Annotated in this window: 108 protein-coding genes and 1 tRNA gene (2 of these 109 only partly in view); 42 read left to right on the forward strand and 67 right to left on the reverse strand. The window is 36.9% G+C overall.

All coding sequences use genetic code 11. The features are described 5' to 3' along the window. The 8 genes from HYN56_RS11150 to HYN56_RS11185 all read right to left on the reverse strand — a co-directional run. Positions 1 to 978, reverse strand: partial view of an NADP-dependent oxidoreductase gene (locus tag HYN56_RS11150; protein WP_109192233.1) — the 5' portion only. Its footprint begins 24 nt before the window's first position; the window shows 978 of its 1,002 coding nt (coding positions 1-978); its start codon is at positions 976 to 978; its stop codon lies off the left edge, out of view. A gap of 147 nt (positions 979 to 1,125) precedes the next feature. Beyond that, complete coding sequence (locus HYN56_RS11155; RefSeq protein ID WP_109192234.1) at positions 1,126 to 1,929, reverse strand: enoyl-CoA hydratase/isomerase family protein; 804 nt, start codon at positions 1,927 to 1,929, stop codon at positions 1,126 to 1,128. Between the two features lie 33 nt (positions 1,930 to 1,962). Next, positions 1,963 to 2,796: an alpha/beta fold hydrolase gene (locus HYN56_RS11160; protein WP_109192235.1), complete on the reverse strand. Its 834-nt coding sequence runs from the start codon at positions 2,794 to 2,796 to the stop codon at positions 1,963 to 1,965. A 72-nt stretch (positions 2,797 to 2,868) separates the two neighbouring features. Next, positions 2,869 to 3,768 (reverse strand): helix-turn-helix domain-containing protein, encoded by a 900-nt coding sequence (locus HYN56_RS11165; RefSeq protein WP_109192236.1) that lies wholly within the window; start codon positions 3,766 to 3,768, stop codon positions 2,869 to 2,871. 143 nt (positions 3,769 to 3,911) lie between these two features. Continuing rightward, entirely contained in the window at positions 3,912 to 4,799 is an 888-nt protein-coding gene (locus tag HYN56_RS11170) for a helix-turn-helix domain-containing protein (RefSeq protein ID WP_109192237.1), read from the reverse strand. Between the two features lie 111 nt (positions 4,800 to 4,910). Beyond that, the gene (locus HYN56_RS11175; RefSeq protein WP_109192238.1) at positions 4,911 to 5,750 is read right to left on the reverse strand and encodes an alpha/beta fold hydrolase; all 840 of its coding nucleotides are present in this window, start codon (positions 5,748 to 5,750) and stop codon (positions 4,911 to 4,913) included. A gap of 38 nt (positions 5,751 to 5,788) precedes the next feature. Beyond that, positions 5,789 to 6,523, reverse strand: coding sequence for a hypothetical protein (locus HYN56_RS11180; protein WP_109192239.1), 735 nt, complete (start codon positions 6,521 to 6,523; stop codon positions 5,789 to 5,791). 118 nt (positions 6,524 to 6,641) lie between these two features. Continuing rightward, entirely contained in the window at positions 6,642 to 7,466 is an 825-nt protein-coding gene (locus tag HYN56_RS11185) for an SDR family NAD(P)-dependent oxidoreductase (RefSeq protein WP_109192240.1), read from the reverse strand. Positions 7,467 to 7,703: 237 nt separating this feature from the next. Between HYN56_RS11185 and HYN56_RS11190 the strand changes: the two genes are divergently transcribed. From HYN56_RS11190 to HYN56_RS25295, 3 genes are read left to right on the forward strand one after another with little or no spacing between them, the layout of a single operon-like run. Continuing rightward, positions 7,704 to 8,507, forward strand: coding sequence for an SDR family oxidoreductase (locus HYN56_RS11190; RefSeq protein ID WP_109192241.1), 804 nt, complete (start codon positions 7,704 to 7,706; stop codon positions 8,505 to 8,507). A 38-nt stretch (positions 8,508 to 8,545) separates the two neighbouring features. Continuing rightward, positions 8,546 to 9,253: an AraC family transcriptional regulator gene (locus HYN56_RS11195; protein ID WP_205727654.1), complete on the forward strand. Its 708-nt coding sequence runs from the start codon at positions 8,546 to 8,548 to the stop codon at positions 9,251 to 9,253. Continuing rightward, the gene (locus HYN56_RS25295; protein ID WP_205727655.1) at positions 9,223 to 9,450 is read left to right on the forward strand and encodes a helix-turn-helix domain-containing protein; all 228 of its coding nucleotides are present in this window, start codon (positions 9,223 to 9,225) and stop codon (positions 9,448 to 9,450) included. The genes HYN56_RS11195 and HYN56_RS25295 overlap by 31 nt, the downstream gene beginning before the upstream one ends. A gap of 54 nt (positions 9,451 to 9,504) precedes the next feature. Here HYN56_RS25295 and HYN56_RS11200 read toward each other — a convergent pair whose 3' ends face one another. Both HYN56_RS11200 and HYN56_RS11205 read right to left on the reverse strand, forming a co-directional pair. Further along, a complete protein-coding gene (locus HYN56_RS11200) occupies positions 9,505 to 10,044 on the reverse strand; it encodes a carboxymuconolactone decarboxylase family protein (protein ID WP_109192242.1) in 540 nt (179 codons plus the stop codon). A 47-nt stretch (positions 10,045 to 10,091) separates the two neighbouring features. Further along, positions 10,092 to 10,913 (reverse strand): SDR family NAD(P)-dependent oxidoreductase, encoded by an 822-nt coding sequence (locus tag HYN56_RS11205; RefSeq protein WP_109192243.1) that lies wholly within the window; start codon positions 10,911 to 10,913, stop codon positions 10,092 to 10,094. 177 nt (positions 10,914 to 11,090) lie between these two features. Here HYN56_RS11205 and HYN56_RS11210 point away from each other — a divergent pair, with 177 nt between their 5' ends. Then, positions 11,091 to 11,993, forward strand: coding sequence for a helix-turn-helix domain-containing protein (locus tag HYN56_RS11210; protein WP_109192244.1), 903 nt, complete (start codon positions 11,091 to 11,093; stop codon positions 11,991 to 11,993). Between the two features lie 43 nt (positions 11,994 to 12,036). On the opposite strand, the gene HYN56_RS11215 is transcribed toward HYN56_RS11210, so the two are convergent. Genes HYN56_RS11215 through HYN56_RS11225 form a run of 3 tightly spaced genes read right to left on the reverse strand, consistent with a single transcriptional unit; the run spans position 12,037 to position 15,614 of the window. Further along, entirely contained in the window at positions 12,037 to 13,524 is a 1,488-nt protein-coding gene (locus HYN56_RS11215; protein WP_109192245.1) for an L-dopachrome tautomerase-related protein, read from the reverse strand. A 2-nt stretch (positions 13,525 to 13,526) separates the two neighbouring features. Beyond that, on the reverse strand, positions 13,527 to 14,660 hold the full coding sequence (locus tag HYN56_RS11220) for an L-dopachrome tautomerase-related protein (RefSeq protein ID WP_109192246.1): 1,134 nt from the start codon (positions 14,658 to 14,660) through the stop codon (positions 13,527 to 13,529). A 12-nt stretch (positions 14,661 to 14,672) separates the two neighbouring features. Continuing rightward, entirely contained in the window at positions 14,673 to 15,614 is a 942-nt protein-coding gene (locus HYN56_RS11225; RefSeq protein ID WP_109192247.1) for an NADP-dependent oxidoreductase, read from the reverse strand. A 115-nt stretch (positions 15,615 to 15,729) separates the two neighbouring features. On the opposite strand from HYN56_RS11225, the gene HYN56_RS11230 reads away from it, so the two are divergent. Then, on the forward strand, positions 15,730 to 16,581 hold the full coding sequence (locus HYN56_RS11230; protein ID WP_109192248.1) for a helix-turn-helix domain-containing protein: 852 nt from the start codon (positions 15,730 to 15,732) through the stop codon (positions 16,579 to 16,581). A gap of 340 nt (positions 16,582 to 16,921) precedes the next feature. Here HYN56_RS11230 and HYN56_RS11235 read toward each other — a convergent pair whose 3' ends face one another. Together HYN56_RS11235 and HYN56_RS11240 are read right to left on the reverse strand one after the other, a co-directional pair. Then, positions 16,922 to 18,109: an IS3 family transposase gene (locus tag HYN56_RS11235; protein ID WP_109192249.1), complete on the reverse strand. Its 1,188-nt coding sequence runs from the start codon at positions 18,107 to 18,109 to the stop codon at positions 16,922 to 16,924. Between the two features lie 595 nt (positions 18,110 to 18,704). Then, positions 18,705 to 20,582, reverse strand: coding sequence for an SIR2 family protein (locus tag HYN56_RS11240; RefSeq protein WP_109192250.1), 1,878 nt, complete (start codon positions 20,580 to 20,582; stop codon positions 18,705 to 18,707). 233 nt (positions 20,583 to 20,815) lie between these two features. Between HYN56_RS11240 and HYN56_RS11245 the strand changes: the two genes are divergently transcribed. From HYN56_RS11245 to HYN56_RS11255, 3 genes are all read left to right on the forward strand, one after another. Beyond that, positions 20,816 to 21,235, forward strand: a complete 420-nt coding sequence (locus HYN56_RS11245) for a hypothetical protein (protein ID WP_109192251.1) — start codon at positions 20,816 to 20,818, stop codon at positions 21,233 to 21,235. Continuing rightward, entirely contained in the window at positions 21,228 to 21,941 is a 714-nt protein-coding gene (locus tag HYN56_RS11250; RefSeq protein ID WP_109192252.1) for a hypothetical protein, read from the forward strand. Before HYN56_RS11245 ends, HYN56_RS11250 begins: the two co-directional genes overlap by 8 nt. 93 nt (positions 21,942 to 22,034) lie before the next feature. After that, the gene (locus HYN56_RS11255; RefSeq protein WP_109192253.1) at positions 22,035 to 22,241 is read left to right on the forward strand and encodes a hypothetical protein; all 207 of its coding nucleotides are present in this window, start codon (positions 22,035 to 22,037) and stop codon (positions 22,239 to 22,241) included. 224 nt (positions 22,242 to 22,465) lie between these two features. On the opposite strand, the gene HYN56_RS11260 is transcribed toward HYN56_RS11255, so the two are convergent. Genes HYN56_RS11260 through HYN56_RS11270 form a run of 3 tightly spaced genes read right to left on the reverse strand, consistent with a single transcriptional unit; the run spans position 22,466 to position 24,267 of the window. Next, positions 22,466 to 23,263 carry an ImmA/IrrE family metallo-endopeptidase gene (locus tag HYN56_RS11260; RefSeq protein ID WP_109192254.1) on the reverse strand — a complete coding sequence of 266 codons (798 nt, stop codon included), beginning with the start codon at positions 23,261 to 23,263 and terminating at the stop codon, positions 22,466 to 22,468. Beyond that, positions 23,253 to 23,597 (reverse strand): hypothetical protein, encoded by a 345-nt coding sequence (locus HYN56_RS11265; protein ID WP_109192255.1) that lies wholly within the window; start codon positions 23,595 to 23,597, stop codon positions 23,253 to 23,255. The genes HYN56_RS11260 and HYN56_RS11265 overlap by 11 nt, the downstream gene beginning before the upstream one ends. Continuing rightward, positions 23,584 to 24,267: a sigma-70 RNA polymerase sigma factor region 4 domain-containing protein gene (locus HYN56_RS11270; RefSeq protein ID WP_109192256.1), complete on the reverse strand. Its 684-nt coding sequence runs from the start codon at positions 24,265 to 24,267 to the stop codon at positions 23,584 to 23,586. Before HYN56_RS11270 ends, HYN56_RS11265 begins: the two co-directional genes overlap by 14 nt. A gap of 175 nt (positions 24,268 to 24,442) precedes the next feature. Between HYN56_RS11270 and HYN56_RS25050 the strand changes: the two genes are divergently transcribed. The 4 genes from HYN56_RS25050 (at position 24,443) to HYN56_RS11285 (ending at position 27,186) form a co-directional block, all read left to right on the forward strand. Continuing rightward, on the forward strand, positions 24,443 to 24,616 hold the full coding sequence (locus HYN56_RS25050; RefSeq protein WP_167398303.1) for a hypothetical protein: 174 nt from the start codon (positions 24,443 to 24,445) through the stop codon (positions 24,614 to 24,616). 230 nt (positions 24,617 to 24,846) lie between these two features. After that, complete coding sequence (locus tag HYN56_RS11275) at positions 24,847 to 25,608, forward strand: SMODS-associated NUDIX domain-containing protein (protein ID WP_109192257.1); 762 nt, start codon at positions 24,847 to 24,849, stop codon at positions 25,606 to 25,608. After that, positions 25,605 to 26,774: a nucleotidyltransferase domain-containing protein gene (locus HYN56_RS11280; protein ID WP_109192258.1), complete on the forward strand. Its 1,170-nt coding sequence runs from the start codon at positions 25,605 to 25,607 to the stop codon at positions 26,772 to 26,774. The genes HYN56_RS11275 and HYN56_RS11280 overlap by 4 nt, the downstream gene beginning before the upstream one ends. Then, positions 26,746 to 27,186, forward strand: a complete 441-nt coding sequence (locus tag HYN56_RS11285; RefSeq protein WP_109192259.1) for a hypothetical protein — start codon at positions 26,746 to 26,748, stop codon at positions 27,184 to 27,186. Before HYN56_RS11280 ends, HYN56_RS11285 begins: the two co-directional genes overlap by 29 nt. A gap of 34 nt (positions 27,187 to 27,220) precedes the next feature. Here HYN56_RS11285 and HYN56_RS11290 read toward each other — a convergent pair whose 3' ends face one another. From HYN56_RS11290 to HYN56_RS11310, 5 genes are all read right to left on the reverse strand, one after another. Further along, positions 27,221 to 28,390: an IS3 family transposase gene (locus tag HYN56_RS11290; RefSeq protein WP_109192260.1), complete on the reverse strand. Its 1,170-nt coding sequence runs from the start codon at positions 28,388 to 28,390 to the stop codon at positions 27,221 to 27,223. A 135-nt stretch (positions 28,391 to 28,525) separates the two neighbouring features. Continuing rightward, positions 28,526 to 30,925, reverse strand: a complete 2,400-nt coding sequence (locus HYN56_RS11295; protein ID WP_109192261.1) for an amidohydrolase family protein — start codon at positions 30,923 to 30,925, stop codon at positions 28,526 to 28,528. A gap of 6 nt (positions 30,926 to 30,931) precedes the next feature. Then, complete coding sequence (locus tag HYN56_RS11300) at positions 30,932 to 33,757, reverse strand: hypothetical protein (protein WP_109192262.1); 2,826 nt, start codon at positions 33,755 to 33,757, stop codon at positions 30,932 to 30,934. 951 nt (positions 33,758 to 34,708) lie between these two features. Continuing rightward, positions 34,709 to 35,161 (reverse strand): hypothetical protein, encoded by a 453-nt coding sequence (locus HYN56_RS11305; protein ID WP_109192263.1) that lies wholly within the window; start codon positions 35,159 to 35,161, stop codon positions 34,709 to 34,711. Positions 35,162 to 35,164: 3 nt separating this feature from the next. Next, positions 35,165 to 35,851: a hypothetical protein gene (locus HYN56_RS11310; RefSeq protein ID WP_109192264.1), complete on the reverse strand. Its 687-nt coding sequence runs from the start codon at positions 35,849 to 35,851 to the stop codon at positions 35,165 to 35,167. Between the two features lie 810 nt (positions 35,852 to 36,661). Here HYN56_RS11310 and HYN56_RS11315 point away from each other — a divergent pair. Beyond that, entirely contained in the window at positions 36,662 to 37,117 is a 456-nt protein-coding gene (locus HYN56_RS11315; RefSeq protein WP_109192265.1) for a hypothetical protein, read from the forward strand. A gap of 693 nt (positions 37,118 to 37,810) precedes the next feature. Here the strand turns inward: HYN56_RS11315 and HYN56_RS11320 are convergent. From HYN56_RS11320 to HYN56_RS11345, 6 genes are all read right to left on the reverse strand, one after another. After that, the gene (locus tag HYN56_RS11320) at positions 37,811 to 38,737 is read right to left on the reverse strand and encodes a phage exclusion protein Lit family protein (protein ID WP_109192266.1); all 927 of its coding nucleotides are present in this window, start codon (positions 38,735 to 38,737) and stop codon (positions 37,811 to 37,813) included. 15 nt (positions 38,738 to 38,752) lie between these two features. Continuing rightward, positions 38,753 to 40,843 (reverse strand): AAA family ATPase, encoded by a 2,091-nt coding sequence (locus HYN56_RS11325; protein WP_109192267.1) that lies wholly within the window; start codon positions 40,841 to 40,843, stop codon positions 38,753 to 38,755. 3 nt (positions 40,844 to 40,846) lie between these two features. Further along, positions 40,847 to 41,293 (reverse strand): hypothetical protein, encoded by a 447-nt coding sequence (locus HYN56_RS11330; protein WP_109192268.1) that lies wholly within the window; start codon positions 41,291 to 41,293, stop codon positions 40,847 to 40,849. Then, positions 41,286 to 42,431: a hypothetical protein gene (locus tag HYN56_RS11335; protein WP_109192269.1), complete on the reverse strand. Its 1,146-nt coding sequence runs from the start codon at positions 42,429 to 42,431 to the stop codon at positions 41,286 to 41,288. Before HYN56_RS11335 ends, HYN56_RS11330 begins: the two co-directional genes overlap by 8 nt. Next, the gene (locus tag HYN56_RS11340; RefSeq protein WP_109192270.1) at positions 42,428 to 43,465 is read right to left on the reverse strand and encodes a ComEC/Rec2 family competence protein; all 1,038 of its coding nucleotides are present in this window, start codon (positions 43,463 to 43,465) and stop codon (positions 42,428 to 42,430) included. Before HYN56_RS11340 ends, HYN56_RS11335 begins: the two co-directional genes overlap by 4 nt. Positions 43,466 to 43,976: 511 nt before the next feature. After that, positions 43,977 to 44,687 (reverse strand): hypothetical protein, encoded by a 711-nt coding sequence (locus tag HYN56_RS11345; RefSeq protein ID WP_109194780.1) that lies wholly within the window; start codon positions 44,685 to 44,687, stop codon positions 43,977 to 43,979. A 619-nt stretch (positions 44,688 to 45,306) separates the two neighbouring features. Here HYN56_RS11345 and HYN56_RS11350 point away from each other — a divergent pair. Further along, positions 45,307 to 49,200, forward strand: coding sequence for an nSTAND3 domain-containing NTPase (locus tag HYN56_RS11350; protein WP_109192271.1), 3,894 nt, complete (start codon positions 45,307 to 45,309; stop codon positions 49,198 to 49,200). 57 nt (positions 49,201 to 49,257) lie between these two features. Here HYN56_RS11350 and HYN56_RS11355 read toward each other — a convergent pair whose 3' ends face one another. The 13 genes from HYN56_RS11355 to HYN56_RS11425 form a co-directional block, all read right to left on the reverse strand. Further along, positions 49,258 to 49,971, reverse strand: coding sequence for a hypothetical protein (locus HYN56_RS11355; RefSeq protein ID WP_109192272.1), 714 nt, complete (start codon positions 49,969 to 49,971; stop codon positions 49,258 to 49,260). 43 nt (positions 49,972 to 50,014) lie between these two features. Beyond that, positions 50,015 to 50,752, reverse strand: coding sequence for a peptide arginase family protein (locus HYN56_RS11360; protein ID WP_109192273.1), 738 nt, complete (start codon positions 50,750 to 50,752; stop codon positions 50,015 to 50,017). Positions 50,753 to 50,775: 23 nt separating this feature from the next. After that, entirely contained in the window at positions 50,776 to 51,393 is a 618-nt protein-coding gene (locus tag HYN56_RS11365; protein WP_109192274.1) for a uracil-DNA glycosylase family protein, read from the reverse strand. Between the two features lie 13 nt (positions 51,394 to 51,406). Beyond that, positions 51,407 to 52,531 carry an HNH endonuclease gene (locus HYN56_RS11370; protein ID WP_109192275.1) on the reverse strand — a complete coding sequence of 375 codons (1,125 nt, stop codon included), beginning with the start codon at positions 52,529 to 52,531 and terminating at the stop codon, positions 51,407 to 51,409. Positions 52,532 to 52,922: 391 nt separating this feature from the next. After that, a complete protein-coding gene (locus HYN56_RS11380) occupies positions 52,923 to 53,315 on the reverse strand; it encodes a hypothetical protein (RefSeq protein ID WP_146194589.1) in 393 nt (130 codons plus the stop codon). A gap of 40 nt (positions 53,316 to 53,355) precedes the next feature. Beyond that, complete coding sequence (locus tag HYN56_RS11385) at positions 53,356 to 53,982, reverse strand: SOS response-associated peptidase (protein ID WP_109192278.1); 627 nt, start codon at positions 53,980 to 53,982, stop codon at positions 53,356 to 53,358. Between the two features lie 292 nt (positions 53,983 to 54,274). Beyond that, complete coding sequence (locus tag HYN56_RS11395; RefSeq protein WP_109192280.1) at positions 54,275 to 57,328, reverse strand: DNA polymerase III subunit alpha; 3,054 nt, start codon at positions 57,326 to 57,328, stop codon at positions 54,275 to 54,277. Between the two features lie 3 nt (positions 57,329 to 57,331). Then, on the reverse strand, positions 57,332 to 58,513 hold the full coding sequence (gene dinB / locus HYN56_RS11400) for a DNA polymerase IV (protein WP_109192281.1): 1,182 nt from the start codon (positions 58,511 to 58,513) through the stop codon (positions 57,332 to 57,334). A gap of 169 nt (positions 58,514 to 58,682) precedes the next feature. Next, positions 58,683 to 58,922, reverse strand: a complete 240-nt coding sequence (locus tag HYN56_RS25300; protein WP_109192282.1) for a DUF6965 family protein — start codon at positions 58,920 to 58,922, stop codon at positions 58,683 to 58,685. A 58-nt stretch (positions 58,923 to 58,980) separates the two neighbouring features. Then, complete coding sequence (locus HYN56_RS11410) at positions 58,981 to 59,451, reverse strand: JAB domain-containing protein (RefSeq protein ID WP_109194781.1); 471 nt, start codon at positions 59,449 to 59,451, stop codon at positions 58,981 to 58,983. A 266-nt stretch (positions 59,452 to 59,717) separates the two neighbouring features. Then, positions 59,718 to 61,043 carry a PcfJ domain-containing protein gene (locus HYN56_RS11415; protein ID WP_109192283.1) on the reverse strand — a complete coding sequence of 442 codons (1,326 nt, stop codon included), beginning with the start codon at positions 61,041 to 61,043 and terminating at the stop codon, positions 59,718 to 59,720. Beyond that, positions 61,040 to 61,423 carry a Cas9 inhibitor AcrIIA9 family protein gene (locus HYN56_RS11420; protein WP_109192284.1) on the reverse strand — a complete coding sequence of 128 codons (384 nt, stop codon included), beginning with the start codon at positions 61,421 to 61,423 and terminating at the stop codon, positions 61,040 to 61,042. Before HYN56_RS11420 ends, HYN56_RS11415 begins: the two co-directional genes overlap by 4 nt. Positions 61,424 to 61,460: 37 nt before the next feature. Next, on the reverse strand, positions 61,461 to 61,850 hold the full coding sequence (locus HYN56_RS11425; protein WP_109192285.1) for a single-stranded DNA-binding protein: 390 nt from the start codon (positions 61,848 to 61,850) through the stop codon (positions 61,461 to 61,463). 327 nt (positions 61,851 to 62,177) lie between these two features. Between HYN56_RS11425 and xseA the strand changes: the two genes are divergently transcribed. Then, positions 62,178 to 63,614 carry an exodeoxyribonuclease VII large subunit gene (gene xseA, locus HYN56_RS11430; RefSeq protein ID WP_109192286.1) on the forward strand — a complete coding sequence of 479 codons (1,437 nt, stop codon included), beginning with the start codon at positions 62,178 to 62,180 and terminating at the stop codon, positions 63,612 to 63,614. Beyond that, complete coding sequence (gene xseB, locus HYN56_RS11435) at positions 63,589 to 63,801, forward strand: exodeoxyribonuclease VII small subunit (protein ID WP_317047944.1); 213 nt, start codon at positions 63,589 to 63,591, stop codon at positions 63,799 to 63,801. Before xseA ends, xseB begins: the two co-directional genes overlap by 26 nt. Positions 63,802 to 63,853: 52 nt before the next feature. Here xseB and HYN56_RS11440 read toward each other — a convergent pair whose 3' ends face one another. Then, positions 63,854 to 66,181 (reverse strand): ATP-dependent helicase, encoded by a 2,328-nt coding sequence (locus HYN56_RS11440; protein WP_109192288.1) that lies wholly within the window; start codon positions 66,179 to 66,181, stop codon positions 63,854 to 63,856. Positions 66,182 to 66,403: 222 nt separating this feature from the next. On the opposite strand from HYN56_RS11440, the gene HYN56_RS11445 reads away from it, so the two are divergent. The 3 genes from HYN56_RS11445 (at position 66,404) to HYN56_RS11455 (ending at position 67,777) form a co-directional block, all read left to right on the forward strand. Beyond that, positions 66,404 to 66,868, forward strand: coding sequence for a hypothetical protein (locus HYN56_RS11445; protein ID WP_109192289.1), 465 nt, complete (start codon positions 66,404 to 66,406; stop codon positions 66,866 to 66,868). A 67-nt stretch (positions 66,869 to 66,935) separates the two neighbouring features. Beyond that, on the forward strand, positions 66,936 to 67,328 hold the full coding sequence (locus HYN56_RS11450) for a hypothetical protein (protein ID WP_109192290.1): 393 nt from the start codon (positions 66,936 to 66,938) through the stop codon (positions 67,326 to 67,328). A 14-nt stretch (positions 67,329 to 67,342) separates the two neighbouring features. After that, on the forward strand, positions 67,343 to 67,777 hold the full coding sequence (locus tag HYN56_RS11455) for a DUF1810 domain-containing protein (RefSeq protein ID WP_109192291.1): 435 nt from the start codon (positions 67,343 to 67,345) through the stop codon (positions 67,775 to 67,777). 48 nt (positions 67,778 to 67,825) lie between these two features. Here HYN56_RS11455 and mobC read toward each other — a convergent pair whose 3' ends face one another. From mobC to HYN56_RS11470, 3 genes are read right to left on the reverse strand one after another with little or no spacing between them, the layout of a single operon-like run. Further along, positions 67,826 to 69,814, reverse strand: coding sequence for a conjugal transfer protein MobC (gene mobC, locus HYN56_RS11460; protein ID WP_109192292.1), 1,989 nt, complete (start codon positions 69,812 to 69,814; stop codon positions 67,826 to 67,828). 18 nt (positions 69,815 to 69,832) lie between these two features. Further along, positions 69,833 to 71,083, reverse strand: a complete 1,251-nt coding sequence (locus tag HYN56_RS11465; RefSeq protein WP_109192293.1) for a relaxase/mobilization nuclease domain-containing protein — start codon at positions 71,081 to 71,083, stop codon at positions 69,833 to 69,835. Continuing rightward, on the reverse strand, positions 71,068 to 71,460 hold the full coding sequence (locus HYN56_RS11470) for a plasmid mobilization protein (protein ID WP_109192294.1): 393 nt from the start codon (positions 71,458 to 71,460) through the stop codon (positions 71,068 to 71,070). Before HYN56_RS11470 ends, HYN56_RS11465 begins: the two co-directional genes overlap by 16 nt. Positions 71,461 to 71,858: 398 nt before the next feature. Here HYN56_RS11470 and HYN56_RS11475 point away from each other — a divergent pair, with 398 nt between their 5' ends. From HYN56_RS11475 to HYN56_RS11485, 3 genes are all read left to right on the forward strand, one after another. Next, a complete protein-coding gene (locus tag HYN56_RS11475; RefSeq protein WP_109192295.1) occupies positions 71,859 to 72,149 on the forward strand; it encodes a hypothetical protein in 291 nt (96 codons plus the stop codon). Positions 72,150 to 72,371: 222 nt separating this feature from the next. Next, a complete protein-coding gene (locus HYN56_RS11480; protein ID WP_167398304.1) occupies positions 72,372 to 73,883 on the forward strand; it encodes a MauE/DoxX family redox-associated membrane protein in 1,512 nt (503 codons plus the stop codon). A gap of 97 nt (positions 73,884 to 73,980) precedes the next feature. Next, the gene (locus tag HYN56_RS11485) at positions 73,981 to 74,256 is read left to right on the forward strand and encodes a hypothetical protein (RefSeq protein WP_109192297.1); all 276 of its coding nucleotides are present in this window, start codon (positions 73,981 to 73,983) and stop codon (positions 74,254 to 74,256) included. Between the two features lie 68 nt (positions 74,257 to 74,324). Here the strand turns inward: HYN56_RS11485 and HYN56_RS11490 are convergent, their stop codons facing one another. Genes HYN56_RS11490 through HYN56_RS11500 form a run of 3 tightly spaced genes read right to left on the reverse strand, consistent with a single transcriptional unit; the run spans position 74,325 to position 81,391 of the window. Continuing rightward, positions 74,325 to 76,970, reverse strand: a complete 2,646-nt coding sequence (locus HYN56_RS11490; RefSeq protein ID WP_167398305.1) for an alpha/beta hydrolase family protein — start codon at positions 76,968 to 76,970, stop codon at positions 74,325 to 74,327. A 10-nt stretch (positions 76,971 to 76,980) separates the two neighbouring features. Next, a complete protein-coding gene (locus HYN56_RS11495) occupies positions 76,981 to 78,360 on the reverse strand; it encodes a RagB/SusD family nutrient uptake outer membrane protein (protein ID WP_109192299.1) in 1,380 nt (459 codons plus the stop codon). 10 nt (positions 78,361 to 78,370) lie between these two features. Further along, positions 78,371 to 81,391, reverse strand: coding sequence for a SusC/RagA family TonB-linked outer membrane protein (locus HYN56_RS11500; RefSeq protein WP_109192300.1), 3,021 nt, complete (start codon positions 81,389 to 81,391; stop codon positions 78,371 to 78,373). A 525-nt stretch (positions 81,392 to 81,916) separates the two neighbouring features. Here HYN56_RS11500 and HYN56_RS11505 point away from each other — a divergent pair. Then, positions 81,917 to 82,174, forward strand: a complete 258-nt coding sequence (locus tag HYN56_RS11505) for a helix-turn-helix domain-containing protein (RefSeq protein WP_109192301.1) — start codon at positions 81,917 to 81,919, stop codon at positions 82,172 to 82,174. A 328-nt stretch (positions 82,175 to 82,502) separates the two neighbouring features. Beyond that, on the forward strand, positions 82,503 to 83,300 hold the full coding sequence (locus HYN56_RS11510; protein WP_109192302.1) for a hypothetical protein: 798 nt from the start codon (positions 82,503 to 82,505) through the stop codon (positions 83,298 to 83,300). Positions 83,301 to 83,518: 218 nt separating this feature from the next. Here the strand turns inward: HYN56_RS11510 and HYN56_RS11515 are convergent, their stop codons facing one another. Together HYN56_RS11515 and HYN56_RS11520 are read right to left on the reverse strand one after the other, a co-directional pair. After that, the gene (locus HYN56_RS11515; RefSeq protein ID WP_042565375.1) at positions 83,519 to 83,695 is read right to left on the reverse strand and encodes a histone H1; all 177 of its coding nucleotides are present in this window, start codon (positions 83,693 to 83,695) and stop codon (positions 83,519 to 83,521) included. Positions 83,696 to 83,771: 76 nt separating this feature from the next. After that, complete coding sequence (locus tag HYN56_RS11520; RefSeq protein ID WP_109192303.1) at positions 83,772 to 85,445, reverse strand: helix-turn-helix domain-containing protein; 1,674 nt, start codon at positions 85,443 to 85,445, stop codon at positions 83,772 to 83,774. 332 nt (positions 85,446 to 85,777) lie between these two features. On the opposite strand from HYN56_RS11520, the gene HYN56_RS11525 reads away from it, so the two are divergent. The 18 genes from HYN56_RS11525 to HYN56_RS11615 all read left to right on the forward strand — a co-directional run bounded on the left by HYN56_RS11525 (position 85,778) and on the right by HYN56_RS11615 (position 101,130). Further along, on the forward strand, positions 85,778 to 86,386 hold the full coding sequence (locus HYN56_RS11525) for a hypothetical protein (protein WP_109192304.1): 609 nt from the start codon (positions 85,778 to 85,780) through the stop codon (positions 86,384 to 86,386). Positions 86,387 to 86,720: 334 nt separating this feature from the next. Then, positions 86,721 to 87,590: a helix-turn-helix domain-containing protein gene (locus HYN56_RS11530; RefSeq protein ID WP_109192305.1), complete on the forward strand. Its 870-nt coding sequence runs from the start codon at positions 86,721 to 86,723 to the stop codon at positions 87,588 to 87,590. Between the two features lie 56 nt (positions 87,591 to 87,646). After that, positions 87,647 to 88,840, forward strand: coding sequence for a protein kinase family protein (locus HYN56_RS11535; RefSeq protein ID WP_109192306.1), 1,194 nt, complete (start codon positions 87,647 to 87,649; stop codon positions 88,838 to 88,840). Positions 88,841 to 89,037: 197 nt separating this feature from the next. Further along, positions 89,038 to 89,499, forward strand: coding sequence for a hypothetical protein (locus HYN56_RS11540; protein ID WP_109192307.1), 462 nt, complete (start codon positions 89,038 to 89,040; stop codon positions 89,497 to 89,499). Between the two features lie 128 nt (positions 89,500 to 89,627). Continuing rightward, on the forward strand, positions 89,628 to 89,963 hold the full coding sequence (locus tag HYN56_RS11545) for a DUF4134 domain-containing protein (RefSeq protein ID WP_109192308.1): 336 nt from the start codon (positions 89,628 to 89,630) through the stop codon (positions 89,961 to 89,963). Between the two features lie 12 nt (positions 89,964 to 89,975). Further along, positions 89,976 to 90,290, forward strand: a complete 315-nt coding sequence (locus tag HYN56_RS11550; RefSeq protein ID WP_109192309.1) for a DUF4133 domain-containing protein — start codon at positions 89,976 to 89,978, stop codon at positions 90,288 to 90,290. Positions 90,291 to 90,322: 32 nt separating this feature from the next. Continuing rightward, on the forward strand, positions 90,323 to 92,794 hold the full coding sequence (locus HYN56_RS11555) for a TraG family conjugative transposon ATPase (RefSeq protein WP_109192310.1): 2,472 nt from the start codon (positions 90,323 to 90,325) through the stop codon (positions 92,792 to 92,794). A gap of 9 nt (positions 92,795 to 92,803) precedes the next feature. After that, positions 92,804 to 93,487: a conjugal transfer protein TraI gene (locus HYN56_RS11560; RefSeq protein ID WP_109192311.1), complete on the forward strand. Its 684-nt coding sequence runs from the start codon at positions 92,804 to 92,806 to the stop codon at positions 93,485 to 93,487. A 15-nt stretch (positions 93,488 to 93,502) separates the two neighbouring features. Next, positions 93,503 to 94,117, forward strand: coding sequence for a hypothetical protein (locus HYN56_RS11565; protein WP_109192312.1), 615 nt, complete (start codon positions 93,503 to 93,505; stop codon positions 94,115 to 94,117). Positions 94,118 to 94,128: 11 nt separating this feature from the next. After that, positions 94,129 to 94,764, forward strand: a complete 636-nt coding sequence (locus HYN56_RS11570) for a hypothetical protein (protein WP_109192313.1) — start codon at positions 94,129 to 94,131, stop codon at positions 94,762 to 94,764. A 3-nt stretch (positions 94,765 to 94,767) separates the two neighbouring features. Continuing rightward, positions 94,768 to 95,979 carry a conjugative transposon protein TraJ gene (gene traJ / locus HYN56_RS11575; RefSeq protein ID WP_109192314.1) on the forward strand — a complete coding sequence of 404 codons (1,212 nt, stop codon included), beginning with the start codon at positions 94,768 to 94,770 and terminating at the stop codon, positions 95,977 to 95,979. Positions 95,980 to 95,991: 12 nt separating this feature from the next. Next, on the forward strand, positions 95,992 to 96,612 hold the full coding sequence (traK, locus tag HYN56_RS11580; RefSeq protein ID WP_109192315.1) for a conjugative transposon protein TraK: 621 nt from the start codon (positions 95,992 to 95,994) through the stop codon (positions 96,610 to 96,612). A gap of 262 nt (positions 96,613 to 96,874) precedes the next feature. Then, positions 96,875 to 98,164 (forward strand): conjugative transposon protein TraM, encoded by a 1,290-nt coding sequence (gene traM, locus HYN56_RS11590; protein ID WP_109192316.1) that lies wholly within the window; start codon positions 96,875 to 96,877, stop codon positions 98,162 to 98,164. Positions 98,165 to 98,176: 12 nt separating this feature from the next. Continuing rightward, positions 98,177 to 99,040: a conjugative transposon protein TraN gene (gene traN / locus HYN56_RS11595; protein WP_109192317.1), complete on the forward strand. Its 864-nt coding sequence runs from the start codon at positions 98,177 to 98,179 to the stop codon at positions 99,038 to 99,040. 16 nt (positions 99,041 to 99,056) lie between these two features. Next, complete coding sequence (locus HYN56_RS11600) at positions 99,057 to 100,208, forward strand: hypothetical protein (RefSeq protein ID WP_109192318.1); 1,152 nt, start codon at positions 99,057 to 99,059, stop codon at positions 100,206 to 100,208. A gap of 4 nt (positions 100,209 to 100,212) precedes the next feature. After that, the gene (locus HYN56_RS11605) at positions 100,213 to 100,515 is read left to right on the forward strand and encodes a hypothetical protein (protein WP_109192319.1); all 303 of its coding nucleotides are present in this window, start codon (positions 100,213 to 100,215) and stop codon (positions 100,513 to 100,515) included. A 35-nt stretch (positions 100,516 to 100,550) separates the two neighbouring features. Beyond that, entirely contained in the window at positions 100,551 to 100,826 is a 276-nt protein-coding gene (locus tag HYN56_RS11610; protein ID WP_109192320.1) for a helix-turn-helix domain-containing protein, read from the forward strand. After that, a complete protein-coding gene (locus tag HYN56_RS11615) occupies positions 100,813 to 101,130 on the forward strand; it encodes a hypothetical protein (protein WP_240622692.1) in 318 nt (105 codons plus the stop codon). Before HYN56_RS11610 ends, HYN56_RS11615 begins: the two co-directional genes overlap by 14 nt. Before the next feature lie 45 nt (positions 101,131 to 101,175). On the opposite strand, the gene HYN56_RS11620 is transcribed toward HYN56_RS11615, so the two are convergent. The 16 genes from HYN56_RS11620 to HYN56_RS11695 all read right to left on the reverse strand — a co-directional run. Then, positions 101,176 to 102,486, reverse strand: coding sequence for a site-specific integrase (locus tag HYN56_RS11620; protein ID WP_109192321.1), 1,311 nt, complete (start codon positions 102,484 to 102,486; stop codon positions 101,176 to 101,178). 281 nt (positions 102,487 to 102,767) lie between these two features. Further along, positions 102,768 to 102,852, reverse strand: a tRNA-Ser gene (locus HYN56_RS11625). A 151-nt stretch (positions 102,853 to 103,003) separates the two neighbouring features. Continuing rightward, positions 103,004 to 103,402 (reverse strand): acyl-CoA thioesterase, encoded by a 399-nt coding sequence (locus tag HYN56_RS11630; RefSeq protein ID WP_109192322.1) that lies wholly within the window; start codon positions 103,400 to 103,402, stop codon positions 103,004 to 103,006. Position 103,403: 1 nt separating this feature from the next. Further along, on the reverse strand, positions 103,404 to 104,537 hold the full coding sequence (gene ribB / locus HYN56_RS11635; protein WP_167398306.1) for a 3,4-dihydroxy-2-butanone-4-phosphate synthase: 1,134 nt from the start codon (positions 104,535 to 104,537) through the stop codon (positions 103,404 to 103,406). Positions 104,538 to 104,539: 2 nt separating this feature from the next. Beyond that, the gene (locus tag HYN56_RS11640; protein WP_109192324.1) at positions 104,540 to 105,988 is read right to left on the reverse strand and encodes an LptF/LptG family permease; all 1,449 of its coding nucleotides are present in this window, start codon (positions 105,986 to 105,988) and stop codon (positions 104,540 to 104,542) included. An 8-nt stretch (positions 105,989 to 105,996) separates the two neighbouring features. After that, positions 105,997 to 106,689 (reverse strand): LolA family protein, encoded by a 693-nt coding sequence (locus tag HYN56_RS11645; RefSeq protein WP_240622693.1) that lies wholly within the window; start codon positions 106,687 to 106,689, stop codon positions 105,997 to 105,999. Positions 106,690 to 106,696: 7 nt separating this feature from the next. Then, positions 106,697 to 109,150 carry a DNA translocase FtsK gene (locus HYN56_RS11650; RefSeq protein ID WP_109192326.1) on the reverse strand — a complete coding sequence of 818 codons (2,454 nt, stop codon included), beginning with the start codon at positions 109,148 to 109,150 and terminating at the stop codon, positions 106,697 to 106,699. A gap of 18 nt (positions 109,151 to 109,168) precedes the next feature. Continuing rightward, entirely contained in the window at positions 109,169 to 109,543 is a 375-nt protein-coding gene (locus tag HYN56_RS11655) for a diacylglycerol kinase (protein WP_109192327.1), read from the reverse strand. A gap of 13 nt (positions 109,544 to 109,556) precedes the next feature. Further along, entirely contained in the window at positions 109,557 to 110,054 is a 498-nt protein-coding gene (gene tpx, locus HYN56_RS11660; RefSeq protein ID WP_109192328.1) for a thiol peroxidase, read from the reverse strand. 676 nt (positions 110,055 to 110,730) lie between these two features. Beyond that, complete coding sequence (locus HYN56_RS11665; RefSeq protein WP_008462029.1) at positions 110,731 to 110,988, reverse strand: DUF6952 family protein; 258 nt, start codon at positions 110,986 to 110,988, stop codon at positions 110,731 to 110,733. 24 nt (positions 110,989 to 111,012) lie between these two features. Beyond that, on the reverse strand, positions 111,013 to 111,321 hold the full coding sequence (locus HYN56_RS11670; protein WP_007805605.1) for a thioredoxin family protein: 309 nt from the start codon (positions 111,319 to 111,321) through the stop codon (positions 111,013 to 111,015). 159 nt (positions 111,322 to 111,480) lie between these two features. Then, positions 111,481 to 112,119, reverse strand: a complete 639-nt coding sequence (locus HYN56_RS11675) for a peroxiredoxin (RefSeq protein WP_053471125.1) — start codon at positions 112,117 to 112,119, stop codon at positions 111,481 to 111,483. A 125-nt stretch (positions 112,120 to 112,244) separates the two neighbouring features. Continuing rightward, a complete protein-coding gene (locus tag HYN56_RS11680; RefSeq protein WP_109192329.1) occupies positions 112,245 to 113,858 on the reverse strand; it encodes a glycoside hydrolase family 3 protein in 1,614 nt (537 codons plus the stop codon). Positions 113,859 to 113,860: 2 nt separating this feature from the next. Further along, positions 113,861 to 114,310, reverse strand: a complete 450-nt coding sequence (locus HYN56_RS11685; RefSeq protein WP_109192330.1) for a GNAT family N-acetyltransferase — start codon at positions 114,308 to 114,310, stop codon at positions 113,861 to 113,863. A gap of 104 nt (positions 114,311 to 114,414) precedes the next feature. Then, positions 114,415 to 114,756 (reverse strand): hypothetical protein, encoded by a 342-nt coding sequence (locus HYN56_RS11690; RefSeq protein WP_109192331.1) that lies wholly within the window; start codon positions 114,754 to 114,756, stop codon positions 114,415 to 114,417. A 30-nt stretch (positions 114,757 to 114,786) separates the two neighbouring features. Continuing rightward, on the reverse strand, positions 114,787 to 115,343 hold the final stretch of the coding sequence (locus HYN56_RS11695) for an MFS transporter (RefSeq protein ID WP_109192332.1). Its footprint extends 706 nt past the window's final position; 557 of the gene's 1,263 nt are visible here — the last part of the coding sequence; its start codon lies beyond the right edge, outside the window; the stop codon is at positions 114,787 to 114,789.

Raw genomic sequence — 115,343 nt, forward strand, 5'->3', positions numbered from 1 at the left:
TCCTTTTGCATGTCCGCTTTCCAGATAATCAAAAGCATCATTGGTCTGCTCAAAAGCGAAAGTTTTATCTACAATTGGTTTAATAATTCCTGAAGCAAGTAAATCAGCAATTTGTTCCAATTGTCTTCCGTCTGCTTTCATAAATAAAAATGAATAATGAATATTTAATTTTTTAGCTTTATTGCGGATTTTAAAACTGGTTAACCAAAGGATAAAACTTATTATTGATGATGCACCGATTGATTTTGCAAATTCTGGAGTTGGAGGTCCCGAAATTGAAATAATACTGCCTCCTGGTTTTAAAATTGTCAATGATTTTTCAAGTGTCTTAATATCCTGACTGTTAAGTACCACGTCATAATCTTTAAGAATAGTTTCAAAGTTATCCTTTTTATAATCTATTATAATATCTGCTCCAAGTCTTTTCAGCATGTCAAAATTCTTTTCGCTGGCTGTTGTGGCGACAAATGCTCCAAAATGTTTGGCCAGCTGAATTGCTATTGTACCAATTCCTCCGGAACCGGCCTGAATGAAAACTTTTTGTCCCTTCTTTATATTTACTCTTTCTGCAAATGCCTGCCACACTGTTAAAGCAACCAATGGAATAGAGGCAGCTTCTTCCATAGAAATAGTATTGGGTTTTAAAGCAGCGTCATTTTCATCGATTGCAATATATTCTGCAAGAGTACCAATCCTCATATCCGAAACCCGTGCAAATATTTCATCTCCCGCTTTAAAACGAGTTACTTTTGCTCCTGTTTTTATTACAATTCCGGCCAGATCGTGCCCCAGAATAAAAGGTGTTTTGTATGGCAAAATTAATTTAAACTCACCGCTTTTCAATTTAGAATCGAGCTGATTGAGTCCAGCGGCATATACTTCAACTAAAATATCATTTTCTTTTACAGAGGGTAAAGCTTCTTCAGCTAGTTTCAGTTTCTCATTTTTTCCGTATTTATTTACTATAAAAGCTTTCATGAGGTACATATTTATTATAATATAAATTTAAGTTTTTTTTGTTTCTAATTACTTTAAGCAGTTTATGCCTGTATAAATCAATTTGCACAAAACGGCAAAGCTTTGTACAAATTGATTTAGTTATAAAAATTATGATGCAGGCAGCTATTAAAGATGTTTTCCTAAGTTTAATTCAACATCACCATAAGTCTGCAAACCATTATCTAAAAGTCTTTTTATACGCTGTCTGCTTTCTGGTGATTCTAAAGATTGAAAGAAACGGGTCTGTGTTTCCATAATATGATCATTTTTTGGCAGCACTGCTCTTTCATTCATTATTGATTTAATAGAGGCAATGGCAAACTTGTCAAATGAGGCAATTCTCTCGGCAAAATTCGTAACAAAAGCGTCCAGTTCAGCGTCTGGAACTGCACGGTTAACCCATCCGTAAAGCGCAGCAGTCTCAGCATCATAATCGTTTCCGCTCAAAATGATTTCTAAAGCTCTTGCTTTTCCGGTTAGAAGGTGTAAACGTTCTAGTCCTCCTCCGCCTGGGAATGAGCCTATTCCAATTTCTGGCTGGCCGAAAAAAGCTTTTTCTTTACTGGCAAAGCGAATATCAAAAGCCTGCACAAACTCGCTTCCCAGACCTCTTGCCCTTCCTCTTATCGATGCAATACTTACGAATGGTGCCTGCTCGAGACGTTTTGCAATATCTGGCCATGAAATTGAAAGTCCTGTTTTTCCTGTGCCTTTTGGAAAATCAGTAATATTTAGAAGTTCAACATGTGCCACAAAAAAATCAGGATTTGCGCTTTCAAAAACGACAACTTTTAGATTTTCTTCTGCTTCCATTTCATCCATTAAAATAATCAGCTGTTTTGAAAAAGAAGCATCAAAAACATTAACGGGCGGATTTTCAATGCTTACTTTCCAGTAAGAGTCACTTATTTTCTGTGTTGTAAAAATCATGATTAAGAATTTTAATTATTAGTGTAGTATTTATTAACTGAGAAATAATTTGATATAATTAGCAATAAGGACTGGTTCCTGATGCTGAAGTCCGTGTCCGGCATCGTTGATAATAATGTGCTGCATTGAAGGTGCATGTCTCAATAGAGGGAACCAGTTTTCTACAGCAAAACTAATATCATGATCAGCTGATATGACTAAAACCGGATTTTTCAGCGTTTTATATTGGCCGCGATAATCATGGATGTCTTTTTTCATCATGGCGGAACCTTCAAAATACTTTTGAAATTGCTCTGAAGTCGAAGGAATTTTAGTTCGGTCAAGTTTTAACGCTATACGATCAAAAGAAGCCTTGGACGCAGCCCTGCTTTTTTCAGATGAAGGCTCAAAAAAAGCAACCGTTTCATCTTCAAGATCATTTACAGGTTTAAGCGCTTTTTCAAAGAAAGTTTTGTCAAAAGGAACTTCATTAATGCCAGGAGGATTTGTACCGATAAGAACTGCTTTAGCAACTTTTTCTCTATTCATGAAAAGAGCAGTCTGCGCGACAAGTCCGCCGTAAGACCATCCTGCAGCATGAAATTTATGAATGCCTAAATTTTCCATTAATTTTACTCCAACAGCAGCTACTTCAGAAATATCGGAAGAAAGCTCTCCTTCAGATTCTCCGATGCCAGGATAGTCAAATAAAACAATGGAATTCTTTTGGGAAAGAGTATCCAAAAAAAGAGGATCCCATGTGTCGAGTATTCCACGAAAACGATTGTAAAATAATATAGGTTCGCCCTGTCCAAAATGGCGGAAAGCCACTTTTACAGAATTGATCGTGCTGAACTGGGTTTGGGAATTTGAAAAATTCGAATCCATTGTAAAGGCTTTTAAATTTGTATAATCAAAATTATGTAAAGCCGTTACCTTCTTATTTCACAAAACACGAAATTACCTGTACTTTTCCCTGATTTCGCCCGGTGTGTAAGTTTTATTTTTTTTAAAGAGTCTGGAGAAATAGGACGCATTTTCAAATCCCAGCTGATAGGCAATATCACTGACATTCATATCGGTCTGAAGCAATAATATTTCCGCCTGTTCGGTTACATATTCATGTATGAGGTTAATGGTAGTTTTCCCAGTTTCCAATCTTATCAGATCGGTTAGATAATTGGGAGATAAATTCAACTCATCTGCAATGGAGGCTACTGTTGGGACACTTTTTACAGGCACTGATAAATCATTATAGTGCTGCTGTAAAAGTGTTTTTACTTTTGATGAAACAGAAGCAGAAGCAGTATTTGATCCGTTTTCTTTAAACTGTCTTTCGTAGTAGAGCTCTGCATAAGTTAGGATTACATGCAGCAGTGAGAGTATTACATCTTCGTTGGCATTATTTGCATTATTTAGAAGTTCAAGGTGGATTTTGGTAAACAGCCATGTTATAGTTTCTTCTTCCTCGGGAGTCATAAACAGAGCATCGCTGATTTCATAACTGAAATATTTATACTGGCTGATCTTCTGTGCAATGGGATGCTTTTTAATCAGGTCAGGATGAAATACAAAGGCATACCCGTCCCAGAAGGTAAGCGATTCCCATGATACGACCTGGCCAGGACTGCTGAAAAGCAGTAAGCCATTATCTGTTTTATATTTATTTGCGCCGTATTTGATATCACCGCTAAAGTTCTTTTTTAATGAAACCTTAAACATGTTAACCTGAATTTCTTTGCTTGACTGCGGAAAATTCGGAATAGCCTGTTTGCAGACCCTGCTGTCCATCAAGGGATGAAAAGGTTCTGAAAGATTTAAGTATTTATTATAGGCCGATAGGTTCTCAAAAACTTTCATGTATTCTTTATATTTATTGGTACACAAATATATGGACATAGTAAGAAAAAAAACTGGAATGCAGGCTTACTTTTTATGTAATTTGCGTCTTGTCAGTGATTTCTGAATTGTCATTATTTATTTTCATTGGAAAAAATTAATTATTAGTTCAATGAATGCTTAAAATCAAGTGGACGCAAGCCGGTCTGCTTTTTAAAAAGTCTGCTAAAGTAGGATGCATTTTCAAATCCTAATTGAAAAGCAATTTCAGCAACACCTTTATCTTCTGACCGAAGTAAATTTTTGGCTTCTGTTATCAAATAAACATGTATTAACTCAATAGCGGTTTTACCGGTTTCCTGTTTCAATAAATCGCTTAAATATCTTGGCGATAATAGTAATTGTGAAGCTAATGAAGCGACACTTGGCAAACCATCTTCTTTCAGCTTCCCATTATTTAAGTGCTGCTTTAAAGCGGCATTAAATTTAGAAACTATCCTGCCTGATAATTGTTTCCTGTCAATAAATTGTCTTTTATAGAAACGCTGTACATATTTTAAGATAGATGCTACATGGCTTAATATGATTTCTCTGGTAAATTCATCAGGATTTGTCAGATATTCTATGTTTATCTTATTGTACAGTTCCCAGACAATCAGCTCTTCAGCAGGCGATAGATGGATGGCTTCGTTAGTTTCATAATCAAAAAAAGCGTATTGCTGTATGATCGAATATAACTCGTTACGGTACAAATAATCTTCATGTATAAATAACATAAAACCTTGTTCCTCAAGTTCTAAATTTTTCATTTCAATAATCTGGCGCGGTTTGGTAAAAAACATAGACCCATTGTCGTGATCGTAAGGAGTTTTGCCATACATAATTGTCCCGGATTTAATTTTTTTAAATGCAATCATATAAGAATCAGTAGTGTATTCCCGATTGCCCAGCGGACAGCTTGACTGGCAGCCTACAATACTAAACAGAGGATTTTGAGGCGCGGGCCAGCCGTTATCTTTATGTAATTCGCTTAATGTTTTATAATGTTTCATCGTTAGAACATTGAAGAAATTGCATTTGCTGTGAATGCAGCAAATGCAATGTTATTATTCAGTCTATAATCAAAACTATCAATTGTTTAAAAATTGATGATTACAGACTATTTAATTATTCAAAAAATAATTTGTCTGGTTGACAAACATTTCAGGATACTGATAAAAAGAACCGTGTGCCGCATCTGGATAATAAGTCAATACTGCATTTGGTAATTCCTTAAACAGGGTGTATGAACTGTCAGAATCCATCATTTCATCATTGCTTCCCTGTATAATCAAAACCGGATGCGGTATTTTTTTCAGGCTAATTGAAGGTTTTTCGGTACCCCAGTGCGTAATAGCTTTCATTTGTGCCATAACTGCTTGATCTGTTGCAGCTTTTGTTCTGTCTTCTGTTCTGGAATATAAACGCTGTAATGCAGCCTTTCCTTTGTTTCTGCTCTCTTGTGATGAAGTGAAGAAAATATACAGAAAGATTTCCATTGGTTCTTTCTCCTGTGCTCTGCCAATTAGCTGAGGGAAATTATGCAGTGCTTTTGTACCCTGCGGAGCTGCGCCGACAATAATTATTTTGTTAATTAAATCAGGATGCTGTTCTCCTAAATACTGCGCAATAAAACCCCCTAACGAAAATCCCAGTACATCAATCTTGGTTATTCCTAACGCCTTAATAAAATTTACTGCGTCATTGGTCATAGCAAGAACATTGTCAGGAGTTTCTCCAGAGGAGTTTCCAACACCGGCATTATCAAAAATGATTATTTCTCTTTCTGCGGCCAATCCATCTAAAATAATAGGATCCCAGTTGTCTAATGTCCCAGTAAAGTGCTGAAATCCTACTAATGGAATTGCAGATGGTTTTCCGAATCTGCGGTAAGCAAAACTAACTCCGTTTGACTCTATATAATGTGTGGGTGCTGTTAGAGCATTTATTTCTGAAGTTTTCATGATTTTTTAATTTTGAGAATGAAAAATAGTACTCATTATTATTCAAATGAGACATTTAGGATATCAATAGAAACCAATACAAGATCTGTTGAATAACTGTTATCTGTGTCATTCAGCACATAAATATTTCTTTTAGTCCCTGTTACAATGCCATCGAAATTTTTGTGATTTTCTATGATCTGCACTGCAGATGAACCGCCTAAAACCTCAGGCCAGTAGTCGTGACGTTTTAATAAGCCGTCAGCATCAAAATAAAATATTTGTCGTTTACTGTGTGTAGCAAATCCGTCAGGGTAAATGACTTCTAGTCTTTGGAGGATTGCTCCTTTTTCGTTCCAGTCTTCCAATTGATTGATTTCAGTTCCAGGCACTAAAAAATTGAATGGGGCAGTAGCGTAGTTCCAGGTGGCATAACTCGAAAAATAAACTAATTGTGCTTTGGTCCACGGCGTTTCTACAGTATGTCCTTTAAAGGACTCTTTCGGATTTTCTAATTCTTCAATTAATGCGCCTTTTTCATCGAAAAGAGCCACTTTTCCAGCTTCAAAACTTGATGTATAACCAGACTGAAAAAGATTTTTCCATGAAGCTTTTTGTTCTGTTAATGATCCGGTAAATTCTACGTCAGCAAGCGCATTTTCATGTCCCTTTACTGCCCATACAGCACCGCCGATATTGGCATGCAGTTTTAAAGTCTGAAATTTAATGGCATTTTGTATGCCTCCGTGAGCATCAAGCGCTTTGTTTACTAATTGTTGTGTTGATGTGTTCATTTTTAGTTTTTAATGGTTGTTTTTTTATAAATATCGACAAAAGTATGGTTTGGGCTCCCGGCAGGGTAGTTCAAATCCACGAAAAAGCAGCACATAAACACGATTGCTGTCAGATGTTTTAATGTCCGTGAGCTGCAATGCTTACTTCTTTCCACTCGTCAATTTCCGCAAGACGTTTTGTGTACACTTCTTTAACAGTATGGTAGGCAATTTTCCCAAGCAATAAACGCTGAGGTGGATTGGCACTATTTGCCACTTTTAATATCGCATCCACAGTGGCTTCCGGTTTTCCCCATGTTTCGGGATTTTCTCCAGATGATGCAAAGGCTTCTCTTACCGGATTATAATCTGCAATTTCAGCTGTTGTCTGTACGGCGGAGTTTCCAGCCCATTCTGTTGCAAAACCGTTTGGTTCGATTAAAGTAAATTTGATTCCCAGATGTGCAACTTCACTGGCAATAGTTTCGCTAAGCCCTTCTACCGCAAATTTAGAGGCATTGTATAAGCCCAATAAAGGCAGGGTAGTAATGCCTAAAAAGCTTGAAACCTGTATGATATGCCCACTTTTTTGAGCTCTCATCACAGGAAGAACGGCCTGCGTTACCCATAATAATCCAAAGAAATTGGTTTCCATTTGTGCTCTCGCTTGTTCTTCGCTTGTTTCTTCCACTGTTCCAAAAAGACCAAAACCTGCATTGTTAATTAAAATGTCGATAGTGCCAAAATGCTCTTTAACTTTTGCTACGGCTTGAGTTACTTCGTTTTTTTTATTAACGTCTAATGAAATAGGGAGAATGTTACTGCCATATTTTTCGACCAGATCATCCAGTGCTGTAATGTTTCTTGCAGATGCTGCCACTTTATCGCCTGCTTTTAAAAAAGCTTCCGCCCATAGTTTTCCAAACCCTCTTGATGCTCCTGTGATAAAAATTATTCTTGCCATGATATCTAAATTTTAGTATTTCTTATTGTTTTAAATTTATAGTACAAAGATATTTCTGCACTTTCAGAAGCAATAAGACATATCAGCGGAAGAATAGCACAGAAATACGAATGATGGTAAATTAAATAGTCTTAATCTTTTAAAACAGAGAAATGTATACGTAATGCCAAGAAATGCATACAGGTATAAGATACATTCGTTAGAACTTTGCCTTATAAATTTTAACTTATTTTAATTATGAAAAAGACAGTATTTATAACAGGAGCTTCTTCCGGATTTGGAAAAGCCAGTGCTTTATTGTTTAATAGCAAGGGATGGAATGTTATTGCTGCAATGCGCACGCCGCAAAAGGAATCAGAACTTTCTCAATTAGAGAATGTATTAGTGGTGAAATTAGATGTAACTGACAGTTTAAGTATTGACGAGGCAGTCAGAAAAGGAGTGGAGGTTTTCGGGAATATTGATGTCTTAGTCAATTCTGCCGGTTATGGCTTGATGGGCGTTTTTGAAGCTTCTGACGAAATACAAATAAAAAGACAATTTGATGTCAATGTTTTTGGTTTGATGGAAGTTACCAAGGCGGTACTTCCATTTATGAGGAAAAATAAAAGCGGTTCAATCATCAATATTTCTTCTTTTGGTGGAGTAAATGCTGGAGCATTTTCCAGTTTGTACAGCAGTTCAAAATTTGCAGTTGAGGGATTTTCGGAAGCCTTATCGCATGAATTGGCTTTTTTAAATATTGCTGTAAAAATAATTGAACCGGGAAGTGTTCCTACGAACTTTAGAACTGGCATAGAAATGATTCAAAACACTATCGAGGATTATAACGCAGAACTAGCTTCCTTTATTCCAAAATTTATTAAAAGAACAGAACATTTATCTAAGGCCGCAGCAGAAGATGTCGCACAGACCATATGGACGGCAGCAACGGATGAAACTGTAAAACTGCGCTATGTAACAGGTGATGATTCCCAGTATTATATTGATTTGAAAACTAAAAATACAGAAGCTGAATATTTAAGATTGATGAGAAATTGAAATTAGCTTATATTTGAGTTATTAATGAGATCAAAATAATGATGGAAAAATTTGTAAATATAGATACGATCGCTGACCTTCATCATTATTACAACTACGGAAGTCCTAGGCATCCGCTCATCACAATAATTGATTTGAAGGCAGTAAAGACGAGAAACAGGGGAGTTGAAGATGCCTTTTATAGACTCGGACTTTATACTGTTGTTTTTAAAAAGTTTAAAGGAGAGTTGAGATATGGCCGGTCAACTTATGATTTTCAGGACGGATCATTAATGTTTGCAGCACCAAATCAAGTTTTGAGTCCAAGTGAAAATACGATAATCGAAGAGGGGTGGTTTCTTGCCTTTCATCCGGATTTACTTTATGGATCTTTGCTGGGAAAAAATATCGGTTCTTATTCTTTTTTCAAATATGATGTGAATGAAGCTCTGCATATTTCAGATGCGGAAAGAAAAACTTTAGAAGAAAGTATTCAAAAAATTAAAATGGAATATTCGCAGAACATGGACAAGCATACGCAGGGTTTGATTGTCAGCAATCTTGAGCTTATGCTGCAATATTGTGACCGTTTTTATAATCGTCAGTTCTTAACCAGATCTAAGGTAAACAACGACTTTGTACAGCAGTTTGAAGATCTGCTGCAAAATTATTTTGAAGCTGATGATCTGGCCGATAAGGGGCTTCCTGAAGTTAAATATTTCGCCGAACAGTTAATTTGTCCGCCAATTATCTATCCGATCTGCTAAATAAATATACAGGTAAAACCACTATTGAGCATATTCATCTTCAATTGGTGGAAAAAGCTAAATCAATTTTATGGGGATCCAATAAAAGTGTTAGTGAGATTGCGTATAGTTTAGGATTCGATCATCCCTCTCATTTTAGTAAAATTTTTAAAATGAAAACGGGAAGGTCTCCAAAGAATTTCAGACTTGCGAAGTAAATCTGCTTTATGCAAAAAAGAGAAAGACCAGCTTTTTAAGCTGGTCTTTCTCTTTTAAATAGCCGATGCAGCAGGAAAATCTACAGGAATCCTGGTATTGGCAAAAACATAATTAGTAAAGCTTCTTAAGGCAATCAGCGCTGTTAATTCTATCAGTGCTTTTTCATCATATCCAGCTTCAAAAAAGTTTTCCAAATCATCTTCCTTAGCAGTGCCTTTGTTATTGGCAATAGATTTTGCCAATTGAATGACAGCGTTTAATTTTGAATCTGAGTATTCGCCTTTACGAATTTTAATTGTTTCTTCTTCACTGAATCCCTTCAATTTAGCAAGCATAGTGTGCGCAGCCAGACAGTAATCACAATTATTGACTTGTGATACAATAAGATTAATAGCTTCTCTTTCTTTAGCGGTGTAGGAAGAATCCTGTGATAATGCACTTTCTGTATCCAGCATGGCTTTTAAAGCTGCGGATGAATAGCCAATTGTGGCATAAAGATTAGGGATTTTTCCCATTTTAGATTGTACAGCTTCGAGAATAGATTGTGAAGCTGCATTTAACTGTTCTTTTGCAGGAACTGAAATTGTTTTCATGATTGTATTTTTATTAGAGTATTCTTGTGCTGTTTAATTGTATTGAATTAACCATGTGCTTCTTCAGACACTTCTCTCCAGTCGTTCCAGGTTTTTAGTTTTTCGGCATACACACGTTCTGTTTTTTTCAGTCCGACTTTTCCTAAAAATAAGCGCAGAGGAGGATTTTTACTGTCTATCAGTTTTAAGATGGCAGGAACTGTAGCTTCTGGTTTTCCATAATCTTCAGGCAATAAACCTTCTGCTGCTCCCAATGCTTCTTTTACTTTATCATAAGCAGCAATCGATTCGCTGACAACAGCTGAGCTTCCGCCAAAATCTGTTGCATATCCGTTTGGTTCTACCAGGGTAACATTGATTCCAAAGTCTTTCACTTCATCCGCTAATGCCTCAGTAAATCCTTCTACAGCAAATTTTGTAGCGTTGTAAATGCCTAAAGTAGGCAGAGACCATACGCCTAAAACACTTGACAGCTGAATGATATGCCCATGTCCCTGTTCGCGGAAAATTGGCAGTGCAGCCTGTGTTACCCATAATGTTCCATAAACATTTGCTTCAAAAACATCCTTAACTGCTTTCTCGCTCACTTCCTCTACAGCGCCAAAAACCCCATAACCCGCATTGTTGATTACCACATCCAATGTTCCAAAATACTCTTTTGCGGATTTTACTGCTGTGGATACTGCTTCTTTGTCTGTTATGTCCAGTTTAATAGCCAGAAATTGAGATCCGTATTGTGCAGTCAAATCTTTGTAAGCTTCGATTGTTCTTGATGTTGCTGCTACATTGTCACCTCTTTTTAATAATGCTTCGATCCATAATTTTCCAAATCCTCTTGAAGCTCCTGTTATAAAAATTGTTTTTTTCATGTTTTTAAATTTTAATTGATTGTTTCATTTTGATAGGACAAAGTTAGATCTAAGCTGTTTAGGGAAATATCTCATTTCAGCGGAAGAATAGCACAGAAATACGATGAAGGTATTTTTGGATATAATTTTGTTAATTTGTGTCAGTTATTAACCGCTGCAGTCATTAAAATTATCAGGATGGAAAAAATAAGCCATTATAAAAGCATTTCAGAACTTCATGAAAAGAGCGGGTTTGAAAAGCCGCAGCATCCATTGATTAGCATGATGACCTGTAAGGAACTTATGACGTACTCTGTGGGAGAGGATAGATTTACGGGAGATTTTTACATGATTGCGCTCAAGAAAATAAAATCAGGACATGTTTTGTATGGCAAAACACAGTATGATCACAGCAGCGGTTCAATGGTGTTTATGAAACCCAGGCAGACCATAGAAGTAAGCAATGTCCAGTTTGCCGAAAAAGGTTTTGTAATGTTTTTTCATGAGGAATATCTCATGGGGCATGCCCTTCACGAGCTGATAAAAAAGTATGGATACTTTGAATATGAAATAAACGAAGCGCTGCATACTTCTCCGACAGAAGATAAAATACTTTGGGAACTTTATTATAAAATAAGAAGTGAATATGATACGAGCCAGGATGAATTCAGTCGCGAAATTATTTTATCTCATCTGGATTCTATCTTAAAATATTCTGACCGTTTTTATAAAAGACAGTTTATTGACAGAAGCATCAATGTATCGGGAAATACCGTGAATAAATTTCAGAAGATATTAAGCAGTTATTTCGATAAAGGTCTGCATCAGTCGGTGGGGCTTCCGTCGGTTAATTATCTCGCAAACGAACTGCTTTTATCCACTCGTTATTTAAGTGATGTCCTGAAACAGGAAACAGGTAAAACAGCATTAGACCACATTCATATTTACCTGATAAAGGAGGCTAAAAACCTGCTGGTCGGTTCTGATAAAAATGTGGCGCAGATTGCCTATGAGCTTGGTTTTGAAAGCCCGTCTTATTTTACAAGATTATTTAAGAAACAGACAGGTTTTACTCCTTTAGGATATAGAGCAGTTTTATAAAAAAAGCTGACAGGAAACTGTCAGCTTTTTTTAAGAGTAAGGATTATCTGTTGGAAACACCTTTGGATAAAGGCAGAAACCTGAATATGTAAAATGGAGCTCGGGCTTCATTTTTCCCATTATTAAATGCAGCGCCCAAATGCACCTGTGCTGCAGAGACATACATAAATCCATCTGTCGCATTATAACTTACGCCGTCGGGCCAAAGCATTTTTTCATCAGAAGCTAGTGTATGAACGCTTCTGTCAGCTGCCAAAACTATGGAGACACTGTGGCTTTCAACCGCTGTGAGGTACAGATTGCCAGCAATATCGATACTTAAACCTCCGTTATTTGGTTTTGCGGAGTAGGTTTCAATTTTGGAATTCAGGTCAGTATCTGTAAATTGTACGTTAATTAAATCCTGAATTTTGATCCTGTAAATCTTAGTTCCGTTCAACGGTGAATAATACAGCCACTCAAAATCTTTATCTGCTGTTATGCCGTCACAGCCAACTAATAAGTTGTTTTTGCCTGAGGTTAATATTTTACCGTCAACTTTTATCGGAATATTTTCAGGAAGAGTCGTTCTGTGTCCTTCCAGAATTCTTTTGGTTATTCCAGTATTCATATCAACAGTTAACAGAGAAGCCGTGCTTCCATCACCGCCATTTCCAATACCTTCGTCGGCAATAATAAAAAAGCCGTGTTTAGTGTCAACTACAAAATCATTAGATTGTGTATTCTTTTTGCTGGTGATTTGCGGAAGATAGTAAATGCGTTCCAATCGGTTAAAACGAGTATTCCATCCTACAATTTTGGGTGTTACCTCATTTCTCTGTCCCATATCCAGCATCCAGATAATACCATTTTCATCACTTCTGACACCTAACACATTACTTAAAAAATGATCGTCTGCCGCTCTGGGCGTATTCCACTCCAGATTAGGAAACGGCACGCTTTTTTTTGTTTTTGCGTCATATTTTTTTACGCGGATTTCCGGATTGAAAAATGGGTGCAGACTATAAATTAGATCTCCCTGAGGCGTAAATGCAATGTTTCCTGCAGCTTCATCTAAAGACGCAAATATTTCAGGGGTCAAAACTTCACCAGTCCATTTAGCAGGTTCTTTTTGGTTGGAATCTTTATAATAATTATCAGAACCTGTAATCCAATCCATTCTGGATGGAGAAAAGAAATCAATATCTATAGTATTGTCTTCCAGAGAAACAAAGCTATGAGGTACATTAGGAGGAATTATAATGCCTTCGCCCGCTTTAACTATAACTTCCCCGCCTTCAGTTAACACCTTTACGCTTCCTTGCGTTATCAGGGAATACTGCTTATTGCTGTGCTGATGCATTGGAACTACGGCTCCTTTTTTATAAGTAAAATAACCAATAGTTCCTTTTTCTCCCGAAATCATCCCCCGGGTCAAAAGTTCGTTAACAGATTTTGACGGCAGTTCCTTTAAGGAAAAGTGCTGTGTTTTTTGAGCACCGCTGTTTAATGCAAATGCCAAAAATAAAATGCTGAGAATATTTTTTGCCATTTTTAATTGATTTTAATTTTTACAACTTTAAACGGTTTTTTAAACAGCTCTTTTTCCTGATGAAACCAGGGAGAGTTTTGTATTTGTGAAACCGATACATACAGATATCCATCTTCGGAGATACTGTAGCTGTCGGGCCATATCAGTTCATTGTCATTCTGTACTATTGTTTGCATTTTTAAGTCTGGCGTAATCTTTACGATGCTGTTTTTTTCCAGGTCGCCAAAATAGAGATTGCCTTTTTTATCGAATATCATGCCGTCGGTAGTTGTAAATTTTCCTAAACTCTCAACATTTTTATTCAGGATTTCATCAGATATGTCAAACTGTCGAAGCAGTTCTGTTTTAATTCTGTATAAATTATCATCAGTCAGCGCTTTAAAATACAGCCATTTTTTATCTGGAGTTAAAGCAATTCCATCTGAATTCACTTTTAATGGTGTTCCGTCTCCTTTCAGCAGCTCTTTCCCTAAAGGAGAAAAATGGTAAGCAGGATCTGATTTTACTGCTGGCGAGTCTCCCAGAACAAATTTTGAACTTCCTGTCTTTGTATTTAAAATAATAATACCGCCAGTATTGGAATTGGTGATGTAAGCAAAGCCATTAACAGTATCAACGCGGATATCATTAAGATAAACATTCTCGCCGGCGACATTTTCAGGAAAACGGTAAATTTGTTCTATCTGGTTGGTTTTCAGATTTATTTTGACAATTTTGTTGTTTTTATTATACACCTTACCAAGTCCGATGCCTGCAGCGTCAACAACCCATAAAAAACCTTTGTCATCTGTTACTACCGCCTGCACGCACACAAACTTGTTTTGTCCGTCTTCTCCTTTCTTAAAACTGTTCCATTCTGCGTCAGGGTAGGGAATAGGTCTGCCTTTTATAACTTCGACTACCGAATACTTATGTTTTTCTAGCCAGTAGGGATAATTTACAAACAGCCGATTGTCTTCTGCAACTGCAACACCCGTTAATTGATAAGTTGAATCCGCGAAGACTTGTTCTATTTTTACTTCATTGCCAGCATCATCTGAAGAAACGGCATTTATCTGTTTTTTAGAAGAAGGATTGTTACAGCTTATCGTAAATACTGCAATTAGTACTATTCCTATTTCAATATAAGTTTTCATTTTATTTCTTTTTTATAAAGTGATAATTATTTTTCCTTTTGTTCTGCCTGTTTCCTGCTGCAGATGTGCTTCTTTCATTTTATCAAAAGGAAACGTCTCACTTACAAATGGCTTGATGATTCCTTTTTCTAACAGATCTGCAATTGCTTTCATATCTTCGCCGTTTGACTGCACTAAAATGAAATAGCCTTCTATGCCTTTTAATTTGGCTTTTTCAGTCACCTTTTCATTAAGACCTGTCGGTATGCTGATTAAGGTTCCCCCTTTTTTGGTCACTTCTATCGATTTGTCAATATTATCCCCGCCAATTGTATCGAGAATAAAATCAAAGCTGTCCTGATGGGAATTCCAGTCATAAGTATTATAATCAATGTGTTTGTCGGCTCCAAGTCCAAGTACGAATTCTTTGTTTTTTAACGATGAGGTTCCAGTTACTGCTGCGCCCAGATATTTAGCAATCTGTATCGCGATATGCCCGACACCTCCAGAAGCGGCATGAACTAAGATGTTCTGTCCTGCCTGCACTTTTGCATGATGGACCAGTGCCTGATAAGCCGTCAAGGCAACCAGTGTGGCAGCAGCAGCTTCCTCAAAGCTTACGTTTGCAGGCTTTAATGCCAAGTGTGTTTCAGGTGCAGCTACATATTCTGCATATGCTTTGCCATGTCCGGGAAAATTAACCATTCCAAAAACGGCATCCCCTTTTTTAAACTGGGTTACTTTATTGCCTGTTTTCTCAACAACTCCGGAAATGTCCCAACCGATTATTAACGCACTCTCCTCTTTTAATCGGCCGTAAACTCCTTTTCCAGCCCTTGTCTTTACATCTACCGGATTAATGGAAATTGCTTTCACTTTGATTAAAACCTCATTTTCCAGCGGTTCAGGCTGCGGGATTTCTGTATAATGTAATTGATTGACATCACCAGGCTCATTTAAAATTATTGCTCTCATTTTTAATTAGTTTAAATTTATAAGGCAAAATTATACCAGTTAAATGTTTTAAAATGGTACAAATTACCCTTTTTATAGTACATTTGTACTATTATTAAGAGTAATACAGGTAAAAATGAGTAAAGAGCAATTGTACAAGCCTTTTGAAATAGTATATAAAACATTAGATGAATGTCCTAAGTTAGAACACCAGCATACTTTCTTTGAATTGATCTATATTTTGGATGGAAAAGGAATTCAGGTTATTAATGATAATCAGTTTCGATATCATCCTAATCATATGTTTTTAATTACACCTTCTGATATCCATCGTTTTGATATTGAAGAGAAAACCACATTTTTTTTCTTACGATTTACTGATATATATATTAAAAATGGCGGTCTGTCTGCTAAAAACATTGAACAGCTGGAGTTTATTTTACAAAATGCAAATCATCAGCCGGGATGTATCCTGAAAAATCAAATTGATAAAAGCCTGGTAAGGCCTATTGTTGAAGGCATTATTCGGGAAGAGCAGAATCAGGACGTTTATAATACAGATTTAATTACCCATCTGGTAAACACCTTAATTGTTATAGTTGCGCGAAATATTGCCAAATACCTGCCCGAAAATGTTAACGAGTATTCTGAGGAAAGAATATTGCAGATACTGCAGTTTATCCAGTCAAATATATTTAATCCGGAAGAATTGAGAGCTGAAAAGATCGGCGCCCATTTTGGACTTTCAACCCGTTATTTAGGCAAATATTTTAAGAAACATACAGAAGTAACACTTCAGGAATATATTGCACGCTATAAAACGCAGCTCATAGTGCATCGGTTAAAACACAGCGACCTTCGTATAAATGAAATTGCATCTCTATTGGGGTTTACAGATGAAAGCCATTTAAATAAATTTTTTAAAAAGAATAAAGGCACAAGTCCTGTAGGGTTTAGAAAAGCTTTAAGAGCTGGATTAGTAAAATAGTCTCCCTTTTATACAATGCGTAATTAGTAAACTTTAAGAGTTATTATACTAAATAAAATTGAAATCCTTCTTCAATTAGAAGCTAAATCGAAGAAAGTTTGATTATACTGCAGATAGACTTGTAGAAAATGTTTGACCCGTCTCGATTCTGACGCAATAGGAGGAATGACAAAGAGATTGGTCTTCCAGCTGAATCAACAATCTTTTTCAAGCTATACAAGTAACGATAAATTCAGAAAATATAAAGTGGTCATGAAGCATTTTACAAATGGTACTGAATTTAGCTGTATTGAGATTAAAACAGACAAAAAATAATGTAAGGGCATTGTGTTGAAAGGTACTATGAGAAAGGTGGAAGAATATTTTTTACAGTTAGATGCTGATTGTGAAATTCCTCAATTGTCAAATTTCCCAGTGCGGAATGCCTCCTATGTTTGTTATAAAAGTTTTCTATATAGCCTGAAAGGGATTCCTTTGCTTTTTCTTTCGTGGCATAGGTATTATGGTAGACCAGTTCTGTCTTCAGCGTTTTGAAAAAGCTCTCTGCAACTGCATTGTCATAGCAGTTTCCCCAGCCGCTCATGCTGCGGGTTATCTGGCCGGTGCCTTCCAGCATCGAAGCAAACCACAGGCAGGCGTACTGTGTGCCCTTGTCCGAGTGGAACAGCAGCTTCTGGCCGCTCTCCAATGGACGGTTAACTATCGCATTCTTAAAGGCCCTGATGCTGGTTTCTTTTGCTTTGAGCGTTTCGCTCAGCGACCACCCGATCACTTTTCGGTCAAAAAGGTCAATTACCACCGTAAGGTAGAGCCAGCCCTCATTGGTCTGGATATAGGTGATGTCCGAAACCCATACCTCATTGCTGCGGGATGTGCTGAATTCCTGTTCCAGTATGTTCCGGGCCGTCAAATATTTATGGGAAGAGTCTGTGGTTTTTCTGAATTTTGTTTTTAAAATGCTGCGCAGATGGTTTTCCATCATAATTTTAGCGACAAAAGCTCTGGAGACCTTAATGCCGATAGAAGAGAGCTCTTTGGCAATTCTGGGGCTTCCGTATCTGCACTGGCTCCAGTGGTAGATCCTGGTAATCTCGGAGGTTACAAAAGCTTTATGCGCGGCCCTGCCGGTGGAAAGTCTTCTGAGCCATTTGTAATAGCAGCTGGGAGTCGCCTGAAAAACACCGCACATCTTCCCGATGGGAAATCTGCCTGTATTTTCCCGTATGAATCGGTATACGGAGCACTTGTCCCGGTGCAGGATTCCGGCGCCTTCTTTCAAGATGTCCCGCTCCAGCGTGATATTTTTGAGTTCTTTCTGCAGTCTGGCCGTTTCCTTTAGGGCCGGATTGGGGACGCTTCTCTCAGAGAGGGTGAGCTTTCCTTCGCGGAAGAGATTTTTCCAGTGCTGCAGGCTGTTTCTGCTGATCCGCAGCTTGGCGGCGGCCAGCCGCACGCTTTTATGCCCGATGCAGGTCTTGGCTGCCCAGATTTTAAACTCGGCGCTGTATTTTTTTCTGCTGCTTTTCATGCCTTCAAAAGTTAGGTGCGTTATTCTGTCCTGTGGTATCAAGAATCATAACGCAGATTTATTCCGCTTTTAAACCGCTTCAACAGAATTCGCCTTAATTTTCTGTGGCACTTTTGGAGGCAACTCCAAACTCAATGTGCCACGATTCTGCCACGAAACTTCTGTGCGGTTTTGAAAATATTGAAAATGCACTTAAAAGACAAAACCCTGCTGATCTTAAGATCTGCAGGGTTTTCCGTGAATTTTAGCCTTTTTTGTAAACTTTGAAAAGTCTCTTTTTAAGCTCTCAGCGGAGAAAGAGGGATTCGAACAAAACCGTCACATCCCGCTTTTATACTGCATTTTAATATTTTTTTCTGTACTGCGCCACGATTATGCCACGAAAACTTTCAATGTTTTTGTAAATATTGAAACTTCCAGACTAGCTTAAATTGGTTTAAATTTGCGTTATAATCCATTATTTGATTAAGAAGTAAAGATATAAAATTTTTCTTTGATATTCATTTACGAATGATTTTATACCTTTTTCAGAGACCTTAAATAACGGTATGACATGTTGGTTTTTCTAGCAGCAAAGGGTTCGAACCACTTTTATTTACGCAATAAATAACTTATTAGGAGAAAACATAGTTCTCATTATATTACTTTTGCTTTTCACAATGATTTCGGTATTTTTCCAATTATCTAAACTCTCTTTATTTATAATTATTAAGTCATCAATAACTTTAAAAATGTACCCTAAATCGAAATCTAATCCATGTACATGATAAATTGCCTTTTCTCCTGTTCCAATAATTAATGCCTGTTCATCAGCCTGAGCATTTTTTAATATTTCGAACTCCTCTTCATTAAAACATTTAACTTTTACAGTATCAATTTCTTCTAATACACTTACATTTTCAATATACAGATTAAGCAATTTTACTCGATTTTCGTAAGCCTTATTAAGATCAATATCTTTAAATTTAACATTAAAATGCTTTTCAATCTTTTTCAGATCCTTAAAATAATCTTTCAAATGGTCAACATTATATGCATCTGTAAAAGGTAGGCGAAATTGGTCAGAACTAAATAGTATTGTACCATCTTTGAATATTTTATACTTTAAGTTTGATGTAATTCGTGACAAAATCTCATAAAATTGAAGTCCCGAATTTGTTGATCTAATTGAGTTGGAAGGAATTTGATTTAATTTTACCAAAAATTGACCATCCGATTGGAAATCTAATTCCATAATGATAGTGAAATCATCTACGACAATTTGAAACAGAGTCTGTGTTTCACTGGGCTTAATCGCTGTAAATCTGAAAGCATAATTGTCAATTTCGAAATCATCCTCAAATACAATATTTATATTACAATCGTAATTTGGTCTTTTTTGAAGGGTAATACTGGAAATGTTATTTTCATTATGAATGCGTAAATCACTCATAAAAAAACTAAACTCTTTTAAAATTTCCTTATCTATAACTAGTTCATCAAAAGATTGGTTTTTAAAGAATTTTTCAAATTTATCCTTATCATTATTTGGGAATTGAACCTTGAAATCAAATTTGTAAGCTGTATTATTGCTATTTGCTGTTACATGTCCAACTTCAACCGCTTCACCTTTATTTCTTAACTCTAAACAAAGATCTTTTGAATTTGCAAGCGCAAGTGCAGTATCTGCTCGTCCAATTCCTTTCGAAAGATTAGGTAAGTAATTTAACTTTATGTCATTGTCAATTAGTTTTATCAAATTCTCTCCAGTAGATTCGATAAAAATAATATTGTGTCGATTTAGAAATGCGCGTTTTATTGGATCAATTCCTGGAGAAACAAAGTAAATTTCCTTTCTATTTTCACCAAGTTCACTTATAATTTTATTAATCATATCTTTTACATTAGAATCCTCCAAAGAATATCCCACAAATAAAATATGATTAGTAGCTAGTTTATCTTTTACAGCATTCCAGAAAATAGTGTTTTCACTGTTTTTTGTAAAATAATTTAAATAATCAGAATTGGTTAAAATAAGTCTATCGGTATCAGTAAAATCGGAATGTATTTTGAATAACAGTTGACTTTTATAATTGGTTGTAGCTAAATCTATACTTTTTCTTACGACTTCAATATTAGGATTATTAGTTTCAATCAAAGTGTCATAGTTGGTGGTAATGATGATTCTAAAATGGGGAATTCCAGCTAACAACTTATGGGTTTCAGTAGAAGTAGGAGGTTTGCGAAATTCCTTTTTAAGAGTTTCTATCAAAAAGTTTTTATTTCCTCCTTTAAGAGTATAGATATCATCGCAAAGTTTGGGTAAGTTGTTTGTAAATTCAATATCTGATTTAATGTCATCTGTCAAATTGTCGAATAAGATTTTTGCTAATCCAGCTCCTGATGGATACCCAGCATTTATTGACATTCCTGCCCCAACAAATAATACTACTTCTTCTTTTCTAATAAGTTCTAAAATTCTTTCGTTAGCCATGTTCTAATTTATTTACGAGCTTAAATATAATGAAATTATGCTAGTTTATACATTACAACTCCACAGTTAAAATTGGTATATCTAAGTAATATAAATCAATAAATGAATCCACGTATTTTTACGCGGTCATTCTTGTGTGCTTTTGTATACATTTGATTGGTTACAATATTCTACAAAATAATTGGATGTTGTATTTATAACGCATAATTATTACAAACTAAAAAAAATCAACAATGTCTGATCAATATCTAAAACCATTTAAAGGAAAGTTTATTTTGCACGTAAAAACAACAATGAAAAATTTCTTTTCAAATCCAAATCAAGTTTCCTTAATAGATAAGTATACTAATGTTGCTGACGAGCTTGGAAACGTTGATATTGCAAAGTTTATAAAGCAATATGCATTAGGTTTTAGTAAATATAAAGAATATAAACACTTACAGTTTAATTATCATAAAGCATCAGATTTAAGTCCTGAGAATCTATTAAATAATGATGAAAGAGATTGTCAATTAACTTTCAAATTAGAATCTTTTGACATAGAGGTTTTACAAATTATTGATTCTAAAATAACGTTCGCTTCTTCTGCGAACGAAGTTTATACAATTGAACTCAATGATAATCTTAAACTAATAAAATTAAATAATGTATAGACAGCTTGTTTACCTGAGAAAAGCATTTAAATATTTTGATTTAAATAAAGCCTGGATACTAAGTTCATTATTTGTATTTTCAATTATTAGAGAGTGTGTTTGGTATGCATGTTTTGGAATTAACATACTGAGTTTTTCCACTATTCAAGATGCATTCATTTCTTTTTTTAATAGTTTAATAAGTTTTGTCATTTTGCCATTAATATACATTTTTCTAAGTTTCTTTATATATGAGGAGCCCAAACGAAAAATTCTTTATCATTTGCAAGCCTTAATTATAACTTTAATTTTTGCTTTGTTAGCGTGGATATATTTTATGTTATTTAAAAAAGCAATGTCATTTATAACCGCGTTGCTTTTCTTATATCTGGCAAACGACTTGATTCAACAAAAAAAATACTTAAATGTGTCACGTTTTGCCCTGTTGTTTTTTATAGCTATTTCATTGTTCGAACCATTATTACAATATCTTAAAATAAAACATGCACTAAATGTAAAAAAGAACACTATTGAATTTTATTACGAGGAAGGAAACATGGAATTTTTATCTTTTATATATAAAGAAAAAACATATGACACTAAGAGCAAGAGATATTTTTTGGTCGGCAACACGTCTAATTATCTTTTTTTGTTTGATAATCAGGTAAATAAAACTCTCGTTTTTTCAAAAGATGACTGCGAAAATATTGAAAGTGAGGTTTTTTGAATATGATTGCTTTAAATTATCAGAGTTTTGTTACGGGTAAAGATATTATCACATCGTATGGCTGTTTATATAACAAATTAATGTATATAAAATATGAAATCTAATAAAATAAATGACAAGTCAAAATTGCAAAATTTAGCTGGCCCAAGAGTGGAAGAAGGGAAGAGCAATGGTAAATTAACTTTAGAGGAATTAAGAAAGTGTGAAGGATTTGCTGATGTTTCAGATTCAGAAGGGGAAGAAATAATTGAAAGTTTATATAAGCTTTCTTTAATCGCTTTCAATTCTAAAGCAACGTAAAAACTCAAAAAATATATATAAGGTTACGATCGCTCTGCCATTCGAACCTCAATAAATAAGAGCTTTATTTTAAGTAATCTTATACAGCGTGAAGACTTAAGGGGAATGATTCTGCCACAAAATTTGAAATGGCAGATTTATTTGTAAATTCGCCTAAGCATTTTGTGTGATAAACACTACAAAGTACGAACTTATCATGGTTTTTTATGTGGATAAATTAATGCCTAATCTTCCCAAATAATACTTAACGCAGATCCTTTATGAGTGATACAATGCTCATAAAACTTTTTATTTGAATCTTCATTTTTGACATAATCAAAGCAGTCAACAGCCCATATTTGGGAGGTTTTCGAAATTTCATTTAGATTAATATTATTAAAATATTCCCCCATAACAAATGAAGATGGAATTTTAGGGTTGTTTAGAACATATTTATAAGGGAAATCATCACTGTAATATCTCCATTTAATAATTCCATTTTCGCCATAAATTATCATAATTGGATGAGATCCAATTTGAGCAAAACGGAACGCACAGGACGTGACACTAACAGCATATTGAATACTTAGTGCGCTGATTAATTCAAAATTAAATTTTTTTCTGAAAATGTCTGTTTTGAAACGCTCTTCCGGCATTAAAAGGCAGGACGCAAAATAATCAGCTTCTCGCTCTATTTCAGAAAATTGTGCTTTATTAGTTTTCGAGGCATGGGCCTCAAGCATCCCCTGCATCAGGCCAATTCGATGGGAGTCAATTATGTAATGTCCTAATTCATGGGCCAAAGTAAACCTTCCTCGTGGAGAATCAATTCTATTGCCACAGTCGGTATTTATATGAATGTAAAATTGACCATCATCGTAAAAGGTCATTCCGTCAAAAGTTCCTTTTCCGTAGCTATCGTAAAAGACTTCCAGCCCCTCTTCCTTTAAAATATTTTCTAAAGGAGTAATTTTCTGGTCATACTGTAGGGCTATGGACTCTGCAATTCTTTTTATTTTGTTTTTTGAAGTGTTATTTATCATCTGAGTCTCGATGCTTTTTTCTCATCTTATCAATGATATGCTGCGGAAGGCCGCTTTGCCCTTTTCTGGCAACCATTTTCAAATTCTCAATTTCTGATTTTACATCTGAACTTATATCTAAACTGATTATTTTAGATTTATTGCGTAAACTCCCATTTAAAATTGAGCTGATGTCAATCACAGAGTCTTTTAGCTTAAAATCATAATCATCATATAATTTGTTAAACCTGTCGAGCTGCTGCTCATTCATTGGGTATAAAAATCCTGTCGAATGAAGCCAGTCATCTAAGTTCTCCTCAGAGATTTTGCCTATATATTTTTTATCGATTGCCATTTAAACTATTCAAATAATTGTTAATATGGTCAGTTGCTTCTTTTTTGTAAACTTGAATGGAACTTTGAGCAAGGTTTAAAGTATCCCGTAATTTTTTAGCGACTTGTCTAGGGATATTTTTTCCATTATTATGATAGGCCTTATAAGTGAGATAAATTACTTTATGCTTCTCAGAAAGTCCCAGCATTGCTTTTTCAATGATTTCCAATCTGATTTTTAATTCTCTTTTTTTGTCAAGATCTTCGCCTACAGTTACATTAATTAAATCAGTTATATTTTCTACAATAGAAAGGTCTTCCTCCTCTGGTTCGGCGCAAGTGTCGCTTACACCGTATTTCATAAGTTCATTAAATACTATTGCATACAGCCAAATTTTAATGGCTTTGTCCATGTCTTTGGATTTTGCTTTTTCCTTATTAAAGGAATGGTATTTCCAGACCTTTGCAAAAGTACAGTTCGCAATATCTAAAGCAGTAACGCCGCTATGTCCATACTTAGCAGAATAAATTTCAGCTTTCTCGATAACGTCATTCTGAAATCTGCTGCAGAAAACTATAAATGCATTTTCAGCTTCATTTGGAAACTCATTTTTAAAAGAGATGTACTCAATGAGTTCATCACTGGATAAATTTTCAAAGTCAATCTCTGTAGTTTTTAATTCAACTTTCATCTATATATCAAAAGCGTTACTAATGGAATTAGTATATGAGTAGGACTACTAATTTTTCAAAGTTAAAAAAAAGTTCCTAATGGAATTAGTATATAAATGAAAAACTTACAAATAAAGGCAAATCCTTTATGCCTTAAAGTTAAAGGAATATGTATAATCAATTAATTGTAGCAAGATGGCAACGAATCCACCGAAAGACAATTCTAGAAAAGGAGCTGTTAAAGAGCGTTCCCAGACTTACAACCCAAAGACTGACCATTGGGTAAAACGTGACACGAACACGGGTAGGTTTATGGATGTCAAAACATCTGACAACAGTCCTTTTAAAGGAGTAACAAAAGAAAAGTAAGATACTTTTCAAAAACTTATCTCGCGTGTTTTCAATTAAATGCAGAGAATTGAAAAAATAGAATAATTTTTAAAAGAATGATTGCCTTCAGGCAGATAGCCAATAGATAATTATTCCTTTAGCTTAGAGTTCTTTTTTCAAAATTACTGAGAATATGAATAACGATGAGATTGTTTATTTGAAAGAGGGAGAATTTCCCTCTTTCATTAATATTTAAATGACAGAGATACATGGCAGATTTATTTACAGCTTTATTGAAACCTATATTTATTAAAGGGGCGGCAATAGCTTGGGAGAACAGAAAACATTTAAGTGTTTTTTTTAGAACCAAATTTGGTTCATATAAGAATAAGGATATTCGATTTTCAATCAGTTACCTTTTTAAGATTCAAATACCAGATACGAATAAATATCTGCTGGTCCTGAACCGAAGGATTGAAAACCAGCTTCAGCCAGTTGGAGGCGTATATAAAAGATATGGTGATGATTCTCTTTTCAACAAATGGGAGTATAAGCCCGATAACAAAAGAAATGGGTTGGATACGGATAAAAAAAGCTCTTCGGATCTGCGATTTATGGTTAGGGGAAAGTACGTCATTGAGGTAATGAACTGGTTTGAAAGCATGCAGGAGAGAGAAACAGATCCAAACAGGGAATTTAAAGAAGAACTTTTAGATACAAGTATCCTGAATTTTGATGTTTTTCAGAATCTCACTTATAAACATATAAGAAGATATTCTGACAGTCTGAGCTGGAGCAAATACTTTAAATGTTATGAGGTAAAAATCTATGATGTTTTTGAGCTTATTCCAAATGAGCAGCAGAAGAGAAGTCTTATTGATTTAGCTCAGCAGGATTTAGATTTGGCAAGAGGTTTTGCAATAGCAGATTGTGATGATATTGAACATCTTCGGCTTGTAGTAGACGGGAAACAGATAGCACGTATTGGAGAACACACAAAACTAATTATAAATAAAACTTTGAAAGAATGATAGATATATTTAAAAACTATGCATTGCAGAGAGATGAGCTTCTGGCTAGAATTGCGCAGGAACTGCAGCTGGATAAAACCCGTCTAGAGCGAATGGAAAGTGCATATAATGCCGTAGCCGACCTTCTGAAAAAAGACGAGGACTTTTTTAAAGATGTAGAAATCGAGGTTTATGCTCAGGGCTCTAAGCGAATAGGAACCAGCATTAAACCAATTAATGATGAGGACTTTGATTTGGACACAGTGCTTCATATCTATGATGTCTATCATAAATATTCACCTGATGAAATCTATAATGCATTAGTCAAGGCTTTGGAGAAGGACAGCTACTACAAATCCATAATGGAAAAAAAGAAAAGATGCGTCCGTTTGAATTATAAAAGCGATTTTCATATGGATATTCTCCCAGCATGCATGCCCTCCCATTTTGAAAAACAAAAGATTGCAATTCCAGAGAAAATGATGAGAAGCTGGTCCTCAGGAAATCCAAAGGGCTTTTCAGAATGGTTTTTAAGAATTGCCGATACGGTTAAGAATCCTGTCTTGATAACGCATATGCGCGCTTTGATGGAGGCGAAGGTGGAATCAGAACCCCTGCCTGTAGAGTTATACCAAAAAACACCGCTTCAAAGAGGTGTTCAGTTGATAAAACGATGCAGGGACTTATATTATGCCGACAAAAAGTACAGAGTGTCAAGCATTGTTATTACAACTCTGACTGCTCATTTTTACAATGGAGAAAATTCAATTTTTGATACAATTGACAATGTATTGGAAAAGATAAAAGGAAGCTATCTTGACGCTGTAAAATCAAGCGCAAAATTTAAAGTTTTAAATCCAGTCAATCCTCAGGAAGATTTTACTGACAGCTGGACTGATGAGCATTTTAAGAGTTTTTATGGTTTTATTTCAGATTTATATATTCAGTGGCAGAATCTTAAAACTTCTTTCGAAACAGGTAAAGACGATTACATTAAGCTCTTTGGAGAAGGTGTTTATAAAAAATCTTTAAATGAGCAGATAGTAACTTTTTCAAAGAATACAGATGATGGTTTTACAAATGCAAGCGGTCTGATTATCGGCGGAAAAGCCTATACAAATACTCAAGGCCAAATAAATTCAAATACAGGAATTAAAAATGAATCTCATCACAACTTTGGAAGCTGATCTGACGGCGCGCAATAGGAAGAATTGGTATGTTTTTTTAATTATCCAAAAAGCATTAGTTGAGCAGCATTTTAAATGGTTGAAAATGGAGGTTAAAAGTGAAACAAAATCTTTATACGGCAGAGGAAATTTAATTGTAAACGGAAAAATTTACGACATTGAGCTGTATTATTCGCCATTTTATGATTTTAGATTTGACAGAATTTATATAAGAGATAAATCGATACAATACAGCAGTAAAATTCATTTATACAGTGATATGTCTTTGTGCTTGTATCATCCTGTAATTGACAAGCCCATAATGCATATTGTTCCCTTATTTAAGATGATACCATGGATAACGGAATGGATTGTTTTTTACAATCAATGGAAGAAATATGGCGTATGGCTGAATAAAGAGATAAGGCACTAATTACTAAAAATCATGGTTGCAAAACAATTGCAATTTACTTTTTTACAGAATGATTTCGTTTCTGAAATTCTTCTATTGTCAAATTTCCCAGAGCGGAATGCCTCCTATGTTTGTTATAAAAGTTTTCTATATAGGCTGAAATAGATTCCTTTGCTTTTTCTTTCGTAGCGTAGGTCTTATGGTAGACCAGTTCGGTTTTCAGCGTTTTGAAAAAACTCTCAGCCACGGCATTGTCATAACAGTTTCCCCTGCCGCTCATGCTGCGGGTTATCTGTCCGGTACCTTCCAGCATTGAAGTAAACCACAGGCAGGCGTACTGCGTGCCCTTGTCCGAGTGGAACAGCAGCTTCTGGCCGCTCTCTAAAGGACGGTTTGCTATTGCATTCTTGAAAGCCCTGATGCTCGTTTCTTTTGCTTTGAGCGTTTCGCTCAGCGACCATCCAATTACCTTGCGGTCAAAAAGTTCTATTACTACAGTAAGGTAGAGCCAGCCCTCATTGGTCTCAATATAGGTGATATCCGACACCCATACTTCATTGCAGCGGGATGTCTTAAATTCCTGTTCCAGTATGTTCCGGGCCGTCAGATATTTATGGGAGGAGTCAGTGGTTTTTCTGAATTTCGTTTTTAAAATGCTGCGAAGATGGTTTTCCATCATAATTTTGGCGACAAAAGCTCTGGAGACTTTAATGCCGATTGCCGAGAGTTCTACGGCAATTCTGGGGCTTCCGTACCTGCACTGGCTCCAGTGGTAGATCCTGGTAATTTCGGAGGTTACAAAAGCTTTATGTGCGGCTCTGCCTGAATAAAGCCTTTTGAGCCATTTGTAATAGCAGCTGGGGGTAGCATGAAAAACCTGGCACATCTTCCCGACGGGAAATCTGCCCGTATTCTCCCGTATGAACTGGTATACGGAGCGTTTGTCCAGGTGAAGGATTCCGGCGCCTTCTTTTAAGATGTCCCGCTCCAGTGTGATATTTTTGAGTTCTTTGTGCAGTCTGGCGGTTTTTTTTGGGTCTGGATCCGGGCCGCTTCTCTCCTGCAGGGTGAGCTTTCCTTCGCGGAAGAGATTTTTCCAGTGCTGCAGGCTGTTTTTGTTGATCCGTAGCTTGTCGGCGGCCAGCCGCACGCTTTTATGCCCGATGCAGGTCTTGACCGCCCAGATTTTAAACTCTACGCTGTATTTTTTTCTGCTGCTTTTCATGCCTTCAAAAGTTAGGTGCGTTATTCTGTCCTGTGGTATCAAGAATATAACGCAGATTTATCCCGCTTTTAAACCGCTTCAGACAGAATTCGCCTTAATTTTCTGTGGCACTTTTGGAGGCAACTCCATTAAGTTTTATGTAAATCTGTAAATGTGGCTGTCCTTATCAAGTCTTTCAATTACATCCATAACTTTAGCATGAGGCAGATAATAGGTATTGAGAAGCATACAGTATATATTTGCATACTCATTGTAAATGTTGGTTGCAAAGATTCCAGTGTCGTCAGAACCTACTACAATGGGCGGAATGCTTTTACCCTGATCATGCCATTTTATCCAATTTATTAAATGATATGTCGAAAAGTTTTTGTGGAAACCGATACGTACATTACTGGTTGGCAGCGTTTCAATGACTATTTCCCTTACTGTCATTTCATGCAGCAAGGTTGTCTGTAATATCTCAATGTGATCCGATTTTAGAATTTCAAAAGGATCGATGCTGATAATCTGATCAAATTTTCTCCTGTACTTCGCATTATGATAGATTTCAAAGACTTCCAAAACCTTATCTTCTGAATTCTGGGTTCTTTTTTTAGCAAAACCTTTCTCCAGCATATAGGACCATTCATCTTCATCATATACTGACTTTGAAGTCATATTTGTCCTATCGTGTTCCAAAGCATGCATAGGGCAGCATTGGCGCATCAGCCATGCTTGTTCCAGGACTGCTATTGGATAATGTTGGTTATAGATATCATAACTCAGTTCATTTACTCTATTGATAATAAAGGGAAGTATGTTATGAAGAGTTTCGATTTTGCTATTTATGATCAGATGATAGCTGAAAACCAGATCATCCAGATAATCCCCTTTCTTAACTAGTAAATCTGAACCAACGCAATTTTGCCACTGTTGGGGCGAAAGCCCAGAAGCCACAGCGTGACCAATTCTGTCCCCTCTTTGAAGATCACAAAAAACGATTGCTTCATATATTGCCCTGATTCCGCTGATAATATGGTAAAAATCCTCGCCGGCATGATAGGTAAAATGCTTTACACCGCCGCGACGCATTTTACGAAATACAGGTGCGAAGACTTCTGGGGGAGTGTCAAATTCGCTGGCAGCAGCATCTACAGCAACTATTTTTTTTCTATAGTCAGGGTAGTTTTGAAGAAGCAATACCAAAATTTGTCCTTTTTTGGCCACCTCGATGCGCAGTTTTTTATGTCTTATTTGGACATCAGGTTTTGGGTCCGCTTTTTTTATAAAATGGGCAATGAGCCTCAGTTCAGGTATTTTGACTGTACCTATGGGGGCATTAGCAAAGTTTTCACTAATCTGCTGTATCATTTTCTTCCATCCTTTTTCAATTGCCTGTAGAAAATTGACCATCTCAAGCTGTGATTCTTTTGGAGAAAAACGGCCTTCAAGAAAGCTGATTAGATCTAAATCATTACCATGCATTTGATAATAGCGTCGCAAAAATATTCTTTCACTGTTTTCCCTTAATCCATTTAAAGTGTGTTTTTGAAACTGTTCGAATCCATTTTGATGCGTCTGCTGTACGAGAAGTCGATTTGTAAGACCCAGAATAAGAAGATAAAAATGAAATAAACCTGCAAGAAACTCGTTGCTGGTTTTTCTTAATTCTTCTAAAATTAAGATGTACATAAAACCTTCCACAGACATAAGGCAGGAATGATTGTCATTTTCGCTGAGCAGCAATGAAAATGGGTGGTATGGGCTGCGGGGAAGTTCAGAGTCCAGGCTTGCAAATTTATTAAGCAGTGCTGTTCTGTTTAAATCCTCATATCCACTATTGCGGTATGGATAGAGAAAAAAATAAAAGTAATTTCTAAGTTTTTGTGCTGTGGTTAAAAGCGTTACATATTTCACAGGTTCCAAGAGATTTGATTCCTGCTCCATTTGTTCCCTCACTTTTTGAATTTGGAATCCCTTTAAAAGGTCTTGATAAATTCCTTTTGGGTTGAAAAGAAAATCCTGCCATACCTGATCGGTTTCCAAAGCCCCGTTCAGGTGCATATGCAGATCATGAAGACCGCTTTGATGTTTTACATAATAATCGAGCTGATGGATTTTTGCCCTTGGAATTGAGGTGTAACGGGAATTAGGCAGTAGATACTTTTTAAAATATTGGTACCTGTCTGCAGTGTTTTTTAGACCGCTTACATTGGTTTTTTTATGCAACATTGCACATTGCAGAAGTAAAGGAGGAATATACGTTATGGTATCCTGCCAGTTGTTCTGCTGAGACGGCTTTACATAAATTCTATTGTCTTGCAACTCAAGATATTCTTCTGATATTTTAGCCAGACCATTTGCGAAAATATCAGATAAGAATTCGATACCTTTAAACGTTTCCTGCTGGTTCAGACGGTACAGGTGATCCGGAATATCAGGATTCTGTGCTCTGCTTTTTAGCAGCAGTCGCCTTTTTACATCTTCAAAAGAAACAAATTGTCCATGTGCATAATTTTCAAGCGATTCATTATCAGATAGTAAAAATTTAAGCATTTTTTCTTATTTAGTTCTTTTCTCATTAAGGTATTCCAGAAATTTAGTAAAATTTGCTGTGGATGGACGTGTAATTCCTAGTGTCTTAAGTTCTTTTCTTAGATCCTCTACTTTATCTGTTTTAAGTTTTTCAATTGGAAATTCTATAACTCTAAATTTTTCAAATATTTCATCATAATCGGAAATATTACCTATAGAGAGTTCGCGATTTTCATTCTTTTCAGAAATTACTTTTTCAATGGGGTTTTGTACAATATGTACCTTTTCTACTGCTTCTCTTCTAATAGGAATTTTGTCCAAAAATTTTTGTAGATCGATATCAAGTAATTTCGGCTGGGAGTTGTTTTGGCTATCTTTTAAATATTCATCGCAATAAATACTCAGACTATATTTTATTTTGCTGTCTTTTTTTAAATAAACCAGCAAAAGTGGACAGGCAAGCAACCATTGTGAAAAATTGAGCTGATTACTCTTGACAATTCTTATATTTTTATCGTCCTTATGTATTAGTTTGTTGATGTTTTTGATGAATATGCTGTCTTTGTAATTAGTGTTGTTTAAGTTGAGCTCTGATGCCAAGTAATTAGCATTTTCTCTACAGTCTTCGACAAGTACTGAATTCATAAAAGTTAAGATATAAGAATGGAATACTTCCCCAAGGTTTTTATTCCCGACTCTGCTCTCAAGATTGGTGAGGGCATAAAAAAACCTTGTGGATATTTTTCCTAGTAAATGAACTGATATTTTCATCCCTTCTGCGGGATATTTCTCTACCCAGTTACTGAATGCGGTTTCAATGTCAAAAGCTGCTAATGATTTTTTATCAGTTAGATCCTGCGGATCTTCTTCCATGCCACCAAATTCTTCTTTATTTTCACCTCTTTTAAAATCAGGCATCATGTATCCTCTGAATTGTGATAATTCGGTAAAACCGTTTTTTATATCGCCCTGTCGAGATTTTCTTATCAATTCTCCAATTGCACCAAGAAGCAGATATGGCGAGTATGTTAAAAGCGATGCTTGTTTATAAATATATTGATTAGAACTTAGAGGCATGTATACTAGTCTCTGTTCTACATAATCGGCATTTCCATTTTTAAGTACGCTGTCAATTCTGTCTGTTGTAGCTTTAGTATTTCTCTTGACACTAGAGGCGAGCCCAAAAAGAGGTATAGTCCCCGCCTGTGATACTTTTTCGCTACTTGATTGTTTTAGATCAATTGTCCCACGTAAATACGCGATAATTTTGCCAACGACATCTTTAAGAACATTATCATTTAAAATTACTGTGTTATTGCATAAATCTTCTATAGAAGGTGACAAGGCGTTATTTGTCTTTTCTGAATAGCCTAAAAGAGGTAACAGATTGCGAGTGTAACCTATTTTGATAAAATAATCAAAAATAAGAGATTCGTCCTTCTGCATATTGTAGGACGATAAAAAATTAAGACTCAATAAGCTTGCATTAAGATTATCAGCTGTGGTTATAGGCTGAAGCTGATAAAGTTCTTCAAGTTTACGTTCACGAAGTAAAAACTCCAGTATTAGTCTGTTTAAATTTTTTGGAGATCGTATTGCGGTATTGATCTCAATGTTTTTAGCATAGAGGTCACTTAAAAAAATATCAGTTAACGGCACGATATTGGCATCATCTCTCTTGAATGCACCAGTTTTCAAATCAAATAAATTTAAAAACTGTACCTGAGTTCTCAAAGGAAGTTCGAGAAGATAATCACTGTAGGCTTTGGCCTGATAACCGTTATTGATTCCGAAGTATCTTAGAATTCTATTATAGATACTGCTTATTTCATTCTCACTATCATTTTCAGGTATTTCAGCAGTTGTTTTTTCATAAATATAAAACTTCTTGTTCTCTTCGTATCGTTTGCTTGTTCCAATTGTCGAGAGATGAATTCTATTTTTTGGCTGAAGTACCTTTTGAAGGTACTGTGATTCCAGTTCAGTAATCATATCATTGAAGACTGCAAGTTTTCCGAGACGTTCTCCTTCGTATTTTAAGATTTCGGCACCAAAATTCTGCCATTTTTGCTGGCGCACTACAGTGGAGTAAAGCTGACTGTCTCCGCTGACAATTGTAATTAATCTTCCTCCAATAAAATATTTTCTGATAGTCTCCAAAACTGCCCAGCCTTTTGTAGCATCAACATCAATATCATCAAACATTACCAGAAAAGCTTTTTTTTCTAAAATGGCAAGTGATAAGCGAAGAAATTCATTGAAATTATCGGCTAAATCCTGTGATGCATGTACTGCTTTAAGACCATTATCCATTACAAATTCCGGATCCTGCCAACTGTCCATACCATTACTTCCAATACCATCAATGGAAGGTAAGCCGGCAGCTAGCTTGTTTAAAGCTGAGCGCCATTCCTTGCGGCTGTAGGCAGGTTTTTTGGAGGGCTCGCATTCCACTAAATTAAGTTTTTTATCTATCAATTCTTTTATGATAGCAATTACATTTAGAAAAACGTGTCCTTTCTCTTCAATAAGAGTAGGATCAATAATATCAAGTATTTGAAGTTGTTTGCCGGTTTGATTCTTGGAAAGTTCTCTTTTAACCGATAAGAGAAAAGACGTTTTCCCACTTCCTCTGGTACCTAGTACCGTAATGGTATTATGCAGATTCTTTTTTTCATCTTCACCATCAAGCGGTATGAAGTCTTCGATTAACTCTTTTGCTCTTTTAAATTCCTTATTATGAACAAGAGTCCCTCTGTATGTTGTCGTTGTATTTTGAGAAACCGCTGTACCGCTGATTCCGTAAGCCTGTGCATTTATGCTTTTGTCAAGAATTATAGTAATAGATTCCATATATTAGTTTTACTTTTTAGGTAAAGCTGAAAATTGAATTTCCAGATTGCTACGATTTTTTTATGAGAATATTCTAAAACCTTTATGTCTTGTAATAGGATTTACGGAAGAATTAAAAGGTTTAAACTGAAAACAAAGAAAAAGTTTTAGTTATAATATGCAGTACGTATTTATACCTGTTTATCTGATAATATTCTGTTTTTTACAAATATTGCTAAATTTTATAAAGAATAACCTTAATCAATTAATGACTTTTTGTTAAATGAATTGGAATTAATTAATAGAAATATTTCTGAAATGTTGTTGAGAAATTCTAATTTCCCAATTAAAATATAATTTGATAAGAAAATAGATGAAATTTAAGAACGATTCAAAAAGTTAACGGAATTTAATACGATTCAGAATTCCATTACCGATCTATGTTGGCATTTAATAGAGATGACATTCTGAAAATGAATATGAAGATACTGTCAATATACGTTTACATGTACTTTTGAAACTAGTATTAGAGCAATTCAATATGACAGAACTAAATCACTTTTTTGCTTCAGTAGAACAGCAAATTAACAAGTGGTTTTAATAAGAGAATCAATCCTCCTATTCTTTGAATAATTTAATGGTTTCTTTTTTTTTACAAGGGACTCTAATAAGTTTCGAACCTAAAAATGTTAAGACTTGATTTTGTTGACTATACGGTCGTCAAAAATTCAATGTGCCACGATTCTGCCACAAAACTCAGAGTGTAATATTTATGCTGATTTTCGTTGCTACATCGATCCGAAACTAAGCTCGACAAGACTTAATTTTGCTAAGTTTTTGATTTTATAAAACGCAGTGTTTCATGATTATGCCACGAAACTTTAACTGGTAAAGGATCTGTAAAATTGGTCTTAACTTTTTTGGGCAGAAAACGTATCAAGTCGAAAAGAACAATGCTCAAATAATACTAATTTACTTTTTGTCTTTTTCCGTAATTGCTTTACCAAGTGTGTCAATTGCTTTATAAATATTTTCAAATGTTTCTACATATAAATTTTGTTCCTCCTTTTTATATTTTATTTGTAAGGAAGTTGTGTGTTGTATTGTACTCAATAATAATAAAATCAATATCATCGAATACATTGTGCAAAAGATTATAAAGAGACCCGTTATCCCAAAAGTTACAAGCGAATTTCGGTAAATGAAAATAAAACCTGCTATTATCAGTACTGGAAAAATATAGATTAAAAATTTTCTGCAAAATGCGATGGGTTTGTAATGTTCAAAAGTGACTAAAAAAGCTGGTAGCTTTTTGGAAATTGCAGCTATCTTTGAAATAATTTCGACAGAGAATAAAATGAGGAAGAATACTATTATATATGGATAATTTTCCTGCGTAAAATTTATAATTTCCTCGTTAGTCATAGATTATTTAGATTTTGAAGTTAATAACGTAGTGTGGTTAATTTCACTATTGTTAATAACTAAGGTTACTATTTTTTTTTCTTTGTTTTGACTCAACACAAAATACTTGTCATTCATAAAATAAATAAATTTTCCCTTTATAATTTTGTTTCCTTCATTCATTATAATTTCAATATCGTTATACCTATATGATTTTATAATATTAGCATCTTTTGTTGCTTTACTTGAATAAAAATAGAAAGCAAGTACATACATAATAATAGCTACGGCGTACATATATTTTTTGCCTGTTATACTTCCTAAAAATCTTTTTATAAATTCTAAACTAAATATTACTAAGAAAAATGTTATAGTTGCTAAAGTGTACCATATATCTTCAGTATTGTAGACAAAATATAGAAGAGCTAATGCAAGAGCTACGTACAATAAACCATCAGAAAGTGGAATTATATGTTTATTAGTTGATATAAGGTCAAGAACTCTATGAAACACGATTATGACAACAGCAATAGTCCACCAAGTGGTTGATATAATTTTTTCTATTGGAATATCAATAAATGAACTATCGATATTTAAGCTGTTAAAAAAAGTTTCCCAATAAAGCCAACCTAATTGGTAAAGAATTATACCACCTACAGCAATTACTGTGCTCAAATCTATTATTGACTTTTTAGAAATTTCTTCTGACATGTTGCTTGTTAATATTTTTATAAAAGTAAAAGTTATTATTATTTTACCAAGATAAATTTATTAACATAAAAAATTTTTAATTTCTATTTTAACTTTTCGAGATGTGAACTTGAAGAATAAATTTCAACTGAAATAAAAAGCATCAATGTGAAGATTTTTTCGCTTTAGCGATAACACAACTCAAACATAGATAATCAAATCATTATTCATTAATACAGTATTGCGGTGTTAAATTAATGATTTTTATAGCATTTTTGGTGTAGTAATGATTTCAACTTAAGATTTCAATTAGCTGTATTATAGTTTTTTAAATTGTGCCCTGTATGTAGGTGCACCGATTTTGCACCCATATTTATATTAAAGCGATCTAATTCTTTGTTTAAGATACTATTGTTTAAACTTCTAAGGTCTCGAATTTTCGGGATTTTTTTCTATATAGAAACTTTGGCATGATTCTGTCGCAAATCCAAAACTTTGGAAAAAGTCTTTCAATCAATCAATCTGATCTTTATTTTTTTACGAATCATATTTCTATTAATATATTCGTTTGAATAACTAGGAATTGGACTATTACTTGAGGATACTAAGTACTGAATAAAGGAGTTAGCCTGAGAAAAAATAAATGATTTTATATAAATAACAAAAAAAGTTATATATTTGTATAAGGTTTTTTTGGTACGCCTGCTCGTTTGTGTAAAGATTTTATCAGCCAAAAGATAGATAATATAACCTTCAGAGCTTATTATCCCACCATAGTATACAAACGCAAAATCCTTGGATAATAATCTTTGAAATTAAAAGGATTATATTATGGAACCTATTGACTTTTTCAAACTACAAGCAAAAAATCTATTTAGAGATTTTAAGACCCAAAAAGTAATTTCTGAAAACACAGGTGGCGATTTTAATTACGAGTATTCGCCAAAGTATTTTCATATCTATGATGTCATTACTGATTATGGCATCGACGAGGAAAATTTTACACTGATGAATGCCCAACACGTTATTGCCAAGATTGCATGCTTTGCAAAATGGGGAGATCTAGCAAAGGCATCGTTTTCGGAGTTGGAGCTGGCAAAATTATTATTTGAGCATCAAGATAAAATTGACATACTTTCATGGAATCTTTACATCGCTGAAGCGCAGGCGATGAATGAGCAGTTGCTGGATGCAGAGATACAGGTCGGAATTTTCGAGCAGGTTGTGATTGAGGATAATATTTTTGACATGTCAATTCAGAGTTATCTACTAAAGCACGACTTCTAAGTATCTATCAGAGAAAAACACGGTTCAAAAGTACCGCAGCATTTAGCAGGGAGCATAAGATTTTCCTGCACGGGAATATGTAATATAAAAATCTATAGTAGCAGTAATGACCCATGTGATTGTTCAGTATTGCCCTAAAGTGTCTGGGCCACGAAAAAAGCCGGCATTATGCCGGCTTTAATTTATTTACCTGATTGTGCGCTTCTTCATCCGTTTTTTTATCTGAAAGAGATTTCTGTTTATAAGAGCTAAAATCAGCCAATGATATTTTGACGCATTTTTTTTAAGTCACCTGGATCGAATGAATTTCATTTTTTGCGCGAAAGTTCTATGGTTTCCAATTACTGGCTTTCCACATTCGCAAAAAGCATAAGCGAATTTTTATTAGAAGAATTCAATAAAAGGATTTCACCTTTAATCCTACTTTGGAAAAACCCTCGGCTTTTGGATAGGACACGGTTCAGGAAAGTAATCTACATCTTGTAAATTATATTTCCCAGCGTTTATCTTGATTTTTTTTCAGTTAATTTTAAATTAGCTTAAAGTGTGTTTAACTATTTAAACAAGTGAATACCCAGTACTACCCGCTAGAATAGCGGTAGATAATACAACTACAATACTCGCTGCTTCGCGTCTTCCTATTATTTTACTGGCCAGAGCTACATATTAATTCATAAAATTTGATTAGCAAAGCTACCTACTTTTGATCTGAGAACACATTTGATAAAAAAATTGCTTAAAATCATCTACAAAAGTTGGATAAGAAAAACCAAGTTGAAATTGATTATCCCAAAGTTTTATCGCTAAGGTGGCTACTCCCCAGATTGGTTCCTCAGGAGGTGCATCTAAGATTGAGAGATAAGTTTTTATTCTTTCATCAGTATCAGGATGAGTTTCTTGTCCGTAAACATTATCCTTTAAGAATAGCAAACTAACAAAACCCATAAGAAGGCCGTATTCAACACTTTTTTTATTTTCATCATCCCGACAATTCAAAAGCAACTCGATTGCTCGTTTATCCGCTTCAATCTCTTTATCAATACTAGTTTGATTCTTTTTATTGAAGTGGTCTAATTCTAGATGCGCGTACTCATGTGCTAATATAAAAGTCATAGCATACATATATAAACTATTAGTTCTAAGGACATGAAATTCCTCTTCCTCTGAAAATTCTTCAGGATTGGGAAAATATTTTTTGTCCCAAGGGGAATAAGATACTACTAAAGATTTACCATACTGAAAAAGTTCTTCAGTTATATTTAATAAAGCTACGTTCACTTCCTCTATATTTGCTTGCCCCTGCTTTTTTTGCATTGGTTTAGCAACACCTTCCTCATACATAATAAATAAACTGAAGCAATTTATCCAGACAAATGACATAAAGGTTTCATGAATATTAACTTTACCTGTTTCATCAACATAAGGCTTCTGATTCTGTGTTATTGCTCTAGGTGAAACGTGATAATAAATACCAGGAAAAAGTTTGCCAGAATTTATCATTTCTTGGATTTCCTTCGCAAAATCACCATGCAAATTTTCAAACCTACTACTTATATTGTGCTTTAAGACGCGAATGGGCTGTTCTCCAGTATGACTGGGAAGTTTAATACTTTTTTTCATTAAAAACGCAGAATATTAATGTTGCATAGGTTGAATGCATTTGTCTTTTCGATTATGCGAATCGATAATATTAATTTTATAGTCTTGATCTTTAACTAATTTAGTTTCTTCAAGAATGTTTAAAAGATCCACCTCTACCTTTTTAATTTGACCATTTTCAGAAATTGTTACTTTATCTTCTTTCGAAATTGCAACCAATATTTGCCGATTCTTATTCTTGCTGGTTTCCTTTAACAATTGTTTTAAATCCGCAGATGCTATTGCATGCTGTCCTGGTTCGTCAAGAATTAAGATTCCAAGATGCAGTTCAGCTTTCACCAATAAGGTCATATAGAATGCCCACTGTGCACGAATGAAATCACTAGCTGACGATAGTAATCTAATAGGCTGCGGCGTTATGGTGCCGACGCTTACAACTGGGAATAGTTTATTTGATTCCTCTTGAGAAATGTATATACGTGAAAGTATTTCTTTGGAATAGCCAAATTTATCCAAATAGTCAATAAATTGATTTTTGAAATCATATATCTTTTTCTGATCAAGCTCAAAATGGCGTTTAAGCACTTCTTTTCTTGCTCGAATTTGTGCAAGTTTTTCCGAGATTTGCATTAAGTCTGTCTTAAATCTCTTAAATTGATGTCTAATCTTAGTCATTTTTTCAAGTTCAAACTTTATGCGCATTTCTTCGTCAATGCTTATTCGTGAAGGAATTCGTGAATCGTCCAGTAGTTCTTTGTCTAGAATAGACAGAGTGTTTTTTAATTCACCAATCTTCTCTTGGTAATAATTGACTATTTTATCAAAGCGTTCACTAAGATTTTGTGAACTTTTAAGATACGATTCGTATAAGCTGCGTTCGGACTTATAAAATGATATTGATTTTGAGCCGTCAACTCGATCAATATTTTTAAGTTCGATGTTGGGATTAGTTAGTAAAGATGAGTTGCAGACTGGACAATTTTCCACAGCTCCAACATGAAAAGATTGTAGCTGGTTAAGTTTGTTTATCCCCTCGAGAGCTTCAATCTCCCTGCTTAAATGATCAACTGTACTTAAATAATTTTTTATTTTTATTTCTTCATTGACTTGCTGTTCATTAACTTTCTGTAGTTCTTTATTTAAAAGGGCTAATTTTTTGCTTGTTTCCTCTTGTTTTGACAAAATTTCATCGCTGGTTACCTTGGAAATTTCCAAGGTATTTTTTATAGTTAAAATCCGACTTTTTTCATTGAGTTCTGATATTATTTGCTCTAAGGTACTATAATTGCCTTTGGTATCTCTAGTCTGCAAATCAAGTTTTGCGATTTTTGCCGGAGAAAGCTCAGCTGTAAACGTTTCTGTAAGGTTCGCGGTTATCAGATTGTAATATGACGTAATAGTTTGAAAAGTCTCGACAGTATTTGTCCAAACATTTTTATATTCCTTTTCGCGCTGCTTTAGTTTATCGAGTTCAAACTCTTCTATTAATCCGCTAAGACCTAACGTATATTCGACAATTTTTTGTTTGGCTTTTTTTGTGTTAAAAACAGGAATCTGTGCAAAGAAATCTGACCAGCCTTTTGTCTGCTCCACGAATGAGCTCGCAAATATCTGCTGCAGGTACAGTATTTTTTGCGTAGTTCCGTCATCATCGACAAAAAGCGGTATTGGTATTTTTGAAAAATCAGAAAGCCATTTATAAAAGCCGTTAGAATGGTCAGTATCACCTGCTGCGTGTATAAACTTTTCCTCAGGTGATCCATCATTGATCTGGACGTTAATCAAATTAGGGTCTTCTTCATAGTGAGATTTGATAACCCTTGTAATTATAGCCATTTCGCCATCTTGGTTGCTGATTTCTAGTTGTGCGGACGATTCAAAAACATTAAAGTTCTGGTTATTGTACTTGAAACTAGTCTTTAAACATTCTTTTAGTCCGTCAGAATTACCATAGCTAGCCAATTGCTCCATCCCTAGACAATAATAGATGCAAGACAATACAGTGGATTTACCACTAGAATTGTCGCCAGAAAGAATATTTAGTCCAGAACTAAAACTGTATTCGAAACCAAATTTTCCACCCTCAGTTTCTGTAACCAAGGCTTTAATTGAGTGAATCTTGATCATTTTCTACCAGATTAATTGTTGTTTTTTAAGTTCGGTCATACTAACAGCTTTGCACCATTTCATAATTTCTTTACGAATTTCTGGCATTATATTGTTTTCTTCCACTTCTGTGACTATGGATAATCCTGTAATGCTTAATCCAAAACTAATAACTCCGTTATTGTCCTTTATTACTAAATATTTTTTCTCATGCGATAAAATTATGTTTTTACGCAATGAACCGGAAATTTCCCAAGGGGAAGAAAGCAAAGTTGATAGCTTTTTTACGGAAACATTTTTCTTTACGGCATCCAAAATAAAGGCGATCTTTTTTAAAGGTACTGAAAGCGTTTTTCCATTAACCGAATATTTTATAATCAGTAAGATCATCAATATATTAATCTGATCGTTGTCTTGATAACCTTCAAGAATCTTGATCTTATTTCCTTTTATTGTTATTTTTTCATTCATTACCTAAGATGCTTAAACTACAATCTGCAATCCATTCACTAATTCCATAAAATGCCAAAAGCTTTACATCCGAGACAGAAAAGACAGAACCTAAACAATCACGTAAGTAACTTTCATATTCATTCTTAATCTTTGTAACTCCAAGACGAGCCTCCATTTTATCATTGGCATAGATGTTTTTATCTTCTAGATCATAAACTCGGTAGGCATCTTTATATAGAGCAAACAATTGTTCATTATTACGTAACTCAGCAGTAATGTATGCTTTACCAAGAAGCATTTTTTTTATAATATGCCTTTTGTTTTTTTCTAATTGATCTTTGGGATATACATTAGGAAGTTTGTCGTTGATATATTCAAGTTGCGGTTTATTAAGATCATTATTCTCCCATTCAGTAATAGCATCCTCATCAATAGCGTCAAAAATAGCTTCTAATGAACTTGCATTCAGGGCAGCGTCGAAATTTAATTCCTCTGAATTCATTATTGGAAGTTCTATTCCTAAAATGTTAAGAGCAGATAAAGCCGTTACACTTACAAATTGAATTTGACCGTCATCTCCTTTATTTGGAATTTCTGTCATGACTCCTGCGCATATTAGTTCCTTATGATTTTCAATAAACAACCCAGAGCCTGACCATCCGCCTAACCAGTCACTACCAGAACTATAAGTATTATTAGTTAAAAGAACTTTATCGACATCACATAGGAAATGATAGGTAATTTTATCACAATCTGTATTGAAAGTTAATTTTCTGTGAGTCACCGAAGTTTTAGAGCTTTCATACTTTCCGCGAAACATTAGCGAATGTGCAGGGTTTTTTGGAATTGAGCAGAATTTTGGACATATGAAATTTGCGAGAGCCGATTGGCAATCTAATTTAAGAATTAAAATATCATGTTCTTTTGCCAATTCGTGATTTCCCACTAACTCAATAATCGGATGTGCTAGACCAGTATGATCTACGACATTCCATTTTTTTAGGTCGGGTGATTGGTCAAATTTTTTTCCAAATAAATTATGACTTGCTGTTAAACATAGTAGATCTCCATTCCATGGGAAAATTACTGAACTACCAATAAATTTGCCATCCTTATGAATTAGACCCGTAGTGGTATTTAAATTAGGAGTAATCATTCTTCAGGAAATTTTAAAAATTTAATTACTTGAAAATCCAAATTAAGTGTTTCTTGCTCTTCAGGCGTTAAAAGTTTGTCCAAAGGCAAAGGGTAATTCGAATAAATTGTAATGGGATGGTCATTTGAAATTCTGCCATAGGTGCTTATTAATATTAAAGTTTCCCTTGAAGGATGGTAATAAGGCCCAGTTCCGTCAGTCGAGATCAAATATTTTGAACATTTTATTCTTTCCAATAAGTCTTGAGTTGTATTATGTTTGGAGCCGTGGTGGCTTACTTTAAATAAATCAATTTCTAGAGGTTTCTCTTTTGTATGCCCTTTGAGTTCTAATTCTTCACATATAAGTTCCGGATTAGCATCACCTAGAAATAAGAGCCTAAAATCTTGATATTCTACTGTAAAAGCGATGGAGCTGGCATTGAGAAGATCTGTTTCCCAATTGTGTGGCACAGGCTGATTGGATAGAATATGATTTCTTTCAATTAATAATTCGTCACGTGTAGCTACTTTGTTGTCAACTTGGTTTCTCGCTTGTTCATACTGTTGATAAATTTCATTGGCAGTCCATTTGGACACCAATGTATCAATTACTTCTTTCTTTGGGGAAAGAATCTGTAGTTTTAACCCGTGCATGGTAATTGAATTACCATCAGTCTGGTCTAAATAGAGAGGTGTACAATGTATGCCACGAGTAAATAGAAGTTCCTCCAACTTTACGCCATGTTCCACTCCAACTAGATCGGAATCTGAAGGCGCAAAAACAAGCTGTGGAGTATTCATAAAAACTCTTAATGCAGGATTAAGTTTGGTTTCCTTATCGCTCAACCATTTAAAAAAACCTCCAACATGATCATAATCTACATGAGTTACAAGTATAGAGTCGTCCTTACCAAAATCTTGAACTATGGGTTTAAAAAATCGATAAGTATTTTGGTTTCCCGCATCAATCAGAAGTCGATGTGGACCTTCTTCATTCCAGGTGAGTAAAAAACTATCACCTTTTCCGGCAAGAAAACAATCCAGCTTTAACATTGCAAATAATTTAAAGAGGATGCACTCATAAATTGTTTTATGTATTTATTTTGCATAATTAAAAGATTAGTTGGTTTAAAAATACAAAAAATCACTTCTTAATATTATATATAGTAAGATTAAGACTGTTTTTTTTTTGCACTTATCAGTATACAATTAGCGTTTTTTTATTAGTGCGATAACTATTTTAAATTCTTTGCAAGTCTGTATCTTTTTTGTAACATCTCATTAATAGGGTTTTAACTAGCATATTTTTACTCGAAAGTATTTATTTCTTTAAATTTTTGAATGATTATTAAAATTATTGATTTTGTATTTCGAGCATTACTATAAATGAATTCAGGTATTTGTACTTGCTCCTATACTTGTTAATTTTGAAAGTTAGGTTTGTAAATTTTTCAAGTTAATGTTTTTTAAAGAGCGGATGGTTTTTTGATCGATAAGTAAAAATTACAACCTAGAATAAAAAAGCCTGCAAAAATGCAGGCTTTTTTGTGATTTTAATTTTATTCTAAAAATAAAATTTACCTTCTGCTTCAAATCCTAAAGGCTTTTGAGAAGGCATTTTCTCTAATTCTGATTTTTCACCCTTTCTTGTGTAAACATCAACAAAACGTTCCCTGTCTTTCCCCATCAGATGTTTGCCTTTTTGCCTCTCTAGCCAGCCGGTAATAGTTACTCCAACAAAATTTTTGTAAAGTTCTCGTCGAGCTAATGGACTAGTGTTATTGAAACTTTCCCGACTTCTACCTTGCAGCTCAGCTTGCGGATGTCTGCTGTGGTCGTATTTCCACCATACAGCAATTTCAAGTTCACCGAATCCTATGTCACGCCATTTTATAACGGAAGGATATCCGAAAACTTCTGCAAAAATGTGTCCCTTCTCATCATTTTCGTGCAGATTTCCAGGACTATGTAGGGAAATCAGTTTCCTCTTTAGGAGTTCATTTACTCCTGCCACTAAAAGATTGCGATACGGATCAATTTTTTTTACTGGCGTGAGCTTTAATTTTTTGCTTGTGATATCTCCCTTATTGACGATGCTGGGTTTTAAGGCATTTTCTCTTGTAATACTGTTTTGAAAATTCTTAAAATTAGTGAATCCGGCCTCTATGGCGGCAACATCCAATGCTTGAATGTGTGTAATATTTTGTTGTTTTTTGATTTTCTTAGCCTGACGTTTTAAGTAGCTTTCACTGTGGTTTGCTTTGTTCTGTTTCATTTTCATTGTGATTTTAAATCTCGTAAAAAAATGTCGTCCACCTTCCACTTTTCGAAACGAGAATTAAGTTTCGACAATGAAATTGTAAATAAGACGGTGCTGATACAGCTTTGCTGTGATGGACGGCTCGCTTCCGTTAAAAGCAATGGATAAATATAATTAAAATTAAGTTACTATCTTAATATTCTGATGTTTAGTTTTCAAGAATAGAAATATGCTCATTTAATGCCTGTTATGAATGGAGTAGTGTAACTATTGAGTAATTAATTTAGAGTGATTTCAATGTTTTACTGTTTGGTACTTTTCTGGACTGGGAAAGAGAGATTTCTTGACAAATTTAAGGGCATCGGTGCCTGCAAACTATTATTTCTTAGTGCATCTAGTCCTTTTGACTGAAAATTCTGCTAACTTTCGTTGTAATTGCTATATTTACTTCAAATAAATCCTAATGCTATTTTAGGCGTTTATATGCATAAAATGTTTGTAAAAAGTATAGACGTTTTCTTGATATTTTCGATATGTCAATATTTTTGGTCATTAGCATTTTTGGATGTAGAAATTTTTTATGCAGTTTTTTAAACGTTGTCTAGATTAATATGTCAGTAAAAGAATATATTTTATGAGTGTAACGAAAGCTGGTCCTTCCGGATACCATTACCAGTATTTAACAGGTCTGTATTTATATCTGTTCTATAGAAGCTTTAAAACAGTTAAGTCAGTAATTATTGATAGTAAAGGTAAAGGGGATATTTGTTTGGTCTTCAAAGAAAAAGGCATAGATGTGCAATTTGAATTTGAATGCAAAGAAAGAAAGCCTGCGCTTAATAAAAATTATTTTTTAAAATGCATTACTAAGTTTGATCCTTACAGTAATGATCTTTATGTTCTTTCAAAACTAAACGATAAAGTAACAGATGAATATTTCATTATTACTTCCGCAAGAGCTGAACAATTTTGCGAGGATTTATCAATCATTGCCAATAATACTAATCTGGTAAAGCATCAGCAAAAAAGAACTAAGAAAGTGCTTAAAGAATTTACAGAAGCAGTCATTAAATGTCAGGCAGACTCCGACGTACGAAATAAATTTGTTGAAAACCACCTTAAAAAACTAAATATTGAAGAAATTGAACTGCTGCTTGATAAAATAACAATAGTCGATCAACTTGACGCTTTTTCCATTAGAGAGAAGATTGGAATTTTATTAAGTAAATCCAAAGTTGCAGTCTCGTATCAGGAAACATTAGTTCTTCAGTTATTGGAGATTATTAGGAATTCTTCAGGGACTGATTATAATATTCTAGATGATTTAAATTCTTTAATTGACAAAAATTTATCTTTTCAACCTGAGATTTTTCAACCTTATGTAAAAATCGGAAATGAAGATATCCTTCTTGATGAATTGAAGAAGAATAAACTGCTGCTCCTTTCTGGTGCGTCATTATGCGGAAAGACCCAGAGATGTCATCAAGTAGTAAGAGAGCTACATAATGAATTTCCAGGATTTAGTTATTTTATAACTAGTGATATAAGAGCAGCTGAACAGTTCGTTTTTAGCGGAAGACAAGAGGAAGGGCGAATCTGTTATTTGGAAGATCCTATTGGACAGTATCCTTCTGATATTGATTATGGCGAAGTGAAAAAACTTGAAAATTTTGTTCGTAAAATATCTCCTAATAGAGACCATTACCTGATCTGTACAGCAACGCTACAGCTAACAGATAAATTGTCAGCAAGTGGATGTCTGTCGGCATACAACTGGCATGATTTAACTTTAACGGATAAGTCAAAGGCTTTTGAAATATGGTCTCAATTGACAGATTCAGGGAAGAAAGTCCCAGCGCAGTTAAATAAGCTAGTCAGACAGGCAATTTCGTTTTCTTCAGACAAAGATATGCTACAACCGGGACAGCTTGCTTTCCTTTCGAGAGGAGGTTCTTATAGATCAATTCCGTCAACATTAGATGAACTCAGGCATTTAGCACAATTCAACGCCCAGAGTATTACAGATTTGATTAAAAGAGATCCAAATCTAATTCAAGCTATGGAGATTTTAGCATTGGGAGCTTCAACAAATTTTGGACCGTTGCAGGTTGATCTTGAATATATAGATGCGGACGAGAAAGATTATTTTCCGGGCATTAATAAAATAAACTCGTCTAATTCTGGTATAGCTATAGGAAAATCAGCCGATTATAAAATTGCGGAATACAAAGTACAATCAAATGTAAATAAAGCGTTCCTAAATTCTGTCTCTAATCTTATAGATTTAGGTTATCTGACGACCTATGGTGAGCAATTTGTTTTTGCGCATCCTGTCTACCAGGAGGCTGCTCGTAAATTATGGTCAGGCGACAATCCTATGAGATTTACAGCTTCTCTGCGAAAAATAAAAATGATAGTTGGATGTCTTAATCCAAAAATGGCGCTTCAAGGTGTAAGAAATCTATATTTGCTATTTAAAAACACCTCTAAAACTTCTGATCATCAGGAGATTATAGCAATAGCGGAAATGGCGGCAAATTCTACATTTGTTATAGTCCGTGATGAAGCAGCTCTTTTTTTAATCTCTTGTTTTGATTTTTTGAATGCAGAGAGTAAAGACAGATTAAGGAGTATATTTGAGAATCGATTTGAATATGGGAGTACAAAGTATTTCTGGAAGGACAATATTGTATTCGTACCAGATTTTAAGCATATTGAGGTTGGCTGGTTCGGAAATGAGTGTTTGAGTAAAAAGGATACTCAAAATGCATGGGCAGATTTCATGGAAGATGTGCGTTTATTGCCAGTTGAAACTGCAGCCTTGATGTTGAAATCAATGATTAGGGCCAGCAGAACGAATCCCCAACCGCTTTGCTATGAAATAAAAGCGATTAAAACCTTTCTGAATTATGACGAGGCTTTTATTCGTGAATTTGCTGCATACCTTCTGGCGGCCAGCATAAATATAGATACTTTCAACGAACTCAAAGAAATTTATTATGAAAATGATGCCTTTGTAAAATTTCAACTTATAAAAGGACTTTTTCGTTCTTATCCCTACTTAAAGGATAAAAGCAAACAAAAAGAAATTTTTGATTTTATGCGTTCTATTTTTGATGACCGTTTTGTATCTTATGGCGCCGTTACTTTTTTTACACAATTCTCAGCGGGCTACACCAGTGCAACATTTGACTGGTGGTATGAAGTCAAACCTACAGCCCGCAGACCTATGTGGTATTTGTGGGGAGAACTAATGCCGATATTATTTAAGTACCTGCCATCTGACATAAGGATTAATAATGGCCGTTTTCACAATACATTAAATGAGGCGCTAGTAACAGATATATGCAAAACAAACTTGTTGAATGCATTTATCGACTGGTTAAAAGTATACTTTAAAGATCCCGATCGACGTTCAGGTCTGGGTGAGGTTTTCTTTTCTTTTTTTGATGAAAATTTTGAAAAGATCAAAAGAATTAAGCGTTTAGAAATGATTAAAAGTTTACTAGAGTTCGATGATAAATCGTTTCAGAGCAGTATCATAAATCAGTTGGTGAGCAAAAGTAAATTATTGAATAAGAAAGAACTCAAACTAGTTTTGGAGAAAATCCGAACTAGCTGCCTTATGGCAAAAGTGATGGCGTTTACGAATAGTGAAGCAAACGATGAGGTTCAAATGGCAGCCTTAGGATACGTAACTAAGGATAAGAATGCAAATGAGGTTATCGAGATGATACCGGATAATTTAATGGGAGATATTATATATACCACTTATCTTAATTATTCTGTGCAGAGCTACTCCAATATAAATAAAGTTTTGTGGGATTCAATTTTAAAATATTATTTGGAACACCCAGAACAAAAGAATTTTACCTTAGCTGTACTGGTCTTTTTTGAGGATATATTTAAGCTTCAGAGTACTAGGAATGGATTATGGATAAATCATGAAAAAATATTTGAAGCCATTGTAAAGGATTGTGACGATACGAATTTGAAATTTATGTCATTACTGCTTATTCTTCAACTGATGAATGATAGATATACAGAAAGCGATACATTTTTAAGTACAATGTATGAAACTAAAAATACAGATTTGATTAATTTCATCCAAAAGCATATTATTGATAATATTGAATGTATATCTAATGCATCAAACCTCGATCTTTTAAAAAATTTAATAACACTAGACTCTATAAATAAAAATTTATATTTTGACTTATTTATAAATAAAATATTTGAACTTGGATTTGATAATACTGATGATGAGGATTTGGAAACTTCCACTTCAACAGTGATTACATTTGCATTAGAAAGTAGAAATTTAAGACTTTCAAAGAGCTTTGATATTGTTGAGCACTGGTATTCGATTAAAAAGACCTCATTAGATAGCAGGCTTGCTGAAGTTATTAACTCTTCTAGTACTGCTTTTATTGAAAAATGTCAAGCGCAGGAAGAAGAAATGGAACTTCAAATTAAATCTATTTTTGAAGAGTGTATAGGAAGGACTGATTTACAGATTTATTTATAAATATGTATTGATTGCATATATTTCGTCTTAGTTTTAATAACGATTATTAGAAGATATTTAGTTGTCCTGCCACCAGTCATAATTATTTGAATCAGGAGCAATATCGTAAAGATGATCCAGTTTTCTCGCAAATAATCTTCGTAAATTATTTCCAATTTGAGTTTGAGCAGAAAGTTCGAGCAGATAATTATCAAAATATTCGTTAAGCAACTTGCTTAAAATATTTCTGTCGACACGAATCGTACCGCTGTCTTCTGTTATAAATATACGTTCAGTGCCCTTATATACTCTTTTAGCGTTAATCACCCAGCTTCCTTTTGTTCTTGCTTCATGCATCAAACCGCAGCGCACACTACTGTAAAAATCTTTCGCTTTAAAAGGATCATTTAGAATCTTTACGCCTCCTGCACTATATCTATAAAAATGATTTTCAAATATTTTTTCAGTCTGGAGAAAATTTATGAAACAGTGATCAGCTACCTTGTATTCAAATGAGGGCCTGTTACCGTTTTTTCTGTAATTATGGATTTGGCCTGATTTAAAAGCAGCAAACATTTCTATTAAGGCACACTGAATGGTCAATATCGCAAAGCCTTCACCTTTTAATATACCTGGTACCTTTATTTTGTTTATTGGTGAGAGGTAATAGTTTTCTATTCTAGTTCTGAATAGTTCTATAATATTTTTCCAGTCGTCATTATAATCATAGTTATTGTTAAAGTTTGTCCTTAGTAGTTGCCATTGATTTTTGTCAAGAATCTGTTTTTCCATTTAAGTTCAATAATTGATTTATTAGTACAACGTCATAAAAGTATTATTTTTTTATAAGATCCAACAAAGTTTCAAGAAGAAACTTTACTGTTAAATCAGCATCATATTCACACGCCCATACCGCAATCCACTTGCTTTCTTTTGCAATGGATATCCCTTTGGCTTTTTGGAGAAGTGCCTTAAAAAAAGCAGTGTCTTTTGGAGTTATTGATTCCTTTGTCTGGAAAAAGTCTAAGTCGATATCCAGTATGTAATTGTTTATCCATTCTTCACGCGGGATCCAGAGATCAAAGAGGCTCAACCTTCTTTCAAGATCCGGACTGTTAATTATTGTTGAGGGGAGGTGGTAAGATTGAGAATTATTGATGACGGGTTGTCCATTATAATTTTCATTTCCATTTATGCAGTACACCCGGTCAGGTTTGTTGTGATACGAATCATGGCTATAAACAAGCGCTTTTTTTATAATACCAGCTCTGATTGCCGCATCTATATGTTCATCATGCTTCAAATCATTAATTATATTCCAATGTCCGCCAAACATTTCTGCAAGCAGCCTGGATTGTTGTTGATCCCACTCTTCTTGAGATTTCCACTGCTTTCCTGAATATGATACTGTGTTCAAGAATCCTTGGAAGGCTCTGTGAAGATCGGTGTGATGATCAAATGTTAGAAGATATGGCTGCTCATCTCTAAATTGATTCCAAAATTTGAGTACATGGTGGTGCTCCTCACAGATAAAAATCTGTTTATTATTAATTTCAAATTGTTCAATTTCCATTTCTTAAGTATTTTAAAGACCTTTTAAGTGCTTTTCAATAACGCTATTTTATACATTTCGAGCCGTTCATTGCCTTTTATGGGAGATTGCCCTGATGACGAAGGTATTATTTCTATTCTTATAGTCCTATTGGTAAAGTTTAAAATAGTTGATTTAGGAAGTCTGCCTTTTGGAATTTTAAAGGTATATCCGTTCAGATTGCAATACTGATGCAGCCATGCTAATGTGCTGCTGTTTTTGGAGCTGCTTGTCACAATAAGCGTTTTGATAGAGGGATGGTTATCGAGCAGAAGGAAAATGTCTGTAAATTCAATAGGAAAGAGCGCATTGTCATTTGAACTGGTCTTTTGCCTATATATTACGGTGCAGATATCTGCAATACCAAGCCCCAATTTTGTCAAAACGTGTTTTCTTAATTTTATTGGATCCTTTTCTTGTGAATCTTCTAGGCCTAAACCTGCAATATCAAATAAAATCTTCCAAAATTCATTATTAGTATTGGGGTAGTAAAATTTATAAGTTCCTCTGTTTCGCTCATGCGTGGGAAAGGTGCCCAATATTAGTTTATCTGCATTTTTTGGCACAAATGGCTGCCATGGGTGGATCTCTTTTGTAAATGTATTTTTGGTAATATAATCCATCACGATAAGGTTGTTAATTTATTATATGGTTTCTAATAAGATTTTTATTTAGTTTATAATCCACAATGACCTGAGAAAATCTATTCTGTTCCATTACATTTAGACCTGAAATGAGAAATTGATATGCTATCTGTCCGTTAAAAAGGCTGATCCGCGCACTTAAGAAAGCTTTTGTCTGATAAAGAAATATATTATGAGTGTTGACTCCCGAATCAAGGATGCTGTTTTTGCGCTCAAGTCCCGCTGAAAACTTTTTGTCTCCCGTTTTGACAAAATCTAAATAGGGTTGCATTACTATCTGGTATTTGGCAGCAGGATAATAATGGAAGATTGTGTTTAAGGTAATTTTCACCAGTGCCTGTTCACTTTTTTTGGAGTCGAAATCGAAACCGACTGAAATTTCCTTCATACTTTCAGTAATAGGTCCATAAGAAGTCATTAGCTTTTTGGAATCACTGAATTTAAGCAGTGCCAGAATAAATTTTACTGCATCTTTTTTTGTTTTTGCTCTGATTTTTAAATTTCCACTGTCGTCAAGATATATTCGAGGATTCATGAATTTATGCAAATGATGTGAATTTGGTATTTGATTAAGGAAGATTTCATTTTTTATTTTCAGTTGCTCTGAAAAGCGCTTATGCGAATAATTATTATCTATTTTTTCAATCTGAATATATTCAGATGCTTTCTGCTTGGATTCAGGAAGTTTTAAGATAATGCGTAAATTACCATATTTCCATGCCTTAAATTTTTTCATTAGCGTATTTAGGTTGTCCAGCTGGTCAGTTTCAACATAAAAAACATCATTAATCTGCATGATTTGCGGACGAATGTAAACCTGCATACTTTCAGACTGCCCCACTTCATAAACCACTTTTGAGATATCATCCTGACAGAGGAGAATAGGGGCCTTGAAGGTTGAGACTGCGTTTCGGGATTTATTTCCAACAATTCCCTGGCAGCTTCTAATTAAGGCAATAGGAGATTTCTGGTAAAGCTCCCTTTCCAGATTTGAAAATGCATTGTTGCACGAACTGCATACGCAGTTCATCATGATGTTTTCTCCTCCAAGGCCGAGAGGAAAGACATGTTCCGTATTTTTATCATAATTTGAATTACAGTAAATGCAGGTATACATGGCTGAATTTTTATTGTTTTATTATTTCAAATTTTAATCACAGTATTTTGCAGTAAAAAAATCAATTAGAATATGTTTGAATGGAGTATTATGAATAAGTTTTATAACACTTTCGCCTTTCTTTTTCTATCTCTATAATAGAATGAATCTTTTGATAGCCGTAACAACAAATTTAGGCAATAAATATTTAGTACTAGCAGAAATTAAATCGGAAAGAAAGGTGTTTTTCTGCGGTATATTTTGCAAAACTTTTCTCATATTGGTGATAAAGAAAAATGGATCTGAGTTAAATTTTACCAGCCAATGATGCTGACGTATCAGCGTCACAACAGGATATTTCAAGCAGTTTTCTTTTATACGAACAAAGAGTTGGGTTTAATTAAAGAAGTTATCAGCTGAATAATGATTTTATATATTTCCAAATTCTGCAAAACCATCTATAGAGAATAGATCTCTGGCCACATTCCGGAACAGGATCAATATAGGTAACTGAAACCTTTTCAATATAATCTTCGATTGCCGATCCCGTCAGTTTGTTTATCTCTTCTCTTTTCTTCTGCACCATTTCTTCAATCTGTTTGTCTGTCAGTAGCGCTCCTGCTTCGGAGGATGCGGTGCGAATTAATTCTCTTATAAAATTTCTTTCCTCGGCAATACACCGTGTTATATGGTTCCCGTACTCCTGTTCGGGATCGAAAAAATCATCAGGATCATTATATTGTATGAATTCTGTTTTAGAATACAGCTTCTGCATAAATCTCTGATGCAGGTCTTCGGTGCTCATACCCTTGAAATAATCGATATCCTGTTTCATAAATCTGTTATTAATTTGACTGAAGTGCGATTAAGTTTCCTTCATAGGGATAGGCAAATTCGGTAATAGCCACAGACTGGTCCAGCCAAGCGGTTTCATCCTGCTTTTTGAGCATAATAGGCATCCTATGTTTATGGTTGTGTATAAAGTCCATTAGTCTGTTTGCTTTTGTGGTAACCATGGTATAGGTGTTTTTAATTTCATCTGTAACGGGGTCCGTCCAGGACGAATACAAACCTGCAAAAGTGAAGATTTCATCATCCTGCGAGTTGATCTGGTACTTATCCTTGCTTTTTCCCTTTTCATCATTCCAGTGCCATTCGTAATAGGCAGATGCGATTATCAGGCAGCGGTTGTGCGTTATATTTTTGAATGATGCTTTCTCGTCAATGGTTTCAATGCGGGCATTAAGGGTGTTTTTCCTGAACTCGATGTCTTTTGCCCAGGAAGGCAGAAGTCCCCAAGTATAATCCGTTGTGATTAGATGCGGAGAGGAATTCAGTATCACAGGGATATTTGGATGGGAGAACCCGTTTATAAAATCCGACTGCAGATAGGTTTCCTCATTGTCGAGTTCCGCATTAAAGCGTCTTTTGAGATCTTCTATCGAGGCATTCTGCTGGGTATAATAACACATAATATTCCGTTTTAAAGGCTGTTTTAAAAATGTCTTATCCTGATACTAATTTGCCCTTTTAAGGGCTTTTGTCTTTTTCATACAGCTTAAGTTTGAATAAACGATCTTATGGAATCTTACCCAATAGACATTAAACGAATCGAAAGGCTTATTAAAGAAAATGAAAAGCGAAAACAAAAGCTTAGAAAAAAAAACAGCAGAAAACTGATGTACGGCATGCTTGTTTTCCTCTTTCTGTTTTTTCTTCTCTATCAAAATTAATTCATTCTTAGGACATTGCATAACTAAAATGTCAAAATTTCATTCTGTGGCGCGGCAGATTAATTTCATGTTCCTGCGGATAAGGCTGGCGGTGGGTGCTGCTGACATCCTGTTTGATATTGTGCTGCGTTGTATACCTTTTTTCTGAGTCTGAATATCTTGGATCAGGGATAAATGGCATTTTCGCCATTCTGGAAATGGTGATCGTCGGAAAATGATAGTCAATTTCCACGGTTCCTAAAAGCAGGTAGCAGCCGCCTCCCTGAAACGGGTTATTTGCCAGACTGTCCGGGAAATGCGCAGTATCAAAATAAGCTCCTTCATAATCAATCCATGTCCCGAAATACATATTGCCTCTTTTGGTCGGCACCTGTTTGGTGGAGATCAGATAAGCCAGCATGCGGACCTGTTTTTTATGGTATTTTAATAAATCCTTGACCATCACGTCCCCGCGGTGTCTGGTCTGCAGCAGATCAAAAACGGTGCAGGAAACCGGGAAATTCAAAAGCTCTATTTCATCAAAGGCATCCTCAAATAACGAGCGCTCCAGGACAGGCAACTTGAACTCTTTTGCTGGCTGCTGAATCAGCATAAGCCCGCGGTTTTCAGGCTTGAAATTATTCATCAAAAGGCTTACCTGTACCAGAAGCTGGTTTTTGGTTTTTCCCGTAAAGCGGAATGCGCCTATGAAAATAAGCACCTTTACATTCTCGATGCCCATCGGCACCCTGTTTATGAAATCCTCCAGTGATCTATAAATGCCGTTTCTCTCGCGTTCAAAAGCGATGAACTGAGAGAGCTTGGAATCAAGGCCCTGCAGGTGCATAAATCCCAGATAAATATCGCTACCGTAAAGCGCGGTTTCAAATCTGCTTTTATTCACGCAGGGAGTATGGATAACAGCGCCGGCCATTCTGGCTTCGTGCACATAGATTTCAGTTCTGTAAAATCCTCCCTGATTATTTATGACGGCAACCATAAATTCAATAGGGAAGTGCACCTTCAGATAAAGGCTCTGATAGCTCTCCACGGCATAGGAGGCAGAGTGCGCCTTGCAGAAAGAATAGCCCGCAAAGGATTCGATCTGGCGGTAGATCTCCTGGCTCAGCTGTTCGGGATGCCCTTTTGCGGCAGCAGCAATAAAGAAATCGTCCTTTACTTTCTGAAGCGCCGCTTTTGAGCGTCCTTTTCCCGACATGGCACGCCTTAAGATATCTCCATCGGCAGCTGAGAGCCCGCCGTAATGCAGGGCAATTTTTATAACGTCTTCCTGATACACCATAATGCCGTAGGTTTCTCCGAGCTCCTTTTCAAAGACCGGATGGAAATATTCAAATCTTGACGGGTTGTTATGGCGGAAGATATACTCCTTCATCATTCCGGACTGTGCCACTCCCGGGCGGATAATCGATGATGCCGCTACAAGCGTTTTATAATTATCGCATTTCAGACGGCGCAAGAGTCCGCGCATTGCGGGGCTTTCAATGTAGAAGCATCCTATGGTTCGTCCTTCTGCAAGATATACGTTTGCGGACTGCTCGTTTTTTGATATTCTATTGTCGCGGATATTGATGCGAATACCTCTGTTCTGTTCAATTATTTTCACGGTATCATCAATATGTCCGATGCCTCTCTGGCTGAGAATGTCAAACTTGTCAAAACCGATATCCTCAGCCGTATGCATATCAAACAAGACGATGGGAAAACCTTTCGGCGGCATTTCCAGCGGCGTGTAATTGGTCAGCGGGTCTTCCGAGATTAGGATTCCGCAGGAATGCATGCTGCGCATGTTGGGATATTTTTCGAGCATCATGCCGTATTCCTGCACAAGCTTGACAATGGAATTGGTCTGGTGGAGCTTCATGGGATTTTTTGCCAGCATGTCTAGCTCGTCTTTCGGAAGCCCAAAAACTTTGCCGACCTCGCGGAAAATTGAGCGGTATTTGAATTCCACATTCGTGCCGCAGAAAGCCACGTTCTCATAACCGTAGCGGTCGAAGATGTATTTCAGGATCACATCACGCTCTTTCCACGACCAGTCGATATCGAAATCGGGAGGGCTCTTGCGGTTTTCGTTCAGAAAGCGCTCGAAGTACAGGTCAAGCTCCAAAGGGCAGATGTCCGTTATTCCCAGACAATAGGCAATTATGCTGTTGGCGCCCGAGCCCCTGCCGATATGAAGAAAACCCCTGCTGTTGCTGTAGCGTATGATATCCCAGGTAATGAGAAAATAGCCACTGAATTCAAGATCATTGATGACTTTGAGCTCTTTTTCCACACGTGCTTTTGCCTCTGCATTATGCCGTCCGTAACGCCATACTAGACCTTCTTCAGCCAAGGTTGTTAAAAGGGCAATGTCTCCCGCTTTATTTTTTGTATAATGTTTTTTGTTTTTCGGGCTTTCGAAATCATACTGAAAATTGCAGTTCTCAATGATGTATCTGGTATTCTCAATAATCTCGGGATAATCTTTATACAGGGCGATAAGCTCTGCTTCGGGAATCATCAGATCCGATTTTCTGCAGCAGTCCTCAGATCCGAGTTTGGACAGAAGCTCATTGAGGTCAACGGCGCGCAGGATTCTGTGGAGGTTATATTCCCTTTTGGTGCGGAATACCACAGGCTGAAGAACAACCATTTTGGAAATCTTCTTTTTAAGTTCAGGCATAAAAAGCCTGCCGAGCTGGTCAGGCTGGATGCCGATATATTCATTTTCGCTGAGTTCTGCCGGCGCATTTTCCAACGTATAGATGAAGTATACCGATTCAAAAGCCGGTGCTTTTTTCGGAAGCGTAGCGCCGCTGAAATTATGATCGGTCAGGAACCGGTTCATCTGGGCAAGCCCTGCAGCATTTTTGGCAAGTCCGATATAGCGGAATTTGTGCCTGCAGCGGAATTCTATCCCTACAAGCGGTTTTATGCCTAGAGCCTGGCAGCCTTTTATAAAATCATAAATCCCTGTTACGGTATTGATATCGGTCAAGGCCGCCGCCGTCACACCGCAGTCCGCTGCCTGTCTTATCAGATCATCCAGCGGAATGGTGCCGTAGCGCAGCGAATGAAAAGAGTGGCAGTTGAGGTACATGATTTATTTTTTGCGTTTTAAAATTTCGTCTTTATTGTTGGGTTTGAAAGATGCGCCGGCGCATCTCATCACGGCATCAAATCCGTAACGGGTCTTCATCCTGTCCATGGCTTGATAGAGGGCCAGCATTTCTTCGGTGTCATTGAATAGGTCAATCTGATAGGTTCCCCTGACCAGTCCGCTGAAGCGTACGCCTATGAGGCGCAGGCGCATACGGCGCTGGTAAAGCTTGGTAAAGAGATCGGTCACGGTCTGGGTCAGAATATGATCCGCCGAGGTGTACGGCACCCTTGACTGCTTGGTTTCGGTATCAAAGTTGGCGTACCTTATTTTGACGGTCACCGTTGAGGTGAGCCATTCTTCGGCGCGCAGCTGATAGGCCAGTTTCTCCACCATGCCCTGCAGGATCCGGTTTAATTTTAATACATCAATGGTGTCCTGTGAAAAGGTATGTTCGGTAGAAATTGATTTTCTTTCCGTGTAGGGCTCCACGGGAGTGTTGTCAATTCCATTGGCTTTTTTCCAGAGCTCGGTGCCGTTTTTGCCGATCATCTGCTGCAGGGATTCGGCCGGCATTTCAGAAAGGGTCTGGATGGTGCGAATGCCGATTCTCGAAAGAAGCTCAAAGGTTTTCTGTCCCACCATCGGGATTTTTCGAATGGAGAGCGGATTCAAAAAGGACTGCACCAGATGCTCGGGAATTTCAAGATTCTGCTTCTGCTTGCCTTCGCCGGTTCCGATTTTCGAAACGGTCTTGTTGACCGAAAGGGCAAAGGTGAGGGGGAGCCCCGTTTCTTTTGTGATGCGCTGCGCCAGCTCATCAGTCCATCTGTAGCTGCCATAGAATTTATCCATGCCGGTAATGTCCAGATAAAATTCATCGATGCTGGCTTTTTCCACCACAGGCGCCTTTTCCTGAATGATTTCGGTAATGTCGTGGGAAAGCCTGGAATAGAGTTCCATGTCGCCTTTCATAATTTTGGCCTGAGGGCAGAGCTTCATGGCCATATGGATCGGCATTGCGGAACGCACGCCGAATTTTCTGGCTTCATAAGAGCATGATGCCACAACGCCTCTGTCACCTCCGCCGATGATAAGCGGTATGCCGTTAAGTTCAGAATTTGTCAGCCTTTCGCAGGATACGAAAAACGTGTTCATGTCGATATGTACAATAGCCCGGCTCATAATCTTAATCATTTTATACTTGTCAAAATTAGTACAGTCAATAACAATTTTTAAAAATAAAATGTTCTAATTAATAACAAAATTAAAAAAGCCTTATTTTTCAGGGCATAAAAAAAGCACCGATTTAGGTGCTTTTTTGCTTTATTAAGAATTTACGGAAGGATCAGAATTATTCTGAAGCAGGCTCTTCGCTGGCCGGCTGGTCGGCTGTTTTTTTCATAAGCAGGTAAAAATCCCTCAGATGCCACCATGCAGGGCATCTGTCTATCGGGCCGTTAAAATTTCTGATAGTCGAATAGCAGCTGCTAAGGAAAACCTGCGTGTCGGTGATATTTGCCCATTCAGTCAATCTAACTTCCTTTGGGGGAGGATTGTTCTCAAAATGGCGTTTTATTTCTTCATGATTCATAGGGCAAAATTACTTAAAAAACCAGAACAGACCAAGCCCATAAAAGATGAAAACGCCCTTACAGGGCGCCTTCATCTGCAAAAGAGTAATAGGTCTCAGGTGTCACGATGATGTGGTCGAGAAGCGGTATATCCAGCAGTTTTCCCGCTTCATGGATTTTTCGGGTCATATTTCTGTCGGCCTCGGAAGGCGCTGTCTTTCCTGAGGGATGGTTGTGGGTGATAATGATTCCGACGGCGGCAGCTTTCAGGGCTGCCGCGAAAAGCAGGCGCATATCAACCACGGTACCAGCAATGCCTCCTGAGGAGACCTCGTAGATTCCCAGAACTCTGTTGGACTGGTTGAGCAAAAGCACTTTGAACTGTTCGAAGAATTCTATTTTGCCGGGATCCCAGCTGTCAAGCAGAATTCGGTAAGCATCTTTGGAAGATGCGATATAAGGCCTGTCGGCGCTTTTTACTCTGCTTTTATAGATCAGTTCGATTTCTGATACTTTCTGCCAGTCTGTGTTTTGATGTAGATTTTTCATAGCTGCTGTAGTTTTAAGATTAATTACAGCACCGCTGCCGGGCAGGGCTGAGCGAACGCAGAAAGCAACGCAATAAAGCAGGACGGAGCCCTGCATTTATGGGGGAATTTTTTGCGGAGAACCGAAAGCCGTGCCCGAACTTTGTGGTGAAATTGACTTAACATTCCAAAATAGCTCCTAGACCAAAACTGTCCCGTGCGCCTTAAAGTGTCTGCGCGCCGAAAAAAAACCGCAGTACAAGTCTGCGGTGTTAGTATTAAAAGGGTTTAAGCAATAGCGGTCTGCTTTTCCTGCTTTTCCTGTTTTTTCAACCGTTTGGCAATCTCAGGCAGGTTTCTTCGGATAATGCCCAAAATCCTGTTATGGTGTTTGGTGGCTTTATTTCGATTCCCCCTGCATTGGATGATTTCCATTTTGGAAAGGGAGATTTCAATGGTTTCAATAGGTCTGTTCTCGATCTGAGCAGACAGTATCAGTGAATCTTTCTTTTTATAATATTCGTTGGTAAATACGCAGTGGTTGAGCGTATCGCCCTCTTCAAGAAAATCCTGCACACGGTCAAGGACTTTTACGGTAAGGTCTTTATCGGTAAAGGAAAGCCCTAAGAACTGTTTTTTATCGTTTTCATAAATCGGCTCTGCCTGCTGTATTTCGGCTCGCATCTGAGCAAGATGCTTTCTTCTTTGAATCTCCATTTTTTTGGCGACAAGCCTGTCATGCGCTTCGTCCAAGTTTTCAGGGCAGGCAAGTGCAGGAGAGCTGAGGTCTTTTTTAAACCATCGCAGTAATGTAATATAATCCTCCCAAATCTTGATGTCCTGAATTTTATAACCGTGCTTAAGGCAGGTTTTAACAGCCTGCCAGTTCTCACGCAGGTGCTGTTCATGGGAAGCCAGGTAATGTTTGAGCAGGCAGTTCTGCGCCGATTTTAAAAGGGTTTCCGCTATGGGGTCTTTCAAAAGGGCGGTAAAGAGAATCTGCGGAGCAATGCCGTGCATGGAAGTTTTGAAGCCGTTTCTTTTCAAAAGCGGAATCACTTTCAAGTTCGGATAAACCTTATAGGGATTTATGCGGTATTTCGGGGATTCCTGAAAATTTTTGGGACGGATTTCGAGTGGGGAATAATATTTCCATGCATCATAGGCTTGGGAAAAAACGTTGGTGCTTCGTGAGATGGTGCGCACTTCCCCTTTTGGATTAATCCAATGCTGCATGACTTCGGTATGGGAATAGTCGGGAAGAACATTCTTTTTCATGTTCTTGTGCGAACAGATGATGCGCACCACCTGATACCCTCGGAAGGCATCAGTCGTGGCAAAATATTCAATTTCCTTGAAATGCACTTGATTGTGCTGATGCATTTTAAGCCTGCCCTGACAGGCAGTGCAAGCGATATATTTTTGGCAGGACTGGCTTTCGCTGTCGGGTTTCCACGAGTGGGCGCAGTCCAGACAATGGAATTTCCCACGTGAAAGCACCGCCCATTTGAGGAAAATATTTTGTTCAGCCCAGTTGTGCATTTTTGCTGTTATGGGCGAAAGCTCAGCGCTTAAGGCGCTTATTTCTTTTTCTATGGCTGTTTTAGGTATCATAAGTCAAAAAGTGTTAGGGTTTGCTGGACAGGCTTCACGGGTGGCGGTACTGTTTCAGTTTTCTGAACTTCATTTTCAGGAACTGCGGGAGCAGTTGAGAACAAATCAGGCTTTTCGGGAGCGCTGACTGCGACCCTGCATTGGATTGGGGCAGGCGTGCCGATGCTGTCGTCTGTGTAGTATTTCTCAGCCATGTCAAAGATTTCCTGATTGTCAAAGGCGCATTCGCCTGTTTTTTTAACCTCGCCGAAAATGTAATGGAAACAGCTCTCCAAGTTTTTGGTTTCTTTCTTTAAGGTGTCAGCAAATAGCGCATCGGTCAGCGCTTTCACGTTTAGGTAGGTTTCTATGGCGGTCTTGAATTTTTCTGATGCTTTCATGGCGCATAATTTTTATGTGAAACGGTAATGATTCCAATCAGAAAGGCAGATCGTCAGGTTCGTTTTTTGCCATGCTTTTGCTTTGGACTGCGGGAACAGCAAAAGCGCTTTCTGTTTTCGGGAAAACCAGTATTTTGATGTTACTGGTGTGAAAGGTCAGAGAGCCGAGCGCCTTTCCCTCGGCATTGGTGTAGACATTCAGACCGATGCGCCCGAAGAGCTCGACCATAGTGCCTTTTTTAAGCCACTGCGCCATTTTAGCGCTCATCCAATACGAGCAGTCGATGTAAGTCACTATCTTTTTAAGTTCAGTCGACCCTTTTGGTCTGTAGCTGTCGTTTACGGCGATGGAAAAATTTACCACCTCCCTGTCATTTGAGACTTTTGCCGTTATGGCATCCTTTACAATTCGTCCTGAGATTTCCATGATTCAATAATTTTAAGTGAATACTTTTCTGTTTTTTCTCAAGCCCCGCATGAAATTTTCCAAAAGAAAAACGGGAAAAAAGAAAGCACAAAATCAAGCGCCCGATAAAGGATCCGGAGTGCTATAAGTCCCGAAGGGCGGCAAGGCCGTTATGCGCATGCAGGAGCCTGCGGGTGCTATTTTCGCGGCTCTTTTAATCCGTTTTCATTGAGAATTTCCCTATATGATTTTGCAGCAGTTTTTCAGTGTTTTAGTATCTGATGGATTATTCTTACCTTAGCTGTGCGGAATAATCAAAGCCAAGAGCCGCAGTTTCACCTTTACTCTATGGGACCGGAAAACTTTATCACACTCTCTCAGCTAAACTATCAGATCCATCAGGCCATCAGTGAGCGTTTCAAGGGGCGCACCTACTGGGTGGTTGCGGATGTGACAAGCCATAACTATAAGGCAGATAAAAAGATCCATTACTTTGAGCTTGTTGAAAAAGGGGAGAAAAACAGCGCGATTACAGCCAAGATCATGGGAAAAGCGTGGGGGGAAGGTGCTGTACGGCTGTCTGATTTCCAAGAAAAGACAGGACAGGCATTTACCAATAATCTTCATGTGCTTGTACAGGTCAGTGTGGATTACCATGCGCTGTATGGACTATCGGTTAATGTTTTGGATATCGATGCCAATTTTACCTTGGGAGTTTTGGAGCAGCAGCGCAATACAACCTTAAAAAGACTGGTAGAAGAAAATGATTTTATCACCAAAACACCAGAAGGCTACTCCACACTGAACAGCCGTCTTATACTGCCCCTAGCCATGCAGAGGCTTGCTGTGATATCGGCCAGCAACTCGGCGGGGAATGAAGATTTCAGGCATACTTTGAAGCATAATGATTTTGGCTATTCTTTTCAGATCGATGATTATTACACCGTAGTGCAGGGAGACAACAACGCCAAACTGTTTTTAAATAAGCTCATAGAGGTATTCAACACAGGCATAGCGTACGATGCCATAATCATTATAAGGGGAGGAGGCGCGCAGTCGGATTTTCTGATTTTTGACAATTACCAGATAGGACGTGCCGTGGCAAAATTTCCGATTCCTGTCATAACGGGAATCGGGCACCAGAAAAATGTCTCCATAGTGGATCTTATGGCGCATACCAGCACCAAAACCCCCACTAAAGCTGCAGAGTTTATCATCGCCCACAACCGAAGTTTCGAGATGGGGCTGCTTTCGCTGCAGCAGAATATCGTCATCAGATCACAGCAGCTTTTTATGGGCCATTTCAGAATGCTTGAAGAGCTTAAAAGAAATATTTCCAGAAACGCAATAGGGCTTGTGGGCCTATACAAAGAAAAGCTGTCAAGCACCAATCAGAAGCTTGCAGCGGACAGCAGAGGCATACTTTATCAGCACAGCCGTGAGCTATCGCTTATGGCACAGAGTACCGCGCAGATTTCACGCAGCCTGCTTGCCCGCAAAAGAAGCGATATTGATTATCTTGCAGGAAACTTGAAACGATCTGCGGCAGGATATCTTAAAACCAGAAGCCTGCATCTTGAACATATGCAGAAAAGCATCAGGATGATGTCTCCGCAGAACATACTTAAGAAAGGCTATGCCATCGTAAGAGCAGGAGGCGGGATTACCAGCAATACAGAAAATATAAAAGAAGGAGACAATATAGAAGTGGTCCTTTATGATACCATACTAAAAAGCACCGTTAGGGAAAAAATACAATATGATGGAAGAGAAACTGACCTATGAAGCGGCTTGGAGCGAGCTGACTGCCATTTCAAAAGAAATAGAAAATGAGACCATTTCAGTGGATGAGCTAGCATCGAAAGTAAAGAGGGCATCTGAATTAATCGCCTTCTGCCAGGGCAGGCTTAAAGCCACCGAGGCAGAAGTGGGAAAGATCATTGACGGCATGGAAAATCAGCAGAAGGAATAACAGTTCTGCTTCACAATCCAGTAAGATATTGCCAGAGAGATTACTGTATCATCTACTCCGGCCATTTTTTTTCACTGCTATCAGCACTTTGGTCAAATATATCTGAAGAGTTGACTTCCTTATCCAAAACGTCCTGTGTAGAATCATTATTTTCAAAGGGATCCGGCGTGTTCTTTAAGCTATTATGCAGTTCCAGCAAATCGGCAGGTGATGCAGGGTCTTCTTGTGCATCGGATACGGCCGTAAGAAAACGGAAAGCAAAATCAATAGGCTTTTCCTTATCCATTTCAAAAAAGTGCACAATGTACTGGTTCTTCTCCAGATCAACTGATTCTATCCTTCCTCTATTCCATACCGGATGCATTACAAAATCTCCCTGTCTGAATGCCGTATCTTCGCTGCTTTTGGAAGCGGCCGCTGAGGACTGCGCCACCTGAAGAATTTCAGGTGAAAGTTTTCCCTTACGCACATAAAATTCCTCTTTTATTTCAAACAGGAATCTTGAAGGATATTTATTTAGCCCAGTTGTAAAATTAAACCCTTCCGAGTCGGTCATATAGAACCTCTTTTCTGCTCTTGTAACAGCTACATACATCAATCTTCTTTCCTCCTCAATTGCCCTTTTTCTCCTTTCTTTGATAGAAAGCGCACTTGGCAGCACCCCTTCGGTAAAACCGCAAAGGAATACATATGGAAATTCAAGACCTTTAGAGATGTGAATAGTCATCAGGCGAACCTTATCCTGATTTTCGGTCTCTTTATCAAGATCGGTATAAAGTGCTATTTCCTGCAGGTATTCTACAATATTGACAGGCGCGTTATTTTCTTTCTCGAGCAGCATCATGGAGCTTACCAGCTCTTTTATATTTTCAAGCCTGTCTTCATCGCCGTCTTTGCGGTAGAGTTCGGAGAGCCCGCTTTTGTCGAGTATGATCTTGACCAGATCCGAGATGGAATTCTGATCTGCCTCTTTTTTAAGTTCTGAAACCAAAAATAGAAAATCTGCCGCTCCTTTCTTATTGAGTTCCTTATCTTCGATATTGCGCTGCAGCGCATCAAGCAGGGAAAGGTTCTGCTCGGCTGCCAGAAAGCTCAGCCTTTCTAGAAACTTTTTGCCCAGTCCGCGGGATGGATGGTTGAACATGCGCAGAAATGAGAAATTGTCTCCCTGCACAATAAGCCTTAAAAAGGAAAGCACATCCTTGATTTCCTTTCGTTCGAAAAAACGCACGCCTCCAAATATGGCATAGGGAATGTTTTCCTTAATTAGCGCCTGCTCGATATTTCTAGAAAGATGATTGGAACGGTATAAGATGGTTATATCGGAATAGGATGCATTTTCCGTTTTAAGTATTTCTTTGATTTCCGATGCCACCCAAAGTGTTTCCTCAAAGTCATTTTTGCCATGAAAATGGACCACTTCAACTCCTTCGGGATTCTCAGTGACCATATCCTTATCCACTCTTACCTTATTGTTTTTAATAATATGGTTGCCGACTTTGAGGATGTTTGGCGTTGAGCGGTAATTCTGGTTCATTATTATGGTCTTCGTATCAGGAAACATCCTGTCAAATTCCACAAGGTATTCGGGTTTGGCACCTCTCCATTCATAAATGGTCTGGTCGGGATCGCCAACAAGAAACAAGTTCTGGTGAACGCGCGAGAGCATTTCCACCAGATGGAACTGGCTGTCAGAGCTGTCCTGGGCCTCATCCACCTGTATATAATGCATCATTTCCTGCCATTTGGCAAGCACGTCGGGATTGCTATCCAGTATAAATGCCGTAAAATGGATCAGGTCATCAAAATCCAATGCATAGTTGCGCTTCTGCTTATCAAGGTATTTCTGGTAGACACGGCTTGAAAGCGAATCTTTTTCATCATCCTGAAAACTTTTATTATCCAGCATATAGCCTAGGTAATCCGAGGTGCTTTTCTGTTTGGAGATAAATCTTAAGACCTGCTTGAAAGTCAGGTTTTTGGAATTGATGTCCAATTCCGTAAACACATCGCGAAGGATGGTTTTCTGGTCTTCTGCATCCAGTATGATAAAATTCTTCGGATAGTGTATTTTGTTGATTTCCTCACGCAGAAACCTCACACAGAAACCGTGGTAGGTTGTGATGAAGCTAACATCATAAAGATCTCCGATCAGCGCTTTAACCCTTTTTTTCATTTCCTGCGCCGCCTTGTTGGTAAAAGTCACGCAGAGAATATTGGATGAGTTGATTCCCAGCCGGTCCACTATATAAGCAAAACGTGAGGTCAGCGCCTTGGTTTTTCCAGATCCGGCTCCTGCAATAACTCTTACATAGCCTTCAGTGGTTTTTACTGCCTGAAGCTGTTTTGGGTTTAAATTTTCTAATATTGGATCGGTCATATTCAAAATATTTAGCAGGAAGCATCTAAAGAAAAGACTCCGCTTCCACAAATTTAAGCAATAAATTTCAAGAGTTTAAAACCAAGACATTCCTTTCTTCACAGCTTATTTGCTATGCATAAGGTTTATGGTGCCATGTATTGCAATTCAACAGACTTCTTTTACGGTTGGATGCAATCAAAAATTTCGCTATTTTTATGTATAACTTAAATAAAGCAACGTATGAATGTTGACTATCAGGATATTAATGTTTTTGAGGTGGATTATATATACAGGATCCAGACCTTTGAAAAGTATCTGGCAGATTCGAATGCTTCGCAGGAACATTATGCGCACTATAAGGCAGGACTGATACCCGATATTTTTTATGGACATAATATGCCTGAAGTGATGAGCCTGTTCAGAAAGCAGTTTCTCGAAATAAAGTCGGGGCTTGAAAGGTATGAGATGGATAACAATAATGATTTTCCAATGCTCGAATCAATTGTAAACACCGAAAGGGATCTGCGCAATATATTCGATGAAAGCCAGCTTAAGGATTATACGGCATTGCTGGAGCGCTGCTTCGACAGTCAGAAGCTCGATGCGAAAGCCGCAGCGGTCAGCCGATTTTACCTGGCTACTCCAATATTGAAAAGCTATATTTTTCAAATTGAAAAAATATTCGGGAAGGGTATTCTTGACTGACTCTGAAAAGTTACGTGAAAGACTAGGGGCATTGCCACAATAGATATTGAAATCAAATTTGCCATTTATGGAAGGACATTTTGAAGATCTCGCACTAACTGTCAGGGCAAAGAATCTGCAGGTTCCTTATCATCTGAAGGACGAATGCCTGTTTTTGACTGTCCGCACTGATGTTCTCGGACTGCTTTGCGACCCCGCAACTGAAATTTATTCATTTGGCCCAGCGCCCGACAATACAGCCGATGGAAAAGACGAACTTTTGGAGGATGGAGTATTCTACCGAATTATCGGCTATCAGAATAATCTGGGGATCAATATGGAAAGTTCTGCAGAAGAAATATTAGATGCATTCCATTTTCTGATTAAAAATTTTGAGCCCAAATGGACGACAATCTTCACAGAGGAGGGACCAGCCAAAAAAGAGATAACAATTGAGATGATGTATCAGGAAGAGTTTTGAAAAAGCGGCTAATTATGAATTTAAAGGAAGGTATTGAGCGCTATTTATCTGCACAGGAAAATGCTTATGAGCAGGCTTTGGATGAAATAAAAAAAGGAAAGAAGCAAAGCCATTGGATGTGGTTCATTTTTCCGCAGTTAAGAGGATTGGGTTTTACGGAATACAATATTTATTACGGCATTAAAAACCTGAAAGAAGCTGGGCTGTATCTTAACCATCCGATATTGGGTAGACGCCTTGTGGAAATTACCCATGCCATGCTTCAAATCGAAAATAAAACGGCGCTGGAAATCCTTGGCAGACCAGATGAGAGAAAACTGAAATCCTGTATGACCCTGTTCAGTCTGCTGCCGCAAGCGCCTGAATATTTTGTGAAGGTGCTTGAAAAATATTACGGAGGAGAGAAGGACGAAAGAACCCTGCAGCTTATAAAACACTCCACCTGCTAAAAAAGTTTTTCTTTTCAAAGCAAAAAGAAAACATCAAATAAATTAAGGCTATTTTTCTTTTTTGAGAACCAAAGATGAAAGTGCCGGACTTTTGATTATCCTTTCCATTTCACTGTGGATTATTTCCTGAATTTCGATTTTAATCTGTAGATAATTTTTCTGGACCATTACATTATCAATTGTGCGAATGACGGGAATCTCTTTATAATTATCGGTCTCTTTTTTTATTTTTTCATGGTCATTAATGATCTCGCAATGAAAGGTTTTAAGCTCAATTCGACAGTCCGGGTTATCTGCTGTCATGCCAACAAACTCCCCCGAACTCAGCGTAGAAATCTTTGAAGGAGGCACTGCCGATTCGAGCTGTCTTGAACGGCTGATGGAGGTATCGCTGCTATTTATCGAAAGACTTTCACGGTCCTGCATTATTTTTCCGAAACGTTCTGAAAGCTGTTTTGCCGTATCGCCACTGACCTGTCCTGATACTATATTCCCAACGATGTTAATGATCACGTCGGCCTGCTCGCGTCCATAGTCTTTGCGGAGCTGGCTGAAATCCTGAATGCCAAGACAGGTGCTCACCTTATTGCTTCTTGCCGTTGCAATCAGGCTGTCGATATTGTTGAGGTAGATGGTCGGGAACTCATCAAAAATCAAACTGCTTTTTAGTTTTCCCTTCTGGTTTACCTGTTTGATAAGACGGCTGACAAATAGGGAAAGCACCGCACCGTAGGTCTGTATTTTCTGCGGATTATTTCCCATGGAAACAATTTTAGGGTCACAGGGATTATTAATGTCGAGTGTAAAATCACTGCCCGACAATACATAATAGAGCTGTGGGGAGGAGAGTTTAGCCAGTGAGATTTTTGCAGAAGCTATCTGCCCCTCCAGCTGGTCTACTGCCTCGTTCAGGAATGCACTGACAAAGGGATTGATCAGCACTTCGATCTCTTTTTCGGTTCTCAGAAGCGTAAAAAGCTCCTCATAATCAGTCTGGATCATTTCAATTACATGCGGCAGGGTGCAGAACTCACCATTGCTGTATTTTTTCAGATACCAGATGACCGCTGTGAGAAAATTTATGGGAGATTCCACAAAGAAATCTCCCTGCTTTTTGATCCATTCTCGGTTTAGCCCCATAAGGATTGTGCGCGCCGATTCGGCGGCATCGGTAATGTCTGCCATTGCTTCAGGATCAAGGGGATTGCAGCGGTGGGTTCGCGAGAGGTCATCAAAATTTATGATGTAAAATTTTGGCTCCACGGCATAAAGATGCCGGAATTTGAGCCAGGCATTATAGGCGATAATGGTGAGGTCGTCGAACTTAAAATCGTATATGAACATAGAAAATCCCTTGGCAATGTGCTGGGTGATTACATGGCGGATTACAAAGTATGATTTTCCCGAACCCGGCGTTCCCGGAACCAGAATGCCACGGAAGGGATTGATGACGTTAATCCAGCTTTTGCGCACTTTATCTTTGAGGTGATAGCGGGCGGGAAGGTTGACCGAATATTCATTTTCAATTAGCCTTTCTTCCTGCGGGAAAGTTTCATTTTCCTTATTGAAAATGTCAGACGAACTGAGTCTTCTTCGGATTATGCGAGACAGGAGCGTGCCACCCGAAAGAATCATCAGATAGCCAAAAGAACACAAGAAAATATACACTGCGGAACAGACTTCGGCATCCGCAAATATTTTAAATGCGGTGTAAGATCCAAAGTAAAACAGCAGCCCCAGCGAGATATAGTAAAAAGCAGTTCTAAAATGCAGTTTTTCATCTTTTCTTCCTCTGGCTCCCATAAGGGAAATAGTCAGCAGTCCCAAGGCAAAAAACTTGGATTTATGAAAGCTGTCCAGAAGGCCTGTGCGATAAATATTTTCCAAGATCCGCTGGGCAAAATCCGGAGTAAGATTCCACTGCCTGAAAGAATGGAAGCAGTAAAAATAAAAATGGATGAGCAGAACTGCGATTCCCTTCAGTCTAGTCATGTCTAAAATTTTTCTAAGCGCCTGTTCATTTTCTCCTGTCTGCATGCTTTTGATTTTTAGTTTTTAATGATTGTTAGATTGTCCTTTTCTCCTGCTTTTTTTCCGTTTCTTCTTAAGCTGATTGGGAACGTAGTCAGAAGGCGATCCTGCGTAAAGAACTTCATCGATTATCCGCTGGACTTCAGCTGCGGAAATAAAAGAATTTTGCTGGCTCAGTGGTCTTTCCAAAACAGCCGACTGTTTTCCAAATTCAGAAGATCCGCCAATACGCTCAAGGAGCCCTTTGGCTGCATAAGCTGGTCCGAGACTGCTTCCGTTGAATACGCATCTGCTGTTATGATCTATGTAGGTCATGCCGTAGATTAAACCGTTTTCATTTTTTCTAACTACAGCCGTGATGCCTTGATTAGCGAGCCGCGCTTCAAGCTGGGAAAGCGTAATGGAAGGATATTTCAAAAGCAGCAAATCCAAGGCATTTCGCGTTCTTTTCATGTTTACCACACGCGAAGTTTTGGACGCAGCAAAATTAATTTCAAGCTGGGAAAGGGTAGGCTTGGAATAAAAGCTGCTGGCTTTTATTGGAATCCCTACAGTCTTTTTATTCTCATCCAGAATCTGGTAGACCAACCCTTTATTCTGAAACATTTTTGAATTTTCCTTTCCCCTTTCTGCTCTTACATTATACAGGTTTAATACTGCGTTGAGCTCACCCAGCGTGGTGTATTTGTAATGAGGAATGACTGCATTTAGTACACTGCTGACGGCTCTTTTGGAATCTATTGCACCGTATTTTATTTTTTCAGCATCGATGGCATGAATTTCCCTTGGATCCTGTTTTTTTCTTGAATCTGCGCGTACCAGATTAAAAGCAATCTCTAATTCTTTCCGAGCTGTTTCGGATTGGTTTCTTCCAATGTTATGCATGTTGATCCTTGATCCGTCTGCCGTAACATTTATCGAAGCAATATGGATGTGCGGATGTCCCGCATCGTGATGCTGGTAGACCAAATAAGGCTGCGATCCGAATCCAATCATGTCCATATAGGAAGAAGCAATCTGCATGAGTTTTTCTTTTGATAAATCCGTATCAGAGCGGTCAAAATTCAGTGATATATGCACTGCGGAGCGTTTTACATTATCATTGAGCTGAAGCTGTTTTAAAAAGACTCCAAGCTTAAAATTTTCTGACATTTTTTCAATATCCATCGGATAATTTCCCTCGCCGATGCATACCGCCTTTCCCTCAGAAACTTTATTCTCATTATAAATGAATATGCCTCTTATCGAGCGTCCCGTATTTATGACTGCAACCATTTTTTGGCAAGATTTTCAATGTGTTTTTTAATTTCATCTACCAGAGAAAAATATCTGTCCCTGTCCGAATCAAGAGCCATAATCCATACTCTTAAATCGGAAATTTCATAAAGGGTATGGAGTTTTCTAACGCTCTGATTGAAATTATTGCCCATGAGACTAAGCTGGGTCCGCAGCTGGATAAGCTCCTGCAAAAGTTTATCCAATGACTCGTTTCTGTACTTCATTACAATGGGTTTGCGCAATAGATTTCTTCGCACGAAATCACTGCGTTTGCGGCAGACTGATGCTTTGAAATTCCTGTCAATAATATGCAATTCTTCTTTGGTCAGCCGGATGTGAAGCCATCTGTTTCTGCCACTGTTTTTCTCTTCCATAATCTTTCTTTTTCATTATATCCATTTAAATTAATCTGAAAGTTTCACTGCCAGCGAGTTCCGAGCAGAGGGGCAGCAAGATTTTTAGTTGTGATACAACTAGACATCTTGCTGACTGCAGAAAACCGCAGTCCGAAAGCTTCTAAAAGGATTTTTTCAGCTTTAGCAATAAGCTATGAAGAAGCTGTTAGCTCCCTTAAAATTTTAAGGAAATCCATTTCAGAATCTGCTTTAAAATTCTAAAAGTACCCATTGCACAGATACCAGGGATTAACCTGAGAGCTAAATTAGAAAAGGCCTGCAAGCCCTGCAATCCTCCCCAAATTTTGAGTAGGGTAGATAGGGTAGATACTTTATAATTTTACGGCAAGTGGAATATTAATTTAAAATGATGAAGTATGATTACAGCAAATGATGCAGCCAAGGTTTTTGATACGGTGCTAAGTATCCCTGGCATGAATGAGACGGTGAAAATGGATCTGAAAATTTCACGAAAAAATGTGCTGCTTTTAAGCCATCTGATACAGGACGGGCTAAAGATAAGGGAAGGATCTTCGGTTCTTCTGGAGAGCGTAAGCGAGCAGGGAAAAACAGAATTGGAGAGCCTCTCCCAAGACTGCCTTCAGAAGGCAGGGCTTATAGAACTGCATGAAAAACTTGCAGAAATCAGCGCCTCCATAAAAGGCTGATTCCACAAAAGACCCACTATGATTTAATGCCTGCACTATTCTTACAAAGTGCGGGCATTTTTTTTGATGACAGTAAAAATATAAAACAGCCTGATTTTCAAAGTTTTTAGCTTGATTTTTAAAGTATGTATAAGAATTATCCCATTTAAATTTGTATTGACAACAACTTACAGTTTAAATATGAAAGAAATTTATAATAAACTTTAAAAATATTAGATCATTATGATAAGCCTCCGCACCAAATATTTTATCAGAGACACTATATGTCTGCTCTTTGTCCTGCTGTTCATTTACGCTTCGGCAAGCAAATTAATGGATTTCCAGCATTTTAAAATAGAGCTTGGACAGTCACCGCTTCTGAGTGCATTTGCCGATCAGTTTTCCGTATTTGTGCCGGTATTGGAAATTATTATCTGCGTGCTTCTTTTAATCCCCAGATTTAAGCTTGTGGGACTTTTTGCAGCGTATGGGCTAATGGTTATGTTTACGGCCTATATTTTTATAATCCTGCACTACACCTCTTTCGTACCTTGTTCCTGCGGAGGTGTTTTGGGAAAAATGAGCTGGAATGCCCATCTAGCTTTTAATGTTGTTTTTATTTTCTTAGGGATAGCTGCAATACTGCTTAGCGCAAATTTTGATAAGCAAGACATCAGAACAAGTTACAGGAAAAGCTTTATTTGGATTTTTAGTATTGCTTTCAGCGGTACTGCTGCGGTTATCTTTTTATTTATCTGTTCGGAACGGATAATGCATTATGAAAATCCTTTTATTAGAAGGTATCCCCGCCATGCAGCAATGTTTCGCAATGAGCTGGACCTAAAATATAATTCTTATTATTTTGCAGGCACTTCCGGCGGCCGAATTTATCTGGGCAATTCTACAGCACCTCTTCAGCTTTTTTCCGTAGATAAAAATTTAGGAAACCAGAAGGTTGACAGAATTATTTTCAATGGTGGGAAAATATTATTCCACAGACCAACTGTAAGAGTTCAGAATCATTATTTCTATTTAACTGACGGAACGGTTCCAGTTATTTTCAGAGGAAGCTCAAAAGATTGGACCCTAAACAAAAAATTCAATGGACTGCCTTATTTTGATCAGGCGCTGCCTATGGACAGCAGCAGAATAGTGCTTCGATCCAATAAGGGAAATGATCTTGCCAATATTCTAGGTGTATTTGATAATGATAATGGGCGGTTAAACTACAATGAACGGCTGCTGCAAAAACAGCTAGACGGCGTTTTTGATACGGATGGAAGACTTTTATACGACGAAACTACCCAAAAAATAGTGTATGTGTATTTTTATCGCAATCAGTTTATCGCTGCAGGAAAAGATGCTGAATTAATTTCGCGAAGCCGCACAATCGATACCACTAGCCATGCCAGGTTAAAAGTTTCTTATGTGAAAAACAGTACGGAAAGGAAAATGTCTGCTCCTCCCTATATTGTGAATGCGGGTGCTGCCGTCTATGGAAATCTTCTTTTTATCCATTCGAAAGTGAGAGGGAAATTTCAGGATGAGACAACCTGGAATCAGGCTTTCATAATTGATGTTTACGATATAAGCAGACAGGCTTATATAATGAGTTTTCCAATTTATAAAATCAAAGATGAAAAGCTAAAAAACATCATGGCAACGGGAGACCATTTATATGCCATCATCGGAAATTCATTAGTAGTTTATGATTTCAAGGCAATTCTAAAAAAAGAAATGAAAAGTGCTGAATAAAATGCAGCAATTATAATATACCGGCCAGTATCAGGAAATAAAGATCGAACACCTGTAGAAAAAAGTAGATCAGAGTTTTAATTTAATATTTATTATTATGAAAACGCAATTTTTAAAAAATGCTGTTCCATTTGCAGTACTGGCATTTGGACTTTCAGGAGCCTTTGTTACTACTTCAATGCAGAAAGCTTCTGCAGCAGCTCCAGAGCCAGGATATCAATTGGATGCTTTGGGTAATTGTACCAATATTGAAGCAGACTGCGACACTCAGGAAAATGATTTTGTCTGCCGTATCAATGGCACTACAGGAGCGCAGGCTTGGGGAAAAGACAGTAATGGCGACTGTGTGGTAAAACTATATCGCCCCGAGTAAACAAATTGAATTATTAACCCATATAATGATGCCGTTCCAATGGAACGGCATTTTAAATTTCTAGAGAATCATAGTGTCCCAGCTGTAATCCACTCGGCTTTATTTTGATCTTTCAGAAAGTAATCAAACCATTGCAATATGCGAAGCGATAAATCTTCCTGATTCATTGGATCCATCAGCGTATGGTCTTCTTTAGGGTATTGAAGAAAGATGCATTTCTTGCCCAGCCTGCGGAGCGCCAGATAGTATTCCATACTTTGAAAAGGGTCTACCTGCGTATCTTCTTTCCCGCACCACATCAGCAGAGGGATATTTAAATTTGTGACAGATTCCAAAGGAGAATTTCGATCAAAATCCAAGCGGTCGCTGAACGGAGTTTTTTTTCCCAGACGCCATCCGCCACTGGAAAAACGCCACATTTCCGGCATAGCCATATTGGCTCCAAAAGTCAAAAATCTGCGGGTAAGATCAAAAATTCCTCCGCTGGCAACTGCGGTAGCAAACAGATCTGAATGATTGATAACAAAAGCAGTCTCATAGCCTCCGAATGAATGTCCCATCAAAGCTATCCTTTTTGGATTTACAAGCCCCATTTCAATTATTTTTCTGGTGCCTGATTCAACGCAGTCAAGTGTTGAAAAGCCGACGTTTTCATTTTCATGAATTATATCCGGCCGGAATACAAAATAGCCTTCTGCTGTGAAAACAGTGGAGTTGTAGCCTGGTTCGTTAAGCAGTGTCGGATTGATGTACTGATGCAGGAGGTGCGACTGCTTCTCATATATTCCCACTATCATCGGATAATCTCTAGATGGCTTATAATCTGCAGGATAATATAGAACACCTTTTAGATTTTGTTTTTTTGAATTCTGAAAGGTGACCAATTCAGTTTTTCCCCAGAAATAATTTACCTGTTGCGGATTGCTCTGCACTATGACGCGAGTTTCACGTTCCCCTTTTTTAGAAATGATTCTGGGAGGGATATTAAATTTCTGCTCAACCATTACAGCAGTTTTGGTTTTCACATTGAAGATGAATCTATCAACATAGGAATCTGTAAACAAAATTTCCTTTTCTCCTTTAAAACGGCTCCAACTCCAATAGCCAGTCTTTCCGTCATCGCCTGCAGCACTGAGATACAGTTCATCATTGAGATCGAAAGTTTCATTAAGCGGTGCATCATATAATGATTTTCTAAAGTTCTGCCTATCGACATGAAGACGGAATCTGATTTTTTTCTCCCTTCCACGGGTGAGTCTTCTGGCCGAACTACCGTCAGGTTTCAGCGCCCAAATATCAAATTCATCATAAAGCAGGATTTCATCGTTGCTGCGGCTCCAGCCGGGATTTCCATACGGATCGTCCGATGCCAGCAGATTTACCTTTCCGTAAAAAGGATATTTGAGTTTTCCGCTTAAATTGACATGTGTTTTCCTTTTTACATTGTAAGCCCACCAGTCATTGTCTTTAAAATAGGAAATGTATTTTCCGTTAGACGAACCATACATGTATTCTAGTGCAGCAGATTGTTTTAAAAGGAGGGTATCTTTTTGGAAATTATCCAGATCTAATATGTAGTAATCCCTTGGGCCGCGATGTTCAAATTGAGGCTCGTATTGTTTGGGATTTGAAAGTACCGCATAGCTCAAATCCCGACTCAGCATAACCGATGGAAAAGTCTCAGAAGTAATCGGAAGCAGGGATTCCTTCTTAGGTTTCCAGAGCATTAATTTAGGACTCAAGTCAAATCTGCCATAGCGCTCGTTCTGGCCATACACCCATTTATCATTCCCATTCCATATTTCAACACTGGGTTTTTCAATGGTGTCCTTTTTTTTGTCTGGTCCTACAGAAAACAGAACCTTTTCCAGATCATCTGCAATCAATATCGGATTCAGCGCCGAGTTAATGATTCTGCTTTGCGGCTTAAGGCCTTTATGGCTGCCGGCATCAAGAACATAAAGCCTGCTTTGTGTAACGACATAATAGTATAAGTGGCTGGAAGATTTTTTACCTGACTGCCCATTGAAAACCAAGGCCCTGCTGTTTCTGCTCCAGGCTGAAAATTTATATCCAATCTTGCTGTCTTGAGCCATGCTTTTTAGCATCTGGTTTTTGCGAAGGTCAAATAGCAATGCGGAATTTTTCCCATCACTGTAAAAGGAATAAGCAAGCAATTCTCCGTTTGGACTTAAGGAGAAATCCGACACACCTGTAATCTCATTTTTGCTGTCTGCCAAAGGACTCTTAGTAATCAGTTTTTCTGTGTTGTCTTTTTCCTTACATAGGATGATAAGCTTATTTAATGCCATAGAGTATTCATATCGGCTAACACTTTCAAAACTTTCGTTCCTGCCAGTCACAGGGTCCAATACATGCAGCTCATTTTTTTTCATAAAAATGAAGATGTTTTCCTTTGTAAAAAGTGATTTTGAGCCCGAAGGCAGCGCGTATTTTTCATTGCCGGCGGTACTGGCGACAAAAAGTGTATCTGCATCGTTTTCATACTGCACAGCATAGCTGATCCAATGTGAATCGGGTGAGGATTTGTCCAGTCTAAGCTGTCCCCAAAGCTTATAGTCATTAAAAGTGAGTTTTCTCTTTTGCACCGCCTGTCCCGAAACGGGACAGGTTACTAATGGCAAAATAAAAAAAACATGAGCCAAAGCTCTAAAAAGGGTTATTGCAATATTTTTAATACCAGTGTGAATCATGATTATTTCTTTAATATCCCGGATTTTGCGGAAGAAGTTTTGGATTGTTTCCCAGTTCGGTCTGCGGAATTGGGAAAAGGCGGTCTTCAGTATTCCATCCTGCTTTGACAGGCTGTAATTTAGCATCAAGCATGTCCAGCCTTTTAAGGTCAAAAAAGCGATGTCCGTATTCCGTAAAAAGTTCCCATCTTCTTTCCTCCAGTACAGCGCTAAGCAAATCTTCTTTGGAGAGAGCCTGTGTTCCTGGCAGACCAGAACGCAGCCTAATTTTATTTAGGTCTTCTTTTGCACCTATTAGATCGCCCTGCATTGCTCTGGCTTCAGATCTTATAAGGTATTGTTCTGCCATCCTCAGCACTACCGAGTATTCTTTTGAGACTGAAGTATTGGTCTGTTCTTTATATTTATACGGATGATACCAGATTTCACCTGCTTTTGATACGGCTTTCAACCATTTTGATTTTCTCTGGTCAAGCGCAGCAAATGAACTGGTGAGTATCGTGCTTGCCGCAACAGATGCGGGAGGGCCGGCTGTAAATATGAAGATAGGCCCCTCTTTCGTATTTTGTCCTGCGGAGGTTGATTCAAACTGCCAGATCGTTTCTTTTGAGTTGATTAAAAAGACATTGTTGAGATCTGATTCGAGAGCAAACAAGGCAGTACTGTTTATGAGGGCAGATGCTTCATTTGCCGCTTCAGGATATGACTTGTTATAGAGGTAAATTCTGGACAGCAATGCACGACATACAAATTTATTGGCTCTGCCTCTCGAAGCACTGCTATAGGTTTCAGGCAATAGCGCCGATGCAGTCTGAAGGTCGGAAATTATGCTTTTGTATATTTCCGCGCTTCCGACTTTGCCAGCCGTGTTGTTCTTCTGATAGTCTGTTGTAGTAACATAAGGCACATCACCAAAAAGATTAGTCAGATAAAAATGCACCACCGCCCTAAGAAAAAGCGCTTCCCCTAAAAGCTGTTTCTTATTTTCCGTTGTAATCCCGCTGCTGTTATCAAGACCTTCAATTACTGCGTTAGCAGCATAAATCTGATTGTAGGATGCGTTCCATAAGTTTGATATTACTGTCGATCCGGGCAGAAGTGCGTTATTATAAAAGGCCATATTGGTGCTTGTTGCACCTCCGTATGCAGTCAGCTCGTCGGTGTAATTTCCCAATATATTGGAAAGTCCGGTACCGGTGCCTGTAAGCAGTCCAGTATCACGAAGTTTAGCGTAAACGTTTATCAACGCTGCATTTGCCGTCTCATAGTTTTCAAAAACGGAACTGCTTGCAAGCTGTGATTTTGGCAGATCTGTTTCGACAAATGAATCGCATGAGGTGAATGTCAAAAGGACAATCAGTATTGGAAGTTGTTTATAGAATATTTTCATGATTATAAGTTTAAAAGGTTAGCTGGATCCCTGCTGTAACTGTTTTAAGAGGAGGGAGAAACCCGTAACTGGTAAATTCCGGATCGCCGTCTTTGTATTTTGTGAAAGTCAGAAGGTTCTGCCCCTGTAAAATAACCTTGCAGCTAGTTTCTGTCAGACTAAGAGGCAGCTGATAGGTGAGGGCGATATTTTTGAGCCTTATAAAGGACGAGTCGGAAATCAAGGCGTCGCTTTCAGAAAAATAAGAGTCGGCATTTACCGCTGCACTGTTGACACCGGTAGTATATATCTGATATGGTCTGCTGTCGCCTGACTGGAGCCATGCGTCAGCGATCCTCGCCGGCTGATTGGACATCGACCCTGCAGCTCCCATAGGAATCAAACGGTTCTGCTGTTTTGTAAATTGAAATAGAAAATCTAGATTCCAATTCTTATAAGCCAGCTGGTTTTGAAGACCGCCATAATATTTTGGATTTAGGTTTACGGCTTTCTGCCTGTCTAGCGGATAAGAAATTTTGCCATCCCCATTTATATCCTCAAATTCATATATTCCTGTCTGCACATTTACTCCTTTGAGCTGATAAACTAGGGCAATATTTAGCGGCTGTCCGATCCTGTATTTCTGGCTGTAGGTCGAGCTTTCAAGCCCTGGAAACGAAACCAGTTCGTTTTTTGGGAAAGTAAGATTGAAATTGGTCTGCCACTGAAAGTTTCCCCTTTTAATATTTGCTGTGCGCAAAGTCAATTCCAGACCCGAGTTTGCGACTTCCGCATTCAGGTTTGCCTGAATGGAAGCAAAACCGGTAACGCCGCTCAGCGGTATGCCGACCAGCTGATTTGAAGAACGGTTGGAATACCATGAAAAGGTTGCAAAGATTCTGTCATTAAGAAAACCAGTTTCCAGAGCCAATTCCAATTTTTTATTTATTTCCCATCCAAAATCGGGATTGAACAGTCTTGAAGGCTGCATTCCTATGGTTCCATTGTAGCTGATTCCTGTAATTGTATAGGTATCCAGATATTGGTGATCTCCAATCTGGTCGTTTCCGGTCGTGCCGTAACTGCCTCTGATTTTTCCAAAGCTCATCCATGAACTGTTCTTTAAGAATTTTTCATTGCTGAAGAGCCAGGCAAATCCTGCCGCTCCGAATGTGGCGAACTGCCGGCCGGGCCCAAATCGGCTCGATCCGTCGCGTCTGGCGGTAAGATTTATGATGTAGCGCTGCTGATAGCTGTAAAACAAACGGGCAAAAAAGGCCTGATATCGGTATTGCGTCTCATCGTCTGCAAGGATGGATACGGTCTTTGCTGCCGCAAGATTGTAAATCAAACTGTTTGAACTAAAACCTGTACCAGACTGGTATAATGCGCTGTTGATCTGGTTTTGGAAAGTTGCTCCAATCAGCAATCCTGCTTTTCCGAAATCACCATCTTTCTCCCAATTAAGCTGCGGTTCAACAATCCAGGATGACCTGCCGGTAATATTGCTAAACATCGAAGAACGCGCACTGCTTATATTATAGATGGGATTATAGATTGTGGAGGGTGTGGTTCGGGTTTCATTAGTTTTCAGGTCTGTGTATCCAAAGCTGCTTTTAGCGGTTATCTCCGGCGTAATTTTATATGACAGCAGTGCGTTTGCAACAAGATCTTTTGTCTTGGCCTTAAATTTAGAATTCAGCATTGCAAGAGGATTCTGCCAGGTTTGATTCTCCCAGTTTAAACTTCCATCTGGATTATAAAGTGAAGGGGCATTTGGCGCAAGCGTCTGTGCGGTATAAGTCAGTTCATTTGCAGGAAGGTTGCTGTTCTGTATATTATATACTCCCGAGAAATTAATCTGAAATCTATCATCTTTTGAAACGTGGTTGAGGCTTAACTGGACTCCTCCTTTTTTATATTTGAAATCGCCTGTGTAGACAGTGGTTTCCTGATGATAGTTTCCGCCGATTAGGAATTGTGTTTTATCAGATCCTCCCGATACGGAACCTTGCAGATCGTTGAGCTGAGAAGTGCCTCCCATCAGTTCTTTCTGCCAGTCGGTGTATCGATTCTGGTTCCAGGTACCGTTTATATCGTAATCCGAAGCGCCGTACGTCGTAATGCCGTCATTTATAAACGCCTGTTTTCTCATAGCAACATATTGCTGCGTATCCATCAGTTTCATGAATTTTGTTGCTTTTCCTGCTCCGGTAGAGCTTGAGAGAGTGAACTTTGTACGGCCCGCTTTTCCTTTTTTGGTAGTTATAAGGACCACGCCATTGGCACCCCTTGATCCATAAATGGAAGTGGCATCGGCATCTTTAAGCACTTCAATGCTTTCTATTGTTTCGGGATTAATGCTGTTTAAAGGGCTTGTACTGCTAGGATATATAGTGGAAGTCTGCGAATATCCGATAGGGTCAGAAGCATAGGGAACTCCGTCTATAATATAAAGCGGGTTATTTGCCGCTGCCCGAAGGCTATTCTGTCCTCTGATTTTGATATCAAATCCGCCTCCCGGCACACCTGTGGTCTGGATTATATTCACTCCTGCCATTCGGCCCTGCATGGCGGCAAGGATATTGGTTACGGGCTGGGTTTCGATGTCTTTAGAAGTAATTCGTGCAATATTGCCGGTGCGCTCGCTTTCTTTAACCGAATAATATCCGGCATTAATCTTCACTTCCTGCAGGGTTGTGGTATCAAACTGCATCACAATGGTGATTTTGGTTCTCCCCGCGACTGGCATATTAAGAGTTTTAAATCCCAGAAATGAAATAATAAGCGTGTCGCTCGGCGACACATTGATTGAGAACTGCCCATTATAATCTGTAATGGAACTATTATTTGATCTGCTTTTTACAGCAATAGTTACGCCGGGAAGGGGAGTTATGCCGTCGGTGACTGTTCCCTGTACCTGATGCTGTAAAATGGTTTTGAAATGCCGTTTTGAAATTTTGGCGTACGACGATGAAAAAGATAACAGTATGCCAGCAAAAAATAGGCAATAAAGAGCTCTTCCATCCTTAAATAATGAAAAATAATTCATAATATTGGGATTGGTTAGTTAAATGGATATTTGATTAGCTAAGGTCCTCTGCTCTAGTTTGGTCGCTGCAGCTGAGGGCCATTTTTATGTATTAAGGAATCTACTTAATTATCATAATGAACATAAATTTAATGCACGGGCTTTGATTGTTTTAAAAGTTCGACTTGAGCGAAACTTAAAAATAGAAGTCTGATTTGCTAAGAATTTTAAGAGAATTTTGAGCATAAAAAAGGCGCGGAACTCAACTTATCGTATCAAAGGCACTGGCGGCACCCTACCACAAATAAGTGAGCCCACGCCATATGACGTGAGCATCTTACTTATCCTCTCGTGGTATGTAAAACGCCAGTTTTTTGATACGAGATTCAAAGCGAATGCTTCAATTTTTTTTATGAAGAATCGCAAATTTAATAAATGAAAATCTATTATTTCGAATTATAGATTAAATATTATTCAAAGATAGTAAATATTATTTGTAATCCAAGTGGTTTACAGAATATTATAAGAATTTAGCAAAATTGCAGTATGGCAGAATTGACAACCGAAGATACTATACTACAAATAAAAATAGCAGAAAGGATTCAGTTTTTACGTTTAAAAACTGGGCTTTCACAAACAGATTTTGCTCAAAAACACCATATTGATCGCCAAGTTATTAATAGATGGGAAAGCATAAAAAATAAAAGAGGAGTTACAATATATTCAATTCAAAAATTCTGTAAAATGTTAGATATAACATTGAAAGATTTTTTTGATGATGAAAAATTTAATAAGGATGCTTAGGCATCTTTTTTTATTTTCAACTAAAAATTACAACAGGCATTTATACAGTAAACTTTTTACTTGTGAAGAGTTACTTTACAGCTAACTAATGCTTCAGATTATGGGAACCGGTACAATAATACAAAAGCGGTTTTGTTTGAATGTTTTTGTACTAGGGAAATAACTGTATTTTTAGTAACAGGCATATATAAAAGCAACTTTTTTATTTGAGATGATTAAGTTGGTCTATTCGCTATCAATCAAGTAGAAAATCTGAAAACAGGTATTAATTTAGTCTCAAACAAGCTGCAGGTACTAGAAAATTATCTGAAATTTTAAAATTCACGAAATGAACGAAATTGCAGAAAAATATATAAAAAGTCTTCCAAACATTAGGAATTTCACTTGTACACTTTTTAAAGATCTGGATTCTTACAAGCAGCATGGAACAGGTGTTTTTGTAAAAATTGGAACGAAATATTTCCTATTCTCTGCAGCTCACGTTTTTGATGATTTTGAAAAGTTATTCATCCCAATTAAAGAAGGCAAAACATTAATAAAACCTGGCGGAAGGATCATTAAAAATAATCCGAAAAAAGATCGAAAGTCTGATGAATTAGATGTGGCAATTTTAATTTTGGACAATCATTCTGTAAAAGATTTAAGCATTGATTATTCTTTTCTTGATAGTTCAGATATAGAGATTAATCATTCTTCGATTGATTTTATGAGTTACATAGTTTTTGGATATCCAAGCAGCTGGTCAAAAAAATCACATTCAAGAAATTCTTTTCACTCAATTCCGTTTATTGGTATCACAAAATGTGTGCATATAAACGAGTATAGGAAACTAAAAAGAAATGAATATTTAAATTTAATTGTAGAATATGACCGACAAAATACTCCCAATCTGAAATCTAAATCGATTAGTTATGGGCCTAATTTGTTTGGAATTAGCGGATGTGGGCTATGGTATATCAATAATTTTGATTTAAAAAGCGAACCCAAATTAATTGGAATTATGAATGAGTGGTCAATAACAAATAGAAACAGATTAATAGCAACAAGGATAGATGCATATACTGAAATACTTCGCAATCAAGGAATAATTGATTTTCAAGAGACGGAATTATTCGGATTTAAATAAAAACTACAGATATCAGATACAAATATTGTTACATTAGTTCTATTCTTATATATATCAGTATGTTTCTCTCCAGCCCCGATTGAAGCAGAAATCCTTTTTGGCAAGGGCTATGCCAAAAAGATTGCAGCGAAAGCGGGATAAGCTGCCAGACAATAAGAATAAAAAAATGGGGAGTGAAACCCCATTTTCTCCTTTTATTTAAGTAAGAGTGTGAAAAATTATTTCTTAGACTCTTCTATAGAAACTTTTCTGAACTCTTTTAAAAGTTTTTCAATTTCCAGTGATGATTTTCTTGCTCTAGCCCCGGCAGCTTTAACTCCTTTTTCAGCTACAGCTTCAGATTCTGTTTTAAACGTTTCGATTTCAGCGTTGATTTTTGCAACTAGGTCTTTCATTTGTACAATTTTTTAATTAAGTGGGCAAAAGTAAAATTTTGCCTTAATTGAAAACGGTATTGCTAATAAAATATTCTCACGAATTCTCTTTTTTCAATTCCTTAAGGAAATAACTGACCGAAATTCCTGTTCTGGAGTGGAATGCATTGGTGAATCGGGGAGTGGAAGTAAAACCGGCTTCCTCAGCCAGGGAGCCAATGGAGTAATTTCTATGCAAGCTCGTGTTTCGCAGCAGCTCCACGAGATAGTCAATTTTTAGGTCATTGATATAATCGGCAAAACGCTTGCCGCTGCGATGGTATATCACTTTTGAGAGGTATTTGCTGTTTGTATTAAATCGTACAGTCAAGGTTGCTAGTGTAGCCTCTTTGTGCAGGAATTTTTTATCCCTTTCAAATTTTTCAAGGTGTCTTATTATCTGCTGTACAGTCTCGTGCGAAATATCGGTTATCTCGAATTTATCGGGTGACTGTTTCTGTATGTTGCTCTTTTCATTTTTTTCCAGAAGAAGATCAAATTTGGCCTTATTGCGCTTTTTGGTTTCAAAGTGGTTATAGGTCCCGTAAATGACAGCGGAGAACAGAACGACAACCACGCTGATCAGAATAACGTCGTAATATTTCTCCTTTACAAGCTGCTGCTGTATTTTTTCTTTTTCCAACAGAATTTCCTTCGTGTCATACTGCTTATGGATTTTTCCCATTAAATACGTATTTGCATCTGTTAATACAGAGTCCGCTTTTAAAAGCTGGTCCATGTAATAAAGCTGGGATTTCAGATTATTTTCCTTCTTGTAATATTTGATCATTAATTCAAAGACTTCCCTTAAATCCGGACGGATGTAGCCTTTCTCAATAAATGCTTTTTCCACTTTTTTGAAGTAGGGCACTGCTTTTGCAGGAAGCTGAAGTTTCCAATAGTTTTTTCCTATATAAAAATTTGCAATTGATACGTTGGCAAATTCTGTCATGCTGTTCAGCTGAGGTATGACCTCCTGAAGCATTTGGATGGAAGTATGATAGTTATTTAGGAAGAACTGGTTGATTCCTTCCGAATGTTTAAAAAACAATTCCATTTCAGGAATTTTCAGCCGTTCACATTCTGCAAGCCCTAACGTATTAGTCTGGGAACATCTGCTGTAATCGCCAACCTTATTATAGCAGACACTTAATGAATGCAGTGAATTCAAATAAGGGCGAGCCTGATTTTTTTTAAAATATGCAAGGCATTCATTAAAGAGTGAAATGGCCTCATCATAAAAGCCGAGATAATATTTGATCTGCGCAATATGATATTTGGTTTTGTAGATCAAATAATCATTTTCAGTTTTGGAAATGCTTTCGTTTGCCTTAATGTAATAGTCATATGCTTTCACATAATTTTTTTGGCTGTAATAGACGATCCCTTTCGATAGATTAGCCGAGCCGATCAGCTCATCGCTTTTTGATTTTTCTGCTGCGAATACCATACTGTCAGCATATTTCAAGCGAAGATTCATTGGAGACTGATGCAGTATGTTTTGATAAGCATTCACTGTCTCTTCATAATTCTTCTCCTTTCTGGCTTTCTTTAAATAGGCAAATAAATAAGGAGCTGCTTTCAGACTATCATTTTTGTATTCATAAATCCTATCATCCAAATAGGTATATGTTTTAAAAAGAAGAGAATCGGGAACTGATTTTGAAATCTTCTGCGCATTTAATGAATGGACTAAAAATAAAAACAGCAAGACAGGTAATGTACATTTCATAATACATGGAAACTTTAAGCTTACACCTTGGGAAAAGCATAAACAGATTAATATTTAAAAATGCGGAAACGGGCTGTGAGAAGCAATCAAAAATACTGTAAATATTTGGAAAACAGTGTAATAATGTAGGAAAAATACTTTATCGATTTCATGGAAATCAATAGTGGATTTTCCGAAAACCCACACACATGGTCTTGATTAATGGTTTTTTGCGCTCTAGATTTGCCTTGAATTCAACAGCAAAAGATTCAGTAAAGTACTGAGCAAAAGTTCTGCTGGCCCGGGTAAAATGGACTGAGACAAGTTCTCAATTAACCAAACCATTTTGCATTATGAAAAATTTACTATTAACTGGTTTAATTATTTTTTTAGGTTCATGTTCAAAAGACGATTTTGACAATTCTGATTTAAGATTGGTTTCCGGCCAAGCAATCAGCAAAGAGAAAACTGCAGATTTTAAAAATGGTTCTGCTTTAGAGGAAAACTTTAAGGAAGTTCAGGCGGGAGATTACGTACTTCTAGTTCCTGCCCAATTAAAAGAAAAGATCATTTCAGTATTAAAAGCCCAACCTGGGCGAAATGAACTAAAGACTTTTGAGAAAAGCAGTTCTGCTTTAGATACAATTTCTTCCACGGAGGATCCTGTCTCAACATTATTTATAATTGTTAATGAAAGTACACTGGGATCATCATTGAAACTTGATCTAAAAGGATATATAGTCAATCTCGGAAATCTTCGCGGCCAGCAGTACCACATTGTGGATGATTTTATAATTCAATATGAGATTTCAAAGAGACAGGATTCAACACTTTTAGCAGATGAAAAGGAATCCATTTTATCAATTTCCTCAATTTCAGAAGCAGTTTTATTTAGCGAAAAGGACAGAAAGGACAGAGATTGGGAGACATCCACCACTAGTAGGAGTACCAGTCATCAATGATGTAACGACGTGATTGAAGTTGAATCACTTTCTACTTTAATATAGTTGATTAATAATTTTCTAATCTATCTGATTTATGAAAAAGAGAGCTTTGTTTTATATTTTATTGTTCCTTTTTAATCTCTGCAGCCTTTATTTTATAATGAAGCTTTTTGCTGCTGATCAGCTGGTTCGGTACGTACTTTACCAGGACAATATAATTGAGAGTCCGAGATTAACGGCCTATATCTTATACGTCTGCTGTTTGTCTAATTTATATTTCCAGTTTTTTACATGGATGGAATATTTTTTCAAGGATGAAATCTAAAAGGTGATTTAAACTAAAATAGCAAAAATGATTAGAGAAATCTTAAATACTGAGATTAAAAGCATTGAAAATGATGGTATTGATGTAGTGTACATTACAGACTATAGGGCAAAAAATATTGTACCAGTCCCATTTCCCGTTTCAAATTTTTCAGTGCTTTTAATCAAAAGTGGTAAAATGAATATCAGATTTCATGACGAAACCAATATAGTTAATCGGAAAGATTTATTGGTAATACCATTTAATTCCATTTGCACCAGGCTTGAAGCGACGGAAAATATCCAGCTTTATCTTGTAAGGACAAATTTTGATTTTGCATTTAATAATTGTTATGAGAAAGAGCTTTTGGATGCTTTTAGTTTTCTAATGTTAAAATCAGATCGTAAGATTAGTCTTCATGAAACGGATTTTAAAGTTTTGTCACTTATTTATAAATTAATGTATGTATTGCAGAACAGCAATGACAAACCGGAAGTAATTACTAAGCTGCGCCGGATATGCTTTAATTTATTTATATATGAACTCAAGTTTATACATTCGAAATATAAACCCGACTTAAATCTTGACTTTTCAAGAAGGGAGAGCATTGTAATACAATTTCTTACTCTATTATCAATTCATTTGAGAAAACAGCATCATGTTCAGTTTTATGCAGGAGCTTTATTTATCACTCCAGGACATTTGAATAAGATGGTAAAAGAAAGCACAGGTAAAACAGCGAAAGCCTTTATAATTGAAGCTCTTATCAATGTTTCAAAAAATCTTCTTACGGACTCAAGCTATTCCGTGGCTAATATTGCCGATGAATTAGAATTCAGCAGCGCTGAAAACTTTGGCGTATTTTTTAAAAGACATACCGGTATGCTGCCAACCGAATTTCGTTCTAATAAAAAGTAAGGTGCCAAAATAGCTCCTTATTCTGCCAAAGATTGTTTAATTAAAACGATAAGACGATGATTAAAATGTATCCTTTGGAATGGTTTGATTCGTTGATTATAAATTCATTTGATACTGATAATTCTTCTGTAAAAGTATCGGAATATGAATTGGAGAATTTGAGTAAAACAATAGTATCTGAATCAAAAAAAATTAAAATTCATATTAAAGATTCTTTTTTCGAGCTGAAAAGTAAAAGGCAGATTAGACTTCTTATAAGAAAATATCATTCTTCATTGGTTTTTTTAATTGACATGGTAGTAGAAATAAGAAAGATCGAAAAATTCAATTCTCCTGAATTTTTTAGAATATTTGACCTGATCGTTAGTTCGCTGGATGATTTGCTGTCATTTGTAGAAATCAGATATTCGTCCTTCATGAGTTTGGACCAAAGGGTGTCCTACAGCTATTTTTCAATTTGGAAAAAAGAGACCCTTGAAGTTTTAAAAAATGTGATTAAAAAAAAAGAAAATACTGAGGAGAATGATCCAGAATTGGAATTTGTTGTTAATCTTCTTGCTGCGCCACTTCAAAACAGCAGAAAGAGTAAGTATACCTATCGACAGATTTTGTATTATAGAGAGATAATCATTGAACTTGAAAAATTAAATTATCCAGTTACGGAATCAGAAGGTTTTTCAAATCTTGATCTTGTGCTTATAAGAATGAATTTTAATTCCGGAGAATATACCGAGAGACTGGTTACTAGAATAGGCAGGTATTTAGAAGGTTTTGAGAATTTATCTGAAAGACTTGAAAAGCTGCTATACTTCTGCAAGAAACTATCTGCAATAAATGCAGATTTAAAATTAACCTTTAATCCATCTCAACAGAATCTCATTTCATTTTTGGAATACTGGTTCTCCAGCGAAATCAAATTTGCTGAAAAAAAGGCTGCAATTCTACTGCAGGAACAGATTGACGCTTCTGTCGGAAGTGAATTTGTAGAGCAGGCAGATTCAAAACTTGAATGTATACTTTCAGGAGATCAGATTGGACTTATTTTAAGGGCGACAGATGAGGCGAGAATTATTAAAGCCAAGTCTATGAACTACATATTTAAAAGTATAGTGCCTTATCTCTCTACTCCAGTAAAGAGAAATCTTTCTTACCAGTCGGTCAGAAGCAAATCATATAGTGCGGAAGAGCGTGATAAGGAAATTGCTATTGAAAGTCTTGAGAAAATAATCCGCAAAATAAAAACGTATTAGATTTTATTGTCGTGTATAATCTGACAACCCTTTAAATTCGGGTATTCTGAAAGGGTACAAGAAGGGTACAGAAAAGTTGTACTTGTAGAAAACTCATACTAATTGTTCCTTTGACTTGTAGAATAAATCCCATCCCCATTTAACTGGTGGTGATTTTCATAGAGGAGATAAAATGTTGAACGATAAAATGAGGAGCTATGTTTACAAATATTTCATGGGGCAGTTATCTGACCGCGGCTGGTATTGCTATAATTTTCTGGTATCTAATAATCTTACTGAAATTTCAAAGTCGTGATTTAAAAAAAATCTTATCAGGTGAAAAGAAACTGCAAATACCATTTCTAAAAAAAACTTCTAAAAATTTACAGGAAATAAAATCGATTTCCGATTCATTTCCGAAATCTTTTGATACCCTGGAAGATGCGGAAAATCTATCTCAGCGTATTAAAGAAGCTGTTAAAGAAAGCGCAGAAAAACAACTAACAAAGCAGCAGTTTCAAAACTACCTGCGAATGCTTCTGGATGAATATCCTTATATCAAAATTTCCTCACTCAGAGAAAACATTAACCAACTAATGGTCTTTGAATCTCAAAAGCATCCCAATCTGCTTTTAACGCTCAGCGAAGCAGACAGTCTCTGGGAAGGACCGGTATTTTAAAAAATTCAGAGGAGGAATATTCCCCGTTCTCTCTGGTGCGGTATGGCTTTATGTGACAGGAAAAATAGAGCAGCAACGGCGGTATTCCTCTTCTTTTTATTAAAGAATAACTTTAAAAATGATTTGTGATGAAAAAATGCAGATGGAAATTAAAAAGTCTTTTGAGAAGATTTAAAGCTATGGGATCGTCGCTCCTGATGATTCTGGTTAGTAATGTTATTTACAGCCAGGATGGTGTGGCGGGAATTAATGAAGCCAACCAGAAAGTGAGAAGCTACTTTGATGCCGGCACTGAATTAATGTATGCGGTAGGAGCGATCCTCGGGCTGATAGGGGCAGTAAAAGTATACCAGAAATGGAATGCCGGAGATCCTGATACCGGAAAAGTGGCAGCAGCCTGGTTTGGAAGCTGTGTGTTTCTGGTGGTAGTCGCTACTGTCATTAAATCCTTTTTCGGGGTTTAAACGATAGAGAAGATGAGTAACAGCGTTTATTCGATCAATAAAGGAATCAATCAGAGTATAGAATTTAAGGGACTTAAAGCGCAGTACATCTGGTATTTGGGCGGAGGTGTCGTAGGTCTTATGATTCTGTTTGCTGTCCTGTATATAATTGGAATTCCTTCCTTGATATGCATTGGTTTTGTTGGAACGGCGGGAGGTTTTCTTGTTTTTAAAATATACAGAATGAGTAATACTTACGGTGAATACGGAATGATGAAGGCTCTGGCTAAAAAACAGATTCCTAAGTGGATTAAAGTTTACAGCAGAGCAGTTTTTATGAAGATATAGTCACAGAACGTTAATAACATAATGAAGAAAGGATGGAGAAGAGGATGGAAGATCTGCTGCCGGTTATGGCAGTGGAGCATGATTGTATTTTGTCAAAACAGGGCGATGTAACTATAGTTTTTAAGGCAGAACTGCCTGAGATTTTTACGCTGTCAGATCAGGAGTATGAAGCTTTCCACCAGTCATGGATAAAGGCGTTAAAGGTGCTGCCGAAGTTTTGTGTTTTCCATAAACAGGACTGGTTTTTAGAAAGTGCTTATAAAGCTGATTTTTCAAGTGAAGACAGCAGTTTTCTGACCAGAAGCAGCGAGCGTTTCTTTAACGAAAGACCTTTTCTGGATCATTCCTGCTATATCATGCTGACCAAGAAACCAGCGGGAAGAAGAAATGGAACCTCATTGTTTTCTAATCTGCTTAGAAGTTCTATAGTACCCGAGGAAACCTTAAAACCCCAGCTTCTGCAGGATTTTGCAGATACCTGCGGACAGTTTAAAAGGATTATGGAAGACAGCGGATTTATAAAGCTGGACCGTCTGCAAAATGAATTGCTTAGAAGCGAGAGCAGAAGAATTGGGCTGGTGGAAAAGTACTGTTTTTTATCAGAGCAGGAAAATTCATTCGTATTTAAGGATATCAGGTTTGACGAAGGATTAGCAGTAGGGGATAAACACTGCCAATTGTTTACACTTGGTGATGCAGCTGATCTGCCCGGATTATGCGGATCAAGAATTAATTTTGACCGCTATTCGACCGATAAGACCAAATTCAGCATTGGTTTTGCTTCAACTCTTGGTCAACTTTTATCCTGTAATCATATTTATAATCAGTATATCTTCATTGAAGACGCACAGAAAACCATCCAAAAGCTGGAAAGCAAGCGACTCAGACTGCAGTCACTCTCTGCCTACAGCCGGGAGAATATGATTGGCAGGGATGCGACGAATGATTTCCTGAACGAGGCAGTATCACAGCAGAGGCTTCCGGTTAAAGCCCATTTTAATGTACTGGCCTGGAGCACGGATAAGGAAGACCTGAAAGAGATTAAAAACAAAGTGTCATCAGCTCTTGCCCAGATGGATGCGGCAGCGAAGCATGAAACAGTCGGAGCTCCTCAGATCTATTGGGCTGGAATGGCGGGAAATGCAGCGGACTTTCCCATGAATGACACCTTCGACACCTTTACCGAACAGGCGGTATGCTTTCTGAATATGGAAACGGGATATAAATCTTCACTGAGTCCCTGCGGTATCAGGCTGGGAGACAGGCTGACAGGAAAACCAGTTCATGTTGATATCAGCGATGAGCCTGTTAAGATGGGAATCTGCACCAATCGCAATAAGTTTATATTGGGACCTTCGGGCAGCGGCAAGTCCTTTTTTACCAATCATATGGTAAGAAGCTATTACGAGCAGGGAACGCATATTGTGCTGGTGGATGTTGGGCACAGCTATAAAGGGCTCTGCGATATGGTAAACGGTTATTATTTTACTTACGATGAAAAGAATCCCATTCGTTTTAACCCATTTTATATTTCAGAAGGAGACAGTCTGGATACGGAGAAAAAAGAGAGCATTAAAACGCTTCTGCTTGCACTATGGAAAAAAGACGACGAAACCTTTAACCGGAGCGAGTATGTAGCACTCTCAAATGCCCTGCAGCTGTATTACGAGAAATTGGATATAAACTCAAAGATATTTCCCTGTTTCAACAGCTTCTATGATTTCCTGAAAGAGGATTTTATCTCGATTTTAGAAGGCGATAAAGTAAAGGAGAAGGACTTTGATGTGAATAACTTTCTCTATGTGCTCAGGCCATATTACAAGGGAGGCGAGTTTGATTATTTGCTGAACGCGACAGAAAATCTGGATCTTCTAAAAGAAAGGTTTATTGTCTTCGAGCTGGATAATATTAAAGATCATCCGATTCTTTTTCCAGTAGTGACCATCATAATAATGGAAGTTTTTATAAACAAGATGAGAAAACTTAAGGGTATCCGAAAAATGATACTTATTGAGGAAGCATGGAAAGCACTGATGAAGGAGGGTTTTGCAGATTACATTAAGTATCTTTTTAAGACCGTGCGTAAATTCTTCGGGGAAGCGATAGTGGTAACTCAGGAGGTGGAGGATATTATTTCTTCACCAGTGGTCAAGCAGGCCATTATCAACAACAGCGACTGCAAGATCCTTCTGGACCAGAGCAAATATCAAAATAAGTTTAACCAGATTCAGGAGCTGCTGGGACTTACAGACAAAGAAAAGGCACTTGTACTTTCTGTAAATAAAGCCAATGATCCAGCCAGGAAATACAAAGAAGTGTTTATCTCCTTGGGAGGGATGCTTTCAAAGGTCTACAGAACCGAAGTTTCGCTGGAGGAATACTTAGCTTATACAACAGAGGAAAGCGAGAAAGTGAAAATGAATGCCTATGCGAAGAAGTTTGGCGGGGACATAAAGAAAGGAATAGCCGCAATGGCTCAGGATATGAGAAATGGAATTAAATGAAAAGGAATAATGAAAAAGAAATTAATACTCTTGATGGTCTGCCTGTTGCTAGTGGGCACCTCGGCAAGACCTGCGGAAAAAGTTGCGGCACTCCCGATATTGGAAATTGTAAAAGCAGTAACTAAGAAGGTAATCAAAGCAATCGATCTTAGAATCCAGAAACTGCAGAATAAAACGATCTGGCTTCAGAATGCACAGAAGCAGGTGGAGAATGTACTTTCCAAATTGAAGCTCGATGAGATCTCGGACTGGACCCAGAAACAAAAAGATCTTTACAAAGGCTACTATGAAGAGCTGGCAAAAGTCAAGTCAATTATCACCTACTACCAGAGGATAAAAGAGATTACCAAAAAGCAGACACAGCTTGTTCAGGAATATGAAAGAGCCTGGAATCTTTTCAAGCAGGATACTCATTTTAAAGACAGCGAAATCCAGTATATGGAGCGCGTTTATACAGGAATACTAGAGGAAAGTGTGAAGAATATCGACCAGATTTTTTTGATTCTGGATTCTTTTGCCACCCAGATGAGCGATCTCAAACGTCTGGAAATCATCAACAAGGCTGCTGATCAGATTGATGGGAACTACGACGACCTTACAATGTTTAACCAGCAGAACATACTGCTGAGTCTTCAGAGGGCCAAAACAGAAGCAGATGTAAACCAAGTGAAACAATTTTACGGAATTCCATAATTCAATAAAAAAAACATGAAAAAGATAGCTGTACTACTAGTAGCGCTCTGTGTTTTTAATCAAAGTATGAGCGGGCAGGCAAAGCAGAGGAAGGAACTAATCCTTCAAATAGCGGCACTTCAGGTTTATATTGACTATGCAAAGAAAGGATATTCGGCAGTATCAAAGGGACTCAATTTTATTGGGGATGCGAGAAAAGGTGAAGTCAACCTGCATGGTGACTATTTTACTTCACTTTTAAAAATCAATCCAAAGGTTCGGAATTATTATAAAACTGTTGAGATCATTTCCATGCAGTTTAAAATAATGAAACTCTGTAGAAAGACTTTGTCAGATCTTAAAACTGCTGATTTGTTTCATGGTAATGAACTGGACTATATAGAGAGGTCTTTTGGGAAACTTCTTCAGAACTGCAGCCAGACTCTTGACCAGCTGCTTGTTATTACCACCGATGCAGAACTAGAGCTAAAAGATGACCAGAGGCTTGAGCGCATTGATCTTCTGCACAAAACTATGCTGGAGGATTATAATTTCTGTCTTTCTTTCAGCAGGGATGCCAGACTGCTGTCGGTTTCAAAATCTGCCGATAAAAAGGATTCTAAGAATGTTGATGAATTATATGGATTATAAATTAAGCTACTATGAAAAAGATTTTGATTTTGACAATATTGATCACTTTGTTAATGATTCCAGTTAAATCAATGGGGCAGTCAGCAGAAATTCAGCAGCTGATTTTGAATATCGAAAAGCTATCCCAGTTCAAGAAAATTCTCAGTGATATGAAAAAGGGGTATGAGCTGCTTTCAGGTGGATACAAAACGGTGAAAGATATGACTGAAGGAAACTTCAGCCTTCATAAAACTTTTCTAGATGCACTTATGCAGGTAAGTCCAGCGGTGAGGAATTACAAAAAGGTAGGAGAGATAGTGGAATATCAGATTTCAATAGTAAAGGAAAGCCGCAACGGAATGAACCGATTTATAAAAAGCGGAAATTTCAGCGGACAGGAAATAAATTACTTTGAGAAAGTTTATGGAAATCTGCTTAATCAGAGCCTTCGAAATCTCGATGAACTTACTATGGTCATAACAGCTGATAAGCTTAGGATGTCGGACGATGAAAGACTTAAGGCAGTTGACGATATCTATGAGCAGATGCAGGATAAACTGCTTTTTCTCAGAAACTTTAATGCCTCATCGAACGTGCTGGCTATTCAGAGATCAAAAGAGAAAAATGATGTTTATGTCTCAAAGAGTTTTCAGGAATTTAAAGAGTAGAGTATGAAATGTTTATTAAACAAAAAAGCAGTTTGTGTGATGCTTATCATATTACTGCTTCCTTACAGAATAACAGCGCAGGGACTAGATGATGAGATGGACAGTCTTCATGGGGTTTTAGACCAGCTTTATGATGAAATGATGCCATTGTGTTCTAATCTTATAGCAGTAGGGCAGGGAATAGCAGGCTTTGGAACTATATGGTACATCGCCTCACGCGTGTGGAGGCATATAGCAAGCGCCGAGCCGATTGATTTTTATCCGCTCTTCCGTCCTTTTGTTATTGGATTCTGCATTATGATTTTTCCTTCGGTGCTGGCTCTTATCAATGGGGTTATGAAACCAACTGTTACAGCTACTGCTGCTATGGTAACAGGCTCTAACAATGCAGTTGCTGTTCTGCTTAAAGAGAAAGAAAAAGCAATTAAAGAAACCGATCCATGGAAGATGTATGTCGGGACTACAGGTACGGGTGATCGTGACAGATGGTATAAGTATACGCATGACGGTGCTGATCCATCGGATGAGAGCATGCTCGCAGGCATAGGCAATGATGTCAAATTTGCGATGGAAAAAGCTTCTTACAGTTTTCGAAATTCGGTCAAGGAATGGCTGAGCGAGGTGCTGAGGGTTTTGTTTGAAGCTGCCGCCTTATGCATTGACACCCTTCGGACATTTCAGCTGGTGGTGCTTTCCATTTTAGGTCCGCTGGTATTTGGAATCGCAGTATTTGACGGTTTCCAGCACACGCTCACTGTCTGGCTTGCCCGATATATCAATATTTACCTCTGGCTTCCTGTTGCCAATATATTCGGAAGCATAATCGGAAAGATTCAGGAGCTCATGCTCAAGCTGGACCTCTCGCAGGTGCAGGCTACAGGTGACACTTTTTTCAGCAGGACCGATATGTCATATTTAATTTTCATGATAATAGGCATCATAGGCTATTTTACGGTGCCTTCTGTTGCCAATTATATAGTTCATGCAGGCGGAGGAGGAGCCCTGGGTCATAAGGTGACAAGCATGTTTGGAAATTCAGCCAGTTCTGTTATGAGAACCTCTTCAAATGCGGTTGGAATGGCTGCTGATGCGATGGGAGATGCGGATCGGAGAATGACAAGCAGCATGGCTGCGACAGCAGGAAGCAGTCCTTATTTTACTGATAAGGGAAACTATATGAATGACAGGCTAAAAGGAAATTCTAAACAGACTTAATAACAGGAGCATATGTTTACCAAAATGAAAAACATTGATACGGCATTTAGATATGTGAGAGGTTTCACGATGCTTGTAATTGCAGGCTGCATCATAATAAGCTGCTATGCTGTCTATAAAGGTTTCCAGACAGTGAGCCATATGCAGGATAAAGTATATATTCTGGCAAACGGCAAAGCCGTGGAAGCTTACGCTTCGGAAAGAAAAGATAATATTGCTGTTGAAGCAAGGGACCATGTAAAAACCTTTCACAAGTTTTTCTTTACCCTTGATCCTGATGATAAGGTGATTAAAACCAATATTACAAAAGCGCTATATCTGGCAGACGACAGTGCAAAACGGATTTATGATGACCTGAAGGAAAACAATTTTTATTCGGGTATTATATCAGGAAATATCAGTCAGACCATCCAGATTGACAGTGTGAGCATTGATATCCGTGAATATCCCTACCGTTTTAGATGTTATGCCGGACAGAACATTATCCGTACTACCAGTATTTTAAAAAGAAGCCTGCTTACAGAAGGTGCGCTTCGCAATGTATCAAGAAGCGATAATAATCCGCATGGTTTTCTTATCGAGCGGTTTAATACGATTGAAAACAAAGATATTTCAGCAGAAACCAGAAAATAGAGATTTATGAAATCCTTTTTTACAAGACAGACTGAGCCTTTTGTGTATCACAAGTATTATCTGCTATTGCAGAAAAGATGGGCAGAAAAAATGAAGAGCGTCACAGATGGGCTCTCTAAAACAAAACTGATCTGGGGACTTCTGTTCTTTACGGTTTTAACATCGGGTTATTTAATTTATAACCTGTATAGGACATTTTATAAACAAGCTGAGGTTTCAACAGCTTCAAAAATTAAGACAATCAATTTAAAAAACTAAAATTATGCAAGAGAAAACATTATCTCCAAAGGAATCTAAAAAGAGAAAGATGCTTTTAATGCTGCCTCTTATAACATTTCCCTTTTTGACATTCTTATTTTATTCATTAGGCGGCGGAAGAATGGAATCCAAGATGGCAGGGAACGATGAAAGGAAAGGATTCAATTTTAATCTGCCACTGCCTAAATTTAAAGAAGATTCAGCACTGGATAAGATGAGCTATTACGATCAGGCGGCAGTTGATTCGATAAAACTGCGAGAGCAGATAAAAAAAGATCCTAACTATATTGATAATAAAGTCTCGGAAGATAAGGCAGATTCTTTTTCCACAAGTGATTTTGAATCCCGCATGCTTCCAAAAAACAGATCAGCTTTTAATTCTCAGTCATTTCAGGACCGCAATGAACAGAAAGTTTATGAGAAGCTCAGGGCTCTTGAAAACATAATCAGCCAGCCTGCTGTCCCTGCTTACGGTCAGGACATGAGGGAATTTGAAAATTACGGCACTTCTAGTGGAGAATCGGAAGAGATTAAAAAACTTGAAGGGCTAATGTCGACAATGAGCACGCCTCAGGAACCTGATCCGGAACTTCAGCAATTAGGCGGTATGCTGGAAAATATTTTGGATATACAGCATCCGCAGCGCGTGCAGGAAAGGCTTAAACAAACATCTGAGAGCAAAAAAGGCAAAATATATTCAGTGCAGAAAAAAGAAGCAGAGAATAACATAAGTTCACTTCATCGGAATGTCGATTTGCAGACCTCTTTGAAAACAAATGAATTTTATTCTCTGGACGAAGCACAGCCTGCTGAGGAAATACAAAATTCTATTGAAGCAGTTGTTCATCAGACGCAGACTATTGTCAATGGCTCGATGGTTAAATTAAGACTTACGAATGATATTTTTCTCCAAGGAACAATGATACCCAGAAATACTTTTCTGTATGGTATTGCGGCTTTAAAAGGGGAGAGGCTGGAGGTAAAAATCACAAACATCCAGTACAATAATTCGATATTTCCCGTCGAGCTGGCAGTCTATGACATGGACGGGATTGACGGCATCTATATTCCCGGAGCGATTAACAGGGATGTGGCTAAGGCATCAGCTGACAGATCCATTCAGACACTCGGTCTTACCGGGATTTCGGATTCTTGGGGTGCACAGGCCGCAGGTATGGGCATCGAGGCAGCCAAAAGTCTGATGAGCAAAAAGGTAAAACTCATAAAAGTGGTTGTAAAGGCAGGGTATCAGGTGCTGCTGTATGATGAAAAACAAAAGAATTTAAAACCTTAAAAGAGAGAAAATATGAAAAGAGCGAATTATTTGTTTTTAATCAGCGTGCTGCTGGTTTGTGTGTCAGTTAATCCGCAGTCAAACGCAAGGGAAACTGTCTTTTACCAAGACCAGTATAAAAATCTACAAGTAGGTTTTTCTAAAACCACAAGTATTATTTTTCCTTATACAATCAAGAGCATAGATAAAGGAAGTGTAGAAGTGCTAGTACAGAAAGCAAAAGGAGTTGAGAATATACTACTTGTAAAAGCGGCTAAAGAGCATTTTTTACAGACCAATCTGACAGTTGTAACTTCTGACGGGAAATTGTACGTTTTTGTACTGAATTATGACGATTCCTGCCCTGACTTAAATTTTAAGGCTGAAAATGCAGTGGCTGCAAGCAGGGATGTGCTGTTTTCTTTAGAAAACGAAAATCAGAAAAGAATTGAACAGTGTGCTTTGGCTGCATATTCCAAAAAGAAAAAAATCAGTGGTCTAAAAAAATCAAAGTATCAGATCAGACTAGAGGTGAACGGCATTTTTATCCAGCAGAATGTTTTGTATCTGCGTGTTGTTTTTGAAAACAAATCAAAGATTAACTACGATATTGATCAGTTTCGTTTTTTTATCAGGGATAAGAGAAAATCAAAACGAACTGCCTCACAGGAAATTGAATTGGAGCCTTTGTATGCAACTTCATCGTCTTCTGTAATTCCTTATAAATCTGAAATAATAAAAGTTTATGCGCTGGAGAAATTTACTATACCTGAGAATAAGTATCTGACGCTTCAGATGATTGAAAAAAATGGCGGAAGACATTTGGAAGTGGATATTAATAATAATCTGACTGATAAGGTACTTCCGATTATAGAATTCAGTATTGACACTTTTTAAGTTTTAAAATAATTCTATGATAATCAATCTTGCTGATACTGAAATGATGCTGTCGTTTGCCGAGGAAATGGCATATAACGGCCATCGGTTTGCTGCCTTTAATACAGAAGAGGTAACTGATACCTACACAATTGAGTTTTTTAGAAATCATTTGGATGCGAAGGAGTACTGTCTGGTTATGACCAATGATGCGAATTATTTTCAGAGCCTGCCGATTGAATCAGTTATTGACGACTTGCGAGCAGTTTTGAATAGCGGGGCAGATACTTCCGAAAATGAAGCAATAGAACTTACTGGATTTGCCAAAAGGGAAATAGATAGGAGTGAAATTTTAGAAAATAATTTAAATGAAAACGCAATGAATGAGAAAAATTTAGAATACCTGAAAGACCAGTTAAAATATACTGGATTTGGAGAAACGTTCGATGCTGAACTGCGAGAGAACATAATGAAGGGAGATAAGGATTTTAAAATTATGCACACCGGCATTATGAACAATGGTCTGCCAAATAAGGATACCTTAACTGTAGAATTAAATTTCAAAAGGTCTGAGCAGACAGATATGTACTTTTTTAATTCCTATCATGTCAATCTTCAGAAAGAAGAAAACAAACCTGGTCTGGAACAGACCTTCTACATCAACAAAGACAGCGCCAGCATTACAATGAAAGAGGCTTATAATTTGATGGAAGGCAGATCTGTCAATAAAGATCTTAAAAACAAAGAAGGGGAGAGCTATAATTGCTGGCTGAAAATCGACTTTAAACAATCTGACAATGGTAATTTTAAGCTGAACCAATACCATCAGAATTATGGGTATGATTTGGAAGCAAGTCTGGCAAAACATTCAATCAAGGAACTGAATACTCCGAAGTATAAAGAAGACCTTTTGAATTCGCTAAAGAAAGGAAACCTTCAGTCGGCGACTTTTGTTGTCGGCGGTACTGAAAGTAAAATGTTTGTGGAGGCAAATCCCCAGTTCAAGACTGTTAATGTTTACGATGAAAATTTACAAAGAATTAATCATCGAGAGAGCAAGGAAGAAAAAAAGGCTGAATCTCAAAAAGAATCAGTATCTAAAGATCAAAAACAAAATCCAGATTCAGATGAAGGTGATGCTGGGAGGAAAGATAATAAATTAAAGAAAAGAAGATCGCCTTCACTTTAAAATTATGGAAACTTTAAAGCCTCTATCGGATTTTTTCACCGCAATAGAGAATGATTACCGGATTAGTCCAATGCATATTGCCATTTATGCAGCTCTATTACAATTTAGATCCGTTAAGGGCTTTATTAACCCAATTTTTGTATTCAGCGCGGAGATTATTGTTATTGCTAAAGTTTCTTCAGCAAATACGTATCATAAATGTGTCCAGGAACTTCATCAGTACGGATATATAAAGTATAGACCATCTTTTAAAAAAAATCGTGGAAGTGAAGTATATTTTTTGTTTTCAGCTGATGCGGACATCTAAAGATTCTGCAATTAATAATTTTATGAAATTGTGCTATGAATGAAATTGTAACCAAGGAAGATCTGAGACAGTTTGGTCTTCTTCTAGTAGATAAAATACAGGCTTTATTTAAGGATAAGGATTCAGGATGGACAGAAACTTTGGAACCTGAATGGCTTAAAAGCAAGGCAGTGAGAAAACTGCTTGATATTTCAGCAGGTTCAGTTCAGAATCTTAGAACAAGCCAAAAAGTCCGTTTCAAAAAAGTTCTTGGCTCGTACTACTACAATAAAGAAGATCTGCTAAAACTTTTCAAAGATGAGTCACATTAATAATGTAACGGAATACCCAGTTATAGATTGCTTATCTATTTATATGGATGATCCGCAGCTCAACGTTTGGCATTTGGCTATTTTAACAGCAATTCTAACTTTGGGATATAGGCAGGGAGAGAGGCAGAGGATAAAAGTAAGCCGCAGTAAGATTATGACATTATCACATATAAACACATTGCCCACTTATCATAAATATTTCAAACAGCTTCAGGATTTGGGTTATATTAAGTATATGCCTTCTTATCATCCGGGTTATAGAAGTGAAGTTGAATTATATCAAGAGAGGTTATCTCATAATTGAGATAACCTCTTTCTTTTTGTATCAAATTATTTTGGAGATTGTAATCTAAGAGGTTGGTATCTTATATTTCTCTTTAATTAATTCTAATTCATTCTCAAGTCTGATCAGTGCCGTCAAATCTTCCTGTGACATTTCAATTTTTTCAAGGTTCAGTTTTTTATTCAGCAGTGTCATTTCGCGTCCTATGGTAGCTTGTTCTGTGATAGCGTAAGATTCAGTCTGTTTGACTGATGAATGTCCGAGCATTTCCTTTACTACATTAATGGGAACGTTATTGTTCAATGTTACAGTACTTCCAAATGTTCTGCGTGCCATATGTGTGTTAAGGGTGAAAGGAAAACCGCATAATGCCGCAATTTCCTTTAGGTATTCATTCATTTTCTGATTAGAAGAAACCGGTAGTACAGTTCCGCGTTTATTGCAAACCGGATGATCTTTGTATTTTTCAAGAATTTCGATCGCCTTTGGAAGAAGCGGGATTCTTGCTGTAGAATTTGTCTTCTGCCTCTCAGATAGAATCCACTGATTTCCGTCAACGCCATCTTTTATGTCAGCTTTCCGGAGCTGAAATGCATCAATATAAGCAAGTCCTGTGTAGCACTGGAAAACAAAAATATCGCGCACGGTATTAAGCCGGTCAGTCGAAAATTCGCGTCTTTCCAGTTCAGCCAATTCTTTTGCAGATATAGGCTTCTTTACAATTTTAGTTTTCTTTCCTTTAAAATTCTTAAATGGATCTTTAATAATAATTTCTTTATCGATGGCTCGTATTACAATTTTCTTGAAGTTGGAAATGTATTTAAGCGTTGTATTATTTGCGCATTTTCTTACGGTGCGAAGATAGAACTCAAGGTCTTTTATGAATTCAAAATTTAAATCAGCAAATTCAAAATCATTCGTATTGTATTTGAATTTTATGAAAGCCGTTACATGATTTTTAGTGATATTGAATCTCTCCAGAGTAGCTTCAGTATATCCATTGCCAATCAGGGCTTTCATTTCATCATTGTGTTTTTGAAATTCTTCGAGCACCCTTGCTCTGGGCGTTATTCTTCCCATGACATGATCCATAATCTTTTGGGAAGTTATGGGTTTTCCGGTGTACATAATTTGGGATTTGATTTCATGGATTTTCGCAGTGAGTGAATCCAGAAAAAAGTTTAGCGATTTTGCATCTTCTTTTGTGCCTGTTGCTCTCTCGGTTTTCTGGTTCCAGCGCTCGCTGTCCCATTTCCGTCTTGTGGATGCTTCTTTCGGGATTCCGTCAACGGTTATCCTGAAATAAACAATTCTAATGTTACTCTCATTGCGGGATGCTTTCAAAAAGAATATCAACCCAAAGCTGTTCTCTAGCATAATTCAACTTATTAGATTAGTAAATGTAGAATTATAACCTCATTTAAACAAGATGTAAACGTGCTTAACCCCTTTGGTATCGAGGCTTAAGGTGAAATTTTGTGGCACATTTTCGAAATTTCCGAGTGTGCCACGAATGTGCCACAAAGTTTTTGTTCGATTTTATAAATATTGAAAAGTGGTATAAAAGAAAAAACCCTGCAAATCATTTGATTTGCAGGGTTTACCGCTCTTTTTGGCCTTTTTTATAAACTTTGAAAAGTCTCTTTTTTAAGCCTCCGCGGAGAAAGAGGGATTCGAACCCCCGGACCTGTTACAGTCAACAGTTTTCAAGACTGCCGCATTCGACCGCTCTGCCATTTCTCCAGTATGTTGCTCTCATTGCCTGATTGCGGGTGCAAATATAAGACGGTTTTTTGGTTCTCAAAACTTTTTTCGAACTTTTTTTTAAAGTTTTTTAAGATAATTTTCAAGTGTCTAATTATCAGTATTTCCGGAAATGAGTTTTTTTGAGAAATTAATCCAAATCGTCTAAAATTGGCGTTGGTTTTTTATTTTCATCAACAGCAACAAACGAAAAAGTTCCTGAAACTACTGTTTCGCGAAGTTCCGAATACATCTGTTCCATAAAAATATCAACGTGAATTTTACAGCTGGTTCTTCCAACGCTGTCAACTTTTGCAACTAATTCGATTAAAGTTCCGGCCGGAATCGCTTTTTTAAAATCAATTTGACCTGTTGAAATTGTAACTACTTTTTTGCGACTGAAACGTGTTGCACAAATAAATGCAACTTCGTCCATTAAATGAAGAGCAGTTCCTCCAAATAAAGTGTCATAATGGTTGGTTGTGCTTGGGAAAACAGCTTTAAAGATTCGTGTTTCCGATTTTAAAATTCTTTCTTCTACTGTTCCCATATTAATAATTAACGTATTCTGTAATTTCAAGTCCGTAGCCAATCATACCCACACGTTTTGTTTGTTCTGTATTTGAAACTAATCTGATTTTAGAAATATCTATATCGTGTAGGATCTGCGCTCCGATTCCGTAATCTTTACTGTCGATAATTACTTTAGGAGCTTTTAAAGTTCCTTGCGATTGAAGCGTTTTAAGCTCTGAAATTCGATTTAGAAGATTAACTGCCGTCATGTCCTGATTGATGAAAATAACAGCGCCTTTTCCGTTTTCGTTAATTACTTTGAACATGTCGTCTAATTGCTGTTCTGCATTATTGGTCAAAGTTCCCAGTAAGTCATTGTTAACCTGAGAAGAGTGAATTCTTGTTAAGATTGGTTCTCCAAGATTCCAGGTTCCTTTGGTTAAGGCAATATGAATTTGTTTGTTAGTTGTCTGCTCGTAAGCTCTTAACCTGAAAGTTCCAAAACGAGTCTCGATATCAAAGTCTTCTTTTTTGACAATTAAGCTGTCGTGCTGCATTCTGTAGGCAACCAAATCTTCAATAGAAACTAATTTTAAATCAAATTTTTTAGCCACTTTTACTAATTCCGGTAAACGAGACATTGTTCCGTCTTCGTTCAGAATTTCGCAGATAACACCTGCAGGTTTAAATCCTGCAAGACGTGCAAAGTCAATAGCGGCTTCAGTGTGTCCTGTTCTTCTTAAAACACCACCTTGTTTGGCAATTAGAGGGAAAATATGTCCGGGACGAGCTAAATCGTGTGGTTTTGTATTAGGGTCAATCAATGACTGAACAGTTTTTGATCGGTCTGCAGCAGAAATCCCGGTTGTAACACCATTCCCTTTTAAATCAACGGAAACGGTAAAAGCAGTTTCCATATGATCTGTATTGTTGGTAACCATGGCACGAAGATCCAATTCTTTGCAACGGCTTTCGGTTAATGGTGTGCAGATCAAGCCACGTCCGTGTGTAGCCATAAAGTTGATCATTTCCGGTGTTGTTTTTTCAGCTGCTGCTAAAAAATCACCTTCATTTTCGCGATCTTCATCATCGACTACAATGATTACTTTACCTTGACGAATATCTTCTATAGCTTCCTCAATGGTGTTCAGTTGTATTTTTGTTGTTGACATAATTATTTTTGCTTTTGAGCTGGTAGAAACCGCTCGGAAATTTTCTGAAATAGTTGTGAGATCGGAGTCGTAATCGCGTCAAAATTGATTAGTCCGTTGTCGTTTGTTGCACGATAAGTTAAAAGAATAGCTAACGGTAATAAAATAAACGAAGACATCCATGAGCCCATAAACGGAGTCATACCGCCTTCCTGTGATAATCTTTTTCCGAAAGTATTGATAAAGTGAAAAGTAATAAAAATCAATACCGCAAATACGATTGGAAGTCCAAGTCCGCCTTTTCGAATAATAGCACCAAGAGGAGCTCCAATAAAGAACATTAAAAAACAGGCAAATGCAATAACGAATTTTTCGTATAATGCGCTTAAATGTTTGTTAATCTCACGTTGTTTATCTTTTAAATCTCTTTGAGTGGTCTCAATCGAATAAATGTTGCTTGTGACATTGCTTCCTGCCATTTTAAGAATATCTACCTGGTCTTTGTTGGAGTACATAGACATAAGATTGCTTGGCAGTTCTTTTTTCTTTGGTGTTGTGGCAGAAGAAAATTTTCGAATTCCAACACGTTGGTTGATGTTTTCAGAAAAAGAAACAATTTCATTATCCAGATTTTTGTTTAATGAATCTAAAGTATAACGTAATTCATTAACATTCAGCATTGCGTTGGTACCGGCGATGCTTTCTTTGCTGTCGTCTACCTTGTTTAATTCAGATAAATCAATATTGATAATCTGTTTTTTAAATTTTCCTTTTATGAATGGCAGTTTTGCGCGGTCTTCATATTTTTTAGGAGTTACATCCTGATAGTAATAACCATCATTTAAAACAAGTTTTAGGATACTCGATTTTTCACTACTAACCAATTCTCCGGTTTTGGATTTAATAACCGTTTTGTTTTCGCCCATATTATTAGGCTTTTCATGAATAGTTACTTCGGTAAGTTTGTTTCCGTTTTCTCCGGATTTTTTTACAACTTTAATATTGTAAAAGCCAACATCATTAAATTGACCTTCTACAATGGCCATTGCCGGTTTGGCTTGTGCGATGTTTTTTCTGAAGTTTACGAATTTATACTCCGCATACGGAATAACATTATTTGCAAACCAAAAGGCAACAATGCTTAAAACGAAAATAAAAATAATAAGCACTCGCATGGCTCTCTGAAGTGAGATTCCTGAGGATTTCATTGCAGCAAACTCGTAATTTTCGGCTAAATTTCCGAAAGTCATAATAGATGCAAGTAAGACCGATAGTGGTAAAACCAAAGGTATAATACGAGGCATAGAAAAAAGCAGGAATTTCACGACTAGTATTAAGTCGAGATCTTTACCTGCCAGTTCTGATATAAATAGCCATACTGTCTGAAGTATGAATATGAAAAATAGGATTACAAATACGGTAGTAAATGTAAGCAGGAATGTTTTTAATAAGTATCTGTCTAGAATTTTCAACCTGTTGATTAATCTAATTTATTGATGTAGTATTTCGGGTATTTACTCGCTACAAAGGTAAATTGATTTTTTGATAATGGCTGATTGGTTTTAAAAGAATTAACGGTTAAAGTTGTTTTTGTTCCGTTTTTTCCGGTTTCGATCAAATTATAAATGTGTTTAGTCTGAACGTCAACGCCTAAAAGAATTTCTTTTCTTTGATCTTTTCCGCTAGTTGGAACTAATTTGATGTATTGAATTTTTCTTCCTTTTACATTTTGTACAATATCCATATTGTATTTGTAGCCGGAATTAAAGAATGTCAATAGTTTAGAAGGAGTAATAGCATTATCATCTTTGTCATTTACCTTAGAAACGGTAACCTCTTCGTCTTCAGGAACTATTGTGTAGGTTTTTTGACCATCAAAAATTTTAGTAACGCCCATGAAATTCAAAACATACTGATTGCCTTTCATAGTAACATTTCCTTTGCTATCCTGATTAATGTTTTCTTTAGTGTTATTTAAAGAGTATTTAAAGTCGATAACAATATTGTCGTAGCTTTTTATTTTAGAAGTTACTTCGTTCAATAAATCTTTAGCTTTTTTATCCTGAGCCTGAACAGAAGTGAAGCTCAAAAGCAAAATCACTGCTAATTGAAAACACTTTTTAGTCATGTTTGTGATAGAATTGTTGTTGATTTCTTGAATTTTTACTTTCATGATTGGATTAATTTTGTTCATTATTAAAAAATTGATCAAGAGCATTTAAATCTAAGATGTTGACACTTCGTGCTTTACTGCCTTCAAAAGGACCAACAATTCCTGCTGCTTCCAGCTGATCGATTAAACGACCGGCTCTGTTATATCCTAATTTTAATTTTCGCTGCAATAAAGAAGCAGAACCTTGTTGGGCATTGACAATAATCTCTGCCGCTTCTCTAAATAAACTGTCTCTTTCGGAAATATCTATATCAAGATTAATGCCAGTTTCTTCGCCAATAAACTCTGGAAGTAAATAAGCTGTAGCATAAGCTTTTTGTCCGCCAATAAAATCTGTGATTTTTTCAACTTCAGGAGTATCGATAAAGGCGCACTGTACACGCACTACATCATTTCCATTGGTATATAATAAATCTCCGCGTCCAATTAACTGGTCGGCTCCTTGTGTGTCCAAAATGGTTCTTGAATCGATTTTAGAAGTTACTCTAAAGGCAATTCTGGCAGGGAAATTGGCTTTGATTAAACCGGTAATAACGTTTACAGATGGTCTTTGCGTTGCAATAATTAGGTGAATTCCGATTGCACGGGCTAATTGTGCCAAACGGGCAATAGGAATTTCAACTTCTTTTCCGGCTGTCATAATCAAATCGGCGAACTCGTCGACTACCAAAACGATATAAGGTAAAAATCGGTGGCCGGCTTCCGGATTCAGTTTTCTGGATTTGAATTTTTCGTTGTATTCTTTAATATTACGAACCATCGCATCTTTTAATAAAGAATAGCGATTGTCCATTTCTACACAAAGTGAGTTTAAAGTGTTTACGACTTTTGCATTATCAGTAATAATAGCATCTTCGGTATCTGGAAGTTTTGCTAAATAATGTCTTTCAATTTTATTGAAAAGCGTAAGTTCTACTTTTTTTGGATCTACCAAAACGAATTTTACTTCTGCAGGATGTTTTTTGTATAATAATGAAGTTAATACTGCATTCAATCCAACAGACTTACCTTGTCCTGTTGCTCCAGCCATCAATAAGTGAGGCATTTTAGCAAGATCGACAACAAAAGTTTCGTTTGAAATTGTTTTTCCTAATGCAATTGGCAATTCCATTTCAGCTTCCTGGAACTTCGCGGCTCCGATAACGCTCTTCATAGAAACCATAGTTGGGTTTTTGTTCGGAACCTCAATACCGATAGTACCTTTTCCTGGAATTGGCGCAATAATACGAATTCCTAATGCTGATAATGACAACGCAATATCATCTTCTAAACTCTTAATTTTTGAAATTCTGATTCCGGCTTCCGGAACAATTTCATACAAAGTAACCGATGGTCCAACAGTTGCTTTGATTTGTGCAATTTCAATTTTGTAGTTACGAAGCGTATCTACAATTTTGTTTTTATTTTCTTCTAATTCTTCCTGGTTGATTGTAATTCCTCCAGTCGAATACTCTTTTAATAAATCGATGGTTGGGAATTTATAATTGGATAAATCCAAAGTCGGATCAAATAATCCAAAATCGGCAACTAAGCGAGAAGCCAGATTTTCTTCAATAATATCTTCTTCTTCTGCTTTTTCAATTACAAAAGCTTCATCTGGAGAAACTAATGGTAGTTCTTGCTTTGGGGTAATTGGCTTTAAAATCGGATTTAATTCAATTTCTGAAGAATGAGAAATAGTTGGTTTTAATGCTTCTTTGTTAAGTTCAAATTGTGTGTCAACTGTTTTGATGTGAATGTCGTCAATTTCAGGATCACTTTCAATATCTTCCTTAATGGCAAATTCTTCCAGATTATAAGCGCTTTCGGGCTGATTTACCGCTGGTTTTAAAGTATCTAATTCTGATTTGAATTCTTTTTTTGTAGAATCAAAATAAGATTGAATTTTTTCCGGTGATAATTTGATTTTGAAAATCAGATATACAATTAATCCAAAAATCAGCGTAAGCAAAGTACCTGTTTTTCCGATATAATCTTGCAGAAATAAATTTAATTCGTAACCTATAGTACCACCTAATTCCGGTGCTGAGGTTGCAAAAAAACCAAATAAAACAGAAACGATAATAATAGCAAAGATATCCCAGAACCAGGTATTTTTTAATTTCTGAGTAGAAAGCTCTAAAGCTAAAAACATTCCGGTAAGGAAAAATAAACGCACAAAAATGAAAGAGGCAAGTCCGAAACCTCTGTAGATAATCAAATCGGCCAAGTAGGCTCCGAATTTTCCAAGCCAGTTCTCAGCCACTTCGGCACGATCACCAAGCTGGTTGATGACACTTTGGTCATTCTGCCATTGTCCGTTTACGTAAAAAGAAATAAATGCAACTAATAATGCAATGGAGAAAAGAACCAAAAGACATCCCAAAACAAATTTCTGAGGTTTGGTCATCTTCCAGGATCTTTTATTTCCTTCTTGTTTGTCGTTTTTTTTATTTACAGTTTCTTTTTTACTTTTTGCCATTCTTGCGTTTTCCTTTGCCTAAATAAATTTTGGGATATAAATAATCAAGCCTATTGCTATTGCAGTCATTGCAGCAAAAAATACTGCCCCTGCAGCAATATCTTTAATAAAACCGATTCGTTTGCTGTAATCAGGATGGATAAAATCGGCAATTTTTTCAACTGCCGTATTTAATCCTTCAATGCTTAAAACCAAACCGATGGCAAATGTCTGGCATAGCCATTCGGTTTGTGAAATGTGAAAATAGAACCCGGCAATGGTCATGATAATTCCCAATGAGAATTGTACCATAATACTGTGTTCTGTTTTAATCAATTTTACAGCTCCTTTAAAAGCATAAGTCATGCTTTTTAAACGACCTGTAACAAAAGTATTGTCTTTCTGAAACTCCATTTAAAGGAAAATATTATAATGCAGCTAAAGCAGCTTCGTAATTTGGTTCGTTTGCAATTTCAGCAACTTGTTCTGTGTGAACAACTTTTCCGTTAGCATCAACAACAATGATTGCTCTTGAATGTAAGCCTTTTAATGGCCCGTCAACGATTTCTAATCCGTTTGCTTTTCCAAAAGCACCTTCCTGAAAATCGGATAAGTTTACTACATTTTCTAAACCTTCAGCACCACAGAAACGTTTTTGAGCGAATGGTAAATCTCTTGAAATACATAAAACAACAGTATTTTCTAATCCGCTTGCACTTGCGTTGAAAGTTCTAACAGATGTTGCACAAGTTCCTGTGTCAACACTTGGGAAGATATTTAAAACTAATTTTTTACCAGCAAAAGTGCTTAAAGAAGCAACTGATAAATCATTTTGAACTAATTTGAAGTCAGCTAATTGTGATCCAACCGCTGGTAATTCGCCTGATGTATGAACCGGATTTCCTCCTAATGTGATAGATGCCATGATTTTTGTTTAAAATTAATGAGGTTCAAAAGTAAGGATTAATATTTGAATCTAAAAGTATTTGTTATGGGTTTAAGGAGAGATTAAGGATGGTTTTTGGGTGGCCACGAATTCACGAATTTATCTAATAATTTTGGATTTTAGATTCGGTTTGTCATCCTGAGGAACGAAGGATCACACTAGAAATTCCGCAAAGTAACTTGCCAATCTTTGTCTGTTCCCGAGTGTGATCCTTCGTTCAGGATGACAAGATTGTGTAGAAAAGGAAAATGTCTTTTGAAAACGAGACCCGCGAGAGGGATAGGAGCAAGCTACCGAAGTAGCGCGGATAGCCCGACAGTATTTGGGAAAGTGGGCGAATAAAGACAAAGTATGTTTGCCCGCTTTTTCAAATACTGTCTCGCCCTTATTAATTTTAGATTTTAGAGGGGAGATTTTAGATTTATTAATAAGTATGTCATTTCGACGAAGGAGAAATCGCACTAGTGAATCGACAAAGATTGACTATTCTGATTGTGGAGTTTCTTGTGTGATCTCTCCTTCGTCGAGATGACAAGATTGTGTTGAAACTGAATACTAAAAAACGGCCCACTGTAAACTAAAAAAAAGCGTCCCTAAAATTAGAAACGCTTTCTCAGCCTTGTTTTTTGTTTTTATTCTTGGGAAGTAGGTCGACTTATTTATCGATTGAGCCTAATACACGTTTCATGAATGTGTTTAGAGCTTCTTTTTTGTCGGTTCCCTGAGCAACTAATTTTTGCACTTCAAGGGCGCCGTACATGTTGGAGATCAATTCACCGATAACATCTAATTCTTCGTCTTTAAGTGAAGGAATTTCGGTCATCGCTTCCAGAACTTCAATCGTTTCGATAATATAATCCTGATCGTTTTCTTCGATGAATTGCGTTAAATGCTTAATTACTGGTAATTTCATGTTGTGGAATTTTAAAATGATGAATTAAGCAATTGCGTTTACAAGATCGATTAAAACTTCTTGTTTATTAGTTTGCGTTTCACCAACTAATTGTCCGTTTACGAAAGTTGCGAATGTTGGCAAGTTGCTCACATTAGCTAATTTTCTTGATTCAGGAGAATTTTCTGCATCAACCAAAACAAAAGTGATAGCTTCATTTTCTGTTGCTAATTTTTTGAATTTTGGTTTCATAATACGGCAATTTCCACACCATGAAGCTGAATATTGTACTACTACTTTTTCGTTTTTAGCAACTAAATCTGCTAACGTATCTTCGTTTAAGTCGATTAACATAATTTCTGTATTTAAATTCCAAGTTTATAAATTCCAAATTCCAAATCTTACGATTGAACTTAGAAATTAATTGCAGGAATGTTATTGATTTTTTTGAGAGAGAAAAATTCCAAATCCCAATTGGAATTTGGAATTTTAAAAATTTGGAAATTTTATTTCTTAGTTTGCGCTTAAGTATTCAGCAGTACTAACTCTGTCAGCAGACATAGCTTCTTTACCAGCTTCCCAGTTTGCTGGACAAACTTCACCTTTAGTCTGGATGTGAGTGTAAGCGTCGACCATTCTTAAGTATTCGTTTACGTTACGTCCTAATGGCATATCGTTTACGCTTTCGTGGAAGATTTTTCCAGTTTCGTCAATTAGATAAGTAGCTCTGTAAGTTACGTTTGAACCCTCGATGATAACTGAATCTGTATCTTCGCTGTAGCTTGTAGATTCGATATCAAGAATACCTAAAATGTTAGCTAAGTTACGGTTTGTATCAGCTAAGATTGGGTAAGTAACACCTTCGATTCCACCATTGTTTTTTGGAGTATTTAACCAAGCAAAGTGAACTTCGTTTGTATCACAAGAAGCACCAATTACGATAGTATTTCTTTTTTCAAATTCTGGTAATGCAGCTTGAAAGGCGTGTAATTCTGTTGGACATACAAAAGTAAAATCTTTTGGGTACCAAAATAAAAGTACTTTTTTATTATTGTTTACTGCTTCTTCAAAAATGTTGATTTTTAAATTGTCACCCATTTCTGAGATAGCATCTACTGCAATACTTGGGAATTTTTTTCCTACTAAAGACATAATTTTCGTTTTACGTTAAATATTTATTTCTGGTGCAAAAGTAGGGTACAAGTGCAGGTTTTTACAATAAGATGTGATTATTAATATTTATAAGTTGATCGATTTTGATTATTTAGTGTTTTAACTTATTGAATTTCAATGTTTACCGGTAAAACACCATTTAAACTATTTTTTTCTAAAAATTGAATTCCTGCTGTTTTTTGAAATTCTTCAAAATCCTGATAGGCTTCAATCAGTCCAAAAGCCTTTTTAAGATTCGGAATTAGTGGTAATGAATACGGATTTCCGAAAACGTAAAGAATGCATTTTTTGGTCTGAAGCAAATCAGAAAGTAAGTTTAAAACTTCGTCATCAATTTCGAAATTATTCAAAGGTTTTGCTTTTGGAACAAATAATGAAATCAAAATGGTTTCGAAATTTTCTAATTCATTTTTAATGGATGAAATATCCGAGACTTCTAAATTTTCAAAAGCAAATTCTGCAGAAGGCAATTTTGTGTTTATGGTTTTGAAAAATGTATTTTCAGTATTTTTATATATACTTAGTTTTGCTAATTTGTTGTTTTTCTGAGCTTCAAAAGCTAATTCTGCACTCGAATTATCGATAATGGTTGTAATCGCATTTTGAGCAATTTCCAGATTTAATTTTGATGTTTTTTCGAAATCTAATTCGCCCGCAGTAGATGTGTTTCCAGAAAGAATTCCAGCTTTTTCTTTCGCTTTCATAATTCGGTTAAAACTTTCGAAAATACGGTCTGGAGAAGCATTTTTATAGATGGCTTCAATTCCTTCCTGAACATTTTCGGCAAAACACAAAACATCGTTTCCTGCATTAAAGGCTTCCCATTCTAATTGGCCTTTAGTTTCGTATAATTTAGAAACGCTGTGCATGTTTAGTGCGTCGGAAATTACCAAACCATCATAACCTAATTTATCTCGCAAAAGATCCTGAATAACCGCTTTTGATAATGTTGCTGAAGTATCTTTTCCGTCATTTAAACTTGGAACAGCCAAATGTCCAATCATAATTGAATCAACATTATTTTCGATTCCTTTAATAAATGGATATAATTCGTTTGCCATCAATTCTTTTAAAGTCTCCTTTAAAACTGGTAATCCCAAATGCGAATCGACATTCGTATTTCCGTGTCCGGGAAAATGTTTCAAACAGCCTAAAACGCCAACTTCCGACATTCCGTTTAAATATTCAACAGCAAAATCGGCTACTTTTTCTTTATTTTCACCAAAAGAGCGGTAACCAATAACTGGATTATTTGGATTGTTGTTAATGTCTGCCAAAGGTGATAAATTATATTGAATTCCAACTGCTTTTAAATCCAAACCAATTTGTTTTCCAACTTCGTAAACTAACTTTGATTTGTTTTCCGGCAAAGCGCCAAGCGTAATCGCATACGGATATTGTGGTGTTTTTTCGATTCGCATTGCTAAACCCCATTCCGCATCAATACTGATTAAAAGTGGAGTAGAAGCGGCTTTTTGATAACGAGCAATTAATGCTTTAATTTTTTCGTAACTATCATCGTTGAAAACGACTTTTTTCTTGCTTTCATAATTGGTTGCAGCGCTCGCACGACTATGAAAAAAGGTTAATCCACCAATATTATGTTGTTTGATTAAACGTTCCGTTTCCTGAATGTTTTCTTCTGTGTCGTTAATAAATACGGCTGGGAAAAAGAATTGTCCGATTCTTTGTTTTAATGCTTCTGCTGTGATTTTCATTATTATAAAGTCTTTTTCATGCATACACTATTATCCATTTCTTCATAAGGAGGATAATTTGGAATGATGATGTAATTTTGTTTTTGATATAAGTTGATGGCTTCCGGCTGATTTTTTCCGGTTTCCAGAATTGTATAAGTATAACCCACTTCTTTTGCCCAGATTTCAAGTTCTTTTAAAATGGCAGAAGCAATTCCTTTTTTTCGATGATCTGGATGAACAAACATTCTTTTGATTTCAGTTTTGTCACTTTCTTTTTCGCGGAAAGCGCCGCATCCAACAGGAACATCATTTTCGTAATAAACAATGGTATGTTTTATTTTATCTGTTTTATTGAACTGATTGTAAAAAGCGTGATCGTCTCCATCTCTAATAGCTAATTCCTGATCTAACAAAGCCACTAGATTTATAAAATCAATATCATCTGAGTTGGTTCGTTTTATGTGAATCATAATCTAAAAAGTTTTTTTACCATTAAGATATTAAGTAAATTAAGCTAAACTTTATGAACTTAAATCCTTAATGATAAGAAGAAAATTAAGCTTAATTTTTTTACCTATTTCAATTTTGCCTTTTTTTGTTTGGCTAATTGCTTTTGGGTTTCAATGGCTTTTTCCAGTCGGTTTTTGAATCGGAAAAGTTTTGGAAGTCCTTCCAGACGGTCTTCGATTGTGATTTCTTCGTAAACCAAAATGGCTTTTTCTAAAATCCTAATTTCGTTGTCGAGATCGTTTTGGTTTTTGTAGATCGTTGCCAGTCGATCATAAGGATGATTTCCTTTAAAGCTTTCTGCGACATTTTCTTCATACAATTCAATTGCTTTTTCTAGATTTCCATTTTTCTCGAACTCAGTTCCTTTCAGATTTCGTTCGGTCTGCAAATTTTCATTGATTTCCATATGTAAGAGTTTGATTTGGGATTAAACTTCTTATGATTTTTTCCCAAAATCTTTCGGGAAAGTTAAAAAACGTGATAAAATAAGACCTGGAATTGTAGCTATTAAAACCCAAATAAAGAAGTTTCCATAGCCTAAATATTGTTGTATAAAACCGCTTAACATTCCTGGCAACATCATTCCCATTGCCATGAATCCTGTTGCTAATGCATAATGCGCTGTTTTGGATTCTCCTTCTGCAACATGAATTAAATACATCATAAATGCAGTAAAACCAAATCCGTAACCAAATTGTTCTAAAATAACAACGATATAAATGTAATAAATTGAGGCTGGGTGAAAAAATGCCAAAAGAATAAAACCGATAATTGGTAAATGCATAGCTAAAAACATAGGAAACATCCATTTGGTGAGACCGTGTCTGGAAATGGCAATTCCGCCTAAAATTCCCCCTAAAGTCAATGCCGCCACTCCAAAAGTTCCGTAAATAATTCCAACAGCTTCCGTATCTAATCCCATTCCGCCAAGTTCTTTTCCATCCAATAAAAATGGACTTAACATTTTCAGCAGTTGTGATTCTCCTAATCTGA

This window comes from Flavobacterium crocinum, from assembly GCF_003122385.1.
GTDB lineage: Bacteria > Bacteroidota > Bacteroidia > Flavobacteriales > Flavobacteriaceae > Flavobacterium > Flavobacterium crocinum.

Bases quoted from the DNA above. Each gene is read 5' to 3' on its own strand.
- HYN56_RS11155 (WP_109192234.1), bottom strand. From the start codon at position 1,929: ATGATTTTTACAACACAGAAAATAAGTGACTCTTACTGGAAAGTAAGC.
- HYN56_RS11160 (WP_109192235.1), bottom strand. From the start codon at position 2,796: ATGGATTCGAATTTTTCAAATTCCCAAACCCAGTTCAGCACGATCAAT.
- HYN56_RS11165 (WP_109192236.1), bottom strand. From the start codon at position 3,768: ATGAAAGTTTTTGAGAACCTATCGGCCTATAATAAATACTTAAATCTT.
- HYN56_RS11170 (WP_109192237.1), bottom strand. From the start codon at position 4,799: ATGAAACATTATAAAACATTAAGCGAATTACATAAAGATAACGGCTGG.
- HYN56_RS11175 (WP_109192238.1), bottom strand. From the start codon at position 5,750: ATGAAAACTTCAGAAATAAATGCTCTAACAGCACCCACACATTATATA.
- HYN56_RS11180 (WP_109192239.1), bottom strand. From the start codon at position 6,523: ATGAACACATCAACACAACAATTAGTAAACAAAGCGCTTGATGCTCAC.
- HYN56_RS11185 (WP_109192240.1), bottom strand. From the start codon at position 7,466: ATGGCAAGAATAATTTTTATCACAGGAGCATCAAGAGGGTTTGGAAAA.
- HYN56_RS11190 (WP_109192241.1), top strand. From the start codon at position 7,704: ATGAAAAAGACAGTATTTATAACAGGAGCTTCTTCCGGATTTGGAAAA.
- HYN56_RS11195 (WP_205727654.1), top strand. From the start codon at position 8,546: ATGATGGAAAAATTTGTAAATATAGATACGATCGCTGACCTTCATCAT.
- HYN56_RS11200 (WP_109192242.1), bottom strand. From the start codon at position 10,044: ATGAAAACAATTTCAGTTCCTGCAAAAGAACAGTTAAATGCAGCTTCA.
- HYN56_RS11205 (WP_109192243.1), bottom strand. From the start codon at position 10,913: ATGAAAAAAACAATTTTTATAACAGGAGCTTCAAGAGGATTTGGAAAA.
- HYN56_RS11210 (WP_109192244.1), top strand. From the start codon at position 11,091: ATGGAAAAAATAAGCCATTATAAAAGCATTTCAGAACTTCATGAAAAG.
- HYN56_RS11215 (WP_109192245.1), bottom strand. From the start codon at position 13,524: ATGGCAAAAAATATTCTCAGCATTTTATTTTTGGCATTTGCATTAAAC.
- HYN56_RS11220 (WP_109192246.1), bottom strand. From the start codon at position 14,660: ATGAAAACTTATATTGAAATAGGAATAGTACTAATTGCAGTATTTACG.
- HYN56_RS11225 (WP_109192247.1), bottom strand. From the start codon at position 15,614: ATGAGAGCAATAATTTTAAATGAGCCTGGTGATGTCAATCAATTACAT.
- HYN56_RS11230 (WP_109192248.1), top strand. From the start codon at position 15,730: ATGAGTAAAGAGCAATTGTACAAGCCTTTTGAAATAGTATATAAAACA.
- HYN56_RS11235 (WP_109192249.1), bottom strand. From the start codon at position 18,109: ATGAAAAGCAGCAGAAAAAAATACAGCGCCGAGTTTAAAATCTGGGCA.
- HYN56_RS11240 (WP_109192250.1), bottom strand. From the start codon at position 20,582: ATGGCTAACGAAAGAATTTTAGAACTTATTAGAAAAGAAGAAGTAGTA.
- HYN56_RS11245 (WP_109192251.1), top strand. From the start codon at position 20,816: ATGTCTGATCAATATCTAAAACCATTTAAAGGAAAGTTTATTTTGCAC.
- HYN56_RS11250 (WP_109192252.1), top strand. From the start codon at position 21,228: ATGTATAGACAGCTTGTTTACCTGAGAAAAGCATTTAAATATTTTGAT.
- HYN56_RS11255 (WP_109192253.1), top strand. From the start codon at position 22,035: ATGAAATCTAATAAAATAAATGACAAGTCAAAATTGCAAAATTTAGCT.
- HYN56_RS11260 (WP_109192254.1), bottom strand. From the start codon at position 23,263: ATGATAAATAACACTTCAAAAAACAAAATAAAAAGAATTGCAGAGTCC.
- HYN56_RS11265 (WP_109192255.1), bottom strand. From the start codon at position 23,597: ATGGCAATCGATAAAAAATATATAGGCAAAATCTCTGAGGAGAACTTA.
- HYN56_RS11270 (WP_109192256.1), bottom strand. From the start codon at position 24,267: ATGAAAGTTGAATTAAAAACTACAGAGATTGACTTTGAAAATTTATCC.
- HYN56_RS25050 (WP_167398303.1), top strand. From the start codon at position 24,443: ATGGCAACGAATCCACCGAAAGACAATTCTAGAAAAGGAGCTGTTAAA.
- HYN56_RS11275 (WP_109192257.1), top strand. From the start codon at position 24,847: ATGGCAGATTTATTTACAGCTTTATTGAAACCTATATTTATTAAAGGG.
- HYN56_RS11280 (WP_109192258.1), top strand. From the start codon at position 25,605: ATGATAGATATATTTAAAAACTATGCATTGCAGAGAGATGAGCTTCTG.
- HYN56_RS11285 (WP_109192259.1), top strand. From the start codon at position 26,746: ATGAATCTCATCACAACTTTGGAAGCTGATCTGACGGCGCGCAATAGG.
- HYN56_RS11290 (WP_109192260.1), bottom strand. From the start codon at position 28,390: ATGAAAAGCAGCAGAAAAAAATACAGCGTAGAGTTTAAAATCTGGGCG.
- HYN56_RS11295 (WP_109192261.1), bottom strand. From the start codon at position 30,925: ATGCTTAAATTTTTACTATCTGATAATGAATCGCTTGAAAATTATGCA.
- HYN56_RS11300 (WP_109192262.1), bottom strand. From the start codon at position 33,757: ATGGAATCTATTACTATAATTCTTGACAAAAGCATAAATGCACAGGCT.
- HYN56_RS11305 (WP_109192263.1), bottom strand. From the start codon at position 35,161: ATGACTAACGAGGAAATTATAAATTTTACGCAGGAAAATTATCCATAT.
- HYN56_RS11310 (WP_109192264.1), bottom strand. From the start codon at position 35,851: ATGTCAGAAGAAATTTCTAAAAAGTCAATAATAGATTTGAGCACAGTA.
- HYN56_RS11315 (WP_109192265.1), top strand. From the start codon at position 36,662: ATGGAACCTATTGACTTTTTCAAACTACAAGCAAAAAATCTATTTAGA.
- HYN56_RS11320 (WP_109192266.1), bottom strand. From the start codon at position 38,737: ATGAAAAAAAGTATTAAACTTCCCAGTCATACTGGAGAACAGCCCATT.
- HYN56_RS11325 (WP_109192267.1), bottom strand. From the start codon at position 40,843: ATGATCAAGATTCACTCAATTAAAGCCTTGGTTACAGAAACTGAGGGT.
- HYN56_RS11330 (WP_109192268.1), bottom strand. From the start codon at position 41,293: ATGAATGAAAAAATAACAATAAAAGGAAATAAGATCAAGATTCTTGAA.
- HYN56_RS11335 (WP_109192269.1), bottom strand. From the start codon at position 42,431: ATGATTACTCCTAATTTAAATACCACTACGGGTCTAATTCATAAGGAT.
- HYN56_RS11340 (WP_109192270.1), bottom strand. From the start codon at position 43,465: ATGTTAAAGCTGGATTGTTTTCTTGCCGGAAAAGGTGATAGTTTTTTA.
- HYN56_RS11345 (WP_109194780.1), bottom strand. From the start codon at position 44,687: ATGAAACAGAACAAAGCAAACCACAGTGAAAGCTACTTAAAACGTCAG.
- HYN56_RS11350 (WP_109192271.1), top strand. From the start codon at position 45,307: ATGAGTGTAACGAAAGCTGGTCCTTCCGGATACCATTACCAGTATTTA.
- HYN56_RS11355 (WP_109192272.1), bottom strand. From the start codon at position 49,971: ATGGAAAAACAGATTCTTGACAAAAATCAATGGCAACTACTAAGGACA.
- HYN56_RS11360 (WP_109192273.1), bottom strand. From the start codon at position 50,752: ATGGAAATTGAACAATTTGAAATTAATAATAAACAGATTTTTATCTGT.
- HYN56_RS11365 (WP_109192274.1), bottom strand. From the start codon at position 51,393: ATGGATTATATTACCAAAAATACATTTACAAAAGAGATCCACCCATGG.
- HYN56_RS11370 (WP_109192275.1), bottom strand. From the start codon at position 52,531: ATGTATACCTGCATTTACTGTAATTCAAATTATGATAAAAATACGGAA.
- HYN56_RS11380 (WP_146194589.1), bottom strand. From the start codon at position 53,315: ATGAGCACCGAAGACCTGCATCAGAGATTTATGCAGAAGCTGTATTCT.
- HYN56_RS11385 (WP_109192278.1), bottom strand. From the start codon at position 53,982: ATGTGTTATTATACCCAGCAGAATGCCTCGATAGAAGATCTCAAAAGA.
- HYN56_RS11395 (WP_109192280.1), bottom strand. From the start codon at position 57,328: ATGTACCTCAACTGCCACTCTTTTCATTCGCTGCGCTACGGCACCATT.
- dinB (WP_109192281.1), bottom strand. From the start codon at position 58,513: ATGAGCCGGGCTATTGTACATATCGACATGAACACGTTTTTCGTATCC.
- HYN56_RS25300 (WP_109192282.1), bottom strand. From the start codon at position 58,922: ATGAATCATGAAGAAATAAAACGCCATTTTGAGAACAATCCTCCCCCA.
- HYN56_RS11410 (WP_109194781.1), bottom strand. From the start codon at position 59,451: ATGAAAAATCTACATCAAAACACAGACTGGCAGAAAGTATCAGAAATC.
- HYN56_RS11415 (WP_109192283.1), bottom strand. From the start codon at position 61,043: ATGATACCTAAAACAGCCATAGAAAAAGAAATAAGCGCCTTAAGCGCT.
- HYN56_RS11420 (WP_109192284.1), bottom strand. From the start codon at position 61,423: ATGAAAGCATCAGAAAAATTCAAGACCGCCATAGAAACCTACCTAAAC.
- HYN56_RS11425 (WP_109192285.1), bottom strand. From the start codon at position 61,850: ATGGAAATCTCAGGACGAATTGTAAAGGATGCCATAACGGCAAAAGTC.
- xseA (WP_109192286.1), top strand. From the start codon at position 62,178: ATGGGACCGGAAAACTTTATCACACTCTCTCAGCTAAACTATCAGATC.
- xseB (WP_317047944.1), top strand. From the start codon at position 63,589: ATGATGGAAGAGAAACTGACCTATGAAGCGGCTTGGAGCGAGCTGACT.
- HYN56_RS11440 (WP_109192288.1), bottom strand. From the start codon at position 66,181: ATGACCGATCCAATATTAGAAAATTTAAACCCAAAACAGCTTCAGGCA.
- HYN56_RS11445 (WP_109192289.1), top strand. From the start codon at position 66,404: ATGAATGTTGACTATCAGGATATTAATGTTTTTGAGGTGGATTATATA.
- HYN56_RS11450 (WP_109192290.1), top strand. From the start codon at position 66,936: ATGGAAGGACATTTTGAAGATCTCGCACTAACTGTCAGGGCAAAGAAT.
- HYN56_RS11455 (WP_109192291.1), top strand. From the start codon at position 67,343: ATGAATTTAAAGGAAGGTATTGAGCGCTATTTATCTGCACAGGAAAAT.
- mobC (WP_109192292.1), bottom strand. From the start codon at position 69,814: ATGCAGACAGGAGAAAATGAACAGGCGCTTAGAAAAATTTTAGACATG.
- HYN56_RS11465 (WP_109192293.1), bottom strand. From the start codon at position 71,083: ATGGTTGCAGTCATAAATACGGGACGCTCGATAAGAGGCATATTCATT.
- HYN56_RS11470 (WP_109192294.1), bottom strand. From the start codon at position 71,460: ATGGAAGAGAAAAACAGTGGCAGAAACAGATGGCTTCACATCCGGCTG.
- HYN56_RS11475 (WP_109192295.1), top strand. From the start codon at position 71,859: ATGATTACAGCAAATGATGCAGCCAAGGTTTTTGATACGGTGCTAAGT.
- HYN56_RS11480 (WP_167398304.1), top strand. From the start codon at position 72,372: ATGATAAGCCTCCGCACCAAATATTTTATCAGAGACACTATATGTCTG.
- HYN56_RS11485 (WP_109192297.1), top strand. From the start codon at position 73,981: ATGAAAACGCAATTTTTAAAAAATGCTGTTCCATTTGCAGTACTGGCA.
- HYN56_RS11490 (WP_167398305.1), bottom strand. From the start codon at position 76,970: ATGATTCACACTGGTATTAAAAATATTGCAATAACCCTTTTTAGAGCT.
- HYN56_RS11495 (WP_109192299.1), bottom strand. From the start codon at position 78,360: ATGAAAATATTCTATAAACAACTTCCAATACTGATTGTCCTTTTGACA.
- HYN56_RS11500 (WP_109192300.1), bottom strand. From the start codon at position 81,391: ATGAATTATTTTTCATTATTTAAGGATGGAAGAGCTCTTTATTGCCTA.
- HYN56_RS11505 (WP_109192301.1), top strand. From the start codon at position 81,917: ATGGCAGAATTGACAACCGAAGATACTATACTACAAATAAAAATAGCA.
- HYN56_RS11510 (WP_109192302.1), top strand. From the start codon at position 82,503: ATGAACGAAATTGCAGAAAAATATATAAAAAGTCTTCCAAACATTAGG.
- HYN56_RS11515 (WP_042565375.1), bottom strand. From the start codon at position 83,695: ATGAAAGACCTAGTTGCAAAAATCAACGCTGAAATCGAAACGTTTAAA.
- HYN56_RS11520 (WP_109192303.1), bottom strand. From the start codon at position 85,445: ATGAAATGTACATTACCTGTCTTGCTGTTTTTATTTTTAGTCCATTCA.
- HYN56_RS11525 (WP_109192304.1), top strand. From the start codon at position 85,778: ATGAAAAATTTACTATTAACTGGTTTAATTATTTTTTTAGGTTCATGT.
- HYN56_RS11530 (WP_109192305.1), top strand. From the start codon at position 86,721: ATGATTAGAGAAATCTTAAATACTGAGATTAAAAGCATTGAAAATGAT.
- HYN56_RS11535 (WP_109192306.1), top strand. From the start codon at position 87,647: ATGATTAAAATGTATCCTTTGGAATGGTTTGATTCGTTGATTATAAAT.
- HYN56_RS11540 (WP_109192307.1), top strand. From the start codon at position 89,038: ATGTTTACAAATATTTCATGGGGCAGTTATCTGACCGCGGCTGGTATT.
- HYN56_RS11545 (WP_109192308.1), top strand. From the start codon at position 89,628: ATGAAAAAATGCAGATGGAAATTAAAAAGTCTTTTGAGAAGATTTAAA.
- HYN56_RS11550 (WP_109192309.1), top strand. From the start codon at position 89,976: ATGAGTAACAGCGTTTATTCGATCAATAAAGGAATCAATCAGAGTATA.
- HYN56_RS11555 (WP_109192310.1), top strand. From the start codon at position 90,323: ATGGAGAAGAGGATGGAAGATCTGCTGCCGGTTATGGCAGTGGAGCAT.
- HYN56_RS11560 (WP_109192311.1), top strand. From the start codon at position 92,804: ATGAAAAAGAAATTAATACTCTTGATGGTCTGCCTGTTGCTAGTGGGC.
- HYN56_RS11565 (WP_109192312.1), top strand. From the start codon at position 93,503: ATGAAAAAGATAGCTGTACTACTAGTAGCGCTCTGTGTTTTTAATCAA.
- HYN56_RS11570 (WP_109192313.1), top strand. From the start codon at position 94,129: ATGAAAAAGATTTTGATTTTGACAATATTGATCACTTTGTTAATGATT.
- traJ (WP_109192314.1), top strand. From the start codon at position 94,768: ATGAAATGTTTATTAAACAAAAAAGCAGTTTGTGTGATGCTTATCATA.
- traK (WP_109192315.1), top strand. From the start codon at position 95,992: ATGTTTACCAAAATGAAAAACATTGATACGGCATTTAGATATGTGAGA.
- traM (WP_109192316.1), top strand. From the start codon at position 96,875: ATGCAAGAGAAAACATTATCTCCAAAGGAATCTAAAAAGAGAAAGATG.
- traN (WP_109192317.1), top strand. From the start codon at position 98,177: ATGAAAAGAGCGAATTATTTGTTTTTAATCAGCGTGCTGCTGGTTTGT.
- HYN56_RS11600 (WP_109192318.1), top strand. From the start codon at position 99,057: ATGATAATCAATCTTGCTGATACTGAAATGATGCTGTCGTTTGCCGAG.
- HYN56_RS11605 (WP_109192319.1), top strand. From the start codon at position 100,213: ATGGAAACTTTAAAGCCTCTATCGGATTTTTTCACCGCAATAGAGAAT.
- HYN56_RS11610 (WP_109192320.1), top strand. From the start codon at position 100,551: ATGAATGAAATTGTAACCAAGGAAGATCTGAGACAGTTTGGTCTTCTT.
- HYN56_RS11615 (WP_240622692.1), top strand. From the start codon at position 100,813: ATGAGTCACATTAATAATGTAACGGAATACCCAGTTATAGATTGCTTA.
- HYN56_RS11620 (WP_109192321.1), bottom strand. From the start codon at position 102,486: ATGCTAGAGAACAGCTTTGGGTTGATATTCTTTTTGAAAGCATCCCGC.
- HYN56_RS11630 (WP_109192322.1), bottom strand. From the start codon at position 103,402: ATGGGAACAGTAGAAGAAAGAATTTTAAAATCGGAAACACGAATCTTT.
- ribB (WP_167398306.1), bottom strand. From the start codon at position 104,537: ATGTCAACAACAAAAATACAACTGAACACCATTGAGGAAGCTATAGAA.
- HYN56_RS11645 (WP_240622693.1), bottom strand. From the start codon at position 106,689: ATGAAAGTAAAAATTCAAGAAATCAACAACAATTCTATCACAAACATG.
- HYN56_RS11650 (WP_109192326.1), bottom strand. From the start codon at position 109,150: ATGGCAAAAAGTAAAAAAGAAACTGTAAATAAAAAAAACGACAAACAA.
- HYN56_RS11655 (WP_109192327.1), bottom strand. From the start codon at position 109,543: ATGGAGTTTCAGAAAGACAATACTTTTGTTACAGGTCGTTTAAAAAGC.
- tpx (WP_109192328.1), bottom strand. From the start codon at position 110,054: ATGGCATCTATCACATTAGGAGGAAATCCGGTTCATACATCAGGCGAA.
- HYN56_RS11665 (WP_008462029.1), bottom strand. From the start codon at position 110,988: ATGAAATTACCAGTAATTAAGCATTTAACGCAATTCATCGAAGAAAAC.
- HYN56_RS11670 (WP_007805605.1), bottom strand. From the start codon at position 111,321: ATGTTAATCGACTTAAACGAAGATACGTTAGCAGATTTAGTTGCTAAA.
- HYN56_RS11675 (WP_053471125.1), bottom strand. From the start codon at position 112,119: ATGTCTTTAGTAGGAAAAAAATTCCCAAGTATTGCAGTAGATGCTATC.
- HYN56_RS11680 (WP_109192329.1), bottom strand. From the start codon at position 113,858: ATGAAAATCACAGCAGAAGCATTAAAACAAAGAATCGGACAATTCTTT.
- HYN56_RS11685 (WP_109192330.1), bottom strand. From the start codon at position 114,310: ATGATTCACATAAAACGAACCAACTCAGATGATATTGATTTTATAAAT.
- HYN56_RS11690 (WP_109192331.1), bottom strand. From the start codon at position 114,756: ATGGAAATCAATGAAAATTTGCAGACCGAACGAAATCTGAAAGGAACT.